Source organism: Pseudomonas sp. 2FG, assembly GCF_005502935.1.
Classification (GTDB): domain Bacteria; phylum Pseudomonadota; class Gammaproteobacteria; order Pseudomonadales; family Pseudomonadaceae; genus Aquipseudomonas.
This window is the reverse complement of sequence record NZ_SCMP01000001.1, coordinates 284,688-398,215: the sequence shown is the minus strand read 5'-3', so window position 1 is coordinate 398,215 and position 113,528 is coordinate 284,688. Positions and strand designations below refer to the sequence as shown.

Annotated in this window: 99 protein-coding genes, 4 tRNA genes and 6 pseudogenes (2 of these 109 cut by a window edge); 81 read left to right on the top strand and 28 right to left on the bottom strand. The window is 61.8% G+C overall.

The annotated features are described in order from the left end of the window. The 14 genes from FFS13_RS01800 to FFS13_RS01735 form a co-directional block, all read left to right on the top strand. On the top strand, positions 1–372 hold the end of the coding sequence (locus tag FFS13_RS01800; RefSeq protein ID WP_137817406.1) for an aspartate aminotransferase family protein. It extends 849 nt beyond the left edge of the window; 372 of the gene's 1,221 nt are visible here — the last part of the coding sequence; the start codon falls outside the window, past its left edge; its stop codon occupies positions 370–372. A 232-nt stretch (positions 373–604) separates the two neighbouring features. Further along, positions 605–1,636 carry an arginine/ornithine succinyltransferase subunit alpha gene (gene aruF, locus FFS13_RS01795; protein ID WP_137817405.1) on the top strand — a complete coding sequence of 344 codons (1,032 nt, stop codon included), beginning with the start codon at positions 605–607 and terminating at the stop codon, positions 1,634–1,636. Between the two features lie 11 nt (positions 1,637–1,647). Further along, a complete protein-coding gene (gene astA / locus FFS13_RS01790; protein ID WP_137817404.1) occupies positions 1,648–2,685 on the top strand; it encodes an arginine N-succinyltransferase in 1,038 nt (345 codons plus the stop codon). Next, positions 2,685–4,148 carry a succinylglutamate-semialdehyde dehydrogenase gene (astD, locus tag FFS13_RS01785; RefSeq protein WP_137817403.1) on the top strand — a complete coding sequence of 488 codons (1,464 nt, stop codon included), beginning with the start codon at positions 2,685–2,687 and terminating at the stop codon, positions 4,146–4,148. Before astA ends, astD begins: the two co-directional genes overlap by 1 nt. Then, entirely contained in the window at positions 4,145–5,500 is a 1,356-nt protein-coding gene (gene astB, locus FFS13_RS01780; protein ID WP_137817402.1) for an N-succinylarginine dihydrolase, read from the top strand. The genes astD and astB overlap by 4 nt, the downstream gene beginning before the upstream one ends. Before the next feature lie 13 nt (positions 5,501–5,513). Further along, positions 5,514–5,798: a topoisomerase II gene (locus FFS13_RS01775; RefSeq protein WP_137817401.1), complete on the top strand. Its 285-nt coding sequence runs from the start codon at positions 5,514–5,516 to the stop codon at positions 5,796–5,798. 24 nt (positions 5,799–5,822) lie between these two features. Next, the gene (gene astE / locus FFS13_RS01770; protein WP_137817400.1) at positions 5,823–6,833 is read left to right on the top strand and encodes a succinylglutamate desuccinylase; all 1,011 of its coding nucleotides are present in this window, start codon (positions 5,823–5,825) and stop codon (positions 6,831–6,833) included. A gap of 215 nt (positions 6,834–7,048) precedes the next feature. Further along, on the top strand, positions 7,049–8,053 hold the full coding sequence (gene ltaE / locus FFS13_RS01765) for a low-specificity L-threonine aldolase (protein ID WP_137817399.1): 1,005 nt from the start codon (positions 7,049–7,051) through the stop codon (positions 8,051–8,053). 121 nt (positions 8,054–8,174) lie between these two features. Beyond that, entirely contained in the window at positions 8,175–10,799 is a 2,625-nt protein-coding gene (alaS, locus tag FFS13_RS01760) for an alanine--tRNA ligase (RefSeq protein ID WP_137817398.1), read from the top strand. A gap of 99 nt (positions 10,800–10,898) precedes the next feature. Continuing rightward, positions 10,899–12,134, top strand: a complete 1,236-nt coding sequence (locus FFS13_RS01755; protein WP_137817397.1) for an aspartate kinase — start codon at positions 10,899–10,901, stop codon at positions 12,132–12,134. Positions 12,135–12,326: 192 nt separating this feature from the next. Further along, on the top strand, positions 12,327–12,512 hold the full coding sequence (gene csrA, locus FFS13_RS01750) for a carbon storage regulator CsrA (protein ID WP_003283978.1): 186 nt from the start codon (positions 12,327–12,329) through the stop codon (positions 12,510–12,512). Between the two features lie 61 nt (positions 12,513–12,573). Beyond that, positions 12,574–12,664 (top strand) — tRNA-Ser (locus FFS13_RS01745). 106 nt (positions 12,665–12,770) lie between these two features. Beyond that, a tRNA-Arg gene (locus tag FFS13_RS01740) sits at positions 12,771–12,847 on the top strand. Between the two features lie 84 nt (positions 12,848–12,931). Then, a tRNA-Arg gene (locus FFS13_RS01735) sits at positions 12,932–13,008 on the top strand. Between the two features lie 41 nt (positions 13,009–13,049). Here FFS13_RS01735 and FFS13_RS01730 read toward each other — a convergent pair. After that, positions 13,050–13,553, bottom strand: coding sequence for a DUF4124 domain-containing protein (locus FFS13_RS01730; RefSeq protein WP_137817396.1), 504 nt, complete (start codon positions 13,551–13,553; stop codon positions 13,050–13,052). Positions 13,554–13,876: 323 nt separating this feature from the next. Between FFS13_RS01730 and mgtE the strand changes: the two genes are divergently transcribed. Next, positions 13,877–15,319 carry a magnesium transporter gene (gene mgtE / locus FFS13_RS01725; protein WP_137817395.1) on the top strand — a complete coding sequence of 481 codons (1,443 nt, stop codon included), beginning with the start codon at positions 13,877–13,879 and terminating at the stop codon, positions 15,317–15,319. A gap of 62 nt (positions 15,320–15,381) precedes the next feature. Here mgtE and FFS13_RS01720 read toward each other — a convergent pair whose 3' ends face one another. After that, positions 15,382–15,708: an Arc family DNA-binding protein gene (locus FFS13_RS01720; RefSeq protein ID WP_137817394.1), complete on the bottom strand. Its 327-nt coding sequence runs from the start codon at positions 15,706–15,708 to the stop codon at positions 15,382–15,384. A gap of 382 nt (positions 15,709–16,090) precedes the next feature. Here FFS13_RS01720 and FFS13_RS01715 point away from each other — a divergent pair. From FFS13_RS01715 to phnP, 4 genes and pseudogenes are all read left to right on the top strand, one after another. Continuing rightward, positions 16,091–16,345, top strand: a pseudogene (locus FFS13_RS01715) (ATP-binding cassette domain-containing protein); the annotation flags it as partial. A 110-nt stretch (positions 16,346–16,455) separates the two neighbouring features. Further along, a pseudogene (locus FFS13_RS01710) lies at positions 16,456–16,674 on the top strand (alpha-D-ribose 1-methylphosphonate 5-triphosphate diphosphatase); the annotation flags it as partial. Between the two features lie 2 nt (positions 16,675–16,676). Then, on the top strand, positions 16,677–17,252 hold the full coding sequence (gene phnN / locus FFS13_RS01705) for a phosphonate metabolism protein/1,5-bisphosphokinase (PRPP-forming) PhnN (protein ID WP_137817393.1): 576 nt from the start codon (positions 16,677–16,679) through the stop codon (positions 17,250–17,252). Continuing rightward, complete coding sequence (phnP, locus tag FFS13_RS01700; protein WP_137817392.1) at positions 17,243–18,007, top strand: phosphonate metabolism protein PhnP; 765 nt, start codon at positions 17,243–17,245, stop codon at positions 18,005–18,007. The genes phnN and phnP overlap by 10 nt, the downstream gene beginning before the upstream one ends. A 49-nt stretch (positions 18,008–18,056) precedes the next feature. On the opposite strand, the gene FFS13_RS01695 is transcribed toward phnP, so the two are convergent. Then, positions 18,057–18,530 carry an Lrp/AsnC family transcriptional regulator gene (locus tag FFS13_RS01695; protein WP_137817391.1) on the bottom strand — a complete coding sequence of 158 codons (474 nt, stop codon included), beginning with the start codon at positions 18,528–18,530 and terminating at the stop codon, positions 18,057–18,059. A gap of 199 nt (positions 18,531–18,729) precedes the next feature. Here FFS13_RS01695 and FFS13_RS01690 point away from each other — a divergent pair, with 199 nt between their 5' ends. After that, complete coding sequence (locus FFS13_RS01690; protein WP_137817390.1) at positions 18,730–22,197, top strand: indolepyruvate ferredoxin oxidoreductase family protein; 3,468 nt, start codon at positions 18,730–18,732, stop codon at positions 22,195–22,197. Positions 22,198–22,312: 115 nt separating this feature from the next. After that, entirely contained in the window at positions 22,313–23,368 is a 1,056-nt protein-coding gene (locus FFS13_RS01685; RefSeq protein ID WP_137817389.1) for a Glu/Leu/Phe/Val dehydrogenase dimerization domain-containing protein, read from the top strand. A 3-nt stretch (positions 23,369–23,371) separates the two neighbouring features. On the opposite strand, the gene FFS13_RS01680 is transcribed toward FFS13_RS01685, so the two are convergent. Then, positions 23,372–23,854 (bottom strand): GNAT family N-acetyltransferase, encoded by a 483-nt coding sequence (locus FFS13_RS01680; RefSeq protein WP_137817388.1) that lies wholly within the window; start codon positions 23,852–23,854, stop codon positions 23,372–23,374. A 245-nt stretch (positions 23,855–24,099) separates the two neighbouring features. Here FFS13_RS01680 and FFS13_RS01675 point away from each other — a divergent pair. The 4 genes from FFS13_RS01675 (at position 24,100) to arsJ (ending at position 27,339) form a co-directional block, all read left to right on the top strand. After that, positions 24,100–24,174: transfer RNA gene (locus FFS13_RS01675), tRNA-Arg, on the top strand. 289 nt (positions 24,175–24,463) lie between these two features. After that, positions 24,464–24,820, top strand: coding sequence for a metalloregulator ArsR/SmtB family transcription factor (locus FFS13_RS01670; RefSeq protein ID WP_137817387.1), 357 nt, complete (start codon positions 24,464–24,466; stop codon positions 24,818–24,820). A 104-nt stretch (positions 24,821–24,924) separates the two neighbouring features. Continuing rightward, positions 24,925–25,929, top strand: a complete 1,005-nt coding sequence (locus tag FFS13_RS01665) for an ArsJ-associated glyceraldehyde-3-phosphate dehydrogenase (protein ID WP_137817386.1) — start codon at positions 24,925–24,927, stop codon at positions 25,927–25,929. 189 nt (positions 25,930–26,118) lie between these two features. Then, positions 26,119–27,339: an organoarsenical effux MFS transporter ArsJ gene (gene arsJ / locus FFS13_RS01660; protein WP_137817385.1), complete on the top strand. Its 1,221-nt coding sequence runs from the start codon at positions 26,119–26,121 to the stop codon at positions 27,337–27,339. A gap of 128 nt (positions 27,340–27,467) precedes the next feature. On the opposite strand, the gene FFS13_RS01655 is transcribed toward arsJ, so the two are convergent. Beyond that, positions 27,468–27,908, bottom strand: a complete 441-nt coding sequence (locus FFS13_RS01655) for an anti-virulence regulator CigR family protein (RefSeq protein WP_137817384.1) — start codon at positions 27,906–27,908, stop codon at positions 27,468–27,470. 225 nt (positions 27,909–28,133) lie between these two features. On the opposite strand from FFS13_RS01655, the gene FFS13_RS01650 reads away from it, so the two are divergent. From FFS13_RS01650 to FFS13_RS01545, 23 genes and pseudogenes are all read left to right on the top strand, one after another. Next, positions 28,134–28,532: a PA2779 family protein gene (locus FFS13_RS01650; protein ID WP_137817383.1), complete on the top strand. Its 399-nt coding sequence runs from the start codon at positions 28,134–28,136 to the stop codon at positions 28,530–28,532. Then, positions 28,517–29,485, top strand: a complete 969-nt coding sequence (locus tag FFS13_RS01645; protein WP_137817382.1) for a PA2778 family cysteine peptidase — start codon at positions 28,517–28,519, stop codon at positions 29,483–29,485. The genes FFS13_RS01650 and FFS13_RS01645 overlap by 16 nt, the downstream gene beginning before the upstream one ends. Before the next feature lie 431 nt (positions 29,486–29,916). Next, positions 29,917–31,158: a glutamine synthetase family protein gene (locus FFS13_RS01640; RefSeq protein WP_171006400.1), complete on the top strand. Its 1,242-nt coding sequence runs from the start codon at positions 29,917–29,919 to the stop codon at positions 31,156–31,158. A gap of 71 nt (positions 31,159–31,229) precedes the next feature. Next, complete coding sequence (locus FFS13_RS01635; protein ID WP_137817380.1) at positions 31,230–32,546, top strand: MFS transporter; 1,317 nt, start codon at positions 31,230–31,232, stop codon at positions 32,544–32,546. Beyond that, positions 32,543–33,238 carry a TIGR04283 family arsenosugar biosynthesis glycosyltransferase gene (locus FFS13_RS01630; RefSeq protein WP_137817379.1) on the top strand — a complete coding sequence of 232 codons (696 nt, stop codon included), beginning with the start codon at positions 32,543–32,545 and terminating at the stop codon, positions 33,236–33,238. Before FFS13_RS01635 ends, FFS13_RS01630 begins: the two co-directional genes overlap by 4 nt. Continuing rightward, positions 33,235–33,855 (top strand): TIGR04282 family arsenosugar biosynthesis glycosyltransferase, encoded by a 621-nt coding sequence (locus tag FFS13_RS01625; RefSeq protein WP_137817378.1) that lies wholly within the window; start codon positions 33,235–33,237, stop codon positions 33,853–33,855. The genes FFS13_RS01630 and FFS13_RS01625 overlap by 4 nt, the downstream gene beginning before the upstream one ends. A 294-nt stretch (positions 33,856–34,149) precedes the next feature. Then, the gene (locus FFS13_RS01620) at positions 34,150–35,625 is read left to right on the top strand and encodes a sigma-54 dependent transcriptional regulator (RefSeq protein ID WP_137817377.1); all 1,476 of its coding nucleotides are present in this window, start codon (positions 34,150–34,152) and stop codon (positions 35,623–35,625) included. Beyond that, positions 35,616–35,921: pseudogene (fliJ, locus tag FFS13_RS01615) on the top strand (flagellar export protein FliJ); the annotation flags it as partial. The gene FFS13_RS01620 and the pseudogene fliJ, both read left to right, overlap by 10 nt. 120 nt (positions 35,922–36,041) lie before the next feature. Then, entirely contained in the window at positions 36,042–36,347 is a 306-nt protein-coding gene (locus FFS13_RS01610; RefSeq protein ID WP_137817376.1) for an STAS domain-containing protein, read from the top strand. 11 nt (positions 36,348–36,358) lie between these two features. Continuing rightward, a complete protein-coding gene (locus tag FFS13_RS01605; RefSeq protein ID WP_137817375.1) occupies positions 36,359–38,056 on the top strand; it encodes a fused response regulator/phosphatase in 1,698 nt (565 codons plus the stop codon). A 30-nt stretch (positions 38,057–38,086) separates the two neighbouring features. Then, positions 38,087–38,449: an Hpt domain-containing protein gene (locus FFS13_RS01600; protein WP_137817374.1), complete on the top strand. Its 363-nt coding sequence runs from the start codon at positions 38,087–38,089 to the stop codon at positions 38,447–38,449. A 236-nt stretch (positions 38,450–38,685) separates the two neighbouring features. Then, a pseudogene (locus tag FFS13_RS19930) lies at positions 38,686–38,847 on the top strand (hypothetical protein); the annotation flags it as partial. Positions 38,848–39,035: 188 nt separating this feature from the next. Continuing rightward, a complete protein-coding gene (gene fleN / locus FFS13_RS01595; RefSeq protein ID WP_171006399.1) occupies positions 39,036–39,875 on the top strand; it encodes a flagellar synthesis regulator FleN in 840 nt (279 codons plus the stop codon). A 282-nt stretch (positions 39,876–40,157) separates the two neighbouring features. Next, a complete protein-coding gene (gene ccmA, locus FFS13_RS01590; RefSeq protein WP_137817372.1) occupies positions 40,158–40,793 on the top strand; it encodes a cytochrome c biogenesis heme-transporting ATPase CcmA in 636 nt (211 codons plus the stop codon). Continuing rightward, entirely contained in the window at positions 40,790–41,461 is a 672-nt protein-coding gene (ccmB, locus tag FFS13_RS01585) for a heme exporter protein CcmB (protein ID WP_137817371.1), read from the top strand. The genes ccmA and ccmB overlap by 4 nt, the downstream gene beginning before the upstream one ends. Positions 41,462–41,477: 16 nt before the next feature. Continuing rightward, positions 41,478–42,242, top strand: coding sequence for a heme ABC transporter permease (locus tag FFS13_RS01580; RefSeq protein WP_171006394.1), 765 nt, complete (start codon positions 41,478–41,480; stop codon positions 42,240–42,242). Further along, a complete protein-coding gene (gene ccmD, locus FFS13_RS01575; RefSeq protein ID WP_137817369.1) occupies positions 42,239–42,415 on the top strand; it encodes a heme exporter protein CcmD in 177 nt (58 codons plus the stop codon). Before FFS13_RS01580 ends, ccmD begins: the two co-directional genes overlap by 4 nt. Then, positions 42,412–42,888 (top strand): cytochrome c maturation protein CcmE, encoded by a 477-nt coding sequence (ccmE, locus tag FFS13_RS01570; RefSeq protein WP_137817368.1) that lies wholly within the window; start codon positions 42,412–42,414, stop codon positions 42,886–42,888. Before ccmD ends, ccmE begins: the two co-directional genes overlap by 4 nt. 23 nt (positions 42,889–42,911) lie before the next feature. Then, positions 42,912–44,885 carry a heme lyase CcmF/NrfE family subunit gene (locus FFS13_RS01565; protein ID WP_171006398.1) on the top strand — a complete coding sequence of 658 codons (1,974 nt, stop codon included), beginning with the start codon at positions 42,912–42,914 and terminating at the stop codon, positions 44,883–44,885. Continuing rightward, the gene (locus FFS13_RS01560) at positions 44,882–45,418 is read left to right on the top strand and encodes a DsbE family thiol:disulfide interchange protein (RefSeq protein WP_137817367.1); all 537 of its coding nucleotides are present in this window, start codon (positions 44,882–44,884) and stop codon (positions 45,416–45,418) included. Before FFS13_RS01565 ends, FFS13_RS01560 begins: the two co-directional genes overlap by 4 nt. After that, complete coding sequence (locus FFS13_RS01555) at positions 45,415–45,912, top strand: cytochrome c-type biogenesis protein (RefSeq protein ID WP_137817366.1); 498 nt, start codon at positions 45,415–45,417, stop codon at positions 45,910–45,912. Before FFS13_RS01560 ends, FFS13_RS01555 begins: the two co-directional genes overlap by 4 nt. Further along, positions 45,909–47,117, top strand: a complete 1,209-nt coding sequence (ccmI, locus tag FFS13_RS01550) for a c-type cytochrome biogenesis protein CcmI (protein WP_137817365.1) — start codon at positions 45,909–45,911, stop codon at positions 47,115–47,117. Before FFS13_RS01555 ends, ccmI begins: the two co-directional genes overlap by 4 nt. Then, positions 47,114–47,539: a hypothetical protein gene (locus FFS13_RS01545; protein ID WP_137817364.1), complete on the top strand. Its 426-nt coding sequence runs from the start codon at positions 47,114–47,116 to the stop codon at positions 47,537–47,539. Before ccmI ends, FFS13_RS01545 begins: the two co-directional genes overlap by 4 nt. Positions 47,540–47,968: 429 nt before the next feature. Here FFS13_RS01545 and FFS13_RS20315 read toward each other — a convergent pair. Beyond that, positions 47,969–48,064 (bottom strand): annotated as a pseudogene (locus FFS13_RS20315) (hypothetical protein); the annotation flags it as partial. 385 nt (positions 48,065–48,449) lie between these two features. Here FFS13_RS20315 and FFS13_RS01540 point away from each other — a divergent pair. Genes FFS13_RS01540 through FFS13_RS01475 form a run of 14 tightly spaced genes read left to right on the top strand, consistent with a single transcriptional unit; the run spans position 48,450 to position 64,681 of the window. Then, positions 48,450–49,979, top strand: a complete 1,530-nt coding sequence (locus FFS13_RS01540) for a glycosyltransferase (RefSeq protein WP_137817363.1) — start codon at positions 48,450–48,452, stop codon at positions 49,977–49,979. Next, positions 49,976–51,541, top strand: coding sequence for a glycosyltransferase (locus FFS13_RS01535; protein ID WP_137817362.1), 1,566 nt, complete (start codon positions 49,976–49,978; stop codon positions 51,539–51,541). The genes FFS13_RS01540 and FFS13_RS01535 overlap by 4 nt, the downstream gene beginning before the upstream one ends. Then, positions 51,538–52,428: a class I SAM-dependent methyltransferase gene (locus FFS13_RS01530; protein ID WP_305956008.1), complete on the top strand. Its 891-nt coding sequence runs from the start codon at positions 51,538–51,540 to the stop codon at positions 52,426–52,428. The genes FFS13_RS01535 and FFS13_RS01530 overlap by 4 nt, the downstream gene beginning before the upstream one ends. A 1-nt stretch (position 52,429) precedes the next feature. Next, positions 52,430–53,620 (top strand): acyltransferase, encoded by a 1,191-nt coding sequence (locus FFS13_RS01525; protein WP_137817361.1) that lies wholly within the window; start codon positions 52,430–52,432, stop codon positions 53,618–53,620. A gap of 2 nt (positions 53,621–53,622) precedes the next feature. After that, positions 53,623–54,459: a bifunctional 2-polyprenyl-6-hydroxyphenol methylase/3-demethylubiquinol 3-O-methyltransferase UbiG gene (locus FFS13_RS01520; protein WP_137817360.1), complete on the top strand. Its 837-nt coding sequence runs from the start codon at positions 53,623–53,625 to the stop codon at positions 54,457–54,459. A 20-nt stretch (positions 54,460–54,479) separates the two neighbouring features. Then, the gene (locus FFS13_RS01515) at positions 54,480–55,667 is read left to right on the top strand and encodes an acyltransferase (protein WP_137817359.1); all 1,188 of its coding nucleotides are present in this window, start codon (positions 54,480–54,482) and stop codon (positions 55,665–55,667) included. Next, positions 55,664–56,578: a GDP-mannose 4,6-dehydratase gene (locus FFS13_RS01510; RefSeq protein WP_137817358.1), complete on the top strand. Its 915-nt coding sequence runs from the start codon at positions 55,664–55,666 to the stop codon at positions 56,576–56,578. Before FFS13_RS01515 ends, FFS13_RS01510 begins: the two co-directional genes overlap by 4 nt. A 2-nt stretch (positions 56,579–56,580) precedes the next feature. After that, complete coding sequence (gene gmd / locus FFS13_RS01505; RefSeq protein ID WP_137817357.1) at positions 56,581–57,552, top strand: GDP-mannose 4,6-dehydratase; 972 nt, start codon at positions 56,581–56,583, stop codon at positions 57,550–57,552. 7 nt (positions 57,553–57,559) lie between these two features. After that, positions 57,560–58,999 carry a mannose-1-phosphate guanylyltransferase/mannose-6-phosphate isomerase gene (locus tag FFS13_RS01500; protein WP_137817356.1) on the top strand — a complete coding sequence of 480 codons (1,440 nt, stop codon included), beginning with the start codon at positions 57,560–57,562 and terminating at the stop codon, positions 58,997–58,999. Further along, positions 58,999–59,796 (top strand): ABC transporter permease, encoded by a 798-nt coding sequence (locus FFS13_RS01495; RefSeq protein WP_137817355.1) that lies wholly within the window; start codon positions 58,999–59,001, stop codon positions 59,794–59,796. The genes FFS13_RS01500 and FFS13_RS01495 overlap by 1 nt, the downstream gene beginning before the upstream one ends. After that, positions 59,796–61,061 (top strand): ABC transporter ATP-binding protein, encoded by a 1,266-nt coding sequence (locus tag FFS13_RS01490; protein WP_137817354.1) that lies wholly within the window; start codon positions 59,796–59,798, stop codon positions 61,059–61,061. The genes FFS13_RS01495 and FFS13_RS01490 overlap by 1 nt, the downstream gene beginning before the upstream one ends. Further along, positions 61,058–62,449 carry a glycosyltransferase family 1 protein gene (locus tag FFS13_RS01485; RefSeq protein ID WP_137817353.1) on the top strand — a complete coding sequence of 464 codons (1,392 nt, stop codon included), beginning with the start codon at positions 61,058–61,060 and terminating at the stop codon, positions 62,447–62,449. Before FFS13_RS01490 ends, FFS13_RS01485 begins: the two co-directional genes overlap by 4 nt. Then, entirely contained in the window at positions 62,433–63,569 is a 1,137-nt protein-coding gene (locus FFS13_RS01480; protein ID WP_137817422.1) for a glycosyltransferase family 1 protein, read from the top strand. The genes FFS13_RS01485 and FFS13_RS01480 overlap by 17 nt, the downstream gene beginning before the upstream one ends. Continuing rightward, on the top strand, positions 63,569–64,681 hold the full coding sequence (locus tag FFS13_RS01475; protein WP_137817352.1) for a glycosyltransferase family 4 protein: 1,113 nt from the start codon (positions 63,569–63,571) through the stop codon (positions 64,679–64,681). The genes FFS13_RS01480 and FFS13_RS01475 overlap by 1 nt, the downstream gene beginning before the upstream one ends. 39 nt (positions 64,682–64,720) lie before the next feature. On the opposite strand, the gene FFS13_RS01470 is transcribed toward FFS13_RS01475, so the two are convergent. From FFS13_RS01470 to gcl, 6 genes are all read right to left on the bottom strand, one after another. Further along, entirely contained in the window at positions 64,721–65,635 is a 915-nt protein-coding gene (locus tag FFS13_RS01470; RefSeq protein ID WP_137817351.1) for an urea transporter, read from the bottom strand. Positions 65,636–65,786: 151 nt separating this feature from the next. Continuing rightward, a complete protein-coding gene (gene pyk / locus FFS13_RS01465; protein ID WP_137817350.1) occupies positions 65,787–67,202 on the bottom strand; it encodes a pyruvate kinase in 1,416 nt (471 codons plus the stop codon). Beyond that, positions 67,199–68,485, bottom strand: coding sequence for a glycerate kinase (locus FFS13_RS01460; protein WP_137817349.1), 1,287 nt, complete (start codon positions 68,483–68,485; stop codon positions 67,199–67,201). Before FFS13_RS01460 ends, pyk begins: the two co-directional genes overlap by 4 nt. A 176-nt stretch (positions 68,486–68,661) precedes the next feature. Then, positions 68,662–69,552 carry a 2-hydroxy-3-oxopropionate reductase gene (locus tag FFS13_RS01455; RefSeq protein ID WP_137817348.1) on the bottom strand — a complete coding sequence of 297 codons (891 nt, stop codon included), beginning with the start codon at positions 69,550–69,552 and terminating at the stop codon, positions 68,662–68,664. A gap of 11 nt (positions 69,553–69,563) precedes the next feature. Continuing rightward, positions 69,564–70,346, bottom strand: coding sequence for a hydroxypyruvate isomerase (hyi, locus tag FFS13_RS01450; protein WP_137817347.1), 783 nt, complete (start codon positions 70,344–70,346; stop codon positions 69,564–69,566). A gap of 58 nt (positions 70,347–70,404) precedes the next feature. Then, positions 70,405–72,180, bottom strand: a complete 1,776-nt coding sequence (gcl, locus tag FFS13_RS01445; protein ID WP_137817346.1) for a glyoxylate carboligase — start codon at positions 72,178–72,180, stop codon at positions 70,405–70,407. A gap of 373 nt (positions 72,181–72,553) precedes the next feature. Here gcl and FFS13_RS01440 point away from each other — a divergent pair, with 373 nt between their 5' ends. Beyond that, entirely contained in the window at positions 72,554–72,985 is a 432-nt protein-coding gene (locus FFS13_RS01440; protein WP_137817345.1) for a heme-binding protein, read from the top strand. 89 nt (positions 72,986–73,074) lie between these two features. Here FFS13_RS01440 and FFS13_RS01435 read toward each other — a convergent pair whose 3' ends face one another. Next, positions 73,075–73,716, bottom strand: a complete 642-nt coding sequence (locus FFS13_RS01435; protein WP_137817344.1) for a TetR/AcrR family transcriptional regulator — start codon at positions 73,714–73,716, stop codon at positions 73,075–73,077. Positions 73,717–73,962: 246 nt separating this feature from the next. On the opposite strand from FFS13_RS01435, the gene moaA reads away from it, so the two are divergent. The 5 genes from moaA to FFS13_RS01410 all read left to right on the top strand — a co-directional run bounded on the left by moaA (position 73,963) and on the right by FFS13_RS01410 (position 78,170). After that, entirely contained in the window at positions 73,963–74,958 is a 996-nt protein-coding gene (moaA, locus tag FFS13_RS01430) for a GTP 3',8-cyclase MoaA (RefSeq protein WP_137817343.1), read from the top strand. Between the two features lie 88 nt (positions 74,959–75,046). Then, positions 75,047–75,868, top strand: a complete 822-nt coding sequence (locus FFS13_RS01425) for an ABC transporter substrate-binding protein (protein ID WP_137817342.1) — start codon at positions 75,047–75,049, stop codon at positions 75,866–75,868. Between the two features lie 305 nt (positions 75,869–76,173). Then, positions 76,174–76,500 (top strand): hypothetical protein, encoded by a 327-nt coding sequence (locus FFS13_RS01420; RefSeq protein ID WP_137817341.1) that lies wholly within the window; start codon positions 76,174–76,176, stop codon positions 76,498–76,500. A gap of 322 nt (positions 76,501–76,822) precedes the next feature. Then, the gene (locus FFS13_RS01415) at positions 76,823–77,572 is read left to right on the top strand and encodes an alpha/beta fold hydrolase (protein ID WP_137817340.1); all 750 of its coding nucleotides are present in this window, start codon (positions 76,823–76,825) and stop codon (positions 77,570–77,572) included. Between the two features lie 160 nt (positions 77,573–77,732). Then, positions 77,733–78,170 carry a group II truncated hemoglobin gene (locus tag FFS13_RS01410; protein ID WP_137817339.1) on the top strand — a complete coding sequence of 146 codons (438 nt, stop codon included), beginning with the start codon at positions 77,733–77,735 and terminating at the stop codon, positions 78,168–78,170. Between the two features lie 185 nt (positions 78,171–78,355). Here the strand turns inward: FFS13_RS01410 and FFS13_RS01405 are convergent, their stop codons facing one another. The 7 genes and pseudogenes from FFS13_RS01405 to puuE all read right to left on the bottom strand — a co-directional run bounded on the left by FFS13_RS01405 (position 78,356) and on the right by puuE (position 84,483). Next, complete coding sequence (locus FFS13_RS01405; protein ID WP_137817338.1) at positions 78,356–79,219, bottom strand: outer membrane protein OmpK; 864 nt, start codon at positions 79,217–79,219, stop codon at positions 78,356–78,358. A gap of 184 nt (positions 79,220–79,403) precedes the next feature. Then, a pseudogene (locus tag FFS13_RS01400) lies at positions 79,404–79,700 on the bottom strand (solute carrier family 23 protein); the annotation flags it as partial. A gap of 316 nt (positions 79,701–80,016) precedes the next feature. Beyond that, positions 80,017–81,324: a urate hydroxylase PuuD gene (locus FFS13_RS01395; protein ID WP_137817337.1), complete on the bottom strand. Its 1,308-nt coding sequence runs from the start codon at positions 81,322–81,324 to the stop codon at positions 80,017–80,019. A gap of 51 nt (positions 81,325–81,375) precedes the next feature. Continuing rightward, a complete protein-coding gene (locus FFS13_RS01390) occupies positions 81,376–81,879 on the bottom strand; it encodes an ureidoglycolate lyase (RefSeq protein ID WP_137817336.1) in 504 nt (167 codons plus the stop codon). Positions 81,880–81,980: 101 nt separating this feature from the next. After that, positions 81,981–82,976 carry an allantoicase gene (alc, locus tag FFS13_RS01385; protein WP_137817335.1) on the bottom strand — a complete coding sequence of 332 codons (996 nt, stop codon included), beginning with the start codon at positions 82,974–82,976 and terminating at the stop codon, positions 81,981–81,983. Positions 82,977–83,026: 50 nt separating this feature from the next. Further along, positions 83,027–83,542, bottom strand: coding sequence for a 2-oxo-4-hydroxy-4-carboxy-5-ureidoimidazoline decarboxylase (gene uraD, locus FFS13_RS01380; RefSeq protein ID WP_137817334.1), 516 nt, complete (start codon positions 83,540–83,542; stop codon positions 83,027–83,029). Next, entirely contained in the window at positions 83,539–84,483 is a 945-nt protein-coding gene (gene puuE, locus FFS13_RS01375) for an allantoinase PuuE (protein WP_137817333.1), read from the bottom strand. Before puuE ends, uraD begins: the two co-directional genes overlap by 4 nt. 429 nt (positions 84,484–84,912) lie before the next feature. Here puuE and uraH point away from each other — a divergent pair, with 429 nt between their 5' ends. From uraH to FFS13_RS01350, 5 genes are all read left to right on the top strand, one after another. Continuing rightward, positions 84,913–85,266, top strand: a complete 354-nt coding sequence (uraH, locus tag FFS13_RS01370) for a hydroxyisourate hydrolase (protein ID WP_137817332.1) — start codon at positions 84,913–84,915, stop codon at positions 85,264–85,266. A 653-nt stretch (positions 85,267–85,919) separates the two neighbouring features. Continuing rightward, entirely contained in the window at positions 85,920–87,293 is a 1,374-nt protein-coding gene (locus FFS13_RS01365; RefSeq protein WP_137817331.1) for a glutamine synthetase family protein, read from the top strand. A 7-nt stretch (positions 87,294–87,300) separates the two neighbouring features. Beyond that, complete coding sequence (locus tag FFS13_RS01360; RefSeq protein WP_137817330.1) at positions 87,301–88,692, top strand: aldehyde dehydrogenase family protein; 1,392 nt, start codon at positions 87,301–87,303, stop codon at positions 88,690–88,692. Positions 88,693–88,744: 52 nt separating this feature from the next. After that, the gene (locus FFS13_RS01355) at positions 88,745–89,905 is read left to right on the top strand and encodes an iron-containing alcohol dehydrogenase (RefSeq protein WP_137817421.1); all 1,161 of its coding nucleotides are present in this window, start codon (positions 88,745–88,747) and stop codon (positions 89,903–89,905) included. A 163-nt stretch (positions 89,906–90,068) separates the two neighbouring features. Further along, positions 90,069–91,622: an amino acid permease gene (locus FFS13_RS01350; RefSeq protein ID WP_137817329.1), complete on the top strand. Its 1,554-nt coding sequence runs from the start codon at positions 90,069–90,071 to the stop codon at positions 91,620–91,622. A 207-nt stretch (positions 91,623–91,829) separates the two neighbouring features. On the opposite strand, the gene FFS13_RS01345 is transcribed toward FFS13_RS01350, so the two are convergent. Both FFS13_RS01345 and FFS13_RS01340 read right to left on the bottom strand, forming a co-directional pair. Further along, positions 91,830–92,456, bottom strand: a complete 627-nt coding sequence (locus FFS13_RS01345) for a LysE family translocator (protein ID WP_137817328.1) — start codon at positions 92,454–92,456, stop codon at positions 91,830–91,832. Positions 92,457–92,543: 87 nt separating this feature from the next. Continuing rightward, positions 92,544–93,887 (bottom strand): NCS2 family permease, encoded by a 1,344-nt coding sequence (locus tag FFS13_RS01340; RefSeq protein ID WP_137817327.1) that lies wholly within the window; start codon positions 93,885–93,887, stop codon positions 92,544–92,546. A 791-nt stretch (positions 93,888–94,678) separates the two neighbouring features. On the opposite strand from FFS13_RS01340, the gene FFS13_RS01335 reads away from it, so the two are divergent. After that, complete coding sequence (locus FFS13_RS01335; protein ID WP_137817326.1) at positions 94,679–95,446, top strand: GntR family transcriptional regulator; 768 nt, start codon at positions 94,679–94,681, stop codon at positions 95,444–95,446. 117 nt (positions 95,447–95,563) lie between these two features. On the opposite strand, the gene guaD is transcribed toward FFS13_RS01335, so the two are convergent. From guaD to xdhA, 5 genes are all read right to left on the bottom strand, one after another. Continuing rightward, entirely contained in the window at positions 95,564–96,868 is a 1,305-nt protein-coding gene (guaD, locus tag FFS13_RS01330; protein ID WP_137817325.1) for a guanine deaminase, read from the bottom strand. A gap of 115 nt (positions 96,869–96,983) precedes the next feature. Then, positions 96,984–97,832 carry a xanthine dehydrogenase accessory protein XdhC gene (gene xdhC / locus FFS13_RS01325; protein WP_137817324.1) on the bottom strand — a complete coding sequence of 283 codons (849 nt, stop codon included), beginning with the start codon at positions 97,830–97,832 and terminating at the stop codon, positions 96,984–96,986. Beyond that, positions 97,829–98,002 carry a hypothetical protein gene (locus FFS13_RS19690; RefSeq protein WP_171006392.1) on the bottom strand — a complete coding sequence of 58 codons (174 nt, stop codon included), beginning with the start codon at positions 98,000–98,002 and terminating at the stop codon, positions 97,829–97,831. Before FFS13_RS19690 ends, xdhC begins: the two co-directional genes overlap by 4 nt. 53 nt (positions 98,003–98,055) lie before the next feature. Continuing rightward, positions 98,056–100,452: a xanthine dehydrogenase molybdopterin binding subunit gene (xdhB, locus tag FFS13_RS01320; RefSeq protein ID WP_137817323.1), complete on the bottom strand. Its 2,397-nt coding sequence runs from the start codon at positions 100,450–100,452 to the stop codon at positions 98,056–98,058. After that, positions 100,445–101,899, bottom strand: coding sequence for a xanthine dehydrogenase small subunit (xdhA, locus tag FFS13_RS01315; RefSeq protein ID WP_137817322.1), 1,455 nt, complete (start codon positions 101,897–101,899; stop codon positions 100,445–100,447). Before xdhA ends, xdhB begins: the two co-directional genes overlap by 8 nt. Before the next feature lie 331 nt (positions 101,900–102,230). On the opposite strand from xdhA, the gene FFS13_RS01310 reads away from it, so the two are divergent. The 5 genes from FFS13_RS01310 (at position 102,231) to ligA (ending at position 111,954) form a co-directional block, all read left to right on the top strand. Beyond that, entirely contained in the window at positions 102,231–103,880 is a 1,650-nt protein-coding gene (locus FFS13_RS01310) for a phosphoethanolamine transferase (RefSeq protein ID WP_137817321.1), read from the top strand. A gap of 371 nt (positions 103,881–104,251) precedes the next feature. Further along, complete coding sequence (locus FFS13_RS01305) at positions 104,252–104,911, top strand: GntR family transcriptional regulator (RefSeq protein ID WP_137817320.1); 660 nt, start codon at positions 104,252–104,254, stop codon at positions 104,909–104,911. Positions 104,912–104,943: 32 nt separating this feature from the next. Beyond that, positions 104,944–108,432, top strand: coding sequence for a chromosome segregation protein SMC (smc, locus tag FFS13_RS01300; protein WP_137817319.1), 3,489 nt, complete (start codon positions 104,944–104,946; stop codon positions 108,430–108,432). A 171-nt stretch (positions 108,433–108,603) separates the two neighbouring features. Then, entirely contained in the window at positions 108,604–109,437 is an 834-nt protein-coding gene (gene zipA / locus FFS13_RS01295; protein ID WP_137817318.1) for a cell division protein ZipA, read from the top strand. A gap of 129 nt (positions 109,438–109,566) precedes the next feature. Further along, the gene (gene ligA / locus FFS13_RS01290; protein WP_137817317.1) at positions 109,567–111,954 is read left to right on the top strand and encodes an NAD-dependent DNA ligase LigA; all 2,388 of its coding nucleotides are present in this window, start codon (positions 109,567–109,569) and stop codon (positions 111,952–111,954) included. Between the two features lie 5 nt (positions 111,955–111,959). Here ligA and FFS13_RS01285 read toward each other — a convergent pair whose 3' ends face one another. Next, the gene (locus FFS13_RS01285) at positions 111,960–112,838 is read right to left on the bottom strand and encodes an AraC family transcriptional regulator (protein WP_137817316.1); all 879 of its coding nucleotides are present in this window, start codon (positions 112,836–112,838) and stop codon (positions 111,960–111,962) included. A gap of 413 nt (positions 112,839–113,251) precedes the next feature. Between FFS13_RS01285 and FFS13_RS01280 the strand changes: the two genes are divergently transcribed. Continuing rightward, positions 113,252–113,446: a Flp family type IVb pilin gene (locus FFS13_RS01280; RefSeq protein ID WP_137817315.1), complete on the top strand. Its 195-nt coding sequence runs from the start codon at positions 113,252–113,254 to the stop codon at positions 113,444–113,446. A 29-nt stretch (positions 113,447–113,475) separates the two neighbouring features. Next, positions 113,476–113,528: the start of a prepilin peptidase gene (locus tag FFS13_RS01275; protein WP_137817314.1), read on the top strand. 475 nt of this gene lie beyond the right edge of the window; the window shows 53 of its 528 coding nt (coding positions 1–53); its start codon is at positions 113,476–113,478; the stop codon falls past the right edge of the window.

Below are 113,528 nucleotides of genomic sequence, written 5' to 3'. Positions count from 1 at the left end.
ACCTATGGCGGCAACCCGCTGGCCAGTGCGGTGGCGGGTGCGGTGCTGGATGTGATCAACACTCCGGAAGTGCTCGATGGCGTCAAGGCCAAGCACGAGCGCTTCAAAGTGCGCCTGGAGCAGATCGCCGCGCAGTACGGCATCTTCACCGAGGTGCGCGGCCTGGGCCTGTTGATCGGCGCAGCCTTGTCAGATGCCTGGAAGGGCAAGGCCAAGGACGTGCTCAATGCCGCCGAGAAAGAAGGCGTCATGGTGTTGCAGGCCGGCCCGGATGTCGTGCGGTTTGCCCCGAGTCTGGTGATTCCGGATGCGGATATCGATGAAGGCCTGAACCGTTTCGAGCGCGCCGTGGCCAAGTTGACTCAGGCCTAAGCAGGTTCTATGGGCTGCGGCGCGGGCCGACTTTGCCTGGGTATTCTCGGCCCGCGCCAGCCCCGCAGCCCAGTTGTAGGCAGCTCAGTTGTAGCTTTAATCGACTCAGGACGAGTCGATCGGTGTTTTAACCAAGGATGACCATTTCTGTGCGTGCTGTGGCCGCGTGCCATGGCTTTCTCTGGGTCTCTCTGCGCGAGTGGCTTGGGGCTTTTCTTTAAGGAGTAACACCATGCTGGTGATGCGCCCTGCGCAAATGGCTGATCTGGCCGACGTGCAACGTCTGGCCGCGGACAGCCCGGTTGGTGTTACCTCGCTGCCGGATGATGCCGAACGCCTGAGCGATAAGATCGTCGCCTCGGAGGCGTCGTTCGCGGCCGAAGTCAGCTTTAACGGTGAGGAGAGCTATTTCTTCGTCCTCGAAGACACGGACACCGGCCGGCTGGTCGGCTGTTCCGGCATCGTCGCTTCGGCCGGCTATTCCGAGCCGTTCTACAGCTTCCGCAACGAGACCTTCGTGCATGCCTCGCGGTCGCTGTCGATCCACAACAAGATTCACGTGCTCTCGCTCTGCCACGACCTGACCGGCAATAGCCTGTTGACCAGCTTCTACGTCGAGAAACCCTTGGTGAACTCGCCGTGGGCCGAGCTGAACTCCCGTGGTCGCCTGCTGTTTGTGGCCAACCACCCGGAGCGCTTCGCCGATGCGGTGGTGGTGGAGATAGTCGGGCACAGCGATGAGCACGGCGATTCGCCGTTCTGGGATGCGGTCGGGCGGAACTTCTTCGACCTCAACTATGCCGAGGCCGAGCGCCTCAGTGGTCTGAAGAGCCGCACCTTCCTCGCCGAACTGATGCCGCATTACCCGATCTACGTGCCGCTGTTGCCGGACGCCGCCCAGGAAGCCATGGGCCAGGTTCATCCGCGGGCGCAGATCACCTTCGACATCCTCATGCGTGAAGGTTTCGAGACCGATCATTACATCGACATTTTTGACGGTGGCCCGACCCTGCATGCGCGCACCTCGGGCATTCGCTCGATTGCCCAGAGCCGCGTGGTGCCGGTCCGCCTTGGTTCTCAAGAGCGGCGCGAACCCGGCAAAGGCGGGCGCCCCTATCTGGTGGCCAACGGCCAATTGCAGGACTTCCGTGCGGTTGTCGTCGAACTGGATTGGGTGCCGGGCAAGCCGGTCACCCTGAGTCTTGAAGCCGCCGAAGCCTTGGGCGTCGGCGAGGGTGCCAGCGTGCGCCTGGTTGCGGTTTAAGAGGATTGCCTATGATCGTTCGTCCCGTCCGCAGTGCCGATTTGCCGGCCCTGCTCAATCTCGCCCGCAGCACCGGCGCCGGCCTGACCACGCTGCCGGCCAACGAGGAGCGCCTGGCGCACCGCGTCGGTTGGGCGGAGAAAGCCTTCCGCGGCGAAGCCGAGCGTGCCGACGCCGACTACCTGTTCGTCCTCGAAGATGACGCCGGTCAGGTGGTCGGCATCTCGGCGGTCGCCGGCGCCGTCGGCCTGCGCGAGCCTTGGTACAACTACCGTCTCGGCCTGACCGTCAGCGCCTCGCAGGAACTGCAGATCCACCGCGAGATCCCGACACTGTTCCTCGCCAATGACCTGACCGGTAACTCCGAGCTGTGCTCACTGTTCCTGCAGGCCGAGCATCGCAGTGGGCTGAACGGTCGCCTGCTGTCCAAGGCGCGCTTCCTGTTCATCGCCGAGTTCCCGCAGCTGTTCGGCAACAAGGTGATTGCCGAGATGCGTGGCATGTCCGACGAGCAGGGGCGTTCGCCCTTCTGGGAAAGCCTCGGCCGGCACTTCTTCAAGATGGAATTCTCCCGCGCCGATTACCTCACCGGCGTCGGCAACAAGGCCTTTATCGCCGAGTTGATGCCGAAGTTCCCGCTCTACACCTGCTTCCTCTCGGAAGAGGCGCGCAACATCATCGGTCGCGTCCATCCGGACACCGAGCCGGCGCTGGCCATGCTCAAGGGTGAAGGTTTCAGCTATCAGGGTTACGTGGATATCTTCGATGCCGGCCCGGCCATCGAAGTCGAGACTGCGAAGATCCGCGCCGTGCGCGACAGCCAGGCGCTGGTGCTGGCAATTGGCACGCCGGGCGATGACGCCGCGCCGTTCCTGATCCACAACCGCAAGCGTGAAGACTGCCGCATCACCGCCGCCCCGGCGCGGATGGCGGCCGGCACCCTGGTGGTCGATCCGTTGACTGCCAAACGCCTGCAACTCACCGCCGGCGATCAAGTGCGTGCAGTGCCGCTGTCGGCCAGAGCGCCAGCGAACAAGGAGCTGATTTAATGAGTACGCATTACATTGCCGGCACCTGGCAAGCAGGCCAGGGCGAGGCGCTGGAGTCGCTGAATCCGGTCAGTCAGGCCGTGGTCTGGTCCGGTCGCGGCGCCAGCGCCGCGCAGGTCGAGGCTGCCGTGCAGGCCGCCCGCGCGGCTTTCCCGGCCTGGGCCAAACTCTCGCTGGAAGAGCGCATCGGCGTGCTGGAGCGCTTTGCCGTCGCGCTTAAAGCGCACGGCGACGAACTGGCCCGCAGCATCGGTGAAGAGACCGGCAAGCCGCTGTGGGAGTCCGCCACCGAAGTGACCAGCATGGTCAACAAGGTCGCCATCTCGATCCAGAGCTATCGCGAGCGCACCGGTGAGAAGAGCGGCCCGCTGGCCGACGCCACCGCCGTGCTGCGGCACAAGCCCCATGGCGTGGTCGCGGTGTTCGGCCCCTACAACTTCCCCGGTCACCTGCCCAACGGCCACATAGTGCCGGCGTTGCTGGCTGGCAACGCGGTGATCTTCAAACCCAGCGAGCTGACCCCGAAAGTCGCCGAGCTGACGGTGCGGTGCTGGATCGAAGCCGGTTTGCCGGCAGGCGTGCTCAACTTGCTGCAAGGCGCCCGCGAGACCGGCGTCGCCCTGGCCGGCAACCCGGGTATCGACGGGCTGTTCTTCACCGGTTCCAGCCGTACCGGCAACCTGCTGCACCAGCAGTTCGCCGGCCGCCCGGACAAGATCCTGGCGCTGGAGATGGGCGGCAATAACCCGCTGATCGTCGATCAGGTGCAGGACCTCGACGCCGCGGTCTACACCATCGTCCAATCGGCCTTCATCTCCGCCGGCCAGCGCTGCACCTGCGCCCGCCGCCTGCTGGTGCCGCAGGGCGCCTGGGGCGATGCCCTGCTGGCGCGTTTGGCCCAGGTCGCCAGCCAGATCAAGGTCGGCGCCTTCGATGCGCAGCCGGCGCCCTTTATGGGCTCGGTGATCTCGCTGGAGGCCGCGCGGCAGCTGATGCAGGCCCAGGAACAGCTGCTCGCCAAGGGTGCCACCGCGCTGCTGGCGATGACCCAGCCGCAGGCCGGCGCCGCGCTGCTGACTCCGGGCATCCTCGATGTCAGCGTGGTCGCCGAGCGCCCCGACGAGGAGTTCTTCGGTCCGCTGCTGCAAGTGATTCGCTACGCCGATTTCGACGCCGCGATTCGCGAAGCCAACGCCACCCAATATGGCCTGGCCGCCGGGTTGCTGTCGGATTCCCGCGAGCGCTATCAACAGTTCTGGGTCGAGAGCCGGGCCGGCATCGTCAACTGGAATAAACAGCTGACGGGTGCCGCCAGCACGGCGCCCTTCGGCGGAGTCGGCGCCTCCGGCAACCATCGCGCCAGTGCCTACTACGCTGCGGATTACTGTGCCTATCCGGTGGCCTCGCTGGAAAGCGAAAGCCTGAGCCTGCCTGCAACCCTGACCCCGGGAGTCAACCTATGACCGTCAAAAATGCCTATGAAGTCAACTTCGACGGTCTAGTCGGGCCGACTCACAACTACGGTGGCCTGTCGTACGGCAACGTCGCCTCGCAGGGCAACAGCCAGCAGGTCTCCAGCCCCAAGGACGCCGCCAAGCAAGGCCTGGCGAAGATGAAGGCGCTGATGGAGATGGGCTTCAAGCAGGGCGTACTGGCCCCGCAGGAACGCCCGGCTGTCGCCGCACTGCGCAGCCTGGGTTTTACCGGCACTGACGCCGAGGTGATCCAGAGAGCCGCCAAGGACGCCATGCCGCTGCTGGTCGCCAGCTGCTCGGCGTCCAATATGTGGACCGCCAACGCCGCCACCGTCAGCCCCAGCGCCGACACCGCGGACGGCCGTGTGCATTTCACCGCCGCCAACCTCAACTGCAAGTTTCACCGCAGCCTCGAGCACCCGACCACCAGCCGCGTGCTCGGCGCCATGTTCGCCAACCAGCAGCACTTCGCCCATCACGCGGCATTGCCGGCGGTGAGCCAGTTCGGTGACGAGGGCGCGGCCAACCACACGCGCTTCTGCAAGAGCTACGGCGAGGCCGGCGTGGAGTTCTTCGTGTTCGGTCGCAGCGCCTTCGACAGCCGCTTCCCGGAGCCGCAGCGTTATCCGGCGCGGCAGACCCTGGAGGCCAGTCAGGCGGTCGCTCGCCTGCACGGCCTGGGCGAGGCCGGCGTGGTCTACGCCCAGCAGAATCCGGCGGTGATCGATCAGGGCGTGTTCCATAACGACGTGATCGCGGTGGGCAACGGCGAAGTGCTGTTCTACCACGAAGACGCCTTCCTCGACACCGAGAAGGTGCTGGCCGAGTTGCACGACAAGCTCGGTCGTCGCGGCGGCCGCTTCCGCGCCGTGTGCGTGCCGCGCGATGCGGTGACCGTCGAAGACGCGGTGAAGTCCTACCTGTTCAACAGCCAGCTGCTGTCGCGTGCCGATGGTTCGATGTTGCTGATCGTGCCGGAAGAGTGCCGCAACAATGAACGCGTGTGGAGCTACCTGGCGCGCCTGACCGCCGAAGACGGGCCGATCAGCGAGGTGAAGGTCTTCGACCTCAAGCAGAGCATGCAGAACGGCGGCGGCCCGGCCTGCCTGCGCCTGCGGGTGGCGCTCAACGAGGGCGAGCTGAACGCGGTGAATCCGGGCGTGATCATGACCCCGTCGCTGTATGACACGCTAAACCTCTGGGTCGACAAGCACTACCGCGACCGTCTGGCCGAAACCGACCTGGCCGACCCGCAATTGCTGGTCGAATGCCGTTCGGCATTGGATGAACTGACGCAGATCCTTAAACTAGGCTCGGTTTATCCATTCCAGATCAATTAAGAGTCCTGCAACCATGTCCGATAGCCTGCAACTGATCCTCGAAGACACCGACGGCACCCAGCTGGAAACCTCCTGCACCCGCTTTGCCGTGATCTGGCAGGGCAAGGAAGTCTGGATTCAGCAAGATGGTCGCGGCCAGCTGATCATCGGGGTGGATGTCGAGGAAGGCGACGCCGAGTACGCCAACCTGCTGCTGCGCCCGTTGGCGACCAACTTGGTCAGCCTGGAGCTGGAGATGGAGCCGGCAGAAGTCGATGACGAGCACGTGCATGGCCCGGACTGTGGCCACGATCATTAAGAAGTAAGTATTGGGAAGTGCCCTATGTTAGCCCTCGGTAAGCTGCTTGAACTGACCCTGGCTGGCCACGAGCCCGCCGCAAAGATTCAGCTGACCGCCGAGGGCACGCGTTTGCGCTGGCTGGCCGAAGGTGCGTTGGAAGTGACGCCGCCCAGCACGGATGACAGTGGCTTGGATCTGTTGCTGTCGGCCGGTGTCCACGGCAACGAAACCGCGCCGATCGAACTGCTCGATCGCCTGCTGCAAGGCATTGCCCGCGGCGACTTGAAGCCGCGGGCGCGTATTTTGTTCCTGCTCGGCAACCCCGAGGCCATGCGTCGTGGCGAGCGCTATATCGAGCAGGACATCAATCGTCTGTTCAATGGTCGGCATGAGCAGTCCAGTGGTTTCGAGGCGTTGCGGGCCTGCGAGTTGGAGCGCCTAAGCGCGGCGTTCTTCAGTAAGCCGCAACGCAGCCGCCTGCATTACGACCTGCACACCGCCATCCGCGGCTCGAAAATCGAACAGTTCGCCCTCTACCCCTGGCGTGAAGGCTGCATTCACTCGCGGCTGGAACTGGCCCGCCTGCAGGCTGCCGGGATTGCTGCGGTGCTATTGCAGAGCAAGGGCTCGATTACCTTCAGCTCCTACACCTATGCCCAACTGGATGCCGAGGCCTTCACGCTGGAGCTGGGTAAGGCGCGACCGTTCGGGCAGAACCAACAGGTCAACCTCGAGTGCTTGGAAGCGCGTCTGGAATGCCTGATCGAAGGTCGCGAACCGCAACTGGAGGCGGGTGCTTTGGAGGGCTTGCAGCTGTTTGCGGTGGCCCGCGAGGTGATCAAGCACAGCGATGCGTTTAGCTTGCATCTGCCGGCGGATATCGAGAACTTCAGTGAGTTGCCGGTGGGCTATCTGCTGGCCGAGGATATCGCCGGCACGCGCTGGATAGTCGAGGAGGAGGGCGCGCGCATCATCTTCCCCAATCCGAAAGTGAAGAATGGCCTGCGCGCCGCCATTCTGGTCGTTCCGACCAGCGCCGATAACTTGGCCTAGGCCGCCTACCTGTAGGCTGGGTAGAGCGCAGCGAAACCCAGCAATACTCCGCTGCAAACACCCCCGCCGGGTTTCGCCAAAAAACGGCTCTACCCAGCCTACGGATCCTGCGATAGGAAAACGTGTAGCCGTCACTGTGCAGCGTCATCTGTAGCTTGTTTGTCCTCTTGGGGCGCTTTAGCATCGGGCTTTCCGCCCTTTCAGGAGCCTGCCCCATGTCTGTTATCGATCTGCGTAGCGACACCGTCACCCAGCCCACCGCCGGTATGCGTGAGGCCATGTTGCGCGCGGAGGTCGGCGACGATGTGTATGGCGAGGATCCGACGGTCAAGCGCCTGGAGCGGCACTTAGCCAGCCGCTTAGGTTTTGCTGAAGGCCTGTTCGTGCCCACTGGCACCATGAGTAACCTGCTCGGGCTGATGGCGCACTGTGAGCGCGGTGACGAGTACATAGTCGGGCAGGAAGCGCATACCTATAAATATGAGGGCGGCGGAGCGGCGGTGCTCGGCTCGATCCAGCCGCAGCCGCTGGCAGTCGAGGCCGACGGCACGCTCGATCTGGTCCGGGTGGCGGCGGCGATCAAACCGGACGACTTCCATTTCGCCCGCACCCGCTTGTTGGCGCTGGAAAACACCATGCAGAGCAAGGTGCTGCCGTTGACCTACCTGGCCGCCGCCCGCCAGCTCACGCGCGAGCATGGCTTGGCGCTGCATCTGGACGGCGCCCGCCTGTACAACGCGGCGGTCAAGCTGGGGGTGGAGGCGCGGGAGATCACCCAGCACTTCGATTCGGTCTCGGTCTGCCTCTCCAAGGGGCTCGGCGCGCCAATCGGTTCGGTGCTCTGCGGCAGCGCGGAGCTGATCGGCAAGGCGCGGCGGTTGCGCAAAATGGTCGGTGGCGGCATGCGGCAAGCCGGGATTCTAGCGGCGGCGGGGCTGTACGCGCTGCAGCATCAGGTCGAACGCCTGGCCGAGGATCACGCCAACGCCGCCTTGCTGGCCGAAGGGCTGTGTGAGCTGGGCTATAGGGTCGAGCCGGTGCAGACCAACATGGTCTATGTGCAGCTGGGCCCGCAGGCGCCCGCACTCAAGGGTTTTTTGGCCGAGCGCGGGGTCAAGGTGACCGCCGCAGAGCGCTTGCGCCTGGTCACGCACCTGGATGTGTCGAGCGCTGATACCCGCAAGGTGATCGAGGCATTTGCCGCCTTTCGTCTGCACTGACTGCAAATCTAGTTCCAATAGTCGTTAACTATCGTACAAAGACACTAGCCCGAAGCCGCGAGGCCGATATAATGCGGCCCTTTGTCGGCGATTCGTGGCCGCATTTTCCGTGGAAGAACCTATGAAAAGCGCAGAAATCCGTGAAGCCTTCCTCCGCTTCTTCGAAGAGCAGGGCCACACCCGTGTCGCCTCCAGCTCTCTGATCCCGGGCAACGACCCGACCCTGCTGTTCACCAACGCGGGGATGAACCAGTTCAAGGACTGCTTCCTGGGCCAGGAAAAGCGCGCTTATACCCGCGCCGTCAGCAGCCAGAAGTGCGTCCGCGCCGGCGGCAAGCATAACGACCTGGAAAACGTCGGTTACACCGCGCGCCACCACACCTTCTTCGAAATGCTGGGTAACTTCAGCTTCGGCGACTACTTCAAGCGCGATGCGATCAACTACGCCTGGCAGTTCCTGACCTCGGACAAATGGCTGAACCTGCCGAAGGACAAGCTGTGGGTCACCGTCTATGCCAGCGATGACGAGGCCTATGACATCTGGACCAAAGAAGTCGGCGTGCCGGCCGAGCGCATGGTGCGGATCGGCGACAACAAAGGCGCGCCGTACGCCTCCGACAACTTCTGGACCATGGGCGATACCGGCCCGTGTGGCCCCTGCACCGAGATCTTCTACGATCACGGCGCCGACATCTGGGGCGGCCCACCGGGCTCGCCGGAAGAAGACGGTGATCGTTATATCGAGATCTGGAACAACGTCTTCATGCAGTTCAACCGCACCGCCGATGGCGTGCTGCACCCGCTACCGGCGCCGTCGGTCGACACCGGCATGGGCCTGGAGCGGATCAGCGCGGTGCTGCAGCACGTGCACTCGAACTACCAGATCGACCTGTTCCAGAACCTGCTGGTCGCTGGCGCCAAGGCCATCGGCTGCGGCAACGACGAGCAGCCGTCGTTGAAGGTAGTGGCCGACCACATCCGCTCCTGCGGCTTCCTGATCGCCGACGGCGTGACGCCGTCCAACGAAGGCCGCGGTTATGTGCTGCGCCGCATCATTCGTCGTGCCTGCCGCCACGGCAACAAGCTGGGCGCCAAGGGCAGCTTCTTCTATCGGATAGTCGCCGCGCTGGTGGCCGAGATGGGCGAGGCCTTCCCGGAGCTGAAGCAGCAGCAGGCGCACATCGAGCGCGTGCTGAAGACCGAGGAAGAGCAGTTCGCCAAGACCCTGGAGCAGGGCCTGAAGATTCTCGAGCTGGATCTGGTCGGCCTGAAGGGCAAGATGATCCCCGGCGAGACCCTGTTCAAGCTGTACGACACCTACGGCTTCCCGGTCGATCTGACTGGCGATATCGCCCGCGAGCGTGGCCTGAGCATCGACGAGGCCGGCTTCGAGCGTGCAATGGAAGGCCAGCGCGTGCGCGCCCGCTCGGCCAGCTCGTTCGGCATGGATTACAACAGCCTGGTCAAGGTGGACAGCGAGACCCGTTTCCTCGGCTACGAAGGCACCTCGGGCGGCGGTCGGATCGTTGCGCTGTTTCAGGACGGTCAGGCCGTCGAGCGGATCAATGAAGGCGAGGAGGGCGTGGTCGTCCTCGATCAGACGCCGTTCTACGCCGAGTCTGGCGGCCAGGTCGGTGACTGCGGTTATCTGGACGGTAGCGGCGTGCGTTTCGACGTGCGCGACACCACCAAGGCCGGCGGCGCCTTCCTGCACCATGGCATCGTCGCTCAGGGCAGCCTGAACCTCGGCGCCGAGGTCGAGGCCGAGGTCGATGCCGGTGTGCGTCAGGCCACCGCGCTGAATCACTCCGCCACCCACTTGTTGCATGCCGCGCTGCGTCAGGTGCTGGGCGAGCACGTCCAGCAGAAGGGCTCGCTGGTCGACAGTCAGCGTCTGCGCTTCGACTTCAGCCACTTCGAGGCGATCAAGCCCGAGCAACTGAAGGCACTGGAAGACATAGTCAATGCCGAGATTCGCCAGAATTCCGCGGTCGAGACCGAAGAAACCGACATCGAAACCGCCAAGACCAAGGGTGCCATGGCGCTGTTCGGTGAGAAGTACGGCGACAATGTGCGCGTGCTGACCATGGGCGGCGGCTTTTCCGTCGAGCTGTGCGGTGGCACCCACGTCTCTCGTACCGGTGATATCGCCCTGCTCAAGATCACCAGCGAAGGTGGTGTGGCGGCGGGTGTGCGGCGCATCGAGGCGGTCACCGGCGCGCAAGCGCTGGCCTACCTGAATAACGCCGAAGAGCAACTGAAAGAAGCCGCGGTGCTGGTCAAGGGCAGCCGCGACAACCTGCTGGACAAGTTGATCGGCCTGGTCGAGCGCAATCGTCAGCTGGAAAAAGAGCTGGAGCAGCTGAAGGCCAAGGCCGCCAGCGCCGCGGGTGATGACCTGTCCGGTTCGGCGGTCGAGGTCAACGGCGTGAAAGTCCTGGCGGCGCGTCTGGATGGTCTGGATGGCAAGGCGCTGCTGGCACTGGTCGATCAACTGAAGAACAAACTCGGTCGGGCGGTGATCCTCCTCGGCGGTGTGCTGGATGACAAGGTCGTGCTGGTCGCGGGTGTCACTCAGGATCTGACCGCGCAGTTGAAAGCCGGCGAGCTGATGAAGCAGGCGGCGGCGGCGGTCGGCGGTAAAGGCGGTGGCCGTCCGGATATGGCGCAGGGTGGTGGTGTCGATGCCGCGGCGCTGGATGCCGCGCTGGCGCTGACTGTGCCTTTCGTCGAACAAGGTCTTTAACGCTTGGCTCAAGTTGCCCGCCCGCCGCCCGGCGGGCCTTGGCGATGGGTTGAGTTGAATGTTTAATGGGCGCCCTTCACGGGCTGAGGCGGCTTTGAAATGGCTTTGATCGTACAGAAGTTTGGGGGCACCTCCGTCGGCACCGTCGAGCGTATCGAGCAGGTAGCCGAGAAGGTCAAAAAATTCCGCGAAGCGGGCGATGACTTGGTGATTGTGTTATCCGCCATGAGTGGCGAGACCAACCGCCTGATCGACCTGGCTAAGCAGATCAGCGACCAGCCGGTACCGCGTGAGCTGGACGTGATGGTCTCCACCGGTGAACAGGTGACCATCGCCCTGCTGACCATGGCGCTGATCAAGCGTGGCGTGCCGGCGGTGTCCTACACTGGCAACCAGGTACGCATCCTGACGGACAGCGCGCACAACAAGGCGCGTATCCTGCAGATCGATGACCAGAAGATTCGTGCCGACCTCAAGGCCGGCCGTGTAGTGGTAGTCGCGGGTTTCCAGGGCGTGGATGAGCACGGCAATATCACGACGCTTGGGCGTGGCGGTTCCGACACCACGGGCGTGGCCCTGGCTGCCGCACTGAAGGCCGATGAGTGCCAGATCTATACCGATGTGGATGGTGTCTACACCACGGATCCGCGCGTCGTGCCGCAGGCTCAGCGTTTGGACAAGATCACCTTCGAGGAAATGCTGGAAATGGCCAGCCTTGGCTCCAAGGTGCTGCAAATCCGCTCGGTGGAGTTCGCCGGCAAGTACAACGTCCCGCTGCGCGTGCTGCACAGCTTCCAAGAGGGGCCGGGCACCCTCATTACTATTGATGAAGAGGAATCCATGGAACAGCCGATCATCTCCGGCATCGCCTTCAACCGCGACGAAGCCAAGCTGACCATCCGTGGCGTGCCGGATATTCCTGGCGTGGCCTTCAAGATCCTCGGCCCGATCAGTGCCGCGAATATCGAAGTGGACATGATCGTGCAGAATGTCGCGCACGATAACACCACCGACTTCACCTTCACCGTACACCGCAATGACTACCAGAACGCCCAGCAGGTACTCGAGCAGACCGCTCGTGAGATCAATGCGCGGGAAGTCAGCGGCGATCTGAAAATCGCCAAGGTCTCCATCGTCGGCGTCGGTATGCGTTCCCACGCGGGCGTGGCCAGCCGTATGTTCGAAGCGCTGGCCAAGGAGAGCATCAATATTCAGATGATCTCGACCTCGGAAATCAAGGTGTCGGTGGTAATCGAAGAGAAATACCTGGAGCTGGCCGTGCGTGCGTTGCACACCGCTTTCGAATTGGACGCTCCGGCCCGACAGGGCGAATGAGGCGTTGCCCGAAAGGCGCGGTTGATCCCGCGCCTTTCGCCATTTTGGCGGAGGTGGCGGAACTTTCTTTCTGCCCACACTAGTCAATACTTGGGTGAAGGTCTCCGGTGCTTGAGATTGACGGGGACTGCCACCATTTTAATTTTGCAGACTGTTTGTTGTCCTGAACTGTAATCCGTGAGGAGAAAGGGAATGCTGATTCTGACTCGCCGGGTCGGAGAGACCCTGATGGTGGGTGACGATGTCACTGTCACCGTGTTGGGTGTGAAAGGTAATCAGGTGCGCATTGGCGTTAACGCGCCCAAGGAAGTTGCCGTGCACCGTGAGGAAATCTACCAGCGCATCCAGAAAGAGAAGGACCAAGAACCAAGCCACTAATTTTTATCAATTTTTGGCTTTGCAAACGGGGCAAAGATGGATATGATGCGCCCCGTGTTGCGGAGAGGTGGCCGAGTGGCCGAAGGCGCTCCCCTGCTAAGGGAGTACATCTCAAAAGGGTGTCGGGGGTTCGAATCCCCCCTTCTCCGCCATTATTTATAACGAAGTTGATGCAGTTGGTTTTTTGGTAAGCTGTTGAAATTACTGGAAAAATTAGTTGACCGTCAGATTCGAAGCTTTATAATTTGCGTCACTCGTGCACTCATAGCTCAGCTGGATAGAGTACTCGGCTACGAACCGAGCGGTCGGAGGTTCGAATCCTCCTGAGTGCACCATATTCAAAGAATGGTTTGCAGCGATGCGGGCCATTTTGTTTTAACCAGAGGCGCGCTTAGGCAGTCTCCGGGTGTTGTAAAAATGCACTCATAGCTCAGCTGGATAGAGTACTCGGCTACGAACCGAGCGGTCGGAGGTTCGAATCCTCCTGAGTGCACCATACCGAAAGGGCCTGCATTGCTGCAGGCCCTTTTTCTTTGTCTAGCGTTTGCCGCGGACGCAGCCATTCTCGTCGAAGCTGACCTGGCGGCTGCGGCCTTCATTGTTGCGGTATTGGTAACGCAGTTGGCCGTTCTGGCTGCTGATCTTGTCCGGTTTGCCCAGGGTGCTCTCTACATCCGCGCGAGTCATGCCGGCGCGTACTTCCTTCTGAATCATCGCGGCGCGGCGAGCGCTGCCCGTGACGCGGTTGCCACAGCCATCCTGTTGCTCGCCGACCACCACCAGTTCGCTGGCCTTTGCTTTTTTACTGGTTTTACTTGAGCGCTTGCCCTTGGCAGTTTTCGCCAGGGGCACGGGTTTGTCGCTGCCGGGGGTTGGGTTGTCGGCGTTTTGCAGTTGCTGCCTGTGCGCCATTGGGCAGCCCTGCAGGGTGAAGGTGACATTACCCTTGGCGTCTTCGCAGCGGAACACAGTCGAGGCCAGCAGTAGCGGGGAAGGGCAAAGCAAAGTGGCGCAGAATGCTGCGCCTAGCAGTCTATGCATGGGGACGTCCTCCTTGACGGTCGTCGAGCAAGCTTAGCGCGTGCTTTTTCTCTCGCCAGTAGTGTCCTGTTGAAAGTGCTCTGCGTCGGAGTTCGAGGATTCAGGCAAGACTGAACTTTGTGATGCAAGCGCTTGTTCTTGCCTAGATTTTGTAACGTGCAAAGCCATTGAGCAGTGTTATCATTTCTCCCGTCAGCCCCGCCGGGGCTTATGGAATACCACCATGGACTTACCCAGTAGTAATTCAGAATCTCGATTGTCCAATCATGAACTGACGGATTGATCCCTTTTGGCGTGCCCTGCCGCTGGGGGTGGAGTGCGCTATGACTGAAGTAGAAGCAAAAAAACCGCAAGAAAGCCTGCAGGACCGCCTGGCTCAGGTAGTCGAACTGCTGCATCGCCACAAACTGGTCGAAGACCTGACCCATCGTCAGGAAGGCCAGCACCGGGATCTCGTAGAGAACCTGGTTCACCGACAGAATCTCGCCGAGCTGCAGCGCAAGCTCGATGATCTGCACTCTGCCGACGTTGCCCATATCCTCGAAGCCTTGCCGCTGGCCGACCGTCTGACCGTCTGGCAGTTGGTCAAGGCCGAGCGCGATGGTGACATCCTCCTCGAAGTCTCGGATTCGGTGCGGGAAACGCTGATCGCCGACATGGACGATCACGAGATACTCGCGGCCGCCAGGGAAATGGACGCCGACGAGTTGGCTGACCTGGCGCCTGAGCTGCCCCGCGACGTAGTTCACGAACTGATGGAGACGCTCGACGCGCAGCAGCGTGAGCGCGTGCGTTCGGCGTTGTCCTATGAAGAGGATCAGGTCGGTGCCCTGATGGACTTCGAGATGGTCACCATCCGCGAGGATGTCAGCCTGGAGGTGGTGTTGCGCTACCTGCGCCGCCTGAAAGAGTTGCCGGGGCATACCGATAAGCTGTTCGTGGTCGATTATGACGGTGTGCTGAAGGGCGTGTTGCCGATCAAGCGCCTGTTGGTCAACGACCCGGATAAGCAGGTAGCCGAGGTAATGGCCGACGATCCGGTGAGCTTCCACCCGGATGAGGATGCCTACGATGCCGCCCAGGCTTTCGAACGCTATGACTTGATTTCCGCCCCGGTGGTGGACAAGAACGGCAAGCTGATCGGCCGTCTGACCATCGACGAAATGGTCGACTTGATCCGTGAAGAAAGTGAAGCCGAAGTGCTGAACATGGCCGGTCTGCGCGAAGAAGAAGATATCTTCGCCTCGGTGTGGAAGTCGCTGCGTAACCGTTGGGCTTGGCTGGCGATCAACCTGATCACCGCCTTTATCGCCTCGCGCGTGATTGGCCTGTTCGAGGGCTCGATCGAGAAGCTGGTGGCATTGGCCGCGCTGATGCCCATAGTTGCGGGTATCGGCGGTAACTCCGGGAACCAGACGATCACCATGATCGTGCGGGCGATGGCGCTGGATCAGGTGAGTACCGGCAATACCTCGCGGTTGATGCGCAAGGAACTGGCGGTGTCGCTGTTCAATGGGGTGGTATGGGGCGGGGTGATCGGGATTGTCGCTTACCTGCTTTACGGCAGTTGGTCACTGGGCCTGGTCATGACCGGGGCGATGACGCTCAATCTGTTGCTGGCGGCGTTGATGGGCGTATTGATCCCGATGACGTTGGTACGCATGGGGCGCGATCCGGCTTTGGGCTCCAGTGTAATGATTACCGCGGTGACCGATAGTGGTGGTTTCTTCATCTTCCTCGGGCTGGCGACACTGTTCTTGCTCTAAGTCGTCGCCCATAAAACCGCCGATGGCGATTTTTTATGGGCAAGGGTTGTCTCGAGTGCTGTTTAAGCCCCTTCGGCGCTTGGTTCTGTGTCAGGGGCGATCAGGGCAACCAGAGCATTCTGCTGGCGTCGTGACAGTTGGCGGAAGTGTTGCAGTAGTTCGCGCTCATGCAGTGACAGTTCGGGTCTGTCCAAACGCATGCTGAGGTCGTCATCCAGCGCCCCTTCCTGAAGCATGCTCTGCTCAAGGCGCGCAATGATCTCGGAGTTCATGCTGCGATGGTGGTTGCGTGCGACATCGGCGATGCGTTCGCGCATGCCATCGGGCAAGCGAACGACGAATTTGTCAGCCGTACGGCTGGAGTAAATAGCCTGTTTCATGGGGCGCATACATTTAAACCGGTTAGTTCAGGGAAACGATGCTGGCAATGAGCCGCATGATTGTCACCGGTTTGACCATCATTAGCACTAGCCGTTCAACCAGGATCGCGGTTTGCATCTCAATGACCTTGCGGTCACTGCAGCTGCTAATTAACGCCAATTCTATGGTGTATTTTGGCAGGAGTGCTGGCTTTTTGCCTGCACCAGTTGTCAGAAATGCGCGTTACTGGGCAAAACGACTGTCCCAGAGCAGCTGCCGCATAAAAATTTAAACTGATGGTCACCTAAGCGTCACCCCGATTAACGGGGCTGACACAGGCTTTGCCTATCTTGGTCTACACCAGATGGCGGCCGGTAGTCGCCCAGCAACAGTTAATGAGAGGGCAAGCCCATGAGCGCAGTGATCCGTGTTGAGAGCCTGAACAAGACGTTCGGCGGCAAGCAGGCGCTGTACGACTTGGCGTTGTCCGTGCAGCCGGGCGAGATGGTCGCGTTGATCGGTGCCTCCGGCTCGGGAAAGTCCACCTTGTTGCGGCACCTGGCTGGCCTGGCCTGTTGCGATCGCAGCGCGGGTGGCAGCATCCGGGTGCTGGGCCGCGAAGTTCAGGCGCACGGCCGCTTGAATGGTGAAGTGCGGCGTCTCCGGTAGGTTCAGGACTGAAGAAAGGCAGCGCGCCCTGTGGAGGCCTTGGCGCGCGTCGGCCTGGCTGACCGGACGACGCAGCGCATGGCTATCGCCCGGGCGCTGACGCAACGAGCCTGTTGCCGGCGGCTTTACTGCTGACCGGGCAGGACAACGGGTATGATTTACCCAAGGCTATCGGCACCGTCAGCCGCGCGCCGGCCCAGGCGGCCGGGCTGGTGGATCGTGGCGAGATTCGCCCGGGTTTGCGGGCGGATTTGCTGCAGGCCAAGGGGCAGGCGGGGCAGGCGGTGATCCAACAGGTCTGGCGCCAAGGCAAGAGAGTGTTCTGAACATGGGCAAGCTGATTTATTTGATCGGCCCTTCGGGGTCAGGCAAGGACAGCCTGCTACAAGCCGCCCGCGCGACGCTGGAAGCGGGTGGCTGCCGGATCGTCCGGCGGGTGATCACCCGCTCGGCCGAGGCGGTTGGCGAGGACGCCCAGCCGGTCACGCCGGAGCAGTTCGACCGGCTGGAGGCCGAAGGTGCGTTTGCCATGAGCTGGCGCGCCAATGGCCTGGCGTATGGCATCCCCAAGCAGATCGACGGCTGGCTGGCGGCCGGGCATGACGTGCTGGTCAATGGCTCGCGGGCCTATCTGCCGCAGGCACGCCAGCGCTACCCGAATTTGCTCGCCATCTTGCTGACAGTCGATAGCGAGGTATTGCGTCAGCGCTTGCTGGCACGGGGGCGCGAGTCTGTCGAAGAGATCGAGGCCAGGCTGGCCCGTAACGCGCAATTGCAAGCCAGTGCGAACCCAGAAGGCGAGGGCAACAGCGCCCAGCTGCATACCCTCGACAACTCCGACCACTTCGAGCAAACCGTGGCAGACCTGCTCGACCTGATCGGCGAGAGTCGCGCATGCGCCTGACCCTGCTCGGCACCGGCGATGCTCGCCAAGTGCCGGTCTACGGTTGCAGTTGCGTGGCTTGCGACAGGGCCAGGGTTTACCCGCAGCACCGCCGCGGGCCCTGCTGTGCGTTGGTCGAATGTGGAGGGCAGCGTTGGTTGATCGACAGCGGTCTGAGCGATCTGACCGAGCGCTTCCCGCCGCACTCGCTGAGCGGCATCCTGCAGACCCACTACCACGCCGACCACGCCCAGGGCCTGCTGCAATTGCGCTGGGGTCAAGGGCTGGTGATTCCTGTGCATGGCCCGGCCGACCCGGAAGGCTTTGCCGATCTCTACAAGCATCCGGGGATTCTCGATTTTTCCCAGCCGTTCGCCGCCTTCGAGCGCCGCCAGTTGGGCGAATTGAGGGTCACGGCCCTGCCGCTGACCCATTCCAAGTCGACCTTTGGCTATCTATTTGAAGAAGCGGAGTTGGACGCTCAGGGCCGGCGCATCGCTTACCTGACCGACACGGTCGGCGTGCCGCCGGAGACCGCCGCCTTCCTCGCCGCTAAACCGTTGGATGTGCTGGTGCTGGATTGCTCCACCGCGCCGCAGCCCCAGGCGCCGCGCAACCACAACGACCTGACCCGCGCCCTGCAGGTGATCGAGCAGTTGCAACCGGGCGAGGCGTTGCTGACCCACATAGGCCACAGTTTCGACGCCTGGCTGCTGGATCATCCCGATAGCCTGCCGCCGGGTGTCAGCCTGGCCTTCGATGGCTTGAGCATCTGAGTTTTGCGCCGGATTGACGGCGTTGGTCATAGCGCTATTCATGGGCCGGTTAAACCAGATCCAGCGGCAACTCCGTGGTGCGTTTGACTTCGCTCATGGCGATATTCGAATGGGCCTCCTGCACATGCGGCTTTTGCAGCAAGTGATCCCGCAGGAAGCGCTCGTAGCTGGCGATGTCCGGCGTCACCACCTTCAATAGATAGTCCATGCCACCGGCCATGGTGTAGCACTCCAGCACCTCGGGGTAACCGGTGATGGCTTCCTCGAATTCGGCCAGATAGCGGCGGCCGTGGCCGGAGAGTTTGACGTTGACGAACACCGTCATGCTCAGGCCCAGACGTTGCGGGTTGAGCAGGGCGACCTTGCGTTCGATCACGCCTTCTTCCTGCATGCGATGAATCCGCCGCCAGCAGGGCGATTGCGACAATTCCACGCGTTCGGCGATCTCTGCCGCCGAGAGGTCGGCGTTGTGCTGCAGCAGGCGGAGAATCTTGCGATCGATAGCACTCAATTTAATCTGCATGAATATTCCCGAAATTTTATTTTTATAGGTTTGATCATGCGCAATATTGGCGTTCAACCTCGAAAAGAGAAAGAAAAAATCCGTTCAGCCAAGTCATATTTTAGCCAGCCGCCAGCGCAGTGATCCTGTGCTGGAATTTCCAGCGTGGCATTTACCGTTGCCACGCAAGGTCGCCATATAAATATAAAAGGAGCGCCGCATGTCTCTGGCCGAAATCCGCCTGGATGACAAGTACCGACTCGCAACCGGTCATCTCTACCTCACCGGCACCCAGGCGCTGACCCGCCTACCGATGCTGCAAAAACAGCGTGACAGGGCCCATGGCCTGAACACCGCCTGTTTCATTTCCGGTTATCGCGGCTCGCCCTTGGGCAACCTCGACAAGAGCCTGTGGGAGGCCAAGCCCTTCCTTCAGGAAAACGCCATCCACTTCCAGCCCGGGGTCAACGAAGAGCTCGCCGCCACCTCAGTCTGGGGCAGCCAGCAGACCAGTCTGTTCCCCGGCGCGCGTTACGACGGCGTGTTTTCCATGTGGTACGGCAAGGGCCCTGGTGTGGACCGCTGCGGTGACGTGTTCAAGCACGGCAACTCGGCCGGCGTGTCGGCCCATGGCGGCGTGTTGTTATTGGCCGGTGACGACCACGGCTGCAAATCCTCGAGCATCGCCAACCAGAGCGAGCATGCCTTCATCGCCGCCTCGATCCCGGTGCTGAACCCGGCCAACGTCCAGGAAATCCTCGACTACGGCATCATCGGCTGGGAGCTGTCGCGTTACAGCGGTTGCTGGGTGGCGCTGAAGACCATCGCCGAGAATGTCGACTCCTCGGCGGTGGTGGATGTCAACCCACTGCGGGTCGAGGTACGGATTCCCGAAGACTTCGAGCTGCCGGAAGACGGTGTGCACATCCGTTGGCCGGACCCGCCGCTGGCCCAGGAAAAACGCCTCAACATCTACAAGATCTACGCCGCCCGTGCCTTCGCCCGCGCCAACAAGCTCAACCAGGTGACGCTCGACTCGCCCAATCCGCGCCTCGGCATCATCACCACCGGCAAGTCCTACCTCGATGTGCGCCAGGCCCTGGTCGACCTCGGCCTGGACGACGAGCTGTGCGCCAAGGTCGGCCTGCGGGTGCTCAAGGTCGGCATGAGCTGGCCGCTGGAGCCGGTCTCGGTGCACGAGTTCGCCGAGGGCCTGGACGAAATCCTGGTGGTGGAAGAGAAGCGCAGCATCATCGAGGACCAACTGACCGGCCAGCTCTACAACTGGCCGGTGGGCAAGCGCCCACGGGTGGTCGGCGAGTTCGACGAGGCCGGCAATTCCCTGCTGCCGAACCTCAGCGAGCTGACCCCGGCGATGATCGCCCGGGTCATAGCCAAGCGCCTGGCGCCGATCTACAGCAGCGAGCAGATCGAGTCGCGCCTGGCCTTCCTCGCCGCCAAGGAACAGGCCCTGGCCGCGCCCAAGCACAACACAGTGCGCACCCCGCACTTCTGCTCCGGCTGCCCGCACAACAGCTCGACCAAGCTGCCGGAAGGCAGTCGCGCCCAGGGCGGCATCGGCTGCCATTACATGACCCAGTGGATGGACCGCAACACCGACACCTTCACCCAGATGGGCGGCGAGGGCGCGACCTGGATCGGCCAGGCGCCGTTCACCGACACCCCGCATATCTTCCAGAACCTCGGCGACGGCACCTACTTCCACTCCGGTCAGTTGGCCCTGCGGGCGGCGGTCGCCTCCGGGGTGAATATCACCTACAAGATCCTCTACAACGATGCGGTGGCCATGACCGGCGGCCAGCCGATCGACGGCGAGCTGCGCGTCGATCAGCTCAGTCAGCAGGTGTTCGCCGAAGGCGTGAAACGCATCGCCCTGGTCACCGATGAGCCGGAGAAGTACCCGACCCGCACCACCTTCGCGCCCATCGTCAGCTTTCACCACCGCCGCGAACTGGATGCCGTGCAACGCGAGCTGCGCGAGTTCAAGGGCACCTCGGTGATCATCTACGACCAGACCTGCGCCACCGAGAAGCGCCGTCGGCGCAAGCGTGGCAAGCTGGTCGATCCGGCCAAACGTGCCTTCATCAATCCGGCGGTATGCGAGGGTTGCGGCGATTGCAGTGTGAAGTCCAACTGCCTGTCGGTGCTGCCGCTGGAGACCGAGCTGGGGCGCAAGCGCGAGATCGATCAGAACTCCTGCAACAAGGATTTCAGCTGTGTCGATGGCTTCTGCCCGAGCTTCGTCACAGTGCATGGCGGCAGCCTGCGCCAGCCGGAAGCGGTAGGTGCCGGTGTGGTATTCGCGGCACTGCCGGAGCCGATCCAGCCCACCCTGGAGCGGCCGTGGAACATTCTCCTGCCGGGTGTCGGCGGCAGCGGCGTGACCACTGTCGGCGCGCTGCTGGGCATGGCCGCGCACCTCGAAGGCAAGGGCTGCAGCGTGCTCGACCAGGCCGGTCTGGCGCAGAAGTTCGGCCCGGTGATCACCCATATCCGCGTTGCCGCCAAACAGGACGACATCTATGCCGTGCGCATCGCCGCCGGTGAGACCGACCTGCTGCTCGGCTGCGATCTGGTCGTCGCCGCCAGTGAAGAAGCGCTGGCCAAGCTCAACGAGCGCATCGCCACCGCCGTGGTGAACAGTCATGAGGCGGCCACCGCCGAGTTCACCCGCAACCCGGATGCCCAGGTACCGGGGCAAGCCATGCAGGAAGCGCTGGTCGAGGCGGTGGGCCAAGACAAGACCCACTTCATCGATGCCACGCGCCTGGCCACCCGCCTGCTCGGCGACAGCATCGCCACGAACCTGTTCATGCTCGGCTACGCCTACCAAAAGGGCTTGGTACCGGTCTCCGCCGCCGCCATCGAGCAGGCCATCACGCTCAACGGCGTGGCGGTGAAGCTCAACTGCGAGGCCTTCCTCTGGGGCCGCCGCGCCGCCCATGACCTGCCGGCCGTGGAGAAACTGGCCACGCCGGTGGAGCCGGTTGCGCCGAGCTGCGAAACCCTGGACGAAGTCATCCAGTTCCGCATCGACCATCTCACCGCCTACCAGGACGCCGCCTACGCCAAGCGCTACAGCGATCTGGTGGAGCGCGTGCGGCTGGCCGACAGCGATGTCGACCAGCAACTGACCGAAGCCGTGGCGCGTTACTACTTCAAGGTGCTGGCCTACAAGGACGAGTACGAAGTGGCGCGGCTCTACAGCAACGGTGATTTCCGCAAGCAACTGGAGGCTCAGTTCAGCGGCGACTACCACCTGGAGTTCCACCTGGCGCCGTCCTGGCTGGCCAAGCGCGACCCGGTTACCGGCCAGCCGCGCAAGCGTCAGTTCGGCCCCTGGATGCTGCGCGCCTTCGGTCTGCTGGCCAGGTTCAAGTGCCTGCGTGGCAGCGTCTTTGACGTGTTCGCCTACAGCGAGGAGCGTCGTCAGGAACGCGAGCTGATCAACCACTACGAGGACAGCGTCGAAGCGCTGCTGGCCCACCTGCGTGCGGACAATTACCGCACGGCTGTGGCTATCGCCGAGCTGCCCGAGCAGATCCGCGGCTACGGCCACGTTAAGGAACGCGCCATGGCCAAGGCCCGCGAGCATGAGGCGCAACTGCGCACCCGGCTGCTGGGCGGTGATCTCCAAGTGGTGCGGCTCTTCGAGTCAGCCGCCTGACGTTCAATTGATCCTATCACCTGCAACCCCCTCTCCCGTTTACGGGAGAGGGCTGGGGAGAGGGTATCCGCCGTTCTCCCAATCCAACCCTGACAAGAAACCCCGAGGTCCCAGCATGTCCGTTTTCTCCCACGTTGAATTCGATGGTCACGAGCAGGTCGTCTACGGCCACGACAAGGCCTCCGGCCTGAAAGCCATCATCGCCATCCACAACACCAACCTCGGCCCGGCCCTCGGCGGCTGCCGCATGTGGCCCTACGCCAATGACGAGCAGGCCCTGCGCGACGTGCTGCGGCTGTCCCGTGGCATGACCTACAAGTCGGCCCTGGCCAACCTGCCACTGGGCGGCGGCAAGGCGGTGATCATCGGCGACCCGCATACCGGCAAGAGCGAAGCGCTGTTCCAGGCCATGGGCGATTTCGTCGACAGCCTGGGCGGGCGCTACATCACCGCCGCCGACTCCGGCACCGGCGTGGCGGAAATGCAGATCATGGCCGAGCGCTCTCGCCATGTGGCGGGCGCCGGGCAGCGCGAAGCCTTCGACGGTGGCATTCGCAATGGCGACCCGTCGCCGTCCACCGCCTACGGTGTATTCATCGGCATTCAGGTGGCAGTGAAGCATCGCCTGCGCCGCGATGATCTGCGTGGTCTCAAGGTGGCGATCCAGGGCGTCGGCCAGGTCGGCTTCAGCCTTGCCCGGCACCTGAAAGAGGCCGGCGCCGAGTTGTGGGTGACCGACATAGTCGATGCCAACGTGCGTCGCGCGGTCGAGCAACTGGGCGCCAAGGCGGTGAGCCAGAACGATATCTACGGGCTGGATGTGGACGTCTTCGCGCCCTGCGCCATGGGCGGCATCATCAACCTGCAAAGCCTCGAAGCGCTGCGCGCGCCGATCATCGCCGGGGCGGCGAACAACCAACTGGCCGACGCGCAACTGGCCGAGGAGCTGAAACGCAACGGCTGCCTCTACGCGCCGGACTACGCGATCAACGCCGGCGGCATCATCGATGTGTATTTCGAGCGCAGTGGCGGCAGCGCCGCCGAGTTGAAGGCGCATATCGAAGGCATCGGCAATACCCTGCAGCAGATCTTCGTCCGCGCCGATCAGGAAGGCCGCACTACCACGGCCGTCGCCGATCGCCTGGCCGAGGAACGCTTCGGCGCGAAGTAGGGATCACTCCAGGGATAGCGCCAGACTGATCCCATGGGGCTGAAAACCCAGGGCCGCGTAAAAACCATGCGCGGCCTCGCGGCTCTGGTTGGTGGAGAGCGCCAGCTTGTAGCAGCCCCAGGTACGGGCCCGTTCGGCGGCTTTTTCGATCATCGCCTGGCCGATACCCAGGCCACGTTGCTGGCTGTCCACCACCATGTCTTCGAGAACTGCCGAGCGCGCGAAGTTGTGCGCCAGGTGCTCGATCAGATTGAGCGTGCAGGTCCCGAGCAATTGGCCATCGCGCTCGGCCACCAGCACTTCGCGGCTGGCCGGTAGCTCGGCCAGGCGTAAAGCCAGCAGGGTTGGGTCGGGGCGTGGGTCATCGCTGCCCAGTTGTTGCAACAGGTTGGCGAGCTTGGCGGCATCCGCGCTGCAGGCGGCGCGCAGGCTGAAGGTGGCGAACGGCGAGTCGGGTAAGTGAGCGGCATTGGGGGCGAGTGACATGGCGGCGCTCCTGCGAGGTTCGGTTGAGTATGGGTAACGCGGATTGCTACGGCATGACAAAAATCTCGCCGGCCGTTAACATGCCGCCCCGTTGTCCTGTCGTGCACTGTTTAGCACGATAGTCGGCAGATTTCCGTTGCTCAACTGGATGGAGTATCCCTGTGATGGGAAGGGTGGATGGTTCTACTGGACATCCCTCAACCGCACATTGGAAACGGGTAGAATCTGTCGCGGCCTCACACCTTGTCTCCTTAGTTCAATGGATAGAATAAGCCCCTCCTAAGGGCTAGATGCTGGTTCGACTCCAGCAGGGGACACCATCATTTCTGGCTTCATCGGCATGCTGAAGTCGCTACTGGGCCTTATCGGCCCGTTCGTGTTTGCCTTGGTTTGAACTGATAGGCAACTCGTCAGGCAGTCCCTCTCCCGATCGTTCTTTCACCAGGCCTCTCATGCCTGAGTGACGCCTGCCGCATTGTCCCGTCGTTAATCAGTGGCCCGCCCGGCTGCGGATACCCGAGAGGGTGCAGTTCGGTCATATGTAGGGATTTACTGAGTATGCGTTATTCCGTATATTCGATTTATCATATGTAAGCGAAGGCATTTGCCATGGCCGATCACCTGACACCCACGACCGTATTCAAATGCCTGGCCGATGAAACCCGCGTGCGAGTGATGCTGCTGGTCGCCTGCGAGCAAGAATTGTGCGTTTGCGAGCTGACCTGCGCCCTCGATCTAAGCCAGCCGAAAGTTTCCCGCCATCTGGCGCAACTGCGTAGCGGCGGGTTACTGGCGGATCGCCGGCAAGGGCAATGGGTGTACTACCGCCTGCACCCGAACTTGCCGGGCTGGGTACACAGCATCCTGACGACCGTGCTCGACGCCAACAAACACTGGCTCAGTCCCGACTCGAAACGCCTCGAAGAAATGGGTGACCGGCCTGAGCGGGTTGCCGCCTGCTGCTGAGCCATTCACTCGCCCTCCAGCATCCGGCCCATGCCCAGTACATCGCTCAGTTCGACTTCGACAAGTCGGACTCCCAGTAACAGCAGACTCAAGAGAACAACAGCATGACCATCAAAGTAGGTATCAACGGTTTCGGCCGCATCGGTCGTCTCGCCCTGCGCGCGGCCTGGGACTGGCCGGAGCTGGAATTCGTGCAGATCAACGACCCAGCGGGCGATGCGGCGACCCACGCGCACCTGTTGAACTTCGATTCGGTGCATGGCCGCTGGCAGCACGAGGCCAGCGCCGAGGGCGATTGCGTGGTGATCGGCGGTAAGCGGATCAAGGTCAGCGCCACCAAGGCGATCGCCGACAGCGACTGGTCGGGCTGCGATCTGGTGATCGAGGCCAGCGGCAAGATGAAAACCGTCGCCGTGCTCCAGGCCTACCTGGATCAGGGCGTGAAGCGCGTGGTGGTCAGCGCGCCGGTGAAGGAGAAGGGCGCGCTGAACGTCGTCATGGGCGTCAACCAGCAGCTGTTCGACCCGGCCGAGCACCGCATCGTCACCGCCGCGTCTTGCACCACCAACTGCCTGGCCCCGGTGATCAAGGTGATCCACGAGAAGCTCGGCATCCGCCACGGCTCGATCACCACCATCCACGACCTGACCAACACCCAGAGCATCCTCGACCAGCAGCACAAGGATCTGCGCCGCGCCCGCGCCTCGGGCATGAGCCTGATCCCGACCAGCACCGGCTCGGCCAGCGCCATCGCGGAGATCTTCCCCGAGCTGCGCGGGCGCCTGAACGGCCACGCCGTGCGCGTGCCGCTGGCCAACGCCTCGCTGACCGACTGCGTGTTCGAAGTGGAGCGCGCGACCACGGTGGAGGAGGTCAACCAGTTGCTCAAGGCCGCCGCCGAGAACGAGCTGCAGGGCATCCTCGGCTATGAGGAGCGCCCGCTGGTGTCCATCGATTACCGCAGCGACCCGCGTTCCTCGATCATCGATGCGCTGTCGACCCTGGTCATCAACGGCACCCAGGTGAAGCTCTACGCCTGGTATGACAACGAGTGGGGCTATGCCAACCGTACCGTCGAATTGGCCCGCATGGTCGGCCTGGCGGGTTGAGATCCCGGCTGTAGGAGCGGGCTATGCCCGCGATCAACGCCCGCACGGCGGCCGCGCGGGTACCTTCGCGGCCATGGGCCGTTCCTACGGGGTGTAAGCCGAGGTATTGCGGTGTAGTAGTGAGCTCTGCTCGCAAAGCTTTACCCACCCTATGCAAGCGCATCGCCCAGACGAAGACAGGAGTCCCCGATGCATGCCCTGACCCGGCTAGCCCCGGAAGTCCGCCAGTACCTGCTGGTGACCGGCAACTACTGGGCATTCACTCTCACCGATGGCGCGCTGCGCATGCTGGTGGTGCTGCACTTCCATAGCCTGGGCTACAGCCCGCTGCAGATTGCGTTGCTGTTCCTGTTCTACGAGATCTTCGGGGTCATCACCAACCTGGTGGGCGGCTACCTCGGCGCCCGGCTGGGCCTGAACCGCACCATGAATATCGGCCTGGGCCTACAGGTGCTGGCCTTGCTGATGCTCACGGTGCCCGTGGCCTGGCTGACTATCCCCTGGGTGATGGGCGCCCAGGCGCTGTCGGGCATCGCCAAGGATCTCAACAAGATGAGCGCCAAGAGCTCGATCAAGCTCCTGGTGCCGGACAACCAGCAAGGCAGGCTGTACAAGTGGGTGGCGATCCTCACCGGCTCGAAGAATGCGCTCAAGGGGGTGGGCTTCTTCCTCGGCGGTGCCTTGCTCGCGCTGATGGGCTTCAAGGGCGCGGTGCTGACCATGGCGGCGGTGCTGGCGCTGATCTGGCTGAGCAGCCTGCTCCTGCTGAAGAAGGATCTCGGCAAGGCCAAAGCCAAACCGAAATTCCGCGACATCCTGTCCAAGAGCCGGGCGATCAATATCCTGTCTGCCGCACGCTTGTTTTTGTTCGGGGCCCGCGATGTGTGGTTCGTGGTGGCACTGCCGGTGTATCTGAGCACGGTCTCCGGTTGGGACTTCTGGCAGGTCGGCGGCTTTCTCGCGGCCTGGGTCATCGGCTACGGCATGGTCCAGTCCTTTGCCCCGGCCATCACCGGCAAGCGGCGCGGACAGGTCCCGGATGGTCGCGCCGCCTTCGTCTGGGCGCTGCTGCTGGCCGGTCTGCCGGCCGCTATCGCACTGGGGTTGAATGCCGGGCTGTCCGCGCACGCGGTGCTGCTGGGCGGCTTGATGCTGTTCGGTGCGTTGTTCGCGGTGAACTCCTCGCTGCACAGCTACCTGATCGTCTCCTATGCCAAGGAGGACGGCGTGTCGCTGGATGTGGGCTTTTACTACATGTCCAACGCCATGGGTCGACTGATCGGCACCCTGTTGTCCGGGTGGCTCTACCAGGCTTACGGGCTGGGTGCCTGCCTGTGGATTTCGACGGCCTTCGTGTTGCTGGCCGCGCTGATCTCTATCGCCTTACCCAGGCACGCCGAGGCGAGATGACCCCACCGTCATGGCGGGCGCGACTCCTGTACTCGAAGCGTCCTGCTTGCGTGAAGCGAGCGGGTAATAGGTAGTCAGAGACCTCTCGTTTGGAGACAAACCATCAGCCGACCATCAGCAGTTGAGACCTAGTCCAGAATGTCGTGCAGCATTTCATAGATGAGGCCAGTCGCAAGCGTTACCAAGACGACGTCGCGACCGACTTGTTGCCACTCATAGCCAGCGTAGTGCGGCAGTTTGCCCAGCAGGCGGCTGTCGAAGCGTTTGGCAATGCCAGGCGGTAGTGGTTTACCGCGCGCCAGGTTCTTTTGGATTCCTGGGGGTAGGGATTGCACAGGGCCAATCAGGTCCCGGTTATCCCCGAGGATGATGCGTACCCGGCCAATGTCTATCTGTGGGCCGTTGAGCTTGATGGTCACGTCGTGGTCGTCGTAGCCGTAGCCGTAGCCGCCACCAGAATAGTTGCCTTGATTGCCATGAGCATTTTTAGGGGCGGCCATCAGTGCCGGGGTGCTCAACGCTAAAGCCAGGCTGGTGAAGATCAGCAGAAGGGAACGTGGAAGGGGCATGAATGAGACTCCTCGGTGCTAGCGGTGCGCATGGGAGCGCCAGCCTAGGTGCTGCTTTATCCGAGCTTAGCGGTGCATGTCGATTCAGTCATGGCGCTTCGACTCACTGCTGTTAGGGGCTCGCACTCGTCTCAACTTCAGCAACGATCGATTGTCTATGCTCTGAAGGAGCCCTGTACTCAGGGCCTGTGTCTCAACCGAATGCTTAGCTGAGGAGACGCCACCATGTTCAAACGTTCATTCCTGCGTAGATTGGCTGCTGTTTTAGCGGTGTTTCATCTGCTTTTGATCGCTCAGCTGCCCGTGGCGAATGCCGCCATGCTGGGTACTGCCGAGGTCTTGGCCGAGCAGCAGCAACAGGTCGACCGTGAGCATCTGCTGGCGATGCTCGATGATCAGGGCGTACAAAAGAAACTGGCCTCACTCGGGGTCGAGCGAACTCAGGTTGCCGATCGGATCAATAGCTTGACCACTGCCGAATTGGCGCAGTTCAACCAGCAGTTGGAGGAGGCCCCGGCCGGCGGCATCATCGGCATCATCGTGCTGTTTCTGGTGATTTTCATCATCACCGACCTGCTCTGCGCGACCGATATTTTCACCTTCGTCAAATGTATAAATCGTTGAAAGGCTGGCATGTTCTCCCGCTAGTCCTGCTTGCTTTACTGGCTGCATGCGCGCGCTCCCCGGTGCTACCAGCGGAGAGCGCGTTGTTGCCGGAGCGGGTAGAGCTCACCGAAGTGCCATTTTTCGCACAGAGTGACTATCAGTGCGGGCCGGCGGCGTTGGCGACGATGCTCAGCCAGCGTGGTGTCGCCACCAGTCCTGGCCTGCTCAAGGATCGGGTCTATATTCCCGGCCGTGAAGGCAGCCTGCAGGTCGAGATGGTAGCGGCAGCGCGTGCGCATGAGCTGCTCGTCTATCCACTGCAACCGCATTTGGCGGATCTGCTGAAGGAGGTGGCGGCGGGTAATCCGGTGCTGGTGCTGCAGAATCTGGCTTTCGACTGGTATCCGCGTTGGCATTTTGCGGTGTTGGTCGGCTACGACCGCCGCGATGGCAGCCTGATTCTGCGCTCGGGCATCACCCGTCGCTGGCTGACTGACTTCGCCAGCTTCGACACTACCTGGGCGCGCAGCGGACGTTGGGCTGTCGTGACGCTGCCGGGTGATCGATTGCCGGCCGGTGCGCAATTGCGGCCCTGGTTAAAGGCGGCCAGTGATCTGGAAGAAACTGGGCATAGCCGGGTGGCTCAGCAGGCCTATCTGACCGCGACCGAGCGTTGGCCGGCGGAGTCTCTGGGTTGGTTTGCCCTGGCCAACAGTCGTTATGCGGCCGGTGATCGCACGGGTGCCGAGGCGGCTCTGCGCGTAAGCATCGAGCGCGCGCCGAGCTTCGCCGCCGGCTGGTTCAACCTGGCGCAAGTGCTGGCAGAGCGGGGCTGTGAGGCTGCGGCGAAGGAGGTCGGGGCCTGTGCTCGGCGTCTGGCCCCGGCGGATAAGCGTTTTGCCCCGGTGCAGGTTAAGTCGGATCAGGCAGCCGGGCAGTGCTTGCCGCCGCCAGCGTGTCCGCAGCCCTGATGGGCTGGGCTGCGCCTGCTTTCTTAAGGGCGGCAGCTAATCAAGCAGACTGCAGTCGTCACGTTGCGGCGGCGACAGCCAGTAGATCAAGCCCTCTGTCCTATGCCTTCAGCCTGGACTATCAGGTTCCAGCCAGCCACAGGCTTGGCAATTGCTCAGTTCCGCGCCCGGAGAGCGTTGCCGCGGCATCTCGCCCGCTATTGCCGTCACCCCGCCGACTGGCCCGCGATTATCTTTGGTGTTCGCGCTTGAAATCTTGAACGGGTGGTGCGTATTTTGTACGGGTCGCCGTTAGAGTGCGGCATGGGCACTAACAAGGATAAGACGTGATGACCACTGACGGCCGCAGTTCACTCGCTGAGCGATTGACCGGCATTGACGAAATCGAGTGTGTAACCCCTGACCTGAACGGGGTGCCGCGGGGCAAAGTGATGACCGCCGCGGGCTTCCTCGAAGGGCGGCGTTTGCAGCTGGCGCGTGGCGTACTGCTGCAATGCATCATGGGCGGTTACCCGCCCGCGTCTTTCTACGGTAGCGACGATGGCGACCTGGCGTTGAACGCCGATCCGACGCAAATTCACCGCCTGCCCTGGAGCGAGACGCCGCGCGCCCTGGCCATCTGCGATGCGGATGAGCTGGATGGCCGGAGCTCCGGCCTGTCCACCCGCGGCCTGCTCAAACGCGTGATTGCCCGCTATACCGAGCGCGGCTTGGCGCCGGTGGTGGCGACCGAGTTGGAGTTCTTTGTCTTCGCCCCGAATGCCGATGCGCAGCAGCCGTTCCAGCCGCCGGTTGGCCTGGACGGTCGGCGTGAGGACGGCTGTTCGGCGTTTAGCCTGTCCTCCAACAGCGGCCTGCGGCCGTTCTTCAATGAGGTCTATCGGTGCATGGCGGCGCTCGGTCTGCCGCGCGACACCTTTATGCACGAGATGGGCGTCAGTCAGTTCGAGATCAATTTGCTGCACGGCGATCCGCTACTGCTGGCCGATCAGACGTTCCTGTTCAAACACTTGCTCAAGGAAGTCGCGCTCAAGCACGGGTTGACCGTGGTGTGCATGGCCAAGCCGTTGGCGAAGACCCCCGGCAGCTCCATGCACATTCACCAAAGCGTGGTGGAGCAGGGCAGCGGGCGGAATATCTTCAGTGATGAGTCCGGCGCAGCCACAGCGGCGTTCTACCACTTCATTGGTGGTCAGCAGGCGGCGTTGGCGGAGTTCACGCTGTTGTTCGCGCCGAACGTCAACTCCTATCAGCGCTTGTGTCATCCCTATGCTTCACCGAACAATGCCTGCTGGTCGCACGATAACCGCGCGGCGGGTCTGCGTATCCCGGCCAGTGCGCCGGTCGCGCGGCGGGTGGAGAATCGCCTGCCGGGCGCCGATGCCAATCCTTATCTGGCGCTGGCCGCGAGCTTGGCGGCCGGTCTGTATGGGCTTGAACATGGGTTGCAACCGAGCGAGCCGATCCAGGGTGAGTTCGCGGTGCCGGAGGCGCTGAGCCTGCCCTGTACCATGCACGCGGCGATTGAGCGCTTGAAACGTAGCGAATTGGCGCGGGAACTGTTCGGCAAGGAGTTCATCGAAGGCTACATTGCTACTAAGACGATGGAGCTTACGAGTTTCTTCGACGAGATCACGCCTTGGGAGCGCCGCGTTCTAGCCACCCAGGCTTAAGTTTCTGCCTCCCCGGGCGGCGTTGTCTCTCAGCGTCCGGGCCCTCATTCAAGGAGCCGCTCGGAACGCCGATGCGTCGAATCTGGAAGTCTTTTCGAGCGCTGTATTTCGCCAGCCTGCTGATGCTGATTGGCTCTGGTCTGTTGAGCACTTACCTGGGGCTGCGTCTCGCCGCGGATAAGACCGATAGCCTGTGGGTCGGTGCGCTGATGGCGGCCAACTACTTTGGTTTGGTGCTGGGCGGCAAACTCGGCCACCGCTTGATCGCACGGGTGGGGCATATCCGCGCCTATGTCACCTGCGCGGGGGTGGTGACCGCCGCGGTACTTGGGCACGGTTTGATCGACTGGCTGCCGGCCTGGATAGTGCTGCGGGCCATAGTCGGCCTGGGCATGATGTGTCAGTACATGGTGATCGAGAGCTGGCTCAACGAGCAGGCCGACGCCAGTCAGCGAGGCCTGGTCTTTTCCGGTTATATGATCGCCTCCTACCTCGGTTTGGTGCTGGGCCAGCTGGTGCTGGTACTGCACCCGGCCCTCGGGCTCGAGCTGTTGATGCTGGTGGCGCTGTGCTTTGCCCTGTGCCTGGTGCCGGTGGCGGTGACACGCAAGCTTCACCCGGCACCGATGCACCCGGCGCCGTTGGAGCCGCGCTTTTTCATCAAGCGGGTGCCGCAGTCGTTGACCACGACCTTGGTGTCCGGGCTGGTGATTGGCTCGTTTTATGGTCTTGCCCCCCTGTATGCCTCTCGCTTGGGGCTGAGCACCGAACAAGTCGGTTTGTTTATGGGCTGCTGCATCCTCGCCGGGCTGCTTGTGCAGTGGCCGCTGGGCTGGTTGTCCGACCGGCATGATCGCGCCCGCTTGATCCGTGGTTGCGCATTCCTGCTGGTGCTGGCGGCCTTGCCGTTGGCCTTGATGCCTGCGGTGCCGCTGGAGCTGTTGTTCCCCATGGGCTTTGTGGTCAGCCTGTTGCAGTTCAGCCTCTATCCCTTGGCGGTCGCCTTCTCGAATGACCATGTCGAGGGCGAACACCGGGTGTCGCTGACCGCCATCTTGCTGGTCACCTTCGGCATTGGTGCCTGCCTGGGCCCGTTGGTGGCTGGGGTGTTGATGCGGCAGCTGGGCGCCCACATGCTCTTTGCCTTCGTCAGCTTCTGTGCCTTTACCCTGGTTTGGCGGATCCGCCCGGATGCGGTAAGCAAGCTGTATCAGGTCGAAGATGCACCGCTGCATCACGTTGCGATGCCGGACAATATGACCAGCTCACCGCTGGTGGCGGCGCTTGATCCTAGGGTCGCTGAGCAGATAGTGCACGACCAGATGCAGAACCCGTCGGAACCTCCGGTTGAATCACCCGCTGAGCCGGTTGACGAAGCGCTACGATGACGGCGCCGTTGCTCAGCGTGATCATTCCCGCGCTGAATGAGGCGCAGAATTTGCCGCGGCTGTTGGACGATCTGCAGGGCCTGCGCGCGGCAGGCGCCGAGCTGATTTTGGTCGATGGCGGCAGCCATGACGGCAGCGCACAGCAGTCGGCGACTGCCGTCGATCAAGTCCTGACGACCGCTCCAGGGCGTGCGCGGCAGATGAATGCCGGCGCCAGCCTAGCGAGCGGGCGTTACCTGTGGTTCCTACATGCCGACACGCGAGTAGCGCCGCGGGCCTGGCAAGGCTTGCTCGTGGTGCTCGCCGAACAGCCGGCCTGGGGCCGTTTCGATGTGCAGTTATCGGGTCCTGGTCCATCGCTACGACTGATCGGCAAGATGATCAGCCTGCGCTCGCGACTCACCGGCATAGCCAGCGGTGATCAAGGCATCTTCGTTGCGCGCCGCCTGTTCGAGGCTGTGGGCGGTTACGCCGCACTGCCGCTGATGGAGGATCTGGAGCTGTCGCGACGCCTCAAACGCTTGGTCCGGCCGCGTTGTTTGTGGCCTCCACTGGTGACATCGAGCCGTCGTTGGGAGCAGCATGGTATCTGGCGTACGGTGCTACTGATGTGGCGTTTGCGCTTGGCCTACTACTGCGGTGCCAGCCCCGAAAAACTGGCGCGACAGTACTACGGAGGACCGCCGTTATGAGCTTGTCCATCTCCCTGCACCTGCTAGCGCGCACACCTGAGCCAGGCCGGGTCAAAACCCGGCTGATCCCTGTTTTGGGCGAAGAGGGTGCCAGCGACTTGCAACGTTTGCTGCTCGAGCGCGCGCTGGCCCTACCCGCGCAGGGGTTCACTGAGCGCTTCCTGTGGCTGGACGAGGGCCCGGATGAGGAACTGGAAGCCCTGGCCGAGGCGTTCGACTGGACGGTGATCGGACAGCCCGCGGGCGATCTTGGCGAACGGATGCGGCGTATTGCGACCCTCGGCTTGGCGGAGAGTGATGCGGTAGTCCTGATCGGCAATGACTGTCCGGCGCTGGATGGCGAGTATCTGGGCGCGGCCTGCCAAGCGTTGACGACGCAGGAGGCGGTGCTGGGGCCGGCGGAAGACGGCGGTTATGTGCTGCTGGGTTTGCGCCGGCTCGACCCGCTGCTGTTCGAGGCCATGCCCTGGGGCACTGACCAGATATTGGCGTTGACCTGTGAACGTCTGCAGCAGTTGGGCTGGGGGCACGAGCTACTGTCGGTGCTATGGGATGTGGATCGCCCGGAAGATCTACCGCGCTTGGCTGAGCTGGGGATTCGTCTACGCGTGATCTAGAGGGGCGATCAAGGCTCTTCGGTTGAGCCGATTGCCGCCTTTATTGCCTGCGCTGCGCCTTAAATCACGCCTGCGTTTTTCTGGATGTTCTCCGCCAATTTGCCGGTTTATTACGGCACATTTCCTGGCTTTCCAAACAGCCGCTTAGACTTTTCGTCGGGAAAGCAGAAAAATCACGCCATAAAATTGACTCTTGTCGTGCTTTTAACTTTACTAGTGGCCACTTGCCGGTGTTTTCCGTAAATTTTGACGGCGACGCGGTCCTCCTCCAGCCCACGAGTTAGAAAAAATAAGATGTGGCGTGAAACCAAAATTTTGCTGATTGACGACAACAGTGAGCGCCGTCGGGATTTGGCGGTCATTCTGGATTTTCTCGGGGAAGAGCATCTCGTCTGTAGCAGCCGCGACTGGCGTGAGACTGTGAGCCAACTGGCCAGCAGCCGCGATGTGTTGAGCGTGCTGCTTGGCGAGGTTGAGTCGAAGGGCGGGGTGCTTGAGCTGCTCAAGCAACTGGCGAGCTGGGACGAGTTGGTGCCGTTACTGCTGATCGGCGAAGCTGTGCCGGCCGATTGGTCGGAAGAGTTGCGCCGCCGAGTACTGACCAGTCTGGAAATGCCGCCAAGCTATAACAAACTGCTCGACTCCCTGCATCGTGCCCAGGTCTACCGTGAGATGTATGACCAGGCCCGTGATCGTGGCCGTCAGCGCGAACCCAATCTGTTTCGCAGCCTGGTCGGCACTAGTCGTGCGATTCAGCAGGTGCGGCAGATGATGCAACAGGTCGCCGATACCGAGGCCAGCGTGCTGATCCTCGGCGAGTCGGGCACCGGCAAGGAGGTGGTCGCACGCAACCTGCATTACCACTCCAGGCGCCGTGATGCGCCCTTCGTTCCGGTCAACTGCGGGGCGATCCCGGCGGAATTGCTGGAAAGCGAACTGTTTGGCCATGAAAAGGGCGCCTTTAGCGGCGCCATCACCAGTCGGGCTGGGCGTTTCGAGTTGGCCAATGGCGGTACGCTATTTCTCGACGAGATCGGCGACATGCCGTTACCCATGCAGGTCAAGCTGCTGCGGGTGTTGCAGGAGCGGACCTTCGAGCGGGTGGGTAGCAACAAGACGCAGAGTGCAGACGTGCGCATCATCGCGGCGACGCATAAGAATCTGGAGCAGATGATCGAGCAAGGCACCTTCCGCGAGGATCTCTACTACCGCTTGAATGTGTTCCCGATTGAGATGGCCCCACTGCGTGAGCGCGTCGAGGACATTCCGCTGTTGATGAACGAGCTGATCTCACGCATGGAGTTCGAGAAACGCGGTTCGATTCGCTTCAACTCCGCGGCCATCATGTCGCTCTGTCGGCATGATTGGGCAGGCAATGTGCGCGAGCTGGCCAACCTGGTCGAGCGCATGGCGATCATGCATCCCTACGGCGTGATCGGCGTGTTGGAGCTGCCGAAGAAGTTCCGCCAGGTCGACGACGAGCATGATCAACAGGCGACCAACCTGCGTGATGAGTTGGAGGAGCGGGTGGCGTTCAGTGCTGGCATACCGCGCGTGGATTCGTCGGCGCTGCTGCCGCCGGAAGGCCTGGATCTCAAGGATTACTTGGGCAATCTCGAGCGGAGCCTGATCCAGCAGGCGCTGGATGAAGCCGGCGGGGTGGTGGCGCGTGCGGCCGAACGCCTACGCATTCGCCGGACCACCCTAGTCGAGAAAATGCGCAAGTACGGCATGAGCCGTCGCGATGACGAGGAACAGCCGGAGGATTGACGCGCCCTCTGGCGGATTACCAACAGCGGTGGAGCACCGAAGGGCGTCAGGGTGTCTCTGGGTAATGGCTGATGAACTAGCAGCGCTTTCTCGCGCAGTTAGAAACGGCCATTAGCCAGCAAAGCCTGAGAGTGGTCTGGAGTCGCGATAACCTGCACCAGGCCTCTGAGCTTTGGCAGCAGCGTTATGCGCGGCTGGAAGGCCTGCGCAAGTTGGTTCAGCGTTATCTTGACGAGGCCCGTGCAGCCGCAGATAAACGGGGGCAGAAGTTGCTCGATGGGGCGTCGCAAAGGCTGTTCGTATGTGATTGCGGTTGCGGTTGCGGTTGCGGTTGCTGTTGGCGAGTGGCGGTGCTACATCTTCAGCGTGCGCACCGCGCATAAAATTATGGGTTTCTGCTGCATAGGGAGTGTTTCATGGCCATCACTTCGCTGCCCTCAGTCGATGGGCAAGAGCTGAACATTCGGATCCAGGGCCGTTTCGATTTTGGCGCGCACCAGGAGTTTCGCGACTCCTACGAGCGGGTGAATGTCAGTCCTAGGCGTTACGTCGTCGACCTCGAGGGCACTACCTACCTCGACAGTTCAGCCCTCGGCATGCTCCTGCTGCTGCGTGACCATGCGGGTGGCGACCATGCGCAGATCAGCCTGGTCAACTGCAATGCCGACGTGCGCAAGATTCTCGCTATCTCCAACTTCGAACAGTTGTTCAAAATCGCATAGGACATCCACTGATGGCCGAGCGTCTGTCCATCCTGATTGCCGAGGACAACGCTGCCGATCGGATGCTGCTGTCGACTATCGTCAGTCGTCAGGGGCATCGGGTGCTGACCGCCAGCAATGGGTTGGAGGCGGTGGCGTTGTTCGAACTCGAGTGGCCACAGTTGGTACTTATGGACGCCTTGATGCCGGTGATGGATGGCTTCGAGGCGGCGCGGCGGATCAAACACGTGGCCGGCGAAGCGCTGGTGCCGATCATCTTCCTCACCTCGCTGAGCGAAGGCGAGGCCTTGGTCCGTTGCCTGGAGGCCGGTGGCGACGACTTTCTCGCCAAACCCTATAACCGGGTCATTCTCGACGCCAAGATCAAGGCCATGGATCGCCTGCGCCGCCTGCAAGCTACCGTGCTGCAGCAGCGTGACCTGATTGCCAGGCACAACGAGCATCTGCTGACCGAACAACGGGTAGCCAAGGCGGTATTCGACAAAGTGGCGCACTCCGGCTGCCTGAGCGCGTCGAATATCCGCTACCTGCAATCGCCTTATGCCTTGTTCAATGGTGACCTGCTGCTGGCGGCGTTCAAGCCTTCTGGCGGCATGCATGTACTGCTCGGCGATTTTACCGGCCATGGCTTGCCGGCAGCGATTGGGGCCATGCCGCTGGCTGAGGTGTTCTACGGCATGACCGCCAAGGGTTACTCCCTGGCGGAAATCCTCCGCGAGGTGAATGCCAAGCTCAAACATATCCTGCCGCTGGGGGTGTTCTGCTGCGCCACCCTGCTTAATCTGAGCTTTCAGCGGCGGGTGGTTGAGGTCTGGAATGGTGGCCTGCCGGATGGCTATCTGCACCGCATCGCTAGCGGCGAGCGGATTGCGTTGGTCTCGCGGCATTTGCCCTTGGGTGTGTTGGAACCGACGGCCTTTGATGACAGCTGTGAGATCTATCCGCTGGAGTTGGGTGATCGGCTGTTCTTGCTGTCCGACGGGGTGCTGGAAACCCGTAATAGCGCGGCCCAGTTGTTTGGCGAAGAGCGCCTGTTGGCGGTGTTCGCGGCCAATCGCCAACCTGATCTGTTGTTCGAAGAAATCCAGCAGGCGCTGAGCAGCTTCCGTGGTGAGGCGCAGGATGATGTCAGTATGGTCGAGGTCAGCCTGGTCGAAGCCGGCACCTTGCCGCGACCACCGCTGGCGTTCGCCGACGGTGGGCAAAGCAGTCCGCTGGATTGGTCGGCGAGTTTCGAGTTTCGTGCGCAAACCCTCAAGCGCTTCAATCCGCTGCCGTTCCTGCTGCAATTGCTCCTCGAAGTGCAGGGTTTGCGCGTCCAGGGTGGGGCGCTGTACAGCGTGCTGGCCGAGCTCTACTCGAATGCATTAGAACACGGTGTCCTGGGGCTGGATTCGGCGCTCAAATGCGACGTCACGGGTTTCGCCGACTACTACCGTGAGCGCAGCGCGCGCCTGGGCAGTCTGAGCGAGGGTTATGTGCGCTTTCACCTGGAGCTGCTGCCGGAACCTGGCGGTGGCCGGCTGATTGTGCGGGTCGAGGACAGCGGTCAGGGCTTCGATGTGCAGCGTATGCTGGAGCAGCAGCAAGTGGCGGACAGTCTCTGTGGGCGCGGCTTGAGCTTGGTGCGCCAGCTGACCGAGCGCTGCGTCTGGCCGGAGGATGGGCGTGGCATCAGCGTGGAGTTTTCCTGGTCGGATCAGGCATAATCCTTAGTCCCTTGATCAAGGAGTGACCAAGTGTCCGCTGCTCATCTCGACAACGCCGTACTGGCCGCCTTGCAGGATGTCATGGAGGACGAATATCCGTTGTTGTTGGATACCTTCCTGGCCGACTCTGAAGAGCGTCTGCGTTTGCTGCACGCCGCACAGCAGGGCCGTGACGCGCAGAGCCTAAGGTTGACTGCGCACAGCTTCAAGGGCAGTTGCAGCAATATGGGTGCGCCGCTCCTGGCTGGGCTGTGCAAAGAGTTGGAAGAGACCAGTCGGCGCGAACTCCTGGCCGAGGCGCCGCAGCTGATCGAACAGATCGAGCGCGAGTTTGCCATCGTGCGCATCCTCTTCAAGTCCGAGCGGCAGCGCTACCCGATGCCGCGGACTTAACCACAGCGCAGCGCAGAGCACCTTGCGCACAGCGCCGTAGTCCCGCTAAAAGCCTGGCCCAAGCCTTTGTATCTCTGGCACTACCCTATCCGCACGGCGAGTGCCCATGTCCGTTGCTCCCGATCTGCTCCTCAAGTCTGCGTCCGAGGTAAAGCCCAAGGGGGGAGGCGAAACCCCGCCGCGACAAAACCGGCGAGACCGACTGCAAAGCTCGCCGAAGCTGGCACAAGAGCGGGGTGCCGGTACGTGACATCTGTTCGATTGCCGAGGCTGCTTCGAATCTCGTGTCGAAGAGTCAAGATTCCGTCGCGATAGCTGCCGCGGTGCGGGTGGCGTTGGCTTGCGCCATCGGGAAAAGCGTTGCGGGACTAGGGCTGGAGCTGCCCGTGATCAGCCTGAGGTAGGGTTGGAACAGATATTGCCTGAAGATGCCATGGCCGCCCCGTTTGCCGGTCTTTGCCCGGCGTGACGCGCTGGCTAGGTGTGACGGGCGCAAGAATTTCTAGGCGTAGGATGTGTCTTGTACCGTTCAGGATGATCCGAACGGAACCAGCCAAATGGCCCCAGTCGAAGTCAGATAAGGTGTATAGATAACATGGGTATGCATCCCGTACAGGTGATCGCGGTGACCGGCGGTAAGGGCGGAGTCGGCAAAACCAATGTGGCGGTGAATCTGTCCCTGGCCCTAGCCGACCTCGGGCGGCGGGTGATGTTGATGGATGCCGACCTCGGCCTGGCAAACATCGATGTGCTGCTCGGCTTAACGGCGAAGCGCACCTTGGCCGACGTCATCAGTGGCGAGTGCGAACTGCGCGATGTCCTGCTGCAGGGGCCGGGCGGTATTCGCGTAGTTCCGTCGGCCTCGGGCACACAGAGGATGCTGCACCTCTCGCCGCTGCAGCATGCCGGGCTGATCCAGGCGTTCAGCGAGATCAGTGACAACCTCGACGTGCTGGTGATCGATACCGCCGCCGGGATTGGCGATGCGGTGATCAGCTTCGTGCGCGCCGCCCAGGAAGTCATAGTGGTAGTGGTCGATGAGCCGACTTCGATCACCGACGCCTATGCGCTGATCAAGCTGCTCAATCGCGACTACGGCATGAGCCGTTTCCGCGTGCTGGCTAACCTGGTGCATAGCCCGCAAGAGGGCCGCAACCTCTTCGCCAAACTGACCAAAGTGACGGATCGGTTCCTCGACGTGGCGCTGCAGTACGCCGGCGCTGTGCCCTACGATGAGTCAGTCCGTAAGGCTGTGCAGAAACAGCGCGCTGTCTACGAAGCCTTCCCGCGCTCGAAGTGCGCGCTGGCGTTCAAAGCGATAGCTCAGAAAGTCGACACCTGGCCGTTGCCGGCCAACCCGCGCGGCCATCTGGAGTTTTTCGTCGAGCGTTTGGTGCGGCGGCCGACCGCTGATTCGGCCGCATAACAGCGGCCACTGGGCTGTGTAGGTATAGCAAGGCTCGGGCGCGGGACTCCCTACGCCACCGGCCTTGGCGGTTTCGCCTTTAGCCAGTAGGCCTTCCTGCTGCTGATTTCGCTCATCAACGGGTTACAAGCTGTCGAAAATGCCCGCTTCGGGGGGCAGGGCATGGCATGTATAATGCCGCCCCGTCCGGGTCGGCCGCGCACTGAACCTGCGTCAATATAGCGGCCAAGCCTGCTCGGACTTGATAGCCAGAAGCTTGAATACCCCTAAGGTCGCCATGCTGTGAATAGCCCTTTACTCGAAGCTGTGGCGCTCGTCTGCGAGCGGGATTGGCGCATGCTCTTCGAGCGGCTCGACCTGCGCCTGGCTGCCGGTGAAATGTTGCAGGTATCCGGCCCCAATGGCAGCGGCAAGACCAGCCTGCTGCGTTTGCTGGCCGGATTGATGCAGCCTACCGCCGGCGAGGTGCGCCTGAATGGCCAGGCACTGATTCGGCAGCGTGCTGAATTAACCCGCAATCTGCTGTGGATTGGCCATGCCGCCGGGATCAAGGGCTTGCTGACCGCCGAGGAGAACCTCGCCTGGCTGTGTGCGTTGCATCGTCCCGCCGAGCGTGGCGCGATCTGGCAGGCGCTTGAGGCCGTCGGACTGCGCGGTTTCGAGGATGTTCCCTGCCATACCTTATCGGCTGGTCAGCAGCGTCGAGTCGCCCTGGCTCGGCTGTATCTGGATGCACCGCCGCTGTGGATTCTCGATGAGCCGTTCACCGCGCTCGATAAGCAAGGCGTGGCTCAACTGGAAAGCCATCTGGCTCGTCATTGCGAGCAAGGTGGCCTGGTGGTGTTGACCACCCACCACGCGCTGGCGGTGAAGCCGGCGGGCTATCGCGATCTCGATTTGGGGCAGCGCAATCCATGAGCAATGTCTTCACCTTGCTCGTCGCCCGTGAGGCGCGCCTGCTGTTTCGCCGCCCGGCGGAGCTGGCCAATCCGCTGGTGTTTTTCGCCATAGTGATCGCCCTGTTCCCGCTCGCCGTCGGGCCGGAGACCCAGTTGCTGCAAACCCTGTCGCCCGGTTTGATCTGGGTTGCTGCGCTACTGGCGGTGCTGCTGTCGCTGGATGGCTTGTTTCGTAGCGATTTCGAAGATGGCTCGCTGGAGCAGTGGGTCCTTTCGTCGCACCCCTTAGCGCTTCTGGTGTTGGCCAAGGTGCTGGCACACTGGCTGTTTTCCGGTTTGGCATTGGTCTTGCTCGCACCTTTGCTGGCGTTGATGCTCGGCCTGCCGGCGCGCTGCCTGCCGGTCTTGCTGCTGACGCTATTGCTGGGCACGCCGGTGTTGAGCCTGCTCGGCGCCGTGGGTGCGGCGTTGACCGTAGGCCTCAAGCGTGGCGGCCTGTTGCTGGCGCTGCTGATTCTGCCGCTGTACATCCCGGTGCTGATTCTCGGCAGCGGGGCGTTGCAGGCGGCCCTGCAAGGATTGCCGGTGGTCGGTTACTTATTGTGGATGGGCAGTCTCACTGCGTTAGCGGTCACACTGACTCCTTTTGCGACAGCCGCCGGCCTGTCTATCAGCGTCGGCGAATAAAAATGAATTGGTTACCGTGATGAATTGGACTTGGTTTCACAAATGGGGCTCGCCCAAATGGTTCTACGACATCAGTGGTCGCTGGTTGCCCTGGCTGACGCTGGCCGCCGTGTTGCTGATCGGCGTGGGACTGGTGTGGGGGCTGGTTTTTGCGCCGCCGGATTACCAGCAGGGCAATAGCTTCCGGATCATCTACATCCATGTGCCGGCGGCCATCCTCGCCCAGTCCTGTTACCTCATGCTGGCGGTGGCCGGCGTGGTGGGGCTGGTGTGGAAGATTAAGCTGGCGGATGTGGCGTTGCAGGCGGCCGCACCTATCGGTGCCTGGATGACCGTTATCGCGCTGCTGACCGGCGCCATCTGGGGCAAACCGACCTGGGGCTCCTGGTGGGTCTGGGATGCGCGGTTGACCTCGATGTTGATCCTGCTGTTTCTGTATTTCGGCGTGATCGCCCTCGGGCATGCCATCAGCAATCGCGACAGCGCGGCCAAGGCTTGCGCGGTGCTGGCCATAGTCGGGGTGATCAACATCCCGATCATCAAATACTCGGTGGAGTGGTGGAACACCCTGCACCAGGGCGCCACCTTCAAGCTCACCGAGAAGCCGGCGATGCCGGTGGAGATGTGGCTGCCGCTGTTGCTCATGGCGCTCGGCTTCTACTGTTTCTTCGGCGCCGTATTGCTGCTGCGCATGCGCCTGGAAGTGCTCAAGCGCGAGTCGCGCAGCAGTTGGGTCAAGGCCGAAGTGGTGAAACAAGTGGGGCTGGAGGGCGTACGATGAGCTTTACCTCCTTCGGCGATTTTCTCGCCATGGGCCAGCATGCCTTGTATGTCTGGTCGGCCTATGGCATTGGCCTGACGGTGCTGGCTATCAACGTCGCGATGCCGATTCTGGCGCGTCGCCGTTACCTGCAAGAAGAGGCGCGTCGTTTGCGCCGGGAGCGTCAGAAGTGAATCCGCTGCGTAAGAAGCGTCTGTTTATCATCCTCGGCATTCTGGCCGGCGTCGGGGTCGCCGTCGCACTCGCGCTCAGCGCCCTGCAGCAGAACATCAATCTGTTTTACACCCCGACGCAGATCGCTAATGGCGAAGTACCGCATGACACCCGGATTCGCGCCGGCGGCATGGTCGAAAAGGGCTCCTTGAAGCGTTTCGGCGACTCGCTGGACGTGCAATTCGTGGTCACCGACTTCGCCAAGAATGTCACCATCCACTACCGCGGCATCCTGCCGGATCTGTTCCGTGAGGGGCAGGGCATAGTCGCTTTGGGCAAGCTGAATGCCGACGGCGTGCTGATCGCCGACGAAGTGCTGGCCAAGCACGACGAAAAGTACATGCCACCGGAAGTGACCAAGGCTCTCAAAGACAGCGGCCAGTATCAGTCCATGCAGTCGGACGCCATGCAATCGAAAGAGGGGGCGCAATGATGTCTGGCTTGATGCCTGGTTTGATAGTGCCCGAACTGGGCCACCTGGCGATGATTCTGGCCCTGTGCATGGCGCTGGTGCAGGCCACGCTGCCGATGATCGGCGCCTGGCGTGGCGATCACCAGTGGATGAGGCTGGCGCAGCCTGCGGCCTGGGGGCAGTTTGCCTTTCTGCTGTTTGCTTTTGCCTGCCTGACCTACGCCTTCATGGTCGACGACTTCTCGGTCGCCTATGTCGCCAACAATTCCAACAGCGCCTTGCCCTGGTACTACAAGTTCAGCGCCGTGTGGGGCGCCCACGAAGGCTCCTTGCTGCTGTGGGCATTGATCCTCGGTGGCTGGACCTTCGCGGTGTCGATCTTCTCCCGGCAGTTGCCGGATGTGATGCTGGCCCGCGTGCTGGGTGTGATGGGGATGATCAGTATCGGCTTCTTGCTGTTCCTGATCGTCACCTCCAACCCCTTCGAACGCCTCCTGCCGCAGAGCCCGGTGGACGGCCGCGATCTCAATCCGCTGCTGCAGGACATCGGCCTGATCGTCCATCCGCCCATGCTCTACATGGGCTATGTCGGCTTCTCGGTCGCCTTCTCCTTCGCCATCGCCGCCTTGCTCGGCGGTCGCCTGGATGCGGCTTGGGCGCGCTGGTCGCGGCCGTGGACCATTGTCGCCTGGGCCTTCCTCGGTATCGGCATCACCCTGGGCTCCTGGTGGGCTTATTACGAATTGGGCTGGGGCGGCTGGTGGTTCTGGGACCCGGTGGAAAATGCCTCCTTCATGCCCTGGCTGGTCGGCACCGCGCTGATCCACTCGCTGGCGGTGACCGAGAAGCGTGGCGTGTTCAAAAGCTGGACCGTGTTGTTGGCGATTGCGGCGTTTTCGTTGAGCCTGCTGGGCACCTTCCTGGTGCGCTCCGGCGTGTTGACCTCGGTGCACGCCTTCGCCTCCGATCCCGAGCGCGGCGTATTTATCCTGGCCTTCCTGTTGCTGGTGGTCGGTGGCTCGCTGACGCTGTTCGCCCTGCGTGCGCCGGTGGTCAAGAGCCACGTGGGTTTCGCCCTGTGGTCGCGGGAGATGCTGCTGCTGGGCAACAACCTGGTGCTGGTGGTCGCCGCCTCGATGATCCTGCTCGGCACCCTCTATCCCCTGGTGTTGGACGCCTTGACCGGCGCCAAGCTGTCGGTCGGCCCGCCGTACTTCAATGCGCTGTTCGTGCCGCTGATGAGCCTGCTCATGCTGGTGATGGCGCTGGGAGTGATAGTGCGTTGGAAGGACACACCGCTGAAGTGGCTGATCGGTATGCTCAGTCCGGTGCTGCTGTCCAGCGTGGTGTTGGGCGGTGTCGCGTCCCTGCTGGTGGCGGATTTCCACTGGGCGGTGCTGGCGGCCTGCCTGCTGGCGGCCTGGGTGGTGTTGGCTGGCGTGCGCGATCTGCTCGACAAGACTCGCCACACCGGCCTGCTCAAAGGCATTCGCGGCATGAGCCGCAGCTACTGGGGCATGCAGGTGGCGCACCTCGGCATCGCCGTCTGCGCCCTCGGTGTGGTGCTCTCCAGCCAGAACAGCGCCGAGCGCGATCTGCGTCTGGAACCGGGCGAGTCGATGGAGCTGGGTGGCTATCGCTTCCTCTTCGAAGGCGCGGAGCACTTTGAAGGCCCGAACTTCACCTCGGATAAGGGCACGGTACGGGTGATCGAGGACGGCAAGGAAGTCACCGTGCTGTACCCGGAAAAGCGTCTCTACAGCGTGCAGAACTCGGTGATGACCGAAGCCGGCATCGACGCCGGCTTCACCCGCGACCTCTACGTCGCCCTCGGTGAGCCGCTGGAAAATGGCGCCTGGGCTGTGCGGGTCCACGTCAAGCCCTATGTGCGCTGGATCTGGTTCGGTGGCCTGTTGACCGGTTTTGGCGGCTTGCTGGCGGCGTTCGATCGGCGCTACCGGGTGAAAGTGAAAACCCGTGTGCGGGATGCCTTGGGTCTGACTGGAGCGCAAGCATGAAGCGGGCGATCTTGCTGTTGCCGCTGGCGATCTTCCTGATTGGCGCGGTGTTTCTCTATCGTGGTCTGTTCCTCAATCCGTCCGAACTGCCTTCGGCCCTGATCGGAAAACCTGTGCCGGCGTTTTCCCTGCCGGCAGTGGAGGGCGAGCAGACCCTGACCCAGGCCGATCTGCTCGGCAAGCCGGCGTTGCTCAACGTCTGGGCGACCTGGTGCGTGGCCTGCCGGGTCGAACATCCGATGTTGAACAAGCTGGCTCAGCAAGGCGTGCGGGTCTATGGCGTCAACTACAAGGACGACAACGCCGCCGCGCTGAAATGGCTGAAGGAATTCCACAATCCCTACCAACTGAATATCCGCGACGAGCAGGGCAGCCTGGGTCTGAACCTGGGCGTCTATGGCGCGCCGGAGACCTTCCTGATCGACAGCCAAGGCATCATCCGCCACAAGTTTGTCGGCGTGATCGACGAACGCGTCTGGCGCGAACAGCTGGCGCCGCTCTATCAGGGTCTGGTCGACGAGGCGGGCCAATGAAGCGCTGGCTTAGCGCGGCCGCAGTCATAGCCGCACTGGGCCTGAGCCTGATCGGCGTCGCGCAGGCGGCTATCGATACCTACGAGTTCGCCGATGAGGCCGAGCGCGCACGCTTTCGCCAGCTGACCCAGGAGCTGCGCTGCCCCAAATGCCAGAACCAGGACATCGCCGACTCTAACGCCCCGATTGCCACCGACCTGCGCCGGGAAATCGTTCGCATGCTCGGCGAGGGCAAGAGCAACGAGCAGATCGTCGAGTTCATGGTCGATCGCTACGGTGAGTTCGTTCGCTACAAGCCGGCGCTGAATGCCCGTACCTGGTTGCTTTGGTATGGCCCGGCGGGCCTGCTGATCGCTGGCCTGCTGGTGATGGGTGTGCTCGTGCTGCGCCGTCGCAGGGAAGCCGCCGCGGGTGTCGCCACGCTTTCCGCCGAGGAGCGTGCGCGCCTCGACGCACTTTTAAACTCAGAGCATGCGGATAAAAAACACCCATGATTGATTTCTGGCTCGCCGCCGGCCTGCTGTTGCTGGTGGCCTTGGCTTTTCTGCTGATCCCCGTGTTGCGTGGCCGCCGTGCCCAGGCCGAGGAAGACCGTACCGCCCTCAACGTGGCCCTCTATCAGGAACGTCTGGCCGAGCTGGAAGCTCAGCAGCAGGCCGGCGAGCTCGGCACTGAGCAACTGGACGCCGGTCGCACCGAAGCGGCCCGTGAGTTGCTGGCCGATACCGAAGGCACCGAGCAAGAGCGCAGCTCGCGCCTGGGTAAGCTGACCCCGTTATTGGCCGCCGTGCTGGTGCCGTTGATGGGGGTTGGTTTTTACCTGCACTGGGGCGCCAGCGACAAAGTCGAATTGGCCCGTGAGTTCGCCCAGCAGCCACGCACGGTCGAGGAGATGACCGCGCGCCTGGAGCAGGCCGTCAAGGCCCAGCCGGATTCCGCCGAGGCCTGGTATTTCCTCGGTCGCACCTATATGGCCCAAGATCGCGCTGCCGACGCGGCGAGTGCGTTTGAGCGGGCCGTTGGCCTGGCCGGGCGTCAGCCCGAGTTGTTGGGTCAACTGGCCCAGGCGCTGTATTTCGCCAAGGGTAAAAAATGGTCGGCGGAGCTGCAGGCGCTGACCGATGAAGCCTTGCAGGCCAATCCGGAGGAGGTCACCAGCCTTGGCCTGCTGGGTATTGCGGCGTTTGAGGACAAGCGCTTCAAGGATGCGATTGGCTTCTGGGAGCGCTTGGCGGTTCTGCTGCCGGCCGGTGATGCGTCGCGCAGCGCGATTGAGGGGGGGATCGAGCGCGCCCGGGAACGGCTCGCAGCGGGCGAAACCCTGCCCGAGCCGGCTGCGCTGGCCACGGTTGCCGCGCTCAAGGTACGGGTGGAACTGGCGCCGGCGCTGCAAGGCAAAGTCCAGCCCACTGACACGGTATTCGTCTTCGCCCGCGCCGCCTCCGGCCCGCCGATGCCGCTGGCGGTCAAGCGCCTGACCGTGGCCGACCTGCCGGCGGAAGTCAGCCTGTCGGATAGCGACGCGATGATGCCGCAGCTGAAACTCTCCAACTTCCCTCAGGTCTTACTGGTAGCCCGTGTGTCACGCGCGGGAAATGCCAAGGCGGGCGAGTGGATCGGTCGCAGTCAACCCTTGGCTAGCAGCACAGCGGATCGGCAACAGCTGACTATCGATACGGCGGATGGCCCGGCGCAATGAAAACTACTATTCGTCTCGGTTTAGCGGTGCTGCTGTTGGCGTTGGCCGGTTGTACGGTACCTGTGGTGCAGCAGCCGATCCCGCAAGAACCGCGCGGCACCCAACAACCACCCAGCAAGCCCGCACCCAGCACAAAACCGCGCAGCACGCAGCAACCGAGCCAGCCGATCCCGCCGCAACCGCAACCCAGCACGCGGATGAAGGCCCACCCACACTTTGCCCCGCCGCCTGGGGTGAGCAGCTATTGGGATAACAAACTGGGGGTCTACGTGTTGGAGGGGGCTAAAGGCATCTACTACCGCGAGCGCACCTACTACCGCTGGGACAACGGTTGGAGTTGGGCCAGCAATCCGCAAGGGCCTTGGCTACCCACCGACAGCAGCGGTGTGCCGCCGGGTTTGAGCCGGCAATATCCGCAGTAGGCACGCCTATGTACCCGTTAAATGTTGAGCAGGGCTGCAGCTCTTCGTAGGAGCAAGTGCTGTTCGCGAAAGGGATGTAGGCTGGGTAGAGCCGTTTTTCGGCGAAACCCAGCAACGGGTCGAGCTGGGTTTCGCGGCACTCTAGCCAGCCTACGGTTTTGCGCTTTCCCAATGAGCGCTCTGCAACAGCAGACTCAGACATAGCCAAACCTTTCGCTTCAGCCGGAGTGGCCCATGTGCTGGGCCGCCAGCCATTCCTGGCGGAAGCTCGCGACCAATTGCGCGGAGGGCATCGCGCGTAGTCGTGGCAAGCCTTCGCCACCCAGAACGCCAGACATTCCGCATCCCCAGCTGCAGCGCCCGCCCGGCGGATATCACCGCTCAGGCTGTTTTGTGCCGGGTAGGGCGCTGGCAGCGAAAGAACGCGTGAGCCAAGGCATAGACGCCGGACAGGCTTTTGAGACTATCGGTCAGGCTCGGCAGAAACTCCGCATTGCGCCCGCCGCGCCGCTTGCCGCACACGGTGCGCGAACGATCATGTCATCCGAGGTGAAAGGCGAGGTCGAATCTGACGTGCTATCGACGATGGCATCGATGGGCCGCCGAAGTGGTGGTGGAGGCGGTGCGGGCTAAGGTCAGCGGGGCCGTGGAACACGTCAGGCGGATCGAAGTGAGCATGCGTTTATTCCTTGGCTGAGACAGACGGGTAGCCTGGTTATGTGGTCGTATCCAGACCGCTTGGTCGACTTTCAGCTCGAGAGCCAGCAGCCATGGGCTAGGCGCCAGCCAGGCACTCATTTGACGGCAATAGCCCTTGCCTTAAGGGGGATTTGCTGGTGCACTCCGCGTTTATTTAGCTTGCGGCACCCGGCACCCGAATCGGTTTTCGGTTGCATGTGACGGACAAAACATGATCATTCTTGTTGGTTCAAAAATCGACCAATCGACCATCCAGGCTTCTCTGGGCAAGCCTGAATACAGCTATTTTTTTCTGATGAAAGACTTTATGCCCGCGCTTGAGCAAATCGGTACGGTCATCCTGGTTAAAAGTCTGGTTGAAATCGAATCGCTTTATGCGCGCTACCGCGCGGAAGGGCAGCCAATCATTTTTCTGAACTTCAGTCCGCCGCACCAAGTTCCGTTGGGTTTGGAATGTCCGACGGCTACTGTGTTCGCTTGGGAGTTCGATAGCCTGCCTTCCATGGCCTGGGACGAGGATCCCCGGAACGATTGGCGTCATGTGTTCGCCCATACCATTGGCGCGATCACTACCAGTCAGGAGACGGCCCTGCTGGTGGATAACGCAATGCAAGGAAGTTTTCCTGTTATTGCCCTACCTGCACCGATTTGGGATCGTTATGCCTGCCTTGCATCTCAGGATGGACTTTCTCCTGATCTAGGGGCTCGCCAGTTTCCATTTGCCGGCATCGTCATCGACAGCCCGGTTTTGGGACTCTCCGCGGATGGTCTGGTACGCAAGCCAGAACCTGCTGCGAAAGCGCCAGAGCCTGCTACGGAAGCGCCCGAGCCTGCAGCAGAGCTCGATCTTTCGTCTGCAACTCGCCGCGTCGAGGCCTGGCAGCTCAGCAAAGCGCTGCTGACGGGGTGGTGGCGCGAGATTCACCGGCCTCTTGAGCCCGTTGCGGCTATTTCTCAGTCGTCAAATGAGCCGCTCCTGGAACCGCAGGAGCCTGATGAGCCGCAACAACCAGAGGAGCCCGAAGCCAAACCTGAGCCACGCCTCATCGGCGTCAATGGAGTCGTCTACACCACCGTGCTCAACCCGGCTGACGGGCGCAAGAACTGGGTCGATCTGATTACCGCATTTTGCTGGGCTTTCAAGGACACCGACGATGCCACGCTGATCGTGAAAATGATCCATCACGATCTGGAGCACTACCGCGTCGTCCTGATGACGCTGTTGTCGCGTCTGGCTCCTTTCCGTTGTCGTGTGGTGGTGCTGCACGGCTTCCTGGAGGACGAGCAATACCAGGCGCTCATCAGTGCCAGCAGTTACTACGTGAACGCCTCGTCCGGTGAAGGGCTGTGCTTGCCATTGATGGAGTTCCTCTCGAGTGGCAAGCCGGTAATTGCTCCGGACCACACGGCAATGGCGGATTATCTGAACGAGCAGGTAGCCTTCGTTCTCAAGTACTCGCTGGAGCCAACCTGTTGGCCGCACGACCCCACTGGCATGCTGTTCACGCACCGGCATCGACTCAATTGGCAATCATTGCTGGAAGCCTTCCAGAGCAGCTATCTGGTGGCACGTAACAACCCCGCGCACTATCAAAGCATGTCGAGCAATGCTTACCAGCAGATGCGCAGTTTTGCCGCGGTTGAGCGCGTCAGTGAAGCGCTCAAGGCATTCTTGCACAAGGTTCTGACTGCCGGGGCTGCGAAACCAGAAGTCTGGACGCCAAAGAGTCTGGACCTATGAAGTTCCTGGTCTATTCGGAAATCACTGCAGCGCGAATTGCGGTAAGCCTGGGTTTGCCAGAGTACAGCTATTACTTTGTCCTGCGCGACTTCATGCCGGTGCTGCAGGAGCTGGGGGATGTGCAAGTCATTGAGCGGCCCGAAGTGGAGGTCGATCGGTTATACGATGAGGCCTGCGCGGCTGGCGAGCGCTGCCTGTTTCTTTCATTCTCTCCACCGCAAAAAACGCCTCTCAACTTGCGTTGCCCGACGATCCCGGTCTTCGCCTGGGAATTCGACAGCATCCCGAATGAGCACTGGCTGGATGAGCTGAGCCAGGACTGGCGTTATGTGCTGGAAAAATGCGGTCGCGGTATTACCCATTCAGGCCTCACCGTCCAAGCGGTAAAAGCTGAAATGGGCGAGAGCTTCCCGGTGATTTCCATCCCTTCGCCGGTATGGGACAAGTACCAGTCACTGCGCGAACAGCCGGCGGTCCAGCCGCTGCAGCAGGGCATGCGGATCCGGGTGCGCTCGGGCGTGGTATTGGATACCCACGATGTTGCCCTCGAACCCTATATGCCTGGCCCCGACGCGGTGGCCAAGGCTGTCGCTGCTGCAAGAACTCGCGAGCAAACGGACAGCCCGCCTGCTGCCCAAACAGCAACGCAGGTAATTCAACCATCCCGCCAGCAATCACGGCTGCAGATTAGCCGTCGCTATCTTGGCGAATGGTATTTACGCGTCCTGCGCGAGCTCCTGCCCTGGTTGCCCGATCCTGCTCAGTTAGCCGCACCGACAGCAGTAGAGCTGGTGATAGAGTCTGACGACAAGCGACTCGAACCGCGTAATCCGGTTGAGCCCTCCTCACTGCCCAAGTCGGGAGTCAACCCACGGACACCACAATGGGTATTGAACGAATGTAGCTTTGAGCTTTCAGGTGTCGTGTTCACGGCACTGTTCAACCCCTACGATGGGCGCAAGAACTGGGTCGACATGCTCACGGCTTTTTGCGCGGCATTCAAGGATACTGCGGACGCCACGCTGGTGTTCAAACTCGGCCACCACGAGTACCAATCTGCGCTGAATGACATGCTGATGTGCATGGCGCGGATGCCCAAGTTCAAGTGCCGAGTGGTGTTGCTGCAGGGGTTTCTTGAAAAGGCCGAATTCGACAGCCTGATACGCGCCAGCGCTTTTGTGGTCAACGCCTCACACGGCGAGGGGCAATGCCTGCCGTTGATGGAGTTTCTCTCCTGCGGTAAACCGGCGATCGCGCCGCGCCATTCGGCGATGCTTGACTACATCGACAGTGAAGTGGCCTTTGTTGTCGATAGCTGGCTGGACGCGACGGCCTGGTCGCACGATCCTCGCCTGGCCTATCGGACCTGTCGCCACCAAATCGACTGGGCCTCACTGGTTCGTGCCTATTGTGCGGCCTACCAGTGCGTGCGCAACGAGCCATCGCGCTACACACAGATGTCGGCTGCTGCGATCGAACGCATGCGCGGACACTGCTCCCAAGCGGTTGCCATGACGCGCTTGGAGGATTTCCTGAACCTTGACGAGGCGCTCAGCCAATGAATCAATTCGATTTATTCCGCCGCCTGGCCGGGATGGAAAGCGACCCGCGCTCCATCGAAGAGATCTGGAAGGAGACTTCCAGTCAGCCGGACTTCGTCGACTCCCGCGACTGCGGCTTGGTCGATGCAGTGCAGAGTGGCTGGTACCTGGGCGATAGTAACGAGCTGTTCAGAGGTTTTCCGATCAGCGCCGAAGACGCTGTGCTGGATGTCGGCTGCGGCGCCGGTGGCGCCACGCTGTTCTGCGCCAACCGCGGCGCACACGTAGTATTCACCGACGTGGTCGCGGAAAAGATCGAATCGCTGCACGCCAGGGTTGCGCAGACGCCGGCGCGCAAGGCAGAAGGTTTTGTGTCCGACAGCCTCCCGCTACCGGTGGCGGATGCCAGCATGTCGCGGGTGATCTCCATGGAAGTGCTGGAGCACGTCGAAGACCCCGCCGCCTTTATGTGCGAACTGGTACGGGTCGGGCAGCCAGGAGCCCTGTACCTGTTGGCCGTGCCGGATCCGGTTGGCGAAAACATTCAGAAAATCATCGCTCCCCCCTCCCATTTCAAGCAGCCGAATCACATCCACATTTTCGAGCGTGAGGCCTTTGCTCGCTTGGTCACCGATGCCGGGCTGGAGATTGTCCGCCGTGATGCCTACGGCTTCTATTGGACCCTCTGGATGTTCCTGTTCTGGATTTCTGCCAAGGCGGAAGGCTTCGAGCTTGACGGAGCCTCTCACGACTTCGTGAAACCACCCTATCCACCGTTGCTGAATGACTGGGCCAAGCTTTGGCACCAGGTCATCAAGATGCCAGAGGCGGCACCGATGAAGCAGGCGCTGGATCAGTTGCTGCCGAAAAGCCAGGTGATTGTTGCGCGCAAGCCGGAGAATCGCTGAGATGAGTAGGCGTATCGCCGACATTGAGGTGCTGCGGGCGATCGCCGTGCTGTTCGTGGTGTTTCAGCATACAGCGAACCTGTTCCCTTGGGCATCGCCGACGCTGGAGGTGCTGTATGCCTACCTTGGAGGCATGTTCGGGGTCGATCTGTTTTTCGCCGTGTCTGGTTTTGTCATCGCCCGCGACCTGATCCCGCGCCTGCTCGGCGCGCCCGATCGGGCGGCAGCCTGGAAGACCATGCTAGCGTTCTGGGTGCGGCGGATCTGGCGTATCTGGCCCTCAGCCTGGCTGTGGCTGGGCGTGATTCTGCTGGCGGTACTGGTATTCAATCGGAGTGACGCGTTTGGCAGCTACGAGGCCAACTTGCAGGCGACCTTTGCTGGAATTTTTCAGTACGCCAATGTGCGGTTCGCGCAGACTTTCATGGTGCGCGAGTTCGGCGCCAGTTTCGTCTACTGGAGTCTATCGCTGGAGGAGCAGTTCTATCTGCTGTTTCCCTTCCTGGTCGTGCTGTTCAGGCGCCGCTTGGTCTGGTTGCTGATAGCCATCGCGCTGGTGCAGATCTGCCTACCCCGTCAGCATCTTTACCTGATGATGTTCCGCACCGATGCGCTTGCGCTAGGCATTTTGCTCGCCCTATGGAGTGGCAAGGCCTCGTGGCAGGCCATACTGCCGGTGTTCTCCGCCTTGGGCGGGCTGGGGCGTATGGTGCTCGTGCTGGGCTGCGTCGGTGTCATGGCGCTGCTCAGCAGTCTTCTCGACCTGACCCGTTATGCTCTCGGCATCATCGCCGTACTGTCGGCGCTATTGGTCCTGATGGCCTCCTATGACCGTGACCTACTGTTACCTCCTGGCCGACTCAAGGCGCTGCTGGTCTGGATAGGCGAACGTTCCTACGCGATCTACCTGATCCATGTACCGGCCTTCTACGCCACGCGCGAGCTGTTTTATCGCGTCTATCCCGAGCAGGTCGCCTCCGTTCAACTTACGGCCGCCTACCTGGCCTGTGCTCTGGTCATATTGCTGGTGGCGGCGGAATTGAATTTCCGCCTGCTCGAGACGCCGCTGCGTAGGCGCGGCGCCGTTGTGGCCGCACGGGTACTGCGGCCCGCACGCCACGACAACGGCTCCGAAGCGGCTCTCCTGGGCGCCGTAGCTATTTCCTCCGCCGAACTCACTGCTAAGGTCTAGTCATGCTGGAATCCCTGAAACGGCTCATACGTCCCACCCCTGCCGAGCCGGCTCCTTTACCGGCAGAGGCGACACAAGATACCCAGGAGATACCCGACAATTCGACGCTGACGGATGCCTACTTGAGTGGCTGGTTCCGCCGTGACAGCGGTGAGCTGTTCGAAGGCTTCCCGATCAATGCCGAAGACACTGTGCTGGACATCGGTTGCGGCGATGGGCCTTTCGCCCAGTTCTGCGCGGAGCGCGGGGCGGAAGTGATCTTCGCCGACATTGACGCCGAGAAGGTTGCGGCGGTCGAGGCGATGCTGAAGCAGTCGCCGGCCCGAGCTGTGATTCCCCTGGTCACCGATGCGAATCCGATTCCGCTGCCGGCTGCGCGGGCGAACAAGATTATTGCGATGGAAGTACTCGAGCATGTGGACGATCCGGCCCAGTTCATGGCCGAACTGGTGCGGGTGGCGCGGCCCGGCGCGCAGTTCCTGATTACCGTGCCCGATCCCCTCGGCGAGAGTGTGCAGAAGAAGCTGGCACCGGCCGCCTATTTTGAACACCCGAACCACATCCGGGTATTCCAGCGCGAGGAGTTCGAACAACTGATCCTGGATGCCGGTCTGGTCATCGAGCGGCGTGCCGATTACGGTTTCTACTGGTCGATCTGGTGGTTCTTGTTCTGGGCCTGCAAGCAGGATCTCTCGCCGCCCTGGCACCCGCTGTTGGAGAGCTGGACCCACACCTGGAACATGCTGCTGTCGATGCCCGACGGCCCGCGCATCAAGAAAGCGTTGGACGAGGCGATGCCAAAGAGCCAGGCGATCATTGCCCGTAAACCTGACCTCTAACGACGTGTGAAATCTTGAAGATGAGCAGTAAGAAGAATCTTGAAATCGAATACCTGCGGGCCATTGCCATTGGTCTGACATTACTTAGTCACCTGCCGATTTTGCTGCCTTTCCATCAAACGTTTTTAAATACACTGTTCGCGGTGTACATGCCATGGAGCGGTGTCGATCTGTTCTTCTGCATCTCAGGCTATGTAGTCAGCAAGGCATATCTCGATTTTTTCGATGAGCGCAGGGACAAAGGCGAGTTCTGGTTGGCTGCACAAAGTTTCTGGATTCGCCGGATCTACCGCCTTCTGCCCACAGCCTGGCTGTGGATTCTGATCCCGCTGCTTCTCTCGATCTTTTTCAATCAATCCGGCGTTTTCGGTTCTTGGTACGACAACCTGCGCAGCCTAATTGCGGTCATGACGTTTAGCGGGAATCTGGCCAATCAATACGGCGCGACGTTGGGGCCGAACCCGGTTTACTGGAGCCTGGGGCTTGAAGAGCAGTTCTATTTTATTTTTCCGCTATTTCTTCTTTTTGTAACCAGCCCACGCTGGCGGGTAATTGTGCTGTTGGCATTAATTGCTTTCCAGTTTCTCATCGATCGAAACCCATTTGGCTCACCTGGCAGCGCGCTAGCGGCGTCATTCCGCCTGGATGCAATGATGTGGGGGGTGTTGATCTGCATGTTTTCACGCTCGCTGATCTACAAGCAGTATGAGCCGGTATTTCTCAAGGGTTCTCCAATTCGAGTGTTGGGACTCAACTTGCTGTTGTTGTATATGCTCGGCGCGATTCCGGGACAGATGATTGCGACGCCGATAGCGGTGGGGTTGATCGCCATTGTTTCCGCTCTTCTGGTATTTATGGCCAGCTTCAATGCTGGTTATATCTTTAGCCCGCCCTTGCTTTCTAGTTTCTTGCAGTGGATGGGGTCCCGCTCCTACGGGATGTATGTGATCCATTTTCCGGCATATCACATAAGCATAGAAATATGGCAGCGCTATGCCCCTACACAGGGCCTGGAGTTCAACGGCGGACTGACTGCCGAACTACTCCTTACCGCAGCATTCTTTATCGTGGTGCTATGCGAGTTGAACTACCGCCTGATCGAACAGCCCTTGCGCAGAAAAGGCGCGGAGATCGCCCGGCGGCGCCTGCAACCAGACACTTCAGCGCCACCGCTTGACGCAAGCGCCCAGAGAGCCGCCCAGCTATGAACCGGAGTCTTTTAGTCACAGGGGCCAATGGCTTCGTGGGAAAGCATTTGGTTGCCCTTGAGGCGGCCGGGGGAATGTCGGACTGGCGGCTACAGACCACATCCGCTGGCTTTGATCTCTTGAGCCCAGACAGTATCGACGCCGCCCTGCAAGCGGGCGTGCCTGATGCGGTGATCCATCTGGCCGGCCAGACCTTCGTGCCCGAGGCTTTTCGCGACCCCGCGCGCACGCTGCAGGTCAACTTGATTGGTACGTTGAACCTGCTGCAGGCACTCAAGAACAGGGGATTCAGCGGTACATTCCTGTATGTCAGTTCGGGCGATGTGTATGGCCAGGTCGGCGAGCTCGATCTACCAATCGCCGAGACGCTGGCGCCGCATCCGCGCAACCCCTACGCCGTCAGCAAAGTTTCCGCCGAGCTGTTGTGCCAGCAGTGGAGCTATGCCGAGCCTTGGCGCATCATTGTGGCACGTCCGTTCAACCATATTGGCGCCGGGCAGGGGGAGTCGTTTGTCATCCCCAGCATGGCGCGCCAGATTATTCGAGTTCGCCGGGGTTTGCAGCCCGCTCTCCTGGATGTCGGCGATGTCGACGTGACGCGGGACTTCCTCGATGTCCGCGATGTGATTCAGGCCTACCTGGTTTTGCTGGAGCAAGGCCGCAATGGCGAGGTTTACAACGTCTGCTCAGGGGTGGAGCAGAGGGTGCGCGATCTGATCACGCAGATGGCCAGCCTGGCAGGAGTCGAAGTTGAGCTGGTGCAGGATGCGACCCGATTGCGCCGCGCCGAACAACGACGAGTTGTCGGATCTTCCGACAAATTACAAAAAGAGACCGGGTGGAAACCTGGCATTTCAATCACGGAAACCCTACAGGGCGTGCTCTCTGACTGGGCAGCAAGAGAACTATAAAAATGTCCAAAACTGCTTTGATTACTGGCGTGACGGGTCAGGACGGCGCTTACTTGGCCAAACTGCTGTTGGAAAAGGGCTATGAGGTTTCTGGGCTGGTCGCCAGACGCAGTAGCGATACGCGCTGGCGCCTGCGCGAGCTGGGCGTTGAGGCCGAGATTCGCTATCTCGAGGGGGACTTGGCTGACGCCTGTTCTATTCAGCGCGCGGTGATCAAGTCCAAGCCGCAGGAGATCTTCAACCTGGGAGCCCAGAGTTTTGTCGGCAGTTCCTGGGATCAGCCGGTCACCACCGGGATAGTGGATGGTCTTGGGGTCACTCATCTGCTCGAAGCGATTCGCCAGTTTTCGCCGGAAACCCGCTTCTATCAGGCTTCAACCAGCGAGATGTTCGGCTTGATCCAGGCCGAACGGCAGGACGAGAACACGCCGTTTTATCCGCGCAGCCCCTACGGCGTGGCCAAGTTGTATGGCCACTGGATCACCGTCAACTACCGCGAGAGCTTCGGCCTGCACGCGTCCAGCGGCATCCTGTTCAACCATGAGTCGCCACTGCGCGGCATCGAGTTCGTCACCCGCAAGGTCACCGATGCGGTGGCCCGGATCAAACTGGGCAAGCAGCGTGAGTTGCGTCTCGGCAACATCGACGCCAAACGCGACTGGGGCTTTGCCGGCGACTACGTCGAGGCCATGTGGTTGATGCTGCAGCAGGAGCAGGCGGACGACTATGTGGTGGCCACCGGCGTCACTACCACCGTACGCGACATGTGCCAGCTGGCCTTCGAGCACGTCGGGCTGAATTACCAAGATTACGTGGTGATCGATCCGCAATTCTTCCGCCCGGCCGAGGTGGAGGTGCTGCTGGGCAACCCGGCCAAGGCCGGGCGCAAGCTGGGCTGGAAGCCGCAGACCAGCCTGGCCAGCCTGATCCAGATGATGGTGGAAGCCGATCTGCGCCGTGTTGGCAAGGAGTGAAGCGGCCATGATCATTCCCGTCATTCTCTCCGGTGGCGCGGGTACCCGCTTGTGGCCGGTATCCCGCGAAGGGCATCCGAAGCCGTTCATGCGCCTGCCGGATGGCCAGTCGCTGCTACTGAAGACCTACCTGCGTGCCGCCGGGCTGATTGCCGAGGGTGGCGAGATCGTCACGGTGACCAACCGCGAGCACTATTTCGAAAGCAAGGAGCATTTCGCCGAAGCCAAACTGACTGGCCGGCGCGCGCGTTTTCTGCTGGAGCCGCAGGGGCGCAACACTGCGCCGGCGATTGCCGTGGCCGCCTTGGCCTTGGCGGCCGAGCAGGGCGAGGATGCGGTGCTGGTGGTGATGGCGGCGGATCACCTGATCCACAACCTGGCGGAGTTCAAAACAGCCACCGAGCATGCGGTAGCCTTGGCCCGTCAGGGTTATCTGGTCACTTACGGTATTCGGCCGAACGCACCGGAGACCGGTTTCGGCTACATCGAAGTCGGGGAGCCACTGGATGAGCTCGGTGGCTGCCAAGTAAAACGCTTCGTCGAAAAGCCCGATAGCGTGACGGCCCAAGAGTACCTCGACAGTGGTCGTTTTCTGTGGAACTCCGGCATGTTCTGCTTTACCGCCGGCAGCCTGATCCGCGAGTTGCAGGAGCATGCTTCGGAGTTGCTCGAGCTAGCCCGCGCCTGTGTGGCACAGAGTCCGCTGCAGGACAGCGCCGCGGTGCAGGTGCAGGAGCTGCACGGCGCGAGCTTCGCCGCATTGCCGGACATTTCCATCGACTATGCGGTGATGGAGCGCTCAGCGAAGGTGGCGGTGGTGCCGGCGGCATTCGACTGGAGCGACATCGGCTCATGGGGCGCCCTGTGCCAACTGGTCGAACCGGATGCCGAGCAGAACCGCGCCCAGGGCGATGCGATTTTCATCGATAGCCGCAACACCTATGTACAAAGCCAGGGCCGCCTGATCGCCACCGTGGGCGTGGACAACCTGATAGTGGTGGAGACTGCCGATGCCGTGCTGGTGGCTCGTGCCGACCGGGTGCAGGAGGTGCGCCAGGTGGCCAAGCGCTTGAAGTCGGAGAACCATGAGGCCTATCGCCTGCACCGCACCGTGTCGCGCCCCTGGGGTACCTACACCGTGCTCGAGGAAGGGCCGCGCTTCAAGATCAAACGCATCGTGGTGAAACCCGGCGCCTCACTGTCGCTGCAGATGCACCATCACCGCAGCGAACACTGGATAGTCGTGCAAGGCATGGCCAAGGTGGTCAACGGTGGTGAACCGCAGCTGGTCAACAGCAACGAGTCAACCTTCATCCCGGCCGGGCACAAGCACCGCCTGGAAAACCCAGGGGTGATCGATCTGGTGATGATCGAGGTGCAGAGTGGCGAATACTTGGGCGAAGACGACATCGTGCGCTTCGAGGATCAATACGGCAGGGTTCTGTAATGGCGGTGGGCATGGCTCGCGCGGTATGGAATTACCGCGGTTTTGTTCTGGGCAGTGTCAAGCGCGAGTTCCAGACGCGTTATCGCAATTCGTTGCTCGGTGCCGCCTGGACGATTCTCAACCCGCTGTCGATGATCATCGTCTACACGGTGATTTTTTCCCAGTTGATGAAAGCCCGGCTGCCCGGCGTGGATAACAGCCTGGCCTATGGTATTTACCTGTGCGCCGGGGTTCTCGCCTGGGGCTTTTTCGCCGAGGTGATTGGCCGCAGTCAGGCGGTATTTCTCGAACACGCTAACCTGATCAAGAAGCTGAGTTTTCCGCGCATCTGCCTGCCGCTGATCGTGGTGCTGAATGCCGGGCTGAACTTCGCCATCATTCTGGCTCTGTTTCTCGGGTTTCTGCTGGTGACGCAGAACTTTCCCGGCTGGGCCGTGCTGGGGGTGATCCCGGTGCTGCTCATCCAGGTCGCCTTCTCCATCGGCCTGGGCATCATTCTCGGTGTGCTCAACGTGTTCTTTCGCGACGTCGGGCAGTTTATCGGCATCTTCCTGCAGTTCTGGTTCTGGCTCACCCCCATCGTGTATCCGTTGTCGATTCTTCCCGAAGGTATTCAACCACTGATCGATGCGAACCCCATGGCCGCGCTGATCGCTGCCTATCAGGGGATTTTTGTCTATGGCCAATGGCCGGACTGGTCGGCACTCTGGCCGACCGCGTTGCTCGCGGTGGTGCTCTGCCTGTTGGGCATGCGCCTGTTCCGCAAGCGCTCCGGTGAAATGGTGGATGAACTCTGATGGGCAGTATTCAGGTTACGCAACTGGGCAAGGCCTACAAACAATACCCCACGCGCTGGTCGCGCCTGGCCGAATGGCTCATCCCCTTCTCGGCGCCCCGGCATCAATTGAAGTGGGTGCTGCAGGACGTCTCTTTCCTCGTCAATCCCGGTGAGGCGCTGGGCATTATCGGGATCAATGGCGCGGGCAAGAGCACGCTGCTGAAGATGATCACCGGCACCACTCAGCCAAATGCTGGGCAGATCCAGATTCAGGGCCGTGTCGCCGCGCTGCTCGAGTTGGGCATGGGCTTTCACCCGGACTTCAGTGGCCGGCAGAATGTCTTTATGGCCGGTCAGTTGCTGGGCCTGAGCATGGAAGAACTGAATGCGTTGATGCCCGAGATCGAGGCCTTTGCCGAGATCGGCGACTATATGGACCATCCGGTGCGCACCTACTCCAGTGGCATGCAGATGCGCCTGGCCTTCAGTGTGGCGACGGCGCGGCGCCCGGATGTGCTGATAGTCGACGAAGCCCTGTCGGTCGGCGATGCCTATTTCCAACACAAGAGCTTCGATCGCATCCGCGAGTTTCGCAAGGCCGGTACCACCTTGCTGATCGTCTCCCATGATAGGCAGGCGATTCAGTCCCTCTGCGATCGGGCCATTTTGCTGGCCCATGGCCGGCTGGCGTTGGAAGGGGCGCCGGAAGAGGTGATGGACTTCTACAGCGCCATGCTGGCCGAAAAGGAACAGCAGACGGTCCGTCAGGAGCGCTTGGACAATGGCAAGATCCGTACCATTTCTGGTACTGGCGAAGCCGGCTTCGCCGATATTGCCTTGCTCAATGCCCAGGGGCAGCGGGTCGAGGTGATTGAAGTCGGCAGCAGCGCGACGCTGGAGGTTACGGTCGAGACCCGGGCGCCGATCAGCCGCCTGGTCCTGGGATTTATGATCAAGGACCGCATGGGGCAGGCGATCTATGGGATCAATACCCACCGCCTGCATCGCGTGCTGGAGAACCTGTCGGCCGGCGAGCGCATCGTTTACCGTTTTGCCTTCCCGGCGAACCTGGGTAAGGGCAACTACTCCATCGCCTTGTCCCTTTCACGCTTTGACTCACATCTGGACACCAACTACGAATGGCGCGACTTCGCCTTGGTGTTCCATGTGATCAACATCAATAAGCCCGACTTCGTCGGCTGTGCCTCGCTCGATGCCAGCCTCAGCATCGAGCGCAATGCGCCAGCGCTTGCAAAAATTACCGAGGAAGGAAGCGTTACATGAGATTGCTGATCGAGTGCACCTATGTCTATGACCATCCTCAGGACAACTCCGGGATTCAGCGTGTGGTGCGCAATATCGTCAATAACCTTGACGGCCTAGCCGTTGAGGCTGTCTGTGTGCCGGTGATTCTGAAAAACGACAAGGTATACAGCGTTACCCAACTGAGTCCCTCCCGAGGAGGGCTGTCCGGCATCCAGACCTGGCTGTCGCGTCAGCATGACCGCCTGGGACGCTGGCGCAACCGGGTCTGGCTGTACTATGCGCAGCGTGAACGCAGGTGGCCGTTCCAGTATTCGCCGCTGCTCAGGTTTTTCCTGCGTCTGGCCTGCAAGGCTTTCAGCTTTTGTCTGGCGGTGCCGCAAAAACTGCTGGCGCACCTGTCGCTGCGCTATGTGGACAAGTCACGTGCCCTTGAACTGGAATGCCAACCGGGCGATGTGCTGGTGCTGCTGGACTCTTCCTGGCATGCCGACTTCTTTCCGGTCGCCGAGCGGTTGCAGAAGGACGGCATCGGTATTGTCTCGGTGATCTATGACCTGATTCCACTGACCCATCCGCAGTTCTGCGATGAAGGTCTGGTGCGGGTCTTCGAGCAGTGGTTCGACTGGATCGCGCGCACCGCCGACGGCTTTATCGCGATCTCGCAGACCATCAGCGATCAAGTCCGCAGCGAGGTGCAGTGGCGCCTGGGTCGCGATGTGGCGGCGCGGCGTTGGTTCGATCATTTTCATCTGGGCAGCGAGCTGGACCAAGTCAATCCACGAGCGGTGGTGCGCCAAAGTGTCCAGCGGATGTGCAAAGGCCGTTCGGTCTATCTGATGGTGAGCACCATCGAGCCGCGGAAAAATCACGTCTACCTGCTCAATGCTTTCGAGCGCTTGTGGGGCGAGGGCAGTGAGGTGGCGCTGTGTTTCGTCGGTAAAGTCGGTTGGAAGACTGAAAAGCTGATCGAGAGGGTCAAGCAGCATCCGCAACTGAACAAATGCCTGTTTATGTTCAACGATCTGAGCGACCGCGAACTGGAATATTGCTACAGCCATTCGCGCGCGCTGGTCTTTCCGTCTTACGTCGAGGGCTTCGGCCTGCCGCTGGTGGAAGCCATGCAGCGTGGTTTGCCGGCCATGGCCAGCGATATTCCGGTGTTCCGCGAAATCGGTGGTGATTCCATGGCCTATTTTGGTTTGTCGGAGCCAGAATCCCTGTGCCGACTGGTGCGAAGTTTCGAAGCTACTGGCAACTTCCCGGCGCAGACCTGTTTGAGTCAGTGGTCCTGGTTGTCCTGGCAAGGTTCTGCCACCCAGTTGATCGAGCGAGTTCAACGTCATACCCAGAAGCGGCAAGAAGTACTTTGTGCTGTCAGACCCGATGTCCATATCGGTCGGCCTTAACGCCGCCATTCTGCGTGCGCCGCGGACCGGCATTGGCCACTATCTGACTGAGCTGGTTGCGGCATTATCGGTCTCGGGTGAACTGGAAGTTAACCTGTTTACTGGTTTTGGCTGGCAGTCTGAGCTGCCAACCGCACCCCTGCCGGGCTATTCGCGCTGGGCCGGGCTGGCCAAGCGTTGGGTGCCGAATGCCTATCGGGTGCGCCGCTGGGTCGAGCAGAAACGCTTCGAGGATGGATTGAGGCGTCAGCCTGTCGATCTCTATCATGAGCCCAGCCTCTGGCCGTTCGAATTTGACGGGCCGATGGTGATGACCCTGCACGATCTGACCCATGTGCACTACCCGTACACTCAGCCAGCCGACCGTTTGGTCGAGATCGAGCGGCATGCTGCGCGTGGTGTGGAACGTGCGCAGCGCATTCTGGTCGACTCGCAGTTCATTGGCGACGAGGTCTGCCGCTATTACGGGGTGCCCGCCGAACGGGTAGTGGTTGCGCCGCTGGGTTGCGCCGCGCGCTTTCATCCGCGCACAGCCGAGCAGTTGGCGCCGCGCTTGCAGGCTCTGGACTTGCGCCCCGGAAACTACCTGTTATGTGTTGGTACCCTGGAGCCGCGCAAGAACCTGCAGTTGGCCCTGCGTGCCTATGAGCGCTTGCCGGCGGCGCTGCGCCAGCAGTACCCGTTGGTGATTGCCGGCATGCCGGGCTGGCGTCCCGAGCAACTGGCCGCCCCCTTGCGGCGTGCGCTGGCCGGCGGGCAAGTGCGCCTGCTGGGCTATCAGGACGATACGAGTCTCGCCGAGCTGCTCGCCGGTGCTCGCCTTTTGCTGTTTCCCTCGCTCTACGAAGGCTTCGGCCTGCCAGTGCTGGAGGCCATGGCCAGCGGCACGCCGGTCATCCTCAGCGGCAGTTCGGCATTGCCGGAGGTGGCTGGCGAAGCCGGGTTTTATATCGATCATCAGGATGATCGCGCTTGTGCTGAAGCCATCCGCCTGCTGATCGAGGATCAGGCGCACTGGCAACGGCTGCGCGAGGCCGGTGTGCTGCGCGCACAAGAGTTTTCCTGGGAACGCTGTGCGGCGATTACCGCGAGTGTGTACAAACAAGCCGTGGGGTGCTGATGCGCGTTTTGCATTTTTTCAAAACCTATCTGCCAGAGTCGGTGGGTGGTATCGAGCAGGTGATCTACCAGCTCTGCCAGAGTGGCGTGGCGCAAGGTATCCACAGTGAGGTACTGACCCTCAGCGCCAATCCTGAACCTCGCGAGGTGATGGTGGCCGATCACAAGGTGCATAGGGCCAAGCTGGATCTGCAGATTGCCTCAACCGGCTTTTCCTTCAGCGTACTCAAACGCTTCCGTGCTCTGGCCGCGCAGGCGGACATCATCAATTATCACTTTCCGTGGCCCTTCATGGATCTGGTGCACTTCACTTCGGGCGTGAACAAGCCGATGGTGGTCACCTATCACTCCGATATCGTCCGCCAGAAGCATCTGCTGCGCCTCTACAGCCCCCTGATGCATCGCTTCCTACGGCGCGCCGACCGTATCGTGGCGGCCTCGCCCAACTACCTGGCAACCAGTGAGGTACTCAAGCACTACCGCAATAAAACCGTGGTGATCCCTTACGGTTTGGATCGCAACAGTTATCCCGCCCCCAGTGCGGAGTGCTCGGCAAGCTGGGAGCAGCGATTCGGTCGGCGCTTCTTCCTGTTCGTTGGCGTTATGCGCTACTACAAGGGTCTGCACATCCTGCTCGAGGCCGCCAAAGGCACCGGTTACCCGATCGTCATAGTCGGCGCCGGCCCGCTGGAACAGGAACTGCGAGAGCAGGCGGCCAGCCTGGGGCTGCACCATGTGCACTTCCTGGGACGCCTGGGGGAGGAGGATAAGATCGCCTTGCTGCAGTTATGCACTGCAGTCCTGTTTCCCTCGCATTTGCGCTCTGAGGCCTTCGGTATTTCCTTGCTGGAAGGCGCGATGTACGGCAAGCCGATGATCTCCAGCGAGATAGGCACCGGCACCAGTTATATCAATATCCACGGCGAAACCGGCCTGGTAGTGCCCCCCAGCAACCCTACAGCCTTCCGCGAGGCCATGCGGACACTCTGGGACAATCCTGAGCAAGCCCGGGCAATGGGCGAGAAGGCGAGCCGGCGCTACGAGCAACTGTTCACGTCTGAGCAGATGGGCCGGCAGATGGCGCATCTGTATCGGGAATTGCTGGGCCGCTAGCCAATGCGCGGATGAGCGCACTGGGCTGAGGCTCCCGACTCAACCACGCGACTTGCGCCAGTCGGCTGCCGGGTTGCGCAACAGCCGGCTGCCAGCCTGCACCACCCAGCAAGCGAGGATAAAGGGTGCGGTCAGCGCGGGCAGGCCCAGGGCCGCAAAGCCCGGTTGCAGGAGCAAGGCCAGCACTATGCCGAGCAAGGGTGCCCAGGGCTGACGGCAGTTTTGGCTCAGGGCGATGGCGGCCAGGGCGGCGTTGTAGCCATAGAGTCCGGCCAAGGCGGTTGGCGTTGGCCAGCCCTGCAGTAACGCCAGACCCAGCCCGGCGGCGGAGCCGAGCAGCGCCCAACAGGCGGCCCGGCGGCTGGCCACGAGCAAGCCGGCGAACAGGATCAGGCCGGCCAACGGCTGGTCGAGAAAGATCACCTGGCCCAGGCCGCGAGCGACGGCGGCGCAGAGAGTCAGCCCGTCGATACTCAGTGCCGGGCTAGCAATTGCAACCGCGGGCGTCAACTGCAGGGGCGCGGCGATTACCAGCAGCAACCAGCTCAGCAGAACAAAGGGCGAGGTGTAGGCGGGTAGCCATTGGCGCTGACGCGAACGCTGCAACAGCGGGTTCAGCAGCATGGCGGAAATCCCGCCGCTAGCGATGATCAACAGCGGCAGCAGTGGCGACCAGGCGAATGTGTAGCAGAGCAACAAACCCAGCAGCACGCCGTTGTAGCTGTACAGCCCGGCCTCGATAGCGTCCTCGGCATAGTGCCGCTGGCGTGCCGTCAGCCCTGCGGCGAACCCCCCGAGCAAGGCGCCGCCGAGCAACTGCGGCGCCGCCACCGCGATGGCCAGCAGAATGAGCAGCCCGCACAGCGGGTGCTGTTGCAGGAAGATCTGGCTACAGCCATTGAGCAGGGCCTTGGACTCGCACAAGGTTCGCGTGGGCAGTGATGGGCGGCGCATATCGGCGGTCGTTGAAGAATCGGCAGTCGTTGAATAAAAAGAGGCGTCAGGTGAGGGAACACCGGACGCCTGGAAACTGGCAAAGCCAGATGGGATCAGCGAATCAGTTCCCTCGCCCGAACAGGGCGAGGGGCTGTTTCAGAACAGGTCCTCAGATCAAGGTCTCGATCCGCAGTGTATTGGTCGTCCCCGGTTGGCCAAAGGGCACACCGGCGGTGATCACCACGGTGTCGCCGCGCTGGGCCATGTTCTGCGCCTGGGCGATTTCCAGCGCGGTGCTGGTGACCTCCTCGACCTGGTGCAGACGCTCGTTGACCACCGAGTAGATGCCCCAGGCCACGGTCAAACGCCGGGCGGTGTGGATATTCGGCGTCAGGCTCAGGATCGGCGCCTTCGGTCGCTCGCGCGAGGCGCGCAAGCTGGAGCTGCCGGACTCGGTGTAGTTGATCAACGCCGCCACCGGCAGAATGCCGCTGATTCGACGGATCGCGCAGCTGATCGCATCGGAGGCGGTAGCCTCGGCCTGCGGGCGGCTGACGTCGAGTTGAGCTTGGAAGTCCGGGCCGTTTTCCACCTGGCGGATGATCTTGCTCATCATGCTCACGGCTTCCTGCGGGTAGTCACCGGAGGCGGTTTCCGCCGACAACATCACCGCGTCGGCGCCTTCGGCCACGGCGTTGGCGACGTCCGTGACCTCGGCGCGGGTCGGCGCCGGCGAGAAACGCATGGATTCGAGCATCTGGGTGGCGACCACCACCGGCTTACCGAGTTGGCGGCAGGTGCGGATGATGTCTTTCTGGATACGCGGCACGTTTTCCGCCGGCACTTCCACGCCCAGGTCGCCACGGGCGACCATGATGGCGTCGCAGAGCTTGGCTATGGCTTCGAGCTGCTCGACGGCCGAGGGCTTCTCGATCTTGGCCATCAGGAAGGCGCGGTCACCGATCAGCTCGCGGGCCTCGAGGATGTCTTGCGGGCGCTGGACGAACGACAGCGCGACCCAATCCACCCCGAGCTGCAGGCCGAAATCCAGGTCGCGGCGGTCCTTCGCGGTCAGCGGGCTGAGTTCCAGCACCGCCTCCGGCACGTTGACGCCTTTGCGGTCGGACAGCTCGCCCCCGGCGATGACCTGGGTATCGATGGCGTCGCCATGCTTGGCGGTCACCTGCAGGCGCAGCTTGCCGTCGTCCAGCAGCAGGTTCATCCCTGGCTGCAGGGCGGCGATGATTTCCGGATGCGGCAGGTTGGCGCGCTGCGCGGTGCCGGGTGTCGGGTCGAGGTCGAGGCGGAAGGCCTGGCCGCGCTCCAGATTGACCTTGCCCTCGGCAAAGCGGCCGACGCGCAGTTTCGGCCCTTGCAGGTCCATCAGGATGCCGATCGGATAGTTCAGCTGGCGTTCCACCTCGCGCACCCAGTTGAAGCGCTCGGCGTGGTCGGCATGTTCGCCGTGGCTGAAATTCAGGCGGAACAGGTTTACGCCGGCTTCCACCAACTGACGGATATCGTCGATGCCCTTGATGGCTGGGCCCAGGGTGGCGAGGATTTTTACTTTCTTATTCGGGGTCATTTGGCAGGGCTCTCCAGTATCAGGATGGCGCGGAAGTCGTTGACGTTGGTACGAGTCGGCCCGGTGACGATCAGTTCGTCGAGGGCGGCGAAGTAGCCATAGCCGTTGTTGTTGTCCAGTTCGTCACTGGCGCTGAGGCCCTGGCGGGCGGCGCGGGCATAACTGTCGGGGGTCATCAGGGCGCCGGCGTTGTCTTCCGAGCCGTCGATGCCATCGGTGTCGCCCGCCAGCGCGTAGACGCCGGGCAGGCCTTTGAGGCTATCGGTCAGGCTCAGCAGAAACTCCGCATTGCGCCCGCCGCGCCCGTTGCCGCGCACGGTGACGGTGGTCTCACCGCCGGAGAGGATCACGCAGGGCGGTTTGAGCGGCTGACCGTGCAGGACTATCTGCCGAGCGATACCGGCGTGGACCTTGGCCACGTCGCGGGATTCGCCTTCCAGATCGCCGAGGATCAGCGGAGTAAGACCGGCCTCCAAGGCTTTCGCCGCGGCAGCGTCGAGCGACTGCTGCGGCGTGGCGATCAGCTGGAAGTGGCTGCGGGCCAGGCACGGATCACCGGGTTTGACCGTTTCCGAGCGTGGGTCTTGCAGCCAGGCGCGGACGTGGGCCGGGATCTCGATGGCGTAGCGGCTGAGGATCGCCAAGGCTTCGACCGAGGTGGTCGGGTCGGCGACGGTCGGGCCGGAGGCGATCACCGTGGCTTCATCGCCCGGCACATCGGAAATCGCGTAGGTGTAGACGCTGGCCGGCCAGCTGGCCTTGGCCAAGCGGCCGCCCTTGATCGCCGAGAGGTGCTTGCGCACGCAGTTCATCTCGCCGATGGTGGCGCCGGATTTCAGCAGGGCCTTGTTGATCGCCTGTTTATCTTGCAGGCTCAAACCGGCCGCCGGCAGGGCGAGCAGGGAAGAGCCGCCACCGGAGAGGAGGAAGATCACCCGGTCGCTTTCGCCGAGGTTGTTGACCAATTGCAGTACGCGTTGGGCGACCGCAAGACCGGCGGCATCCGGCACCGGGTGCGCGGCCTCGACCACTTCGATTTTCTGGCAATTGGCGCCGTGGCCGTAGCGGGTCACCACCAGGCCGGAAATCTCGCCCTGCCACTGCGCCTCGATCACTTCGGCCATGGCCGCCGCCGCTTTCCCGGCGCCTATGACGATGACGCGACCCGTGCGGTCGGCCGGTAGATGGTCGGCCAGCACCTGACGCGGATGGGCGGCGTCGATGGCGGTGGCGAACAGTTCGCGTAGCAGGGACGTTGGATTGAAAGACGGATCGGAAGACATAGCAGGGCTCCTGACTTCTGGTTGTGCTGCTGGGCCGATTGCAGTCCGGAGCCGCCGTGGTGCTAACAGCGGTTCGGGACTGGAATCGACCAACCTGGCAGGTAGGCCGTGACTCCGCCTGCCAGGAGGTCGAAACTTTTACTCCCCTCGCCCCGCAGGGCGAGAGGATCAAGCGCTTACTCTTTGCGGATCGAGAAGTTGGCCATGTGCTCCAACCCTTTGATCAGCGCCGAATGGTCCCAGTTGCTGCCGCCGATGGCCGCGCAGGTGCTGAACACTTGCTGGGCGTTGGCGGTGTTGGGCAGGTTCAGGCCCAGCTCGCGGGCGCCGGCCAAGGCCAGGTTGAGGTCCTTCTGGTGCAGGCTGATGCGGAAGCCCGGGTCGAAGGTGCCTTTGATCATACGCTCGCCGTGCACTTCGAGAATCTTCGAGCCGGCGAAGCCGCCCATCAGCGCTTCACGCACCTTGGCCGGGTCGGCACCGTTCTTCGCGGCGAACAGCAGCGCCTCGGCCACCGCCTGAATGTTCAGGGCGACTATGATCTGGTTGGCCACCTTGGCGGTCTGGCCGTCGCCGTTAGCGCCGACGTGGGTGATGTTCTTGCCCATGGCCTGGAACAGCGGCAGGGCGCGTTCGAAGGCCTGCTCGCTACCACCGACCATGATGCTCAGGGTCGCGGCCTTGGCACCCACTTCACCGCCGGACACCGGGGCGTCGAGGTAGGCGGCGCCGGTGGCCTTGATCTTCTCGGCGAACTGTTTCGTGGCCGTGGGTGAAATTGAGCTCATGTCGATCACCACCTTGCCGGCGGCAGCGCCTTCGGTCACGCCGTCCTGGCGGAACAGCACGTCTTCGACCTGCGGCGTATCCGGCACCATGATGATGATGAATTCGGCTTCCTGCGCCACTTCACGCGGGTTGGCCAGGCCAATGCCCTGGTCGCCGATCAGCTCGGCCGGAGCCTTCTCGAAGTGCTCGGAGAAGAACAGGGTGTGCCCGGCTTTTTGCAGGTTCTGAGCCATGGGCTTGCCCATGATGCCGGTACCGATAAATCCGATTTTAGCCATGAGGGTGCTCCTTAAATGGCGTTATGGGTTTTTAACCAGCCGAGGCCGGCAACGGTGGTGGTAGCCGGCTTGTATTCACAGCCGATCCAGCCCTGGTAGCCGATACGGTCCAGGTGCTCGAAGAGGAAGCGGTAGTTGATCTCGCCAGTGCCCGGCTCGTTGCGGCCCGGGTTGTCGGCCAGTTGGACGTGGTTGATCACCGCCAGGTTGCCTTCCAAGGTGCGGGCCAGGTCGCCTTCCATGATTTGCATGTGGTAGATGTCGTACTGCAGGTACAGATTGCTGCTGCCGACCTTCTCGCGAATGGCCAGCGCCTGCTTGGTGTTGTTCAGGTAGAAGCCGGGAATGTCGCGGGTATTGATGGCTTCCATCACCAGCTTGATGCCGGCGGCTTCGAGCTTGTCGGCGGCGAACTTGAGGTTGTCGACGAAGGTTTGTTCGACGCTCGCGCAGTCGAGGCCTTGCGGACGAATACCGGCCAGGCAGTTGATCTGCTGGTTGCCCAGCACTTTGGCGTAGGCGATAGCCTTATCGACGCCGGCGCGGAACTCGGCAACGCGGTCCGGGTGGCAGGCGATGCCGCGCTCACCCTTGGCCCAATCACCGGCCGGCAGATTGAACAGCACCTGGGTCAGTTTGTTGGCATCCAGGCGCGCCTTGATTTCTTCGGCGCTGAAGTCGTAGGGGAACAGGTATTCGACGCCGCTGAAGCCCGCTTGGGCGGCGGCGGCGAAGCGCTCCAGGAAGTCCACTTCGGTGAACAGCATGGACAGGTTGGCAGCAAAACGGGGCATGGTTGGTTCCTCTGTTTGTCTCCCCTCTCGCGCAAGCGGGAGAGGGGATGGTTCAGCGTCAATCCAGCAGCGAGATGGCAGTCGGCGCATCCGCACCGGTCAGCGCCAGGTCTTCGAACTCGTTGACCGCATTGATCTCGGTGCCCATGGAGATGTTGGTCACGCGCTCCAGGATGATTTCCACCATCACCGGTACCCGGTGCTGTTTCATCAGTTCCTGCGCCTGGCGCAGGGCCGGCTGGATCTCGCTCGGTTCGAACACGCGGATCGCCTTGCAACCCAGACCTTCCACTACCGCGACATGATCGACACCGTAGCCATTCAGCTCCGGCGCGTTGATGTTGTCGAACGCCAGTTGTACGCAGTAATCCATCTCGAAACCGCGTTGCGCCTGACGGATCAGGCCGAGGTAGGAGTTGTTCACCACCACGTGGATGTACGGCAGGTTGAACTGCGCGCCGACGGCCAACTCTTCGATCATGAACTGGAAGTCGTAGTCGCCGGACAGCGCCACCACGTTGCGGGTCGGATCGGCCTTGACCACGCCCAGCGCCGCCGGAATGGTCCAGCCCAGCGGGCCGGCCTGACCACAGTTGATCCAGTGGCGCGGCTTGTAGACGTGCAAGAACTGCGCGCCGGCAATCTGCGACAGGCCGATGGTGCTGACGTAGCAGGTGTCCTTGCCGAACACCTCGTTCATTTCTTCGTAGACGCGCTGTGGCTTGACCGGCACGTTGTCGAAGTGGGTCTTGCGCTGCAGGCTGCGCTTGCGCTGCTGGCAGGCATCCAGCCAGGCGCTGCGGTTCTTCAGCTTGCCGGCGGCTTGCCACTCGCGAGCGACGGTGATGAACATGTCCAGGGCGGCGCCGGCATCGGAAACGATACCCAGATCCGGGTTGAACACGCGGCCAATTTGGGTCGGCTCGATGTCGACGTGGATAAAGCGCCGGCCGGCGGTGTAAACCTCAACCGAACCGGTGTGGCGGTTGGCCCAACGGTTGCCGATGCCGAGTACCAGATCGGACTCCAGCATGGTGGCGTTGCCGTAGCGATGCGAGGTCTGCAGGCCAACCATGCCGACCATCAGGCTGTGGTCATCCGGGATGGAGCCCCAACCCATCAGGGTCGGTACTACCGGTACGCCGACCAGTTCGGCGAACTCAACCAGCTTGGCGCTGGCGTCGGCGTTGATCACGCCGCCACCGGAAACGATCAGCGGGCGCTCGGCCTCGTTGAGCATCGCCAGGGCTTTTTCGATCTGGGTGCGGTTAGCGGCAGGCTTGGCCAGCGGCAACGGCTGGTAGGCGTCGATATCGAACTCGATCTCGGCCATCTGTACGTCGAACGGCAGGTCGATCAGCACCGGGCCTGGGCGGCCGCTGCGCATTTCGTAGAAGGCCTTCTGGAAGGCGTAAGGCACCTGGCCCGGCTCCATGACGGTGGTCGCCCACTTGGTCACCGGCTTAACGATGCTGGTGATGTCGACCGCCTGGAAATCTTCCTTGTGCATCCGCGCACGCGGCGCCTGGCCGGTGATGCACAGGATCGGGATCGAATCGGCGGAAGCGCTGTAAAGGCCGGTGACCATGTCGGTGCCGGCTGGGCCGGAGGTGCCGATGCACACGCCGATATTGCCGGCTTTGGTGCGGGTGTAGCCCTCGGCCATGTGCGAGGCGCCTTCAACGTGACGGGCCAGGACGTGGTCGATGCCGCCGACTTTTTTCAGCGACGAATACAGGGGGTTGATAGCGGCGCCGGGGATACCAAACGCGGTGTCAACGCCTTCGCGGCGCATTACGAGGACGGCAGCCTCGATTGCTCTCATTCTGGCCATTCTGTTGTGCCTCTTTTGTTCTTAAATTGTATACAACTTACGGTGTTGGATTCTATTCAGCTCATGACTTTGCGGTCAACATTTTTTCTCTGGCAAAGCGCTGCAGCGAAAAATCTTTTGAAACAGCCGTTTGAGCGGGCGCGCGGCAGGCGCATGGGCTGTGGCTTGAAGTTGTGTATACAAAATGCTTTTAGATTGTATCTGTCTATTGCGTTTTTTGTTTTCGGTGGGATATTTGCTTCGAGCTTTTGATTGCGTCCGTTCGGCTCGGCCCGCTTTTCCGGGCAGCCGTGCGCAGTGGCAGCTGTCCTGCTTGGCAGCACCGGCGGGCGCGTTTCTTTCCGATTTCTCACTAGCAAAAGAAGGGCTGAACATGAGCGCTTTAACACTGGAAACCGCGACCAGCATCACCAATCAAGCGCTGGCGGCCGGTCGTGCCATCTCCGCCGCGCCGCTGACCATTGCGGTGCTGGACGCGGGCGGCCACCTGATCACGCTGCTGCGCGAGGACGGCGCGAGCATGCTGCGCCCGCAAATCGCCATCGGCAAAGCTTGGGGCGCCGTGGCGCTGGGCAAGGCCTCACGGCTGATCGCCAATGACGCGCAGCAGCGCCCGAGCTTTATTTCGGCGGTCAACACCTTGGCGCAGGGCAACCTGATCCCGGCGCCAGGTGGCGTGCTGATCCGCAATGCGGAAAACGCGGTGATCGGTGCCATCGGCATCAGCGGCGACACCTCCGACATCGACGAACAATGCGCGATCAATGGGGTGCTGGCGGTTGGCCTGGTGGCGGATGCGGGCTAGAGCCATAGCCTGTGGAGCGGCTTTAGCCATATGGCGGCGATGAAGTCCGCTCGCTCGCGGGACATTCTTTAGCGAAGGAGAAGGGTGAGTTAGCCGGTGACTTTAACTGCCGGCTTTTCGCTGCTTTCGTCGATCTCGCAGCCCTTGATCACCAGGCGAATGACGGTCTCGGCAGCCGCTTCGTAATCGGCATCGTCGAGGCTGGCTTTGCCGGTGACGGTGGAGATTTGCCAGTCGAAGTCCGCGTAGGTCTGGGTCGCCGCCCAGATGCTGAACAGCAAATGGTTGGGGTCGACTTTGGCCATCAAGCCCTGATCGATCCACGCCTGGATGCAGCTGATGTTGTGCTTGGCCTGCCCGTTGAGCTGTGCGGTTTGTTCTGCCGACAGGTGCGGCGCGCCGTGCATGATCTCGCTGGCGAACACCTTGGAGGCGTAAGCCAGATCGCGGGAGATGCGAATCTTCGAGCGGATATAGGCCGTCAACACCTCAGCCGGCTGACCGCCTTCGTTGAACGGCGCGGAGGCCTGCAATAGCGGTTCGATGATGCTTTCCAGCACCTCGCGGTAGAGGTTCTCTTTCGACCTGAAGTAGTAATAAACGTTGGGCTTGGGCAGCCCCGCCTTGGCGGCGATATCGCTGGTCTTGGTCGCGGCAAAGCCTTTGTCGGCGAACTCTTCACTGGCCGCGCGCAGAATTAACTCTTTATTGCGCTCGCGAATGCTGGTCATTTAACGACTCTTTTGCTGTGTACACCGCGCAGAGGAGGGGGGACGGGCGGTCGGGCATGGTAGCACCGGCCTCGCGCGAGGCTCAAGCCAACGGCGCCGTGCTTGCCTGGGGTTTCCTGCACAGAGAGACGGCAGGAAATGTGGGCGAAACTTTTTGTATACGCGCTGGGGGTTTTCTGGTTACATTCCTGACCAGTCGGTCAATAACAATAACGTCTCGGCGCCTTGAGCACTAGGAGACCCGCCTTGCCCAACACCCAGTTGGTCGACCCCTTCGGTCGGCGTATTACCTACCTGCGTCTGTCGGTCACCGACCGCTGCGACTTTCGCTGCACCTACTGCATGAGCGAAGACATGGTCTTCGCCCCTCGCGAACAGATCCTCAGCCTGGAAGAGCTCTATACCGTGGCCGATGCCTTTATCGGTCTCGGGGTTAAACGCATCCGCATTACCGGCGGTGAGCCGCTGGTGCGCAAAGGGCTGCTCGGCCTGCTTGAGCGCTTGGGCGCACGGCCCGAACTGGAAGACCTGGCGATCACCAGCAACGGCTCACAGCTCTACCAGATGGCGCCGCAACTGCGCGCCGCCGGCGTCAAACGCCTGAATATCAGCCTCGATTCCCTGCAGCGCGAACGTTTTGCCGCCTTCACCCGGCGCGACAAGCTCGAGCAAGTGCTGGCCGGCATCGAAGCGGCGCGGGCGGCAGGTTTTAGCCGGATCAAACTGAACAGCGTGGTGCAGAAAGGTCGCAACGATGACGAAGTGCTCGATCTGGTCGAGTTCGCCGTCGAGCGCGGGCTGGATATCAGCTTTATCGAAGAGATGCCGCTGGGCAGCATCTCCAGCCACAAGCGCGAAGAGACCTTCTGCTCCAGTGCCGAGGTGCGCGAGCGCATCGAGCAAGGCTACGCGCTGGTGCGCAGCAGCCGCGTCACCGGCGGGCCATCGCGCTACTGGCAGGTGGTCGGCAGCGAGACTCGGGTCGGCTTCATCTCCCCGCACAGCCATAACTTTTGCGGCGACTGCAATCGCGTGCGGGTGACCGCCGAGGGCAAGCTGGTGCTCTGCCTCGGCCATGAAGGTGCCCTCGATCTAAAAGCCCTGCTGCGCGCCCACCCGGGCGATAGCCAGCGCCTGCGCGAAGCCCTGCAAAACGCCCTGCAACTCAAGCCGGAGCGCCATCACTTCCAGGTTGAAGAGCAAGTGCAGGTCTTGAGGTTTATGAGCATGACCGGCGGCTAAGCCGCATCGAAAAATTCCCCGGCCACGCACGCGCGCGGCTACTTATCTCTGTTCGAGTCAATCGAAGCCACTAACCAGGAGGTTTGTTGTGAAGCCTAAGCTCGTCTGCAGTCTGTTAGCCGTTCTGCTCTCCACCAGCGCCCAGGCGCAAACCTATGTGGTTGGCGTGGAAAACCTGGCCTTCTTGCCGCACTACAGCACCGATAAGCAGGGTAACTACGAGGGTTTCGGCCGCGAAGTGCTCGACCTGTTCGCGGCCAAAAGCGGTGTGCAACTGGAGTACAAAGCGCTGCCTGTCGAGCGCCTGCTACCCGCGCTGCTGCAAGGCGAGGTGGACGTCAAATACCCGGACAACCCCAACTGGGCGCAGTCGCAAAAAGCTGGCAAGGGCTTGAGCTACAGCCAGGGCGTGGTCAATTACGTCGACGGCGTGCTGGTCGCCCCGCAACAGCAGGGCCGAGGCCTGGAACAGCTGAAACGCCTGGCGGTGGTGAATGGTTGGACGCCTTGGGCCTACCAGGAGCGCATCGCCGCGCAGCAGATCCAGCTGTTCCAGGGCGCCGACCTGCAACAGATGATCAAGCAAGCGCTGAAGCAAGACGCCGACGGCGCCTACTTCAACGTGGTGGTCGCCACCTACTATCTCGACAATATCCGCGCCCGCCCGGGCGCCCTGGTGTTCGACCCGAAACTGCCCTACACCCGCAGCACCTTTAACCTCTCGACGGTTAAACACCCCGAACTGATTCAGCGTTTCGACCAGTTCCTGGTGGAACAGCACGCCGAAATTGCCGCGCTTAAAGCCAAATACCAAGTCGAGGCCAATCTCGATTCGGAATTTATCGGCATGGAGCAGTGGAAGGTCGACTTCCTCAAACGCCAGAAGGCCAAAGAGGCGGCGGGTCTCTGACCACTTCCTTCTCCTCCTCGGAGCGAGCTTGCGACCCACATGGATGTGGGAAGTGCAGTCAGCCGTAGGCGACTCCATGGACGGAGGCGGTAGGAAAAACGCCGGGAGCGTTTTCGAAAACGGCTGCTGCCTCGCGAACCTCCCCGACGATTAGCCGGCTGTTTTCATCCGGCTAACGGAGAAACCGGCCGGAGATTGTTGTCGTATTGCTCGGCAGGCTAACCGTTGTCCTCAAGACGCTGAAACGGTGGGCTAGGGGCAAGCTCGGCCTGCCTTGCGGCGTCTTTTATTGCGGAGGTGGTGAGATGAGCATGAAGCCCATGCTTGGCATGTGGGTAGTGGCTGCGATTGGCTCAGACATGCTGACTCCAGCGTTAGCCGATCACTGGCGAGGCGGACGCGAGGGCGGTGAGTGGAAGGACGAGTTCTGGGAGGGCCCGTGCAAGGTAAAACTCGAGTCCCACGACGATGAATACAAGGAAGAGATCAAGTGCCCGAACGGTCGCGGCGCCCGCTGGCGCCGTGGCGAGTGGAAAGACGAGTTCTGGGAGGGCGCCTGCAAGGTCAAGATCGAGGCCAAGCGCGATGAGTACAAGAAAGAAGTCAAGTGTGAGCGCGATGACGATGATTGATCGGTTGTTCGGGCGGCGCTGAAAACGGCGATCTCGGCGCTACCGCTTTTATCTCTCTGTTGGAACGATCTCTGCTAGCAAGGTAATACCCCCTGCCGGGCCGGCCAGTAGCCGGTCAGCCCGTTCTCCATGCTCACTCCCCGATACTGCTCAACACTTCCGGCCAGCCTACTTTGGTGGGCTGGCCTTTTGCTATTGGCGCTGGTAGGTTCGCTCGCAACCTGCGAAAGGAATCGCCCCGCAGGCACGGAGACTTGTCTCGCGCTGTCGCGTTCGCTCTTCATTTCTCTTCCAGCTGTCTCAACCCGCCTGGTCAATCCGAATGAGCTCATCTTCCCCCGTTGTCTTTATTCACGGACTCATGGGTACGCTTCAGGTTCCCAACCTAGTGCAGTTCTTCGGACCCGGTAGAGCTCTTGCTCCAGATCTTCTCGGCTACGGCTCTCTGCGCGAGGTGCCTCCGAGCGACCTGAGCGTTTCCGCGCAACTCGCCCACTTGCGCGAAACCATCGAAAGGAACTTCGGGGTCGAACCCGTGCACTTGGTCGGGCACTCCATTGGCGGCGCGATAGCTGCACTTTACGCGCACTCATTCAAGGACCGGGTAAACAGTCTCGTTAGCGTGGAAGGCAACTTCACACTGAGGGATGCGTTCTGGTCATCCTCAGTGGCACGGATGTCGCCGACGGAGGCCGATCAAATGCTCGATGGTTTCCGCCAAGACCCCAAGGCGTGGCTCGCTCGCTCAGGAATAGCAGCGGAACCCCACTTTCTGGACGTCGGAATCCGTTGGTTGTCCCAGCAACCGGCCTCAACGGTACGTGCGATGGCGCAATCGGTCGTCGAGGAGACGGGCTCAGCCGACTATCTCGCAAAGCTCCGCACCGTCTTCTCTCAGCATCGAGTTCATCTTGTAGCCGGTGAGCGTTCGTGCTCGGGCTGGGATGTTCAAGACTGGGCCCTTCTTGAGGCGGCGAGCTTCACCGTGATTCCTCACACTGGGCATATGATGATGCTCGAGAATCCTAGCGGCTTTGCTACCACGGTAAAGAAATTGCTCCAAGAAACCTAACCCTTCCATCGAGGGGAGGCGCCCCGGCAAGCCGGTTCACGCCTCTCATGTCCGACGAGGTGTCGGTCGGTTGAGCAGACGCAGAGCCTCTTGGGCTGCGTACCCACGCCGGAGCGTGGGGTACGATGGAAGTCTTGAATTAATCATCGGGTACCCAACCATGTCCTCCAGTACAACCCCCGTTTTCGGCGTCGGCGATGCGTCTTTCCTGGCGGCCGGCGGTATCGAAGGTATCAACAGGTTGGTCGACGATTTTTATCGAATCATGGATGAAGCAAGCGACGTCGCCAGCGTCAGGCAAATGCACGGCACGAGCCTGGATCTGGCCCGCAATAAGCTGGCGAGTTTCTTGTGTGGTTGGCTGGGCGGGCCGCGACTGTATGCGGAGAACTACGGGGCCATCAATATTCCGCAGTTCCATGCGCGTTGGCCGATTGGCGAGGGGGAGCGCGATGCGTGGTTGCTCTGTATGCAAAGAGCCATCGCCCGGCAGCCATACTCGCCGGAGTTTGCCCAGTATTTGCTGGCGCAGTTGCGGGTGCCGGCTGAGCGTATAGTGCAAGCGAGCGGTATCTTGCATGGCCGCAAAGAGTCTTAAGCCTTTGCAGCGTTTGCTGGTCGCCGGCTCAGTCGCATTCGATGGACCAGCAGAAGGGCGCCGTTATTGATGATTCCCTCGCTCCAGCGTGGGGGTGATCGTGAGGAATAGAAAAGGGGGATGGCGCCAGGCGCCATCCCCCTTGGTGTTAGCCGTTGCCGCCTACCCGGCAGCGGCCAAGCGCTTTAGAAGTGGTATTTCACCAGCGCCTGTACGGCAGCCTGGTCGAAACCATCGCCGGAGCCGTCGACGGGTTTGAGGCCGTACTTGTTGTGCCACATGTTCAGCTCGGTGCCGACGTAGAGTGTGCGCTCTTCGCCGAACAGGGCCTTGCCCGCATCCCATTTGACCTGGATCGAGGAGCCGAGCGAGGTCTGGGTGCCGGCATCCTTGGAAGGGCTGCGCCAATCGATGTAGCCGTCGACGACGAAGCTCTGCTTGCCGACGCTGAAGGGGTAGGCGCCAGCGACGGTCAGCTGCTCGGCATAGCCTGGGCCGCTGGTGTCGGCGAAGAACACGTGGTCGTTGATCTTGACCCGATACAGGTTGGTCTGTAGGAAGGCGAAGCCGGGCACATTCCAGTCCAGACCAATACCGTACAGGTAGTTTTCGGTGCCGGGGCCGCCATTGCCTTTTTCATACACGAAGGCGGCCAGGACGTCCTTCAGCGGGCCGACCGAGAGGCTTTGGCCGGTCAGCCAGCTGCCGCTGACCCGGGGATTAATCTCCATGTAGTAGAAGCTGTCGTTCTCACTGGCATGGAAGGTGCCCTGCTCAAAGCTGCCGCCGTACTGGAGGTTGTCCGCATCGATGTAGTCGTAGAAGGCAAAGATGTCGCCCCACTTCCAGCCGCTGGCGTGCTCGAAGCTATAGGTAGTTTGCGAGCGCTGTTCTTCGGCGTCGAAGTTCATTTCGTTGAAGTTGCTGCCATTCAGGTAGGTCAGGCTATTGTCTTGCCAGTGCAGCAGGTCGCCGGCGATGGCCGCCTGGCTACCGGTAAACAGACCAGCTGACAGGGCGAGGCAGTGTGGTAGGTGCTTCAGGTTCATACGGTTTTCCTTGTTGTAGTGGTTTACAGGGCTTCTCATCCCGAGCGTTGGCCGCTGCACTGACGTGCGTTGCAGGTTAGTGCGTTGGCCGTCTCCAGGGGTGAAGAGGGGACCGGCGCCCCATGCCTCAGCTCGATAGGCTGGTGGGTGCTGGCCGGGTTAGGGGGTTCGCTAGGCTTGGGTTGCTGATGGCGGACAGGCGCATGCCTTGCAGGCAGAGCAGGTCGGAGCCCACCGGGGCGAAGCGGCGCGCCTGGATGAAGGTGCCGAGGCCGGAAACGAACAGCGCCATGCTGATCGGGTAGGGCGCCTCACTCAGCAGGCCGAGGGCGCCACCGATGATCAGGGTGACGATGCCGCCGAAGCTCGCCAGCACCTGTTGCAGGGCGGCGAAGATCGCTGCGCTGAAGTGCGGCCGGTCTTCCAGGCCATAGATAAGGTCGGAGCCGTTGTTGCTACGTGAGCTAGCGGGTGTGGTCATGGTTAGCCTGCCAATTATTTTTATTCGGTCATGGGCTTACGCGAGAGGGCTATTGCTCCCCTCGCCTGATCGAACGGCAAAGCTGTTCGATCGGTCAGGTTGCGAAGACTATAACTAGTTGTGGACATTTTGAATAACAATTTATTTGATAATTGTGTACAGAATTTTGGGCGATTTTTCGGGCGGGAGTGAAGGCGGGGAAGGACTGCTAGCGGGGGGCGGTGTAGCTGGGAAATACAGGGATGGACGCCGATGGCGCGCCGCCTCTCCCCATTGGGGAGAGGCTAGGGAGAGGGGGTGACCTTCAGCAAATGGATCAGTTGGTCTGAGCGCCTCCGGCAATCCAGGCGCCGATCAGGTCGCGCTCCTCCTGAGTCATCTGGGTGATGTTGCCCAGCGGCATGGTTTGCGTGGCGACAGCCTGGGCCTGGATCTTCGCCGCCAGCTGCTGGATCTGCTGCGGGGTATCGAACATCACCCCGGCAGGTGCGCTGCTGAACATCGGGCTGGTCGGCTTGGCCGAGTGACAGACGGTGCAACGCTCTTGAATCACGCTATGCACTTTGTCGAAACCGGCGGCGGCTTGAGTCGGTGCGGCGCTGGCTGCTGCTGGCGCCTTAGCCGGTGCGGCAGGGGTTGTCGCTGCGGGCTTGGCGCCGCTGATCGCGGTTGCCGGAATGGGCGCGTATTCGATGACTGCGGTTTTCGCCACCGCAGGGCTGGTCGACTTCAGGCTCGGGCCGGTGACGAAGGCCAGGCAGATCATGCCCAGTGCGCCGGCTGGCAGGGTCCAGGCGAACTTGTTGCTGTCGTGACGGGTGTTGAAGTAGTGACGCACCAACACCGCCAACACCGCGATCCCGGCCAGGATCAGCCAGTTGTACTGGCTGCCGTAAGTGCTCGGGAAGTGGTTGCTGATCATGATGAACAGCACCGGCAGGGTGAAGTAGTTGTTGTGGCGCGAACGCAGCAGACCCTTGGCCGGTAGGGCCGGGTCCGGCGTGCGGTTCTCTTCGATGGCCTTAACCAGCGCGCGTTGTGCCGGCATGATGGTGAAGAACACGTTGCCGACCATGATGGTGCCGATGATGGCGCCGACATGCAGGTAGGCTGCGCGGCCACTGAAGATGATGCTGAAGCCATAAGCCGCAGCGATCAGCAGGACGAACAGCACCGCACCGAGCAGGGCCGGTTGTTTGCCCAGGGCCGAGTCGCAGAGGAAGTGGTACGCCACATAGCCTGCAACCAGCGAGCCGAGGCCGATGGCGATGGCGATGGCCGGTGCCATGTCACTGCCGGGGGCGATCAGGTACAGGCTCGGGTTGAGGTAATAGACCACCATCAACAGTGCGACACCCGACATCCAGGTGAAATAGGCTTCCCATTTGAACCAATGCAGGTTGTCCGGCATTTTCGGCGGAGCCAGCTTGTACTTTTCCAGGTGATAGATGCCGCCACCGTGGATCGCCCACAGGTCGCCGGCCAGCCCATCCCGAGGGTTGACGCGATTCAGGTTGTTTTCCAACCAGACGAAATAGAACGAGGCACCGATCCAGGCGATGCCGGTGATCATGTGTACCCAGCGAATGCTCAGATTCAGCCATTCAATCAGATGTGCTTCCACAGTCTTTTCCTCTTTCACCTGTCACCGGCACGCCGGCTTCCAGGTCTTCTCTTATTGGTGGGGGGTGAGGAGCAAACACTCATCCTCGGTAAAAAAATGCTCATCGCAGTTGTTGCCAGAACCACTGCGATCAACCACCAGGAAGTCATCCCGCTTTTCGATCGTCAGCACCGGGTGGTGCCAGACGCCGCGATGGTAATTGACGCCCTGCCTGCCATTACTGCGGAAGGCCCGGACTAACTCTGATTCAGGTGCGTCGCCAAGTGGCGCGACCACGATCAGAAAGGGGTTGCCGAGCAGCGGTATGAAGGCCTGGCTGCCCAGCGGATGACGCTCCAGCATGCGTATGCTCACCGGCATGTCCAGGGCTTGGGCGCTGAAGATGCTGATGATCGCCTTATCCTCCGGCTGCGCGGTCTCGACCGTGGCCAGTTTGTGATAGCGGCGAGTGGAACCGTTGTTGATCATGAAGTGATCGCTGCCTTCGGTTTCGATGACATCACCGAAGGGGGCGAAGGCTTCTTTGCTCAGCGGCTCGATTTTCAGGGTACGCATGTTGGTTCTGCTTATCGTAGGTTTCAAATACTCGTCATCCCCGCGAACGCGGGGATCCAGGGATTCTGGGTTCCCGCGTTCGCGGGAACGACGGAGGCTGTTTACTTCGCCACTTTGCCGAACAGGCGCAGACGGCTGATACCACCATCGGGGAACACGTTGATGCGCACGTGCGTCACCGGGCCGAGGGCCTTGATCTGCTCGGCGAACTCATGCTCGGCGTGCATCGAGAGCTTCTGGTTCGGCAGCAGTTCGCGCCAGAACAGGCTTTGGGTCTCGATCTGGCTGTCGGTGCCGCCTTTGACAAAGGCCGCCTGAATCGAGCAGCTGTCCGGGTAGTTGCCTTTGAAGTGTAGGGTGTCGACCACGATGCGCTGGATCTCGCCCGGGTGACCGAGGGCAACTATCACCCAGTCGTTGCCCGGCGTACGGCGGCGCGCGGTTTCCCAGCCGTCGCCCATGTTGATGCCGCGGCCCGGGTTGAGGATGTTGCTCATGCGCCCGAAGTGTTCGTCCGAGCAGGCCAGGGCGCGGCCGCCGTTCAGGGCGCTAGCCAGGTCGAGCTGTTCGTTGCCGCCCACCGAGGACCAGTCGCGGAACGGGATGCCGTAGACGCGCAGACGGGCTACGCCACCGTCCGGGTAGATGTTGAAGCGCAGGTGGGTCCAGGCCTGGTCGTTGTTGATATCGTGGTAGTGGTGGCTGTTGCCTTGCAGCTCGACGGCGCTCAGCACTTCGGTCCACTGGGTCGCTTCGCTCGGGTCGCCTTCGACCACGAAGCAGGCTTCGAGGGAGGCGGACGGCGGGAAGTTGCCGGTGAAGAAGCTGGTGTCGATATCCACACCCTTGATCGAACCCGGCACACCCAGGCGGATCACGGCGCTGTCGTAACCTTCGAAGCGCTTGCGGCGCGACTCCCAGCCATCCATCCACTTGCCGTTGTCATCGAACACGCCTTCTTTCCACACCGCCGGGGTCGGCTGGAACAGGCGGTTGACGTCGGCGAACCAGTCATCGGTGACGGAGATGGCTTGGGTGCCGAGGCGGGCATCGGCGAGGTTGACGAACTTCTCGAAGGGTACGGCGTAAGCTTTCATTGGTTGTCTGCCTTACTTAGGGGCGGGAGAGGTGGCGGCCTGTCTGTGGCTTACAGGGTTTGCAGCCGGAACAGCGCGATCTTGTTGATCTCGGCCAGCGCCCGGGTGAACTCGGCGTCCGTCGAGTTATGAATGCGCTCTTCGAATGCCGCCAGGATCTGGTGCCGATTGCTGCCTTTAACCGCCATGATGAAGGGAAACGCGAACTTCGCCTTGTAGGCGTCGTTCAGCTCGGTGAAGCGCTGAAACTCTTCGGCCGTGCATTCGTGGATGCCGGCACCGGATTGCTCCGAGGTGCTGGCCTGGGTCAGTTCACCGCGCACCGCGGCTTTACCGGCCAGATCCGGGTGGGCATTGATCAGGGCCAGTTGCGCGGCCTTGTCGGCGCTCAGCAGGATATCGGCCATGCGTTGGTGCAGGCCGTCGATAGTGTCAATGCTGGCATCCAGGCCCAGGTCAAAAGCCTTTTCGGCGACCCAGGGCGAGTGTTCGTAGATGTCGGCGAAGGCCGCGACGAAGGCTTCGCGGGTTAGCTGCGAAGGTGTCAGGGTCTGGAAGCGGCTCATTTAGAGCTCTCCTGTTTGCAAGGCTGCTTTTGAAAAGGATATTTCGCGTGCCAGTGGCGGGCGATATCGACGCGGCGGGTGAACCAGACCTGCTCATGGCTTTGCGCGTATTCGATGAAACGTTGCAGGGCCGCCAGGCGCGCCGGCCGGCCGATCAAGCGGCAGTGCAGGCCGATGGACAGCATCTTCGGCGCCTCGGCACCTTCTGCGTAGAGCACGTCGAAGGCGTCTTTCAGATAGGTATAGAAGTCGTCGCCGCTGTTGAAGCCCTGCACCTGGGTGAAGCGCATGTCATTGGTGTCCAGGGTGTAGGGAATCACCAGGTGCGCGTTGCCAGTCGGGTTGTTGCTTTCCCAGTAGGGTAGGTCGTCGTCGTAGGTGTCGGAGTCATAGAGGAAGCCACCTTCCTCCATCACCAGGCGGCGGGTATTCGGGCCGGTGCGGCCGGTGTACCAGCCCAGCGGACGCTCCCCGGTGATCTCGGTGAGGATGCGGATGGCTTCGAGCATGTGCTCGCGTTCCTGGGCCTCGTCCATGTACTGATAGTCGATCCAGCGGTAGCCGTGGCTGCAGATCTCGTGGCCGGCGGCGGCCATGGCGCGGATCAGCTCCGGATGGCGCTGGGCGGCCATGGCCACGGCGAAGACGGTCAGCGGGATATCGAACTTCTTGAACAGTTTGAGGATGCGCCAGACGCCGGTACGGCTACCGTATTCGTAGAGCGATTCCATGCTCATGTTGCGCGCGCCTTGCAGCGGCTGCGCGGAGACCATCTCGGAGAGGAAGGCTTCGGATTCTTGATCGCCGTGGAGGATGTTGCGCTCGCCGCCTTCCTCGTAATTCAGCACGAAGGAGATCGCCAGGCGCGCGTCGCCCGGCCAGTGCGGATGGGGAGGGTTGTTGCCGTAACCGATCAGGTCGCGAGGGTAGTCAGCGCTCACTGCAGTCTTCCTTCTTATAGATGTTGCGATCGCTGTGGGTGCCTGAGGGGTTCGGGCGTGGGCGATCGTGATGGGATGATTGTATACAAAGTGAATGGGGTTTTGTAAATCTAAAATTTCACTGTTTCTCGCTGCAATGTGCTCGCGGACAGAATAGCTGGGTGCTCAGGCGTTGCCGCTTTAAGCGGGAAGGGGCTGAGAGCGCTAGACCCTATGGTAAAGGCGAGGCTCGGATTCATGCCGGCTACAGGTAAAATTATTGTGTACAATTTTAAATTAAAGTGTCCTATATTTTACAGGCGACATGTTATGCTGGGCTCGCGCCGGGGCTGTGGCCTGTGCGGCGTACCGAATTCAACTGAGTAAAGGAGGCGTGGTGTCTGTGTGTTCGCTCGGCGAGCGTAGAGTGCGCGCAGATGCCCTGAACCAATGGGACGTTTAACGACGCATGTATTGGATGCCGCGCACGGCTGCCCTGGCAGCGCGATCAAGGTCGAGTTGTATCGGGTCGAGGCCGAACGGCTGGAGCTGATTGCAACCGTGCTGACCAACCACGATGGCCGCTGCGATGCGCCGATCCTGCAGGGCGCTGACTACGTCAGCGGGGTCTACCAGCTGCAGTTCCACGCCGGTGACTACTACCGTGCCCGTGGAGTCGAGTTGCCCAACCCAGCCTTCTTGGATGTTGTAGTGCTGCGCTTCGGCATCAGCGCCGAACAGGATCACTACCACGTACCGCTGCTGATTTCGCCTTACAGCTATTCCACCTACCGCGGTAGTTAGTGGCCTGTGTGGCTAGTTCAATTAGTCAATTTCGGCGCCTGAAACCCCGATACGGCGTTGCCGCTCCTCGCCATAGCCCTGCTATGGCTCGTCGCCGCGCCTTGTCTCAGGGCTCCAGGCATCCGAACTTGAGTTAACCAACTAGCCGTACAGGCCATTAGGCCGCGAGCACGGTTACCCTCGACTCCTTTGGAAGAGTTTTTAGCCCGCTCACACTGCGGGCTTTTTTTCGTTCTCTATTTGTCGGCGGCTAGGCGGGCTTAGGGCCAGTCCTATCCCGTTGGCTTGGCAGCGAATTGGGTACTGGCCGACTCCTGGTTTGGAGGCGGACGCCGCTCCGTCCGCTACTGCTTTTTTACCAGGCGCCACGAAAACTCTGCTATCCCCAAGTATCCCCGTCATTCCCGCTAGGTTCTGTTGACGCGAGCCCGCCGCCAGTCCCTGCTGGTCGGTGGCGCTGTGCGCACTGACCGGCATCCCCGGCGAGCACGACCCGCACCAGCATTTAAGCGCCGAGCCTGACGAACGGCCGGAGTGGTCTAAGCTTTTTTCATCGAGTCATAGTGCCAGTAGTGGCAAGGACTCAGCAGTGCATGTCAGTAATCCCTGAATCTCCAGCAAACCGGCAACTCGAACAGATCAGGACTAACTTCATGACCGAGCCTCTGCTCAGCTTCGATGAACTCAAGCGTGCTGCCGCTAGCGGCGAGATCGACACGGTATTGGCCTGCATGGTCGATATGCAGGGGCGCCTGGTCGGCAAGCGCTTCCAGGTCGAGTTTTTCCTCGACAGCGGCCATGAAGAAACCCACTGCTGTAATTACCTGCTGGCCGACGACATCGACATGGAGCCGGTGCCGGGTTACGCCGCCGCCAGTTGGTCTAAGGGCTATGGCGATTTCGTGCTGAAGCCCGACATGGCCACCTTGCGCCGCGTGCCTTGGCTGGAGTGCACGGCGCTGGTGCTCTGCGATGTGCTCGATCACCACCATAGGCGGGACTTGCCCCACAGCCCGCGGGCAATCCTGAAAAAGCAGGTAGAGCGCCTGCGCGAGCGTGGCTACACCGGCATGTTTGCCTCTGAACTGGAGTTCTACCTGTTCGACGAGAGCTACGAGGCGGTTCACAACAAGAACTACCAGAACCCGAAGACGGCCGGCCACTACATCGAGGATTACAACATCCTGCAGACCACCCGCGAGGAGCCGGTGCTGCGGGCGATCCGCAAGCATCTGCAGGCATCCGGCGTTCCGGTGGAAAACTCCAAGGGCGAATGGGGGCCGGGCCAGGAGGAGATCAACGTCCGTTATGCCGACGCCCTGACCATGGCCGACCGCCACGTCATCATCAAACATGCCTGCAAAGAGATCGCGCAGCTGCAGGGCAAGGCGATCACCTTCATGGCCAAGTGGCGCTACGACCTGGCCGGCTCCAGCGGCCATATCCACGGTTCGCTGTGGGACAAGAGTGCCAAGAAGCCGCTGTTCTTCGACCCCAAGGCCGAATTCGGCATGTCGAAGCTGATGCGCTCCTGGGTTGCCGGACAGCTCAAATACGCCAACGACATCACCTATTTTCTCGCGCCCTATATCAACTCGTACAAGCGCTTCCAGGCCGGCACCTTCGCGCCGACGCGGGCGGTGTGGAGCCGGGACAATCGCACCGCCGGCTTCCGTTTGTGCGCCGAAGGCAGCAAGGCCATCCGCATGGAGTGCCGCATCGGCGGCGCCGACCTCAATCCCTATCTGGCCTTCGCCGCCTTGATCGCCGCGGGCCTGGCCGGCATCGACGAACAGCTCAGCCTGGCGGCGCCCTACGAGGGCGATGCCTACCTCGACGAGCAGTTGCCGGAAGTGTCGAAGACCCTGCGCGATGCCACCGCTGCGCTCAGGGCATCGGCCATGTTGCGGCAGGCGTTCGGCGACGAAGTGATCGACCACTATGCGCACACCGCCGACTGGGAGCAGAAGGAATATGACCGGCGGATAACCGACTGGGAACTGCGGCGCGGCTTCGAGCGCTATTGAGAAACCTATGACGGCGATGATGCAACTCATCTCACCGGTCGATGGCCGGGTCTACGCCGAACGCCGCTGTGCCGATGCGGCGCAGATCGAGCTCGCGCTGGCGGCTGCCTCAGCCGCCCAGGCGCAATGGCAGCGCCGGCCACTCGCCGAGCGTGCCGCCTATTGCAGCGCCGCGGTGGACGCGATGCTGGCGATGCGCGATGAGATCGTGCCGGAATTGGCCTGGCAGATGGGCCGCCCGGTGTGTTTTGGCGCGGGCGAGCTACGCGGCTTCGAAGAGCGCGCCCGCCATATGATCGCCATCGCGCCTGAAGCCCTGGCTACAGTCGAACCCTCCCCAATCGCGGGTTTTCGTCGCCATATCAAGCGCGAACCGCTGGGCACCGTGCTGGTCATCGCACCCTGGAATTACCCCTACCTGACGGCGGTGAACTCAATCATCCCGGCGCTGATGGCCGGCAACAGCGTGATCCTCAAGCACGCCTCGCAAACGCTGCTGGTCGGCGAGCGTTTCGCCGAGGCGTTGCGCCGCGCCAATCTGCCAGCGGGGTTGTTCCACAACCTGCTGCTCGAGCATGGGCAGACCGCCGCGATCATCGCCTCCGGGCGGGTGCAGCAGGTGAACTTCACCGGCTCGGTCGGCGCCGGCAAGGCGATGGAGCTAGCCGCTGCGGGTCGCTTCCTCGGCCTGGGGCTGGAGCTCGGCGGCAAAGATCCGGCCTACGTGCGGGCCGACGCCAACCTCGAACAGGCGGTGGAAAACCTGGTGGACGGCAGCTTCTTCAACTCCGGGCAGAGCTGCTGCGCCATCGAGCGTATCTATGTCGATGAGAAAATTTACCCGGCCTTCGTCGAGCGCTTCGTCGCCTTGACCCGCCAATACGTGCTCGGCAATCCGTTGGACGAGGCCACTACCCTCGGCCCGCTGATCAATCCGGGTGCCGCCGAATTCGTCCGTGGGCAGATCGCCGAAGCGCTGGCGTTGGGGGCCAAGGCGCTGATCGATGCAAAGACCTTTCCCGCCGATGCACCGGGCAGCGCCTACCTCGCGCCGCAGGTGCTGGTGGACGTCACCCATCGGATGTCGGTGATGCGCGATGAGAGCTTCGGCCCGGTGGTCGGCATCATGCCGGTGGCCAGCGACGAAGAAGCCATCGCCTTGATGAACGACAGCGAGTTCGGCCTCAGCGCGTCCATCTGGACTCAGGATCTCGAGGCGGCCGAACGTATCGGCGACGAGATCGCCACCGGCACCGTCTTCATGAATCGCTGCGACTACCTGGACCCGGCCCTGGCCTGGACCGGGGTGAAGAACAGCGGCCGCGGCGCCACGCTGTCGCGCCTCGGCTACGAAACCCTGACCCGGCCGAAATCTTTCCATCTGCGCCACGAGATCTAAGAACATGTTCAAGATCGTCGCGAGCGCAGCAGATATTGAAGAGGTTCTGAGCATGAGCCTGACCGCCAACTGGAACTACCCCACGAGCATCCGCTTCGGCGTCGGCCGTATCGCCGAGCTGGTCGAGACCTGTCGCAGTCAAGGTATCCAACGACCGCTGCTAGTCACCGACAGTGGCCTGGCGCGCGCGCCGATCACCACGGCGACGCTGGAGTCTTTGCGCGCCGGCGGCCTCGCGGTGGCGCTGTTTTCCGACCTCAAACCCAATCCGATCGAAGCCAACCTGGCTGGGGGGCTCGATGCCTACCGTGCCGGCAAGCACGATGGTGTGGTCGCCTTCGGCGGCGGCAGCGGCCTGGATATGGGCAAGCTCATCGCCTTCATGAGCGGCCAGACCCGGCCGGTGTGGGATTTCGAAGACATAGGCGATTACTGGACGCGCGCCGACGAAGGCGGCATTGCCCCAGTCATAGCTGTGCCGACCACCGCCGGTACCGGTTCCGAAGTGGGCCGTGCGGCGGTGATCATCGACGAGCGCACGCACACCAAGCGCATCATCTTCCATCCGAAGATGATGCCGCGCGTGGTCATCAGCGACCCGGCCCTGAGCGTCGGCATGCCAGCGAAGATCACCGCCGGCACCGGCATGGATGCCTTTGCCCATTGCCTGGAGGCCTACTGCGCGCCGGGTTTCCATCCCATGGCCGACGGCATCGCGGTGGAAGGCATACGCCTGGTGGCCAATGCCCTGGTGCGGGCGGTACGCACCCCCTCCGACCTCGACGCGCGGGCGCAAATGCTGGCCGCCGCGGCGATGGGTGCCACCGCATTCCAGAAAGGCCTGGGCGGCATGCACGCGCTCGCGCATCCGGTGGGCGCCCTGTACGACACCCATCACGGCATGACCAATGCCACCTTCATGCCCTATGTGTTGCAGTTCAATCGTGCCGCCATCGAGGAACGTATCACGCGCCTGGCGGCTTACCTGCGCCTGCCGGCCCCGGGCTTCGACAGTTTCCTGGCCTTCGTGCTCAAGCTGCGCAAGGACATCGGCGTGCCCCATACGCTGCCTGAGCTGGGGGTGGATGACCGGCAGGCCGATCTGATCGCCGACATGGCGATTGTCGACCCTTCCGCCGCCGGCAACCCACGCCCCTTGACGCGGGAAGGTGCCGCCGAGATTTTCGCCGCGGCTTTCCACGGCCGGATTTAGAGCAGTCGTCTGTCCATGGCCTTGGTTCGAGCACGCAGCATGGATGGGTTTTAGCAGGAGCAGTACGACAAGGGGTCGAGTAGCAGGCAGAAGCGAAGCCAGCCCATTCGGCAACGCACAACGCGGATAGATGTGCATCAAAACCTACTAAGGGGCACACATTATGAGTCCAGTAAGCCAACCCGGCGCCACCGCGCCACAAGACGACGACGTCAAGTTGTTGCACAGCATGGGCTATGCCCAGGAACTCTCGCGACGAATGGGCGTTTTCTCCAACTTTGCCATTTCCTTTTCGATCATCTGCATCCTCTCGGGCGGCATCAATTCGCTGGCGCAGGGCACCTCAGGTGCGGGCGGCGCGGCTATCGGCATCGGCTGGCCGCTCGGCTGCATGATCTCCGGCGTTTTCGCCATGGCCATGGCGCAGATATCCTCGGCCTATCCAACCGCAGGCGGCCTCTATCACTGGGGCTCGATCCTCGGTAACCGCTTCACCGGCTGGCTGACAGCCTGGTTCAACCTGCTGGGGCTGGTGACCGTGCTCGGCGCGATCAACGTCGGCACCTATTACTTCTTTTTCGGCGCCTTCGGACCGGCCCTGGGAATGGAAGACACCATCACCACACGGATCATTTTCCTGGCGATCCTGACCGGCATCCAGGCGTTGTGTAACCACTTCGGCATCGGCTTGACCGCGAAACTCACCGACTTTTCGGGCTATCTGATCTTCGCCACGGCGATCGCGCTGACCCTCGTCTGCCTGATAGCGGCGCCCAGCTATGAATTCGTCCGGCTGGTGACCTTCGGCAACTATTCCGGCGAGGCCGGCGGCAACGTCTGGCCCCAAGTCTCGAACAGTTGGATCTTCATGCTCGGCCTGCTCTTGCCGATCTACACCATCACCGGTTATGACGCCTCCGCGCATACCTCCGAGGAGACCCACCAGGCAGCCCATTCGGTGCCGCGTGGCATGGTGATGTCGGTGGTCTGGTCGTTGCTATTCGGCTGGGTCATGCTCTGCTCCTTCGTACTCATGCTGCCGAGCATGGATGAGGCGGCGAAGCAGGGCTGGAACGTGTTCTTCTGGGGGATGGATACTCAGGTGAATCCGACCATCAAGATGGTGCTTTACCTCGCGATTTTCATCTCGCAGTTTCTCTGCGGGTTGGCCACCGTGACCTCGGTCTCGCGCATGATCTTCGCGTTCTCGCGCGACGGCGGCCTACCCTGCTCGAAAGCACTGGCCAAGGTCTCAGCCACCCATCGCAGCCCGGTGGCGGCAATCTGGACCGGGGCGATTCTGGCGGTGCTGTTCGTCTGGGGGTCGTCCCTGGTATCTATCGGCGAGACGCCGGTCTACACGATAGTCGTGTCCTGTACGGTGATCTTCCTGTTCTTCTCCTTCATCATTCCCATAGTGCTCGGCCTGTTCACCTTCGGCACCTCGAAGTGGCCAACCATGGGGCCGTGGAACCTGGGGCGCGGGCTGTACTCGTTGTTCGCGATCCTCTCGATCCTCTCGATGGTGCTGATCTTCGTCATCGGCATTCAGCCGCCGAACGATTGGGCGTTGTACATCACCATCGGCTTTCTGATCCTGACGGCAATCGTCTGGTTCGCCTTCGAAGCGCGACGCTTCCAGGGCCCACCCGTGGGCGATATGATCGCCAAGCGTCAGGCGGAGATCGCCGCCGCTGAAGCGGCTTTGGACAAGTAGCTGAAGCGGCTTTGGACAAGAAAGGGAGCGCTGGTCAGCGCGATGCAAAACGGGGCGCTCAGCGCCCCGTTTCTTTGTGCCGCCCGGCGAGTTCAGGTTAACGCTCGAGTGCCAGGCATGCGCGAATGCCCGCTAGTCAGTCGTGCATGGCCGGGGCTTTGTTGGGGGGGCGCGCCCGACCAGGGCCAGCTCCTGGCTCCAAGCGGCTTAACGACTCAGCAATGAAGCCGTACCCGCCCCGGCGAACAGCCCCGCGCTGATCCGGTTGAACCACACCTGCCCCTTGCCTGAGCGCAGAAAGCGCGCGGCGCCGCGTGCGCTCAGGCCGTAGAACAGCTTGCTGGCCAGGTCGAGCACTGTCCAGGTGGCGATCATCATCAGCAGTTGCGTCAGTAGCGGGCGCTCGGAGCTGATGAATTGCGGCAAGAAGGCGGCGAAAAACAGGATGTCCTTCGGGTTGCTGGCGCCCAGACCAAAGGCCTTCCAGAACATGCTGCGCCAACTTGGGTTGACTGGCTGCTCTTCGGCGTTCGCCGGTTTGGCCGCCTGGCGCGATTCGCCCCAACTTTGCCAGGCGAGATAGAACAGATAGAGCGCACCGACGATTTTCAACCCGCTGAAGAGTCTTTCCGAGGCGAGCAGCAAGGCACCGAGCCCGAGGGCGGAGGCGCTGAGCAGGCAGATCGAGGCGCTGACGCCGCCGAGAAAGGCCGGCAAGGAGCGGCGCAGCCCATAGTTCAGGCTGTTGCTGACCATCAGCAAGGACAGTGGACCGGGGATCAGAATCACGATCAGCGCGGCGCTGCTGAACAGCAGCCAGGTTTCCAGGCTCATTTTACTTTTCTCCAGCTGTTGCTTCTCTCCAGATGCAGAAAAGCCCCAGCGCCGGAGCGCTGAGGCTTGCTGTCGCCGAGTTAAACCTTACAGGAAGATGAACTTGGCAATACAGATGGCTGCCAGTGCATAGAGGCTGACGGAAATTTCCTGGCGCTTGCCAGTAAACAACTTCAGTGCCACGAAGGTGATGAAGCCCAGGGCCAGACCATCGGTGACCGAGAAAGTCAGCGGCATCATCACCACGGTGATAATGGCCGGGATGGTGTTGGTGTGGTCTTCCCAGTCGATGTGCGCCATGCCGCTCATCATCAGCATCGCCACATAGATCAGCGCGCCAGCGGTGGCGTAGGCCGGAATCATCCCGGCCAGCGGGGCGAAGAACATCGCGGCGATGAACAGCACGCCGACAGTGACCGCGGTCAGGCCGGTACGACCACCGGCAGCGACGCCTGCGGCACTTTCCACATAGCTGGTGACCGGCGGGCAGCCGACCAGGGCGCCGAGTGCGCTAGAGGTGCTGTCGGCCTTCATCGCCTTGCTCAGGTTCTCGATGTGACCGTTTTTATCGACCAGCTTGGCGCGTTGCGCCACGCCCATCAGGGTGCCGGCGGTGTCGAACATATGCACGAAGAGGAAGGCCAGGATAACGCTGATCATGCCGACGTTGAGGGCACCGGAAATATCCATCGCCAGCCAGGTCGGCGCGATGCTCGGCGGCATGGAGAAGAACCCGCCGAACTCGACCAGCCCCAGACCCCAGCCCGCCAGCGTGACGGTGAGGATGCTGATCAGGATGCCACCGAACACGCGGTGGTGCTCGAGCACGGCGATCATCAGGAAGCAGATCGCCGCCAGCAGTGGGCCGGCGGAGGTCAGGTCACCCAGCTTGATCAGCGTGGCCGGGCTGGCGACCACGATGCCGGCGGTTTTCAGACCGATCAGACCGAGGAACAACCCGACCCCGGCGCCCATCGCAAAGCGCAGGCTGCTGGGGATGCTATTGAGCAGCCATTCACGAATATTCGTGAAGGTCAGGATCATGAACAGGATGCCGGAGAGGAACACCGCGCCGAGGGCGATCTGCCAGCTGTAACCCATGGTGCCGACCACGGTGTAGGTGAAGAACGCGTTGAGGCCCATGCCCGGTGCCAGGCCAACCGGCCAGTTGGCGTAGAGGCCCATCAGGAAGCAACCGAAGGCAGCGGCGATACAGGTGGCGACGAACGCCGCACCGTGGTCGATGCCGGCATCGGCCATGATGTTGGGGTTAACGAAAATGATGTAGGCCATGGTGATGAAGGTAGTCAGGCCGGCGGCTAGCTCGGTTTTGACTGTGGTGCCATGCAGGCTCAGTTTGAACAGACGTTCAAGCAGGCCAGGGCTAGCGGGGTTCGCGGCATATATTTGTTCTTGTTTAGTGCTTTCCACAGCGGGTACTCCTCATCTCTTGTATTTGTTCACCGAGAGCCGGTGGTGTTGCTGCAGCGGCTCTCTGAGGCAGGTGGTATGGATGGTGCGCTTGCTGGTTCGGTTTGTTGACTCTCTAGTCAGGAAGTCACACGAGCCGGATTATGCGTTTGTATACAAAAAAAGCAAATAATGTTTTCACTGTTGCGTAAATCGCACCGCTGGATTGTGGATATATGGAGAGATGGATTGTGCGCGACAATCGAGCCTCACTATTTATATAAATTCCTTTAAAAACATATAGATAGAATTTTTCGTGAGGACTTTAAGGCGCGTTGTGGACTGCTTGTGGCGGGTTTAAGCGGCATAAATCGCGAAGCCATAGCGGGAAAACGCCATGCGTAGAGAGATTTTTTCTAGGCGCGCTCGGCTGAGCAGAGCAATAGGCAGCCAGCCAGGAACCTTTACGGAATGGACGAGGGCCTCGTGGCCTGTGTGGCTAGTTCAATTAGTCAATTTCGGCGCCTGAAACCCCGATACGGCGTTGCCGCTCCTCGCCATAGCCCTGCTATGACTCGTCGCCGCGCCTTGTCTCAGGGCTCCAGGCATCCGAACTTGAGTTAACCAACTAGCCGTACAGGCCACTAGCGCGCAGGCAAATGCGGTGGGGCGCAAAGTGTGCAGGCAGGTTTGATTGTGTACAATATGTCAGTACTTTTATCCTCTGACTTTCCGCTATTGCTGCTTGCCAGCAGCCCGGGGAAAGGCAGTAGAGTCTCGCATGACCGCCGACCTCTTTGACGCGAGCCCGAATGAACGAACAATTACAGCCCCTCAAGAAGCAACCGCGTACCGGCAAAAGCAGCCGCAGCGGGACCCAGGACGATATCGTTTACGCGCATATCTTCGATGCCATCCTCGAACAGCGCCTGGCGCCGGGTACCAAGCTGAGCGAAGAGGCCTTGGGCGAGATCTTCGGCGTTAGCCGCACCATCATCCGCCGGGCCTTATCGCGCTTGGCCCATGAAGGTGTGGTGCTGCTGCGCCCCAACCGCGGTGCGGTGGTGGCGAGCCCGAGCGTGGAGGAAGCGCGGCAGATTTTCTACGCCCGGCGGATGGTCGAGCGCGCGATCACCGAACTGGCGGTCGAGCATGCGACGGCTGAGCAGTTGGCTGAGTTGCGGCAGATGGTCAGCGACGAGCAGACCAGCTTCTCCCGCGGCGATCGCGGTGCCGGTATCCGCCTCTCCGGCGAGTTCCACTTGAAGTTGGCGGAGGCGGCGAAGAACGCACCCTTGATCAGCTTCCAGCGCAGCCTGGTGTCGCAGACCTCGTTGATCATCGCCCAGTACGAGAGCGGCAGCCGTTCGCACTGTTCATACGATGAACACAATCAACTGATCGACGCCATCGAGGCGCGGGACACGGCCAAGGCCGTGAGCCTGATGATGCACCACATGGATCATATCGACAGCAAACTGAATCTGGACGAAGAAAGCGCTTCCGACGATCTGCATGCGGTGTTCTCGCACCTGCTGCAGACCAAGAAGAAGTCCACGCGCGCGGCGACGCCGCGCTAAGGCTGTTGTAGGAGCGGGCCATGCCCGCGAAACAAGCAACGCAAAAGCTTCGCGGGCATGGCCCGCTCCTACGGTAAATCCAAGGCCCCGCCGCGCAAGCAGCGGGGCCTTGGCATTTCAGCGCTGGTGCACCGAACGGCCGGCGGCGAAGGTTTCTTTAATCGCACGGTCATCGCCGATGGTCATCAGCACGAAGAGTTTTTCTTCGACATCCTTGGCCTGTTGCAAGCGGTAGGACAACAGCGGTGTGGCGTGGTAATCGAGCACGATGAAGTCCGCATCGTTGCCGCTGGCGAAGCTGCCGATCTTGTCCTCCAGCCGCAGCGCCCGAGCGCCGCCGAGGGTGGCCAGGTACAGCGACTTGAACGGGCTGAGTTTGTTGCGCTGCAACTGCTGGACCTTGTAGGCCTCGTTCAGGGTTTGCAGCATGGAGAAGCTGGTGCCGGCGCCGACATCGGTGCCCAGGCCGACATTGACCTTGAACTGCTCGGCTTGCTTGAGGTTGAACAGGCCGCTGCCGAGGAACAGGTTGGAGGTCGGGCAGTGGGCGATGGCCGAGCCGGTTTGCGCCAGACGCTGACACTCTTCATCACAGAGATGCACGCCGTGGGCGAACATCGAGCGCTCGCTGAGTAGCTGGAAGTGGTCGTAAACGTCCAGATAGCCTTTCTGCTCTGGGAACAGCGCTTTCACCCAGGCGATCTCGTCGAGGTTTTCCGAGAGGTGGGTGTGCATGTACAGGCCCGGATATTCCTGCAGCAGCTTGCCGGCGTAGGTCAGCTGTTCGGGCGTGCTGGTCGGCGCGAAGCGCGGGGTCACGGCATAGTGCAGACGGGCCTTGCCGTGCCAGCGCTCGATCAGCTCTTTGCTGTCGACATAGCTGGATTGCGCGGTGTCGGTCAGGTAGTCCGGGGCGTTGCGGTCCATCATCACCTTGCCGGCGATCATCCGCAGGTTCAGTGCCTCGGCCGCCTCGAAGAAGGCATCGACCGATTGCTTGTGTACAGTGCCAAACACCAGCGCGGTGGTGGTGCCGTTACGCAGCAGTTCCTTGAGGAAAATGCTCGCCACATCGGCGGCATGCGGCTTGTCGGCGAACTGCTTTTCGGTGGGGAAGGTGTAGGTGTTCAGCCAGTCCAGCAGTTGCTCGCCATACGCGGCGATCATGCCGGTCTGCGGGTAGTGGATGTGCGTGTCGATAAAGCCCGGGGTAATCAGCGCATCGCGGTATTCGGTCACTTCGACAGTGTTGGCCAGAGCTGGGAGTAGGTCTTTGGCGTGGCCGACAGCAGAGATCTGGCCGTTTTCGACCAGCAACAGACCGTCTTCGAAATACTGGTAAGACTGCTCGATACCCACTTCGGCGGGGTCGGCGATGCTGTGCAGGATGGCGGCACGGTAGGCTTTTATGTGGCTGGTCATGTAACTCTCGTCTCAATCTTGTTGTTAACGCCGTGAGCCTAGAAGGCTGGCTTCGATGTAGGGTGCGCTGTGCGCACCATCGGCAGTACGTTGTTATCGGTGCGCGCGGCGCACCCTACGAATGGACGCGGCGTGAGCTGGGGAGCAGCTTGGCGACGGATTCGCTTTGCTTGCCGTCCTGGCTGCTCTTTTGTTCACCAAACGTGGCGTTGTAGGTCGCTATCACCTCGCCGGCGATGGACACGGCAATCTCAATCGGCAACTTGCCCTTCACCTCGGGCAGGCCCATGGGGCAGCGCATACGTTGCACGACTTCGGGTTGGAAACCGCGCTCTCGCAGGCGGTGTTCGAATTTGACCCGCTTGGTTCGCGAGCCGATCAGGCCGTAGTAGGCGAAATCGTTGCGCTTGAGAATTTCCGCGGTCAGCTCCAGGTCGAGCTGATGGTTGTGGGTCATGACGATGTAGTAGCTGCCGGCTGGCATGTTCTCTACTTCATCGACCGGTTCTTCGTTGATGACTTTTTCCACCCCGGCCGGCAGTTGCGCGGGGAATTCGCTTTCCCGCGAATCGATCCAGCGCACCTTGCACGGCAAGCTGGCCAGCAGTGGCACCAGGGCGCGACCGACATGCCCGGCGCCGAACACGGCGATCTGTGCCTGTGGCTGGCCCATCGGCTCGAACAGCAGCACGGTGGCGCCGCCACAGCATTGACCGAGGCTGGCACCGAGGCTGAAGCGTTCCAGGCGGGTGTCCTGGCTGCGGCTTTCGAGCATCTCGCGGGCGATTTTCATCGCCTTGTATTCCAGGTGGCCGCCGCCGATGGTTTCGAAGATCCGCTCGGCGGTGACCACCATTTTCGAGCCGGCGTTGCGCGGCGTCGAACCGCGCTCTTCGATGATGGTCACCAGCACACAAGGTTGCCCTTGTTGCTGCAGGTCGGCGAGGGCGCTGATCCAGCTCATTTGCTCAGCCTCCAGGTGCGTAGTGGGCGAGCGGAGCGCGACAGGCGCCAGTCGTCGTCTTTGTGCGGACGCGTCGGCGTGCCCAGCGGCTCCAGTAGGAGTAGCGGCGGCAGTGCTTCGCGAGCCTGTTGCGCCGGTGCTTCTGGTGAATGTTCGGTGTGTGTTGTCATTGTTGTGCACCGTTTATTTTTGTAGGAGCGGGCAAGGCCCGCTCCTACGTGGCTCAGGCGGGTTCGACCTCGACTGCGGCAGCGGATTTGGCCGACTGCTGCAGTTGCTTCATCTGCTCCACACCCCAGAGCACGCGCTCCGGCGTGGCCGGGGCATCGATCGCCGGTTGCGCGCGATAGTCGGCCAGGCTGGCGACGGCATCCTTGATCGCACACCAGGCGGCGATGCCGAGCATGAATGGCGGCTCACCGACGGCCTTGGAGTGGAATACGGTGTCTTCCGGGTTCTTGCGGTTTTCCACCAGCTTGACGCGCAGGTCCAGCGGCATATCGGCCACCGCCGGAATCTTGTAGCTGGCCGGGCCGTTGGTCATCAGCTTGCCTTTGGCGTTCCACACCAGCTCTTCCATGGTCAGCCAGCCCATGCCCTGGATGAAGGCACCCTCGACCTGGCCCATGTCGATGGCCGGGTTCAGCGAGGCGCCGACGTCGTGCAGGATGTCGGTACGCAGCATCTTGTATTCGCCGGTCAGGGTATCCACCAGCACCTCGGCGCACGCGGCACCGTAGGCGTAGTAGTAGAACGGCCGACCGCGCGCCTGGCTGCGGTCGTAGAAGATTTTCGGGGTGCGATAGAAGCCGGTGCTGGACAGCGACACCTGGCCGAAATAGGCCTGCTGGATCAACTCCTCGAACGTCAGTATCTGGTCGCGCACCCGTACGTGGCCATTGCGGAATTCGACGTCTTCCTCGGTGACCTTGTAGTGCCGCGCGGCGAACTCGACCAGGCGCTTCTTGATGATTTCGGCGGCGTTCTGCGCAGCCTTGCCGTTCAGGTCGGCACCGCTCGAGGCGGCGGTCGGCGAGGTGTTCGGCACCTTGTCGGTGTTGGTCGCGGTGATCTGAATCCGCTCGATATCGACCTGGAACACTTCGGCGACCACTTGCGCCACCTTGGTGTTCAGGCCCTGGCCCATTTCGGTGCCGCCGTGGTTCAGGTGGATGCTGCCGTCGGTGTAGATGTGGATCAGCGCGCCGGCCTGGTTGAGGAAGGTGGCGGTGAAGGAGATGCCGAACTTGACCGGCGTCAGCGCCAGACCTTTCTTCAACACCGGGCTCTTGGCGTTGAACGCGCGGATTTCCTCGCGACGCTTGGCATAGTCGCTGCTGGCCTCGAGGTCGGCGGTCATCTCTTCGAGCAGGTTGTCTTCCACTGTCTGGTAGTAGTGGGTGACGTTGCGCTCGGTCTTGCCGTAGTAGTTGGCCTTGCGCACCTCCAGCGGGTCTTTGCCGAGGGAGCGGGCGATGGCGTCCATCACTTCTTCGATGGCGACCATCCCTTGTGGGCCGCCGAAGCCGCGGTAGGCGGTGTTGGAGGCGGTGTTGGTCTTGCAGCGGTGGCCATTGATGGTGGCATCGCCGAGGTAGTAGGCGTTGTCCGAGTGGAACATCGCGCGGTCGACTATCGAACCGGACAGGTCCGGCGAGTACCCGCAGTTGCCCGCCAGCTCCATCTGGATGCCGTGCAGGCGGCCGCTGTCATCGAAGCCGACGTCGTACTGGACGAAGAACGGATGGCGTTTGCCGGTCATCTGCATGTCTTCGACGCGCGGTAGGCGCATCTTGGTCGGCCGGCCGGTGAGGTGCGCGATCACCGCGCACAGGCAGGCTGGGCCGGCGGCCTGGGTTTCCTTGCCGCCGAAGCCTCCGCCCATGCGGCGCATGTCGATGACGATCTTGTTCATCGGCACGCCGAGCACTTCGGCGACCAGCTTCTGTACCTCGGTGGGGTTTTGCGTCGAGCAGTAGACGAGCATGCCGCCGTCTTCGGTCGGCATCACCGAGGACACCTGGGTTTCCAGGTAGAAGTGTTCCTGGCCGCCGATATGCAGCTTGCCTTGCAGGCGATGGGGCGCGCTGGCCAGGGCGCTGGCGGAATCGCCGCGTTTGTGCTGGTGGCTGTCGAGGACGAAGTGCTTTTTACGCAGCGCTTCTTCGACGTCGAGGATCGGCTCGAGGTCTTCGAACTCGATGATCGCCGCCATCGCCGCCTTGCGCGCGGTGTCTAGATCCTTCGCCGCGACGGCGATGATCGGCTGGCCGACATATTCGACGATGCCGTCCGCCAGCAGCGGGTCGCCCGGCACTACTGCGCCGATATCCAGTTGGCCAGGCACGTCCTTGCTGGTGATGACCAGGGTCACGCCCTCGATGGCATAGCAGGGTGCGGTGTCGATCTTGGTGATGCGGGCGTGAGCGCGGTCGCTCATGCGGGCATAGACGTGCAACTGGTTGGGGAACTCCAGGCGGTCGTCGACATAGGTCGCTTCACCGGACACATGCTTGTCCGCACTGTCATGTTTGACGCTACGGCCGACGCCGGTGCGGAGGTCCTGGTGGAACAGCGCGGTCAGCTCTTCCTGGGTCTTTTTAACGCTGTGATTAGACATAAGCGGTCACCCGTGTTTCGACTTCAGGGGCTTGCAGTTCGAGGAAGTATTTGCGCAGCAGGTTCTGCGCGGTGAGCAGGCGGTATTCCTTGCTGGCGCGGAAGTCCGACAGCGGGGTGAAGTCCTCCGCCAAGGCCGCGCAGGCGCGCTCAATGACAGTCTGTGACCAGGTGGCGCCCAACAGGGCTTGCTCACAGGCCGCCGCGCGTTTCGGGGTGGCCGCCATGCCGCCGAAGGCGACGCGGGCGTCCGTGACCACGCCACCCTCGATGCGCAGATTGAAGGCCGCGCAGACGGCGGAGATATCGTCATCCAGGCGCTTGGACACCTTGTAAGCGCGGAAGGCCTGGCGGCTGCTTGCGCGCGGCACGATGATCTTCTCGATGAACTCGCCTTCCTGGCGAGCCGTCACCCGGTAGTCGAGGAAGTAGTCTTCCAGCGCCAGGGTGCGGGTGTTCTCGCCTTTGCGCAGGACGATCTGGGCGCCGAGGGCGATCAGCAGCGGTGGGGTGTCACCGATGGGTGAGGCGTTGCCGATGTTGCCGCCGAGGGTGCCTTGGTTGCGGATCTGCAAGGAGGCGAAGCGGTGCAGCAGCTCGCCGAAGTCCGGGTATTCCGCGCTGAGGGCTTCGGCGCAGTCGGTCAGCGCGGTGGCTGCGCCGATCTCCAGGCGGTCGTCGAAGCGTTCGATACGCTTCATTTCGGCGACGTTGCCGACATAGATCATCACCGGCAGGGCACGCTGGAATTGGGTGACTTCCAGCGCCAGGTCGGTGCCGCCGGCGAGCAGGCGGGCTTCCGGATGCGAGCTGTAGAGGTCGGCCAGGTCGGCGACGGTCAGCGGCACCAGGCAACGCTTGTCGCCACTGTTCAGTTCGGCGATGTCCTTAGGTGCTATAGCGCGCAACTGGGCGATGGTCTCGGCCTGGCGGGCATCGAACTGGTCAGGTTTGGCTTGGCAGCAGGACTGTTCGGCGGCATCCAGGATTGGCCGGTAGCCGGTGCAACGGCAGAGGTTGCCGGCCAGTGCTTCCTGGGCCTTAGCTTTGCGATGGGGGGCCTCGTCGTGGCCGTCACTGTTTTTCTGCAGGGCGAACAGCGACATGACGAAGCCGGGGGTGCAGAAGCCGCACTGTGAGCCGTGGCAGTCGACCATGGCCTGCTGCACGCTGTGCAGTTTGCCGTCGTGCTTGAGGTCTTCAACGCTGATCAGCTGTTTGCCGTGCAGGGAGGACACAAAGGTCAGGCAGGAGTTCAGGGTGCGGTAGCGAATCGAGTCGCCATCCAACTCGCCAACCACCACGGTGCAGGCACCGCAATCGCCAGAGGCGCAGCCTTCTTTGGTTCCGGGCTTGCCCACGTGCTCACGCAAGTAGTTCAGCACGGTGACATTCGGGTCGAGACGCTGCTCGGTACGCAGCTCACGATTGAGTAAAAACTGGATCAAGGACGACCTCCAGGCACTTTATTGTTTTTACGAGGGCTCGTATGGAAGTGAATTTAGAGTTTTCTGACTTTTGGGTCAATAAATATTTGACCTGGCAGTCAGGCAATCGTCATGCCTTTCAGTTATGAGCCGGCCACGGCCAGTGGGGTGGCCTGCGGCCTTTGCGTTCTTGAGCTGCGGCTGGCTGCTGCACTGGCCCGCCGGCAACCTTTTGTTGAGCTTTTTTTCACGAAAACTTGATAGCGACGTCCCTAGGCTGCGCCCCCATAAGAGGTATGGCTCGCCATACCCAGTGACTGACGTTGTCCTGAGTGGGATCGAGCAGAACTCCATGTTGAAAATAAAGGCCGTGCGCCCTGAAGTATTGACCCTGTTGAGCAGTGCGTTCCTGTTGCTGTGCTGCAACTTTGTGCTGTGGCAACACCTGTTCTCGATCACCTCGGGCGATTGGCAGGGGCTGCTCATGCGGCTGGCATTCGGGCTGATCGTGCTGGCGATTTTCAATCTGGTGCTCACGCTGCTGGCTTTTCGCTGGGTGTTGAAGCCGATACTGACGCTCTTGCTGCTGATCAGTGCCTGCGTGGCGTATTTCATGAGCCAGTACGGCGTGCTGATCGACGCTGGCATGTTGCGCAACGCGGCGGAAACCGATGTGGCGGAAGTGCGCGACCTGTTGTCGAGCGAATTGGCGGTCTATGTCCTGTTGCTAGGCGTGTTACCGGTTTGCTTGGTCTGGCGCACACCGGTCAATTACCGGGTTTGGCCGCGCGAACTGTTGAGCAAAGTGCTCGTCGGCGCGGCCTGTGTGGCGGTGCTCGGCGGGGTTGCGCTGGTTAACTATCAGGGGCTTTCCTCGCTGTTCCGTAATCACCATGAACTGCGCTTGATGGTGGTTCCGAGTAACTATGTGGGCGCCTCGCTGAGCTATCTGCGCGAGCAGATTAGTTCGAGCCAGCAGCCGTTCCGGCAGGTGGGCGTCGACGCCGTAAAAGCGCCGATCTGGCAGACCCACCGGCGCAAGTCGCTGACGGTGTTGGTGGTCGGGGAAAGCGCGCGGGCGGAGAATTTTGGAGTGCTTGGCTACCCACGCAACACCACGCCGCAACTGCAAGCGGAAAGCGGCTTGATTGCCTACAGCAATGTGCGCTCCTGCGGCACCGAGACCGCGGTCTCGGTGCCGTGCATGTTCTCGAACCTCGGCCGTGGCGATTACAGCGCGGCCAAGGCGAAGTCGCAGGAAGGCTTGCTCGATGTCTTGCAGCGCGCCGGTTTTCATGTGCTCTGGCGCGACAATCAGGCCGGTTGCAAGGGCACCTGTGAGCGGGTGGCGTTCGAGGACTTAAGCCATCGCCACGACTCGCAGTTCTGCGCCAGTGGCGAGTGCCATGACGAGATTTTGCTGCAGGATCTACAGGGCTTCATCGATAAGCTGGAGCAGGACACGGTGCTGGTGCTGCACCAGATGGGCAGTCACGGCCCGGACTATTTCAAGCGCTACCCGAAAGAGTTCGAGCGGTTCACCCCGGTCTGCAACAGCAATGCGCTGAATGATTGCTCCCGCGCAAGCATCGTCAATGGCTACGACAACACCCTGGCCTACACCGATCATGTGTTGGCCAGCCTGATCGACCTGCTGCGTAGCAATCAGGGCAAGTTGGACAGTGCCATGCTCTACCTGGCCGACCATGGCGAGTCGTTGGGTGAATACAACCTGTACCTGCACGGCACCCCCTATCTGATGGCGCCGGATCAACAAAAGCATGTGGCGATGCTGGCGTGGTTTTCCGACTCCTATCAGCAGGCCTTTGCGCTGGATGCTGATTGCCTGCGTGCCGAGCGCGACCAGCCCCTGAGTCAGGACAACCTGTTCCACTCCATGCTCGGTCTGCTGGAAGTCCGGAGCAAAGCCTATAACCCGGCGCTGGATATGTTCGCCGCCTGTCGGGGCGCGCCTGTGCGTCAGGCCTTGGCGGTCGAATAAGCCGCGCCCTCCCATATCCGCACGCCGAGCAAAACGGCACGGTGGCTAGGCTAAGAACCTGATCATGATCTGCTGCGCGTCGGCCATGCCGCGTTGAAATCGGGCTCAAAATGCCCATTTACTACGTGTAAACTGCGCTTTCTCGCCCGATTTCGCGATCCACAGGGATGTGGTGAATGCCGCTAGCCCGCATGGAGCGGGCGCGGCCTTGCCTGACCTTAGCTCGCGAGATCGTGAACAGGCTCTAAGCGGACGGTAATAGCCTTGCTTGTTCATCTGTGGGACGTCTTCGATTTCATCCGGGTTGGCCGGGTAACACCCTGTGTTACACTTCGCGGCCTGCGCGTTAGCCACGATTTCGAAGGAAAACCATGACGTTCAAGGCACCGGACAGCCTCGCCGAGCAGATTGCTCACCACCTTGCGGAGCGCATCATCCGGGGTGAGCTGAAAGAACGTGAGCGCATTCAAGAGCTGAAAGTCACCCAATCCCTCAATGTCAGCCGCGGCTCCGTGCGTGAAGCGCTGCTGATCCTCGAGCGCCGCCATCTGATCGCCATCCTGCCGCGCCGTGGCGCCCAGGTAACCGAGCTGACTCCGCACAACGTGCAGAGCCTCTATGCCTTGGTGATGGAGCTGTACATCTTGCTGGGTTATGCCGTGGCCGAGCGCTGGCGGGTTCAGGAAGACCTGGCGCCACTCCTGGTGATTCAGCAGCGCCTGGTTGACAGTGCCCAGCGCCAGGACATCAACGCCTTTGTCGAAGACAGCTTCGACGTCATGCGCGCCGCCTTTCCCTTCGCTAATAACCCCTATTTGCAGGAGACGCTGGAGAACCTGTTGCCGGCCATCAGCCGCACCTACCATTTGGCGCTGGAGCGGCGCAAAACCGAGATGAGCCAGTTCCTCAATGCCTTCGCCGCCTTGCTACAGGCGGTGATTGCCCGTGACCAGCAGCAGATCCGCGAAGTGCTGAGTGCCTACGGCAAGCACAATTGCCAGATGGTTCTCGCCGCGCTGGCCGAACGCTAAGTGCTTGGGGCTTGGGCTAGGGAAGGCGATCTATGCGGCTAAAGTGCATCAAGCTGGCGGGCTTCAAGTCCTTCGTCGATCCGACCACGGTCAGCTTCCCGAGCAATATGGCGGCGGTGGTCGGGCCTAACGGCTGCGGCAAATCCAACATCATCGACGCCGTGCGCTGGGTGATGGGCGAGAGTTCGGCGAAGAACCTCCGTGGCGAGTCGATGACCGACGTCATCTTCAACGGCTCGAACACCCGCAAGCCGGTGACCCAGGCCTCCATCGAGCTGATCTTCGATAACTCCGATGGCACCTTGGTCGGCGAATATGCCGGCTACGCGGAAATTTCCATCCGCCGCCGCGTCACCCGCGACAGCCAGAACAGCTATTTCCTCAACGGCACTAAATGCCGGCGCCGCGACATTACCGACATCTTCCTCGGCACCGGCCTGGGCCCGCGCAGCTACTCGATCATCGAGCAGGGCATGATCTCCAAGCTGATCGAAGCCAAGCCCGAGGATCTGCGGAATTTCATCGAGGAAGCCGCCGGCATCTCCAAGTACAAGGAGCGCCGCCGCGAGACGGAAAACCGCATCCGCCGCACCCATGAAAACCTCGCGCGCCTGACCGACTTGCGCGAAGAGCTGGAGCGCCAGCTCGACCGCCTGCACCGTCAGGCCCAGTCGGCGGAGAAGTACCAGGAATACAAGGCCGAAGAGCGCCAGCTCAAGGCCCAGCTGTCGGCCCTGCGCTGGCAGGCGCTGAACGAGCAGGTCGGCCAGCGCGAGGTGGTGATCGGCCATCAGGAAATCAGTTTCGAAGCCTTGGTCGCCGAACAGCGCAATGCCGATGCCAGCATCGAGCGGCTACGTGATGGCCATCATGAGCTGTCCGAGCGTTTCAATCTGGTGCAGGGGCGCTTCTATTCCGTCGGTGGGGATATCGCCCGCGTCGAGCAGAGCATCCAGCACGGCCAGCAACGCCTGCGCCAGCTGCAGGATGATCTGAACGAGGCCGAGCGTTCGCGCCTGGAAACCGAATCCCACCTCGGCCACGACCGTACGCTGCTGGCTACCCTCGGTGAGGAGCTGGCGCTGCTCGCACCCGAGCAGGAAATGACCAGCGCCGCCGCGGAAGAGGCGGCGGCAACGCTCGAAGAGTCTGAAACTGCCATGCACGGCTGGCAGGAGCAGTGGGATGGCTTCAACCAGCGTTCCGCCGAACCGCGGCGTCAGGCCGAGGTGCAACAGTCGCGCATCCAGCAACTGGAGCAGAGCCTCGAGCGTCTGGCCGAGCGCCAGCGGCGTCTGGGTGACGAGCGCGTGCAGCTGTCGGCCGACCCGGAAGATGCGGCGATCCTCGAGCTGAGTGAACAAGTCGCCAGCAGCGAGCTGTGCCTGGAACAGCTGCATGCCGCGGATGCACAACAGGCGGAGCGTCTGCAGCAACTGCGTGGTGAATTGCAGCAAGCCGGTCAGGCGCAGCAGCAGGCGCAAGGCGAGTTGCAGCGGCTGAGCGGCCGGCTGGCCTCGCTGGAAGCCTTGCAACAAGCCGCGCTCGATCCCGGCACAGGCGTCGCCGAGTGGTTGCGCGAGCAGCAGCTGAGCGAGCGTCCGCGCCTGGCTGAAGGTCTGCGGGTCGAGCCGGGCTGGGAGTTGGCGGTGGAAACCGTGCTCGGCGCCGATCTGCACGCCGTGCTGTTGGACGACTTCAGCGGTTTGGATCTAGCGGGTTTCGCTCAAGGCGATTTGCGCCTGGTCAGCCCGGCCAAAGGTGGCGCCCGGGTTGCTGGCAGCCTGTTGGATAAGGTTGAGGTCAGCGTCGATCTGGCGCCCTGGTTGGCCAAGGTCAAGCCGGTGGAGTCCCTCGATGACGCCTTGGCCCGGCGCGGCCAGTTGGCCGAGGGCGAAAGCCTGATCAGTCGTGACGGTTACTGGGTCGGCCGGCATTTCCTCCGCGTGCGGCGCGCCAGTGAAGCGCAAAGCGGCGTACTGGCCCGTGCTCAGGAACTGGAACGCCTGGGCTTGGAGCGTGAAGAGCGTGAAGCCGGGTTGGCCAGCCTCGACGAGCGTTTACTGGCGTTGCGCGAGTCCCAACAGCAACAGGAAGAGGCGCGCGAGCAGCAACGTCGCCGCCTGCAGGAGGAAGTTCGGCGGCAGGGCGAGTTGAAGGCGCAGCTATCCGCCGGGCAGGCCAAGGTCGAGCAGTTGACCCTGCGGCGTCGGCGTCTCGACGCCGAGCTCAGCGAGCTCGGCGAACAGCGCGCCATCGAGCACGAACAGTTGGGCGAAGCGCGCCTGCAACTGCAAGATGCACTGGACGCCATGGCCATCGACACCGAGCAGCGCGAACAGCTACTGGCCCGGCGCGATCAGTTGCGCGAACGTCTCGATCGGGTGCGCCAGGAGGCCCGTCAGCACAAGGACCATGCCCATCAGTTGGCCGTGCGGCTTGGCTCGCTCAAGGCGCAGCATGACTCGACGCGTCAGGCCCTCGAGCGGCTCGAGCTGCAAGCCGAGCGCCTGAGCGAAAAGCGCGAGCAGCTCAATCTCAACCTGGACGAGGGCGCCGCGCCGCTGGAAGAGTTGCGCATGAAGCTCGAAGAGCTGCTCGACAAGCGCATGGGCGTGGAAGACGAACTCAAGCTGGCCCGTTTGGCGCTGGAAGATGCCGACCGCGAACTGCGCGACGCGGAAAAGCGCCGGACTCAGGCCGAGCAGCAGTCACAACTGCTGCGTGGCCAACTCGAACAGCAGCGCATGGAGTGGCAAGCGCTGAGCGTGCGCCGCAAGGCCATCCAGGATCAGTTGCTGGAAGACCATTACGACCTGCATGGCGTGCTCGCCACCTTGCCGGCCGAGGCCAACGAGCGGGCCTGGGAAGAAGAGTTGGAGCGGCTGGCCGCGCGGATTCAACGCCTGGGCCCGATCAACCTGGCCGCCATCGACGAATACCAGCAGCAGGGCGAGCGTAAACGCTACCTGGATGCGCAGAACGCCGACTTGGTCGAGGCGCTGGATACCCTGGAAAACGTGATTCGCAAGATCGACAAGGAAACCCGTAACCGCTTCAAGGAAACCTTCGACCAGATCAACGGCGGCCTGCAGGCGCTGTTCCCGAAGGTCTTCGGCGGCGGCAACGCCTATCTGGAACTGACGGGCGAAGATCTGCTCGATACGGGCGTGACTATCATGGCGCGCCCGCCGGGCAAGAAGAACAGCACCATCCACCTGCTCTCCGGTGGTGAGAAGGCGTTGACCGCGCTGGCGCTGGTCTTCGCCATCTTCCAGCTCAATCCGGCACCCTTCTGTATGCTCGACGAGGTCGATGCGCCGCTGGATGACGCTAACGTCGGTCGCTATGCGCGGCTGGTGAAAGAGATGTCGGAGAAGGTGCAGTTCATCTATATCACCCACAACAAGATCGCCATGGAAATGGCCGATCAGTTGATGGGGGTGACCATGCATGAGCCAGGCTGCTCGCGGTTGGTGGCGGTGGATGTGGAGGAAGCCCTGGCCATGGTCGAGGCTTGAGTCCGCCTGGCCGATTGGCTAGCCGACGGTGCAAAAATGCCGTTTGTCGTGCTAGCTTAAGCCACACTTTTGTTACGCGCGGAAAACAGCTGTAAGAACATACAGTTGTCCGCGTTTCAGGGGGCGAGGACGCCCTTTCTTCATCATCATTTTTAGGGGTTAAGGAGTTACATGGAAATCGGTCTGCGCGAGTGGCTGATCGTCATCGGCATCATTGTTATCGCTGGCATTCTTTTCGATGGCTGGCGGCGTATGAGCGGTGGTAAGGGCAAGTTGAAGTTCAGGCTCGATCGGAGTTTCTCCAACCTGCCGGATGATGATGGCGCCCCGGAGTTGCTCGGGCCGTCACGGGTTTTGGGGCGTCATCAGGAGCCCGGGCTGGAGGAAGAAGACCTGCCGGCCATGAGTGCGCGCGAGCTCAATCGCCGCCGGGGCACGCCGGTCGAGCCGCATCAGGGCGACCTCAATCTCGGTCTCGACGAGCCGGTGCCGACGCTGCTCAATCCGGTCGATGACGCCGAACCGAAGAAACGCAAAATCAGCGCCCAGGAAGACAGCAAAGACCTGCCACCGGTCGAGGAAGTGCTGGTGATCAACGTCGTCGCCCGCGAAGGTGAAGGCTTCAATGGCCCGGCGCTGCTGCAGAATATTCTGGAAAGTGGTCTGCGTTTCGGTGAGATGGATATTTTCCATCGCCACGAAAGCATGGCCGGCAATGGCGAAGTGCTGTTCTCCATGGCTAACGGGGTCAAGCCGGGAACCTTCGACCTGGACGATATCGACCATTTCAGCACCCGCGCGGTGAGCTTCTTCCTCGGCCTGCCGGGCCCGCGTCATCCCAAGCAAGCCTTCGATGTGATGGTTGCCGCCGCACGCAAACTGGCGCACGAACTGAATGGCGAGCTGAAAGATGACCAGCGCAGCGTCATGACGGCGCAGACCATCGAGCATTACCGCCAGCGCATCGTCGAGTTCGAACGCAAGCTGCTGACCCACAAACGCTAGGGCCGACGTCTCACTACGATCCTTATCGTAGGGTGCGCTATGCGCACCGAGCCCCAGTGGTGCGCACGGCGCACCCTACAGTTCAATCGAGCAGCTTCGGCTGCTCTTTTCGTTTCGAGAGTTCTGCCCATGACCGATGCCAAAACCGCCGCCGAGCGCATCCTAGAGCTGCGCGCCGAGCTGGATCAGCACAACTACCGCTATCACGTCCTCGACGCGCCGAGCATTCCGGATGCCGAGTACGACCGCCTGTACCACGAGCTGAAAGCGCTGGAGGCCGAGCATCCCGAGCTGGTGACTGCCGACTCGCCGACCCAGCGCGTCGGCAACCTGGCGCTGTCGGCCTTTGGCGAGGTCAAGCACGAAGTGCCAATGCTCAGTCTCGGCAACGCCTTTGCCGAAGACGACCTGCGGGACTTCGACCGCCGCGTGCGCGAAGGCTTGGCCGATGAGTTGCCTGCCGGCGACCTGTTCGGCGCGGGCGCGGCGGTGGAATACAGCTGTGAACCGAAACTCGACGGCTTGGCGGTCAGCCTGTTGTACCGCGATGGCCAGCTCGTGCGCGGCGCCACCCGTGGCGACGGCGCGACGGGTGAGGACATCAGCGTCAACGTGCGTACCGTGCGCAATATCCCGCTCAAGCTGCAAGGCAGCGGCTGGCCGGCCGTGCTGGAAGTGCGCGGCGAGGTGTATATGTCCCGCGCCGGCTTTGATGCGTTGAACGCCCGCGCGCTGGAGAGCGGTAGCAAGACCTTCGCCAATCCGCGGAATGCCGCGGCCGGCAGCTTGCGCCAACTGGACCCGAAAATCACCGCCAGCCGCCCGCTGGAGTTCTGCAGCTACGGCATCGGCCAGGTGCAGGGCGAGCTGCCGGACACCCATATCGGCATCCTCGCAGCTCTCAAGGGCTGGGGCATGCCGATCAGTCACGAGTTGAAGTTGGCCCAGGGCGCCGAAGAGTGCCTGGACTACTACCGTGCCATCGGCGAGAAGCGCGACGCGCTGCCCTATGAAATCGATGGCGTGGTGTTCAAGGTGAATAACCTGGCCTGGCAGCGCGAGCTGGGTTTCCGCGCCCGTGAGCCGCGTTGGGCGATTGCCCACAAGTTCCCGGCGAGCGAAGAGCTGACCGAGTTGTTGGCGGTGGAGTTCCAGGTCGGTCGTACTGGCGCCGTCACCCCGGTGGCGCGCCTGAAACCGGTGAAGGTGGCTGGCGTCACCGTGTCCAATGCCACCTTGCACAACATGGATGAAGTCGAGCGGCTGGGGCTTGTGGTCGGTGACAGCGTGATCATTCGCCGCGCGGGCGATGTGATCCCGCAAGTGGTGCAGGTGGTACTGGAGCGGCGCCCTGACTGGTCTGCGGATGAACTTGCAGCACGAACAGTCAAGGTGCCGAGCGAGTGTCCGATCTGTGGCTCGGCAGTCGAGCGCACCCAGCTGATCAAACGCAGTAAGGGCCGCGAAACCGTCAGTGAAGGCGCGGCGTATCGCTGCGTCGGTCGCCTGGCCTGTGGCGCGCAACTCAAACAGGCGATCATTCACTTCGTGTCCCGGCGTGCCATGGACATCGAAGGGCTTGGCGAGAAGAGCATCGAGCAGTTGGTGGACGAGGGGCTGGTGCAGTCGCCCGCCGATCTGTTCACTCTGCGCTTCGAGCAGCTCGTCGACCTGGAAGGCTTCGCCGAGCTGTCCACCCAGAACTTGCTGGCGGCGATTGCCGAGAGCAAGAGGCCGACCCTGGCGCGGTTTATCTACGCGCTCGGGATTCCCGATGTTGGCGAAGAAACGGCCAAGGTATTGGCCCGCGCCTTGGCCTCGCTCACGCGCATCCAGCAGGCGCTGCCGCAAGTGCTGACGTATCTGCCGGATGTCGGGGCGGAGGTCGCCCATGAGATCCACAGTTTCTTCGAGGACGAGCACAACCGCTCGGTGATCGCGCAACTGCTGGAGCGCGGCTTGGAATTGCAGGAGGAGGGCGACCTGCATCCGGAGTTCGCCGCCTGCGCCAGCCTGGCGGGCTTTATCGACAAGCTGAATATCCCCTTCATCGCGGCTACCGGCGCGGAAAAACTCGCCGCCAGGTTCGGTTCGCTGGAGGCCATCATCAACGCCGACTGGCTGGATCTGCGCCAGGTCGAGCGGCTGAACGAGAAGGCCGCCAAGTCGCTGCGTGAGTTCTTCGATAACCCGGCCAATGTCGAGCGTGCGCGAGCCATCGAGGCGCAGCTACGCGAGTTTGGCATGCACTGGGCAAGTGCGAAGAAGACCGTCGAGGGCTTACCGCTGGCAGGGCAGACCTGGGTGCTGACCGGCACGCTGGAGGTGATGAGTCGGGAGCTGGCCAAGGAGAAGCTGGAGGCCTTGGGCGCCAAGGTGTCTGGTTCGGTGTCGGCCAAGACCCATTGCGTGGTGGCTGGGCCCGGGGCGGGGTCGAAGCTGGCCAAGGCCAGCGAGCTGGGGGTGAAGGTGCTGGATGAGGCGGAGTTTCTGGCTGTGCTGGGCAGCCTGGGCTAGGCGCGTCAGGCCCCGACACCCAGCACCAGGCTGTCGACCACCTCTAGCAGTGCATCATCCACTGCCGGCTCTGCCGCTACAGGCACTCCAGGGCGGTGCGCCTGGCGGTATTCGCTGGGCGTGCAGCCGGCGAACTGCCTGAAGGCGCGGGCAAAGTAGGAGGGGTCCTTGAAGCCGGCCTCATAGCCGATGCTGGTGATGGGCATCTGGCTGTTGTCGAGCCGCTCCTTGGCGAACTCCATGCGCTTGTTCAGGACGTAGTCCATGAAGCCAAGGCCGATCACTTCCTTGAACAGGCGGCTGAAGCGGAATGCGGTCATGCCGCAGCGCTGCGCCAGCTCCTTCTGGTCGATGCTCTCGCGGAAATGCTGGTCGATGTACTGCAGCACCTTGTTGAGAGCCTGGTGCTTCTGGTGTTCTGCGGTCAGCCGGATGCTGTCCGGCAGGGACGGGTAGTGCTCGATCAGCGGCTTCTTGCCGGGGCCATTAGCGTTACGGCGCAGCTCGCAGAGCTGCTCCAGGGCGTGCAAGTAGCGATTCTTCTCGGCGGCCGAGAGGGGCAGCACCAGATATTCCCAGACCCGCGAACGCATGGCCCAGACGGCTAGCTCTTCCGAGTGCTGCACGGTGAACATGGTGATCGGGATGGAGGGTACGCTGCGTTTGAGCTCCAGCAACAGGTTGAGGCCCAGCACGTCGGGGCGATCGAAATGCATGCAGATCATGTCCGCCTGCGGGCCTGGCTCCCTGCTGGCAAGCACGGGTTCTTTCGCCAGCCTGCAGTCGCAGGTGGCATTGAATTGCGCGATGAGTTCCTCCGTGGATCGATCGTGGGTCAGATCGAGCCATAACAGGAATGGTTTTCTGGCCGAGTTAGACTTCATCTGCTTAGCTCTGCGCCCTGTGTAGTCCCCCATCCAGCAGTATTGTCACTGTGCCATTACCGAAAAGATCAAATCCCGATAATGAAAAATTAACTTAGTTCGTTGTGTTCTAAGTTTCGCTGAGCGCGTGGAGCCACGCGGACTGTTCGTTTTTTATCGACGCGCTCAGGATCGACCGTTGGTCGCTTGCGAATTAGTTGCAGAACCATCCGTAAGTCATTCCTTCTCTTACGTTTTTCGCAGCTTTTGCGGAAGCCGAGCGCATTGCTTTTGCTGTCCTGATCATGACAGCAAAAAAGTCCTAGCTATTCGCAAAAAACTCCTACCCCCTCTTATGGCCGGCAACTAGGGTGCAGGTAGGCGGTGCACGAAGCACTGCCTTGGATGAACCACACTCGAGTGAGGTGAGCAAAATGATTCTGCAAGCGATCAAGACTTCGGTGCTGAAGTTCGTCAAGGATGAGGATGGCCTGACCATCGTGGAGTACGCGGTGGCAGGTGGGCTGGTAACGGTAGCAGTTGCCGCTGCGTTCATACTTCTGGGAACAGAGGTAGGGAACAATATTACGGCTCTGTGCCAAGCCGTTAATAATAACGTTGCGTGCTGATAGCGGTAATTCCCGGCGGAGATGCAGCTATGCCCATGGAGCAGATGGATATCACTATTTTGCTGCTAGGGCTGTCAGGGTT

What these genes read in the sequence shown, in the direction of transcription:
- aruF (WP_137817405.1), top strand. Translation starts at nt 605, where the DNA reads ATGCTGGTGATGCGCCCTGCGCAAATGGCTGATCTGGCCGACGTGCAA.
- astA (WP_137817404.1), top strand. Translation starts at nt 1,648, where the DNA reads ATGATCGTTCGTCCCGTCCGCAGTGCCGATTTGCCGGCCCTGCTCAAT.
- astD (WP_137817403.1), top strand. Translation starts at nt 2,685, where the DNA reads ATGAGTACGCATTACATTGCCGGCACCTGGCAAGCAGGCCAGGGCGAG.
- astB (WP_137817402.1), top strand. Translation starts at nt 4,145, where the DNA reads ATGACCGTCAAAAATGCCTATGAAGTCAACTTCGACGGTCTAGTCGGG.
- FFS13_RS01775 (WP_137817401.1), top strand. Translation starts at nt 5,514, where the DNA reads ATGTCCGATAGCCTGCAACTGATCCTCGAAGACACCGACGGCACCCAG.
- astE (WP_137817400.1), top strand. Translation starts at nt 5,823, where the DNA reads ATGTTAGCCCTCGGTAAGCTGCTTGAACTGACCCTGGCTGGCCACGAG.
- ltaE (WP_137817399.1), top strand. Translation starts at nt 7,049, where the DNA reads ATGTCTGTTATCGATCTGCGTAGCGACACCGTCACCCAGCCCACCGCC.
- alaS (WP_137817398.1), top strand. Translation starts at nt 8,175, where the DNA reads ATGAAAAGCGCAGAAATCCGTGAAGCCTTCCTCCGCTTCTTCGAAGAG.
- FFS13_RS01755 (WP_137817397.1), top strand. Translation starts at nt 10,899, where the DNA reads ATGGCTTTGATCGTACAGAAGTTTGGGGGCACCTCCGTCGGCACCGTC.
- csrA (WP_003283978.1), top strand. Translation starts at nt 12,327, where the DNA reads ATGCTGATTCTGACTCGCCGGGTCGGAGAGACCCTGATGGTGGGTGAC.
- FFS13_RS01730 (WP_137817396.1), bottom strand. Translation starts at nt 13,553, where the DNA reads ATGCATAGACTGCTAGGCGCAGCATTCTGCGCCACTTTGCTTTGCCCT.
- mgtE (WP_137817395.1), top strand. Translation starts at nt 13,877, where the DNA reads ATGACTGAAGTAGAAGCAAAAAAACCGCAAGAAAGCCTGCAGGACCGC.
- FFS13_RS01720 (WP_137817394.1), bottom strand. Translation starts at nt 15,708, where the DNA reads ATGCGCCCCATGAAACAGGCTATTTACTCCAGCCGTACGGCTGACAAA.
- phnN (WP_137817393.1), top strand. Translation starts at nt 16,677, where the DNA reads ATGGGCAAGCTGATTTATTTGATCGGCCCTTCGGGGTCAGGCAAGGAC.
- phnP (WP_137817392.1), top strand. Translation starts at nt 17,243, where the DNA reads ATGCGCCTGACCCTGCTCGGCACCGGCGATGCTCGCCAAGTGCCGGTC.
- FFS13_RS01695 (WP_137817391.1), bottom strand. Translation starts at nt 18,530, where the DNA reads ATGCAGATTAAATTGAGTGCTATCGATCGCAAGATTCTCCGCCTGCTG.
- FFS13_RS01690 (WP_137817390.1), top strand. Translation starts at nt 18,730, where the DNA reads ATGTCTCTGGCCGAAATCCGCCTGGATGACAAGTACCGACTCGCAACC.
- FFS13_RS01685 (WP_137817389.1), top strand. Translation starts at nt 22,313, where the DNA reads ATGTCCGTTTTCTCCCACGTTGAATTCGATGGTCACGAGCAGGTCGTC.
- FFS13_RS01680 (WP_137817388.1), bottom strand. Translation starts at nt 23,854, where the DNA reads ATGTCACTCGCCCCCAATGCCGCTCACTTACCCGACTCGCCGTTCGCC.
- FFS13_RS01670 (WP_137817387.1), top strand. Translation starts at nt 24,464, where the DNA reads ATGGCCGATCACCTGACACCCACGACCGTATTCAAATGCCTGGCCGAT.
- FFS13_RS01665 (WP_137817386.1), top strand. Translation starts at nt 24,925, where the DNA reads ATGACCATCAAAGTAGGTATCAACGGTTTCGGCCGCATCGGTCGTCTC.
- arsJ (WP_137817385.1), top strand. Translation starts at nt 26,119, where the DNA reads ATGCATGCCCTGACCCGGCTAGCCCCGGAAGTCCGCCAGTACCTGCTG.
- FFS13_RS01655 (WP_137817384.1), bottom strand. Translation starts at nt 27,908, where the DNA reads ATGCCCCTTCCACGTTCCCTTCTGCTGATCTTCACCAGCCTGGCTTTA.
- FFS13_RS01650 (WP_137817383.1), top strand. Translation starts at nt 28,134, where the DNA reads ATGTTCAAACGTTCATTCCTGCGTAGATTGGCTGCTGTTTTAGCGGTG.
- FFS13_RS01645 (WP_137817382.1), top strand. Translation starts at nt 28,517, where the DNA reads ATGTATAAATCGTTGAAAGGCTGGCATGTTCTCCCGCTAGTCCTGCTT.
- FFS13_RS01640 (WP_171006400.1), top strand. Translation starts at nt 29,917, where the DNA reads ATGACCGCCGCGGGCTTCCTCGAAGGGCGGCGTTTGCAGCTGGCGCGT.
- FFS13_RS01635 (WP_137817380.1), top strand. Translation starts at nt 31,230, where the DNA reads ATGCGTCGAATCTGGAAGTCTTTTCGAGCGCTGTATTTCGCCAGCCTG.
- FFS13_RS01630 (WP_137817379.1), top strand. Translation starts at nt 32,543, where the DNA reads ATGACGGCGCCGTTGCTCAGCGTGATCATTCCCGCGCTGAATGAGGCG.
- FFS13_RS01625 (WP_137817378.1), top strand. Translation starts at nt 33,235, where the DNA reads ATGAGCTTGTCCATCTCCCTGCACCTGCTAGCGCGCACACCTGAGCCA.
- FFS13_RS01620 (WP_137817377.1), top strand. Translation starts at nt 34,150, where the DNA reads ATGTGGCGTGAAACCAAAATTTTGCTGATTGACGACAACAGTGAGCGC.
- FFS13_RS01610 (WP_137817376.1), top strand. Translation starts at nt 36,042, where the DNA reads ATGGCCATCACTTCGCTGCCCTCAGTCGATGGGCAAGAGCTGAACATT.
- FFS13_RS01605 (WP_137817375.1), top strand. Translation starts at nt 36,359, where the DNA reads ATGGCCGAGCGTCTGTCCATCCTGATTGCCGAGGACAACGCTGCCGAT.
- ccmB (WP_137817371.1), top strand. Translation starts at nt 40,790, where the DNA reads ATGAGCAATGTCTTCACCTTGCTCGTCGCCCGTGAGGCGCGCCTGCTG.
- ccmD (WP_137817369.1), top strand. Translation starts at nt 42,239, where the DNA reads ATGAGCTTTACCTCCTTCGGCGATTTTCTCGCCATGGGCCAGCATGCC.
- FFS13_RS01560 (WP_137817367.1), top strand. Translation starts at nt 44,882, where the DNA reads ATGAAGCGGGCGATCTTGCTGTTGCCGCTGGCGATCTTCCTGATTGGC.
- FFS13_RS01555 (WP_137817366.1), top strand. Translation starts at nt 45,415, where the DNA reads ATGAAGCGCTGGCTTAGCGCGGCCGCAGTCATAGCCGCACTGGGCCTG.
- ccmI (WP_137817365.1), top strand. Translation starts at nt 45,909, where the DNA reads ATGATTGATTTCTGGCTCGCCGCCGGCCTGCTGTTGCTGGTGGCCTTG.
- FFS13_RS01545 (WP_137817364.1), top strand. Translation starts at nt 47,114, where the DNA reads ATGAAAACTACTATTCGTCTCGGTTTAGCGGTGCTGCTGTTGGCGTTG.
- FFS13_RS01540 (WP_137817363.1), top strand. Translation starts at nt 48,450, where the DNA reads ATGATCATTCTTGTTGGTTCAAAAATCGACCAATCGACCATCCAGGCT.
- FFS13_RS01535 (WP_137817362.1), top strand. Translation starts at nt 49,976, where the DNA reads ATGAAGTTCCTGGTCTATTCGGAAATCACTGCAGCGCGAATTGCGGTA.
- FFS13_RS01530 (WP_305956008.1), top strand. Translation starts at nt 51,538, where the DNA reads ATGAATCAATTCGATTTATTCCGCCGCCTGGCCGGGATGGAAAGCGAC.
- FFS13_RS01525 (WP_137817361.1), top strand. Translation starts at nt 52,430, where the DNA reads ATGAGTAGGCGTATCGCCGACATTGAGGTGCTGCGGGCGATCGCCGTG.
- FFS13_RS01520 (WP_137817360.1), top strand. Translation starts at nt 53,623, where the DNA reads ATGCTGGAATCCCTGAAACGGCTCATACGTCCCACCCCTGCCGAGCCG.
- FFS13_RS01515 (WP_137817359.1), top strand. Translation starts at nt 54,480, where the DNA reads ATGAGCAGTAAGAAGAATCTTGAAATCGAATACCTGCGGGCCATTGCC.
- FFS13_RS01510 (WP_137817358.1), top strand. Translation starts at nt 55,664, where the DNA reads ATGAACCGGAGTCTTTTAGTCACAGGGGCCAATGGCTTCGTGGGAAAG.
- gmd (WP_137817357.1), top strand. Translation starts at nt 56,581, where the DNA reads ATGTCCAAAACTGCTTTGATTACTGGCGTGACGGGTCAGGACGGCGCT.
- FFS13_RS01500 (WP_137817356.1), top strand. Translation starts at nt 57,560, where the DNA reads ATGATCATTCCCGTCATTCTCTCCGGTGGCGCGGGTACCCGCTTGTGG.
- FFS13_RS01495 (WP_137817355.1), top strand. Translation starts at nt 58,999, where the DNA reads ATGGCGGTGGGCATGGCTCGCGCGGTATGGAATTACCGCGGTTTTGTT.
- FFS13_RS01490 (WP_137817354.1), top strand. Translation starts at nt 59,796, where the DNA reads ATGGGCAGTATTCAGGTTACGCAACTGGGCAAGGCCTACAAACAATAC.
- FFS13_RS01485 (WP_137817353.1), top strand. Translation starts at nt 61,058, where the DNA reads ATGAGATTGCTGATCGAGTGCACCTATGTCTATGACCATCCTCAGGAC.
- FFS13_RS01475 (WP_137817352.1), top strand. Translation starts at nt 63,569, where the DNA reads ATGCGCGTTTTGCATTTTTTCAAAACCTATCTGCCAGAGTCGGTGGGT.
- FFS13_RS01470 (WP_137817351.1), bottom strand. Translation starts at nt 65,635, where the DNA reads ATGCGCCGCCCATCACTGCCCACGCGAACCTTGTGCGAGTCCAAGGCC.
- pyk (WP_137817350.1), bottom strand. Translation starts at nt 67,202, where the DNA reads ATGACCCCGAATAAGAAAGTAAAAATCCTCGCCACCCTGGGCCCAGCC.
- FFS13_RS01460 (WP_137817349.1), bottom strand. Translation starts at nt 68,485, where the DNA reads ATGTCTTCCGATCCGTCTTTCAATCCAACGTCCCTGCTACGCGAACTG.
- FFS13_RS01455 (WP_137817348.1), bottom strand. Translation starts at nt 69,552, where the DNA reads ATGGCTAAAATCGGATTTATCGGTACCGGCATCATGGGCAAGCCCATG.
- hyi (WP_137817347.1), bottom strand. Translation starts at nt 70,346, where the DNA reads ATGCCCCGTTTTGCTGCCAACCTGTCCATGCTGTTCACCGAAGTGGAC.
- gcl (WP_137817346.1), bottom strand. Translation starts at nt 72,180, where the DNA reads ATGGCCAGAATGAGAGCAATCGAGGCTGCCGTCCTCGTAATGCGCCGC.
- FFS13_RS01440 (WP_137817345.1), top strand. Translation starts at nt 72,554, where the DNA reads ATGAGCGCTTTAACACTGGAAACCGCGACCAGCATCACCAATCAAGCG.
- FFS13_RS01435 (WP_137817344.1), bottom strand. Translation starts at nt 73,716, where the DNA reads ATGACCAGCATTCGCGAGCGCAATAAAGAGTTAATTCTGCGCGCGGCC.
- FFS13_RS01420 (WP_137817341.1), top strand. Translation starts at nt 76,174, where the DNA reads ATGAGCATGAAGCCCATGCTTGGCATGTGGGTAGTGGCTGCGATTGGC.
- FFS13_RS01415 (WP_137817340.1), top strand. Translation starts at nt 76,823, where the DNA reads ATGAGCTCATCTTCCCCCGTTGTCTTTATTCACGGACTCATGGGTACG.
- FFS13_RS01410 (WP_137817339.1), top strand. Translation starts at nt 77,733, where the DNA reads ATGTCCTCCAGTACAACCCCCGTTTTCGGCGTCGGCGATGCGTCTTTC.
- FFS13_RS01405 (WP_137817338.1), bottom strand. Translation starts at nt 79,219, where the DNA reads ATGAACCTGAAGCACCTACCACACTGCCTCGCCCTGTCAGCTGGTCTG.
- FFS13_RS01390 (WP_137817336.1), bottom strand. Translation starts at nt 81,879, where the DNA reads ATGCGTACCCTGAAAATCGAGCCGCTGAGCAAAGAAGCCTTCGCCCCC.
- alc (WP_137817335.1), bottom strand. Translation starts at nt 82,976, where the DNA reads ATGAAAGCTTACGCCGTACCCTTCGAGAAGTTCGTCAACCTCGCCGAT.
- uraD (WP_137817334.1), bottom strand. Translation starts at nt 83,542, where the DNA reads ATGAGCCGCTTCCAGACCCTGACACCTTCGCAGCTAACCCGCGAAGCC.
- uraH (WP_137817332.1), top strand. Translation starts at nt 84,913, where the DNA reads ATGGGACGTTTAACGACGCATGTATTGGATGCCGCGCACGGCTGCCCT.
- FFS13_RS01365 (WP_137817331.1), top strand. Translation starts at nt 85,920, where the DNA reads ATGACCGAGCCTCTGCTCAGCTTCGATGAACTCAAGCGTGCTGCCGCT.
- FFS13_RS01360 (WP_137817330.1), top strand. Translation starts at nt 87,301, where the DNA reads ATGACGGCGATGATGCAACTCATCTCACCGGTCGATGGCCGGGTCTAC.
- FFS13_RS01355 (WP_137817421.1), top strand. Translation starts at nt 88,745, where the DNA reads ATGAGCCTGACCGCCAACTGGAACTACCCCACGAGCATCCGCTTCGGC.
- FFS13_RS01350 (WP_137817329.1), top strand. Translation starts at nt 90,069, where the DNA reads ATGAGTCCAGTAAGCCAACCCGGCGCCACCGCGCCACAAGACGACGAC.
- FFS13_RS01345 (WP_137817328.1), bottom strand. Translation starts at nt 92,456, where the DNA reads ATGAGCCTGGAAACCTGGCTGCTGTTCAGCAGCGCCGCGCTGATCGTG.
- FFS13_RS01335 (WP_137817326.1), top strand. Translation starts at nt 94,679, where the DNA reads ATGAACGAACAATTACAGCCCCTCAAGAAGCAACCGCGTACCGGCAAA.
- guaD (WP_137817325.1), bottom strand. Translation starts at nt 96,868, where the DNA reads ATGACCAGCCACATAAAAGCCTACCGTGCCGCCATCCTGCACAGCATC.
- xdhC (WP_137817324.1), bottom strand. Translation starts at nt 97,832, where the DNA reads ATGAGCTGGATCAGCGCCCTCGCCGACCTGCAGCAACAAGGGCAACCT.
- FFS13_RS19690 (WP_171006392.1), bottom strand. Translation starts at nt 98,002, where the DNA reads ATGACAACACACACCGAACATTCACCAGAAGCACCGGCGCAACAGGCT.
- xdhB (WP_137817323.1), bottom strand. Translation starts at nt 100,452, where the DNA reads ATGTCTAATCACAGCGTTAAAAAGACCCAGGAAGAGCTGACCGCGCTG.
- FFS13_RS01310 (WP_137817321.1), top strand. Translation starts at nt 102,231, where the DNA reads ATGTTGAAAATAAAGGCCGTGCGCCCTGAAGTATTGACCCTGTTGAGC.
- FFS13_RS01305 (WP_137817320.1), top strand. Translation starts at nt 104,252, where the DNA reads ATGACGTTCAAGGCACCGGACAGCCTCGCCGAGCAGATTGCTCACCAC.
- smc (WP_137817319.1), top strand. Translation starts at nt 104,944, where the DNA reads ATGCGGCTAAAGTGCATCAAGCTGGCGGGCTTCAAGTCCTTCGTCGAT.
- zipA (WP_137817318.1), top strand. Translation starts at nt 108,604, where the DNA reads ATGGAAATCGGTCTGCGCGAGTGGCTGATCGTCATCGGCATCATTGTT.
- ligA (WP_137817317.1), top strand. Translation starts at nt 109,567, where the DNA reads ATGACCGATGCCAAAACCGCCGCCGAGCGCATCCTAGAGCTGCGCGCC.
- FFS13_RS01285 (WP_137817316.1), bottom strand. Translation starts at nt 112,838, where the DNA reads ATGAAGTCTAACTCGGCCAGAAAACCATTCCTGTTATGGCTCGATCTG.
- FFS13_RS01280 (WP_137817315.1), top strand. Translation starts at nt 113,252, where the DNA reads ATGATTCTGCAAGCGATCAAGACTTCGGTGCTGAAGTTCGTCAAGGAT.